Source organism: Ensifer sp. ENS02 (assembly GCF_014851885.1).
Classification (GTDB): Bacteria; Pseudomonadota; Alphaproteobacteria; order Rhizobiales; family Rhizobiaceae; genus Ensifer; species Ensifer adhaerens.
This window is the reverse complement of the sequence record NZ_JACVAO010000016.1, coordinates 1-115,343: the sequence shown is the minus strand read 5'-3', so window position 1 is coordinate 115,343 and position 115,343 is coordinate 1. Positions and strand designations below refer to the sequence as shown.

General features: G+C 64.4%; 98 protein-coding genes (1 of these 98 running past the window's edge). 44 read left to right on the top strand and 54 right to left on the bottom strand.

The window, feature by feature from the left end:
• From IB262_RS28390 to IB262_RS28370, 5 genes are all read right to left on the bottom strand, one after another.
• Window positions 1–234, bottom strand: partial view of a hypothetical protein gene (locus IB262_RS28390; protein ID WP_051659187.1) — the 5' end (the start) only. Its footprint begins 744 nt before the window's first position; only the first 234 of its 978 coding nucleotides appear in the window; its start codon is at window positions 232–234; the stop codon falls past the left edge of the window.
• On the bottom strand, window positions 231–842 hold the full coding sequence (locus IB262_RS28385) for a PAS domain-containing protein (RefSeq protein ID WP_034790231.1): 612 nt from the start codon (window positions 840–842) through the stop codon (window positions 231–233). Before IB262_RS28385 ends, IB262_RS28390 begins: the two co-directional genes overlap by 4 nt.
• 154 nt (window positions 843–996) lie before the next feature.
• The gene (locus IB262_RS28380; protein WP_034790228.1) at window positions 997–2,502 is read right to left on the bottom strand and encodes a tripartite tricarboxylate transporter permease; all 1,506 of its coding nucleotides are present in this window, start codon (window positions 2,500–2,502) and stop codon (window positions 997–999) included.
• A 24-nt stretch (window positions 2,503–2,526) separates the two neighbouring features.
• Window positions 2,527–2,985: a tripartite tricarboxylate transporter TctB family protein gene (locus IB262_RS28375; protein WP_034790226.1), complete on the bottom strand. Its 459-nt coding sequence runs from the start codon at window positions 2,983–2,985 to the stop codon at window positions 2,527–2,529.
• A 127-nt stretch (window positions 2,986–3,112) separates the two neighbouring features.
• On the bottom strand, window positions 3,113–4,084 hold the full coding sequence (locus IB262_RS28370) for a tripartite tricarboxylate transporter substrate-binding protein (RefSeq protein ID WP_034790224.1): 972 nt from the start codon (window positions 4,082–4,084) through the stop codon (window positions 3,113–3,115).
• A gap of 279 nt (window positions 4,085–4,363) precedes the next feature.
• Between IB262_RS28370 and IB262_RS28365 the strand changes: the two genes are divergently transcribed.
• Genes IB262_RS28365 through IB262_RS28355 form a run of 3 tightly spaced genes read left to right on the top strand, consistent with a single transcriptional unit; the run spans window position 4,364 to window position 7,513 of the window.
• Entirely contained in the window at window positions 4,364–5,038 is a 675-nt protein-coding gene (locus tag IB262_RS28365) for a response regulator transcription factor (protein WP_034790222.1), read from the top strand.
• Window positions 5,025–6,410, top strand: a complete 1,386-nt coding sequence (locus tag IB262_RS28360) for a sensor histidine kinase (protein ID WP_034790220.1) — start codon at window positions 5,025–5,027, stop codon at window positions 6,408–6,410. The genes IB262_RS28365 and IB262_RS28360 overlap by 14 nt, the downstream gene beginning before the upstream one ends.
• A 2-nt stretch (window positions 6,411–6,412) precedes the next feature.
• Entirely contained in the window at window positions 6,413–7,513 is a 1,101-nt protein-coding gene (locus IB262_RS28355) for an ABC transporter substrate-binding protein (RefSeq protein ID WP_089043657.1), read from the top strand.
• A 45-nt stretch (window positions 7,514–7,558) separates the two neighbouring features.
• Here IB262_RS28355 and IB262_RS28350 read toward each other — a convergent pair whose 3' ends face one another.
• The 4 genes from IB262_RS28350 to IB262_RS28335 all read right to left on the bottom strand — a co-directional run bounded on the left by IB262_RS28350 (window position 7,559) and on the right by IB262_RS28335 (window position 10,239).
• Window positions 7,559–8,065: a DoxX family protein gene (locus IB262_RS28350; protein WP_156553044.1), complete on the bottom strand. Its 507-nt coding sequence runs from the start codon at window positions 8,063–8,065 to the stop codon at window positions 7,559–7,561.
• A 7-nt stretch (window positions 8,066–8,072) separates the two neighbouring features.
• Entirely contained in the window at window positions 8,073–8,858 is a 786-nt protein-coding gene (locus tag IB262_RS28345) for a DNA-binding domain-containing protein (RefSeq protein ID WP_089043813.1), read from the bottom strand.
• Between the two features lie 4 nt (window positions 8,859–8,862).
• The gene (locus IB262_RS28340; protein ID WP_082936537.1) at window positions 8,863–9,789 is read right to left on the bottom strand and encodes a DUF692 domain-containing protein; all 927 of its coding nucleotides are present in this window, start codon (window positions 9,787–9,789) and stop codon (window positions 8,863–8,865) included.
• A 126-nt stretch (window positions 9,790–9,915) separates the two neighbouring features.
• Window positions 9,916–10,239 carry a DUF2282 domain-containing protein gene (locus IB262_RS28335; RefSeq protein WP_034790329.1) on the bottom strand — a complete coding sequence of 108 codons (324 nt, stop codon included), beginning with the start codon at window positions 10,237–10,239 and terminating at the stop codon, window positions 9,916–9,918.
• Window positions 10,240–10,447: 208 nt separating this feature from the next.
• Between IB262_RS28335 and IB262_RS28330 the strand changes: the two genes are divergently transcribed.
• Together IB262_RS28330 and IB262_RS28325 are read left to right on the top strand one after the other, a co-directional pair.
• Window positions 10,448–10,984, top strand: coding sequence for a sigma-70 family RNA polymerase sigma factor (locus IB262_RS28330; protein WP_034790212.1), 537 nt, complete (start codon window positions 10,448–10,450; stop codon window positions 10,982–10,984).
• 2 nt (window positions 10,985–10,986) lie between these two features.
• The gene (locus IB262_RS28325; RefSeq protein ID WP_034790211.1) at window positions 10,987–11,625 is read left to right on the top strand and encodes an NrsF family protein; all 639 of its coding nucleotides are present in this window, start codon (window positions 10,987–10,989) and stop codon (window positions 11,623–11,625) included.
• Window positions 11,626–11,879: 254 nt separating this feature from the next.
• Here IB262_RS28325 and IB262_RS28320 read toward each other — a convergent pair whose 3' ends face one another.
• Window positions 11,880–12,671 (bottom strand): DeoR/GlpR family DNA-binding transcription regulator, encoded by a 792-nt coding sequence (locus IB262_RS28320; RefSeq protein WP_034790210.1) that lies wholly within the window; start codon window positions 12,669–12,671, stop codon window positions 11,880–11,882.
• A 239-nt stretch (window positions 12,672–12,910) separates the two neighbouring features.
• On the opposite strand from IB262_RS28320, the gene IB262_RS28315 reads away from it, so the two are divergent.
• On the top strand, window positions 12,911–16,210 hold the full coding sequence (locus IB262_RS28315) for an autotransporter domain-containing protein (protein ID WP_082936538.1): 3,300 nt from the start codon (window positions 12,911–12,913) through the stop codon (window positions 16,208–16,210).
• Between the two features lie 88 nt (window positions 16,211–16,298).
• Here IB262_RS28315 and IB262_RS28310 read toward each other — a convergent pair whose 3' ends face one another.
• The 7 genes from IB262_RS28310 to IB262_RS28280 form a co-directional block, all read right to left on the bottom strand.
• Window positions 16,299–16,961, bottom strand: a complete 663-nt coding sequence (locus IB262_RS28310) for a histidine phosphatase family protein (RefSeq protein ID WP_034790208.1) — start codon at window positions 16,959–16,961, stop codon at window positions 16,299–16,301.
• 88 nt (window positions 16,962–17,049) lie between these two features.
• Complete coding sequence (locus IB262_RS28305) at window positions 17,050–18,150, bottom strand: ABC transporter ATP-binding protein (RefSeq protein ID WP_034790206.1); 1,101 nt, start codon at window positions 18,148–18,150, stop codon at window positions 17,050–17,052.
• Between the two features lie 14 nt (window positions 18,151–18,164).
• Window positions 18,165–19,874: an iron ABC transporter permease gene (locus IB262_RS28300; protein ID WP_034790204.1), complete on the bottom strand. Its 1,710-nt coding sequence runs from the start codon at window positions 19,872–19,874 to the stop codon at window positions 18,165–18,167.
• A 122-nt stretch (window positions 19,875–19,996) separates the two neighbouring features.
• Entirely contained in the window at window positions 19,997–21,316 is a 1,320-nt protein-coding gene (locus tag IB262_RS28295; RefSeq protein WP_034790202.1) for an extracellular solute-binding protein, read from the bottom strand.
• Between the two features lie 159 nt (window positions 21,317–21,475).
• A complete protein-coding gene (locus tag IB262_RS28290) occupies window positions 21,476–22,816 on the bottom strand; it encodes a sigma-54 dependent transcriptional regulator (protein WP_034790200.1) in 1,341 nt (446 codons plus the stop codon).
• Window positions 22,813–24,714, bottom strand: coding sequence for an ATP-binding protein (locus tag IB262_RS28285; RefSeq protein ID WP_090427672.1), 1,902 nt, complete (start codon window positions 24,712–24,714; stop codon window positions 22,813–22,815). Before IB262_RS28285 ends, IB262_RS28290 begins: the two co-directional genes overlap by 4 nt.
• 2 nt (window positions 24,715–24,716) lie before the next feature.
• Complete coding sequence (locus IB262_RS28280; protein WP_051659186.1) at window positions 24,717–26,072, bottom strand: extracellular solute-binding protein; 1,356 nt, start codon at window positions 26,070–26,072, stop codon at window positions 24,717–24,719.
• A gap of 512 nt (window positions 26,073–26,584) precedes the next feature.
• On the opposite strand from IB262_RS28280, the gene IB262_RS28275 reads away from it, so the two are divergent.
• A complete protein-coding gene (locus IB262_RS28275) occupies window positions 26,585–28,399 on the top strand; it encodes an ABC transporter ATP-binding protein (protein ID WP_034790171.1) in 1,815 nt (604 codons plus the stop codon).
• 54 nt (window positions 28,400–28,453) lie between these two features.
• On the opposite strand, the gene IB262_RS28270 is transcribed toward IB262_RS28275, so the two are convergent.
• The 4 genes from IB262_RS28270 to IB262_RS28255 all read right to left on the bottom strand — a co-directional run bounded on the left by IB262_RS28270 (window position 28,454) and on the right by IB262_RS28255 (window position 33,073).
• Complete coding sequence (locus IB262_RS28270; protein WP_034790169.1) at window positions 28,454–29,668, bottom strand: TIGR03862 family flavoprotein; 1,215 nt, start codon at window positions 29,666–29,668, stop codon at window positions 28,454–28,456.
• 80 nt (window positions 29,669–29,748) lie between these two features.
• On the bottom strand, window positions 29,749–30,822 hold the full coding sequence (locus IB262_RS28265; protein WP_034790167.1) for an amino acid ABC transporter permease: 1,074 nt from the start codon (window positions 30,820–30,822) through the stop codon (window positions 29,749–29,751).
• Window positions 30,819–32,009 carry an ABC transporter permease subunit gene (locus IB262_RS28260; RefSeq protein WP_034790323.1) on the bottom strand — a complete coding sequence of 397 codons (1,191 nt, stop codon included), beginning with the start codon at window positions 32,007–32,009 and terminating at the stop codon, window positions 30,819–30,821. The genes IB262_RS28265 and IB262_RS28260 overlap by 4 nt, the downstream gene beginning before the upstream one ends.
• A 20-nt stretch (window positions 32,010–32,029) precedes the next feature.
• On the bottom strand, window positions 32,030–33,073 hold the full coding sequence (locus tag IB262_RS28255) for an amino acid ABC transporter substrate-binding protein (protein WP_034790164.1): 1,044 nt from the start codon (window positions 33,071–33,073) through the stop codon (window positions 32,030–32,032).
• Window positions 33,074–33,447: 374 nt separating this feature from the next.
• Here IB262_RS28255 and IB262_RS28250 point away from each other — a divergent pair, with 374 nt between their 5' ends.
• Window positions 33,448–34,530, top strand: a complete 1,083-nt coding sequence (locus IB262_RS28250; RefSeq protein ID WP_051659185.1) for a DUF930 domain-containing protein — start codon at window positions 33,448–33,450, stop codon at window positions 34,528–34,530.
• 200 nt (window positions 34,531–34,730) lie between these two features.
• Here IB262_RS28250 and IB262_RS28245 read toward each other — a convergent pair whose 3' ends face one another.
• On the bottom strand, window positions 34,731–35,933 hold the full coding sequence (locus IB262_RS28245) for an MFS transporter (RefSeq protein WP_051659184.1): 1,203 nt from the start codon (window positions 35,931–35,933) through the stop codon (window positions 34,731–34,733).
• A 108-nt stretch (window positions 35,934–36,041) separates the two neighbouring features.
• On the opposite strand from IB262_RS28245, the gene IB262_RS28240 reads away from it, so the two are divergent.
• A complete protein-coding gene (locus IB262_RS28240) occupies window positions 36,042–36,980 on the top strand; it encodes an AraC family transcriptional regulator (RefSeq protein ID WP_060585756.1) in 939 nt (312 codons plus the stop codon).
• Window positions 36,981–37,001: 21 nt separating this feature from the next.
• Here IB262_RS28240 and IB262_RS28235 read toward each other — a convergent pair whose 3' ends face one another.
• From IB262_RS28235 to IB262_RS28220, 4 genes are all read right to left on the bottom strand, one after another.
• Window positions 37,002–39,800: an autotransporter serine protease gene (locus IB262_RS28235; RefSeq protein ID WP_159415660.1), complete on the bottom strand. Its 2,799-nt coding sequence runs from the start codon at window positions 39,798–39,800 to the stop codon at window positions 37,002–37,004.
• Between the two features lie 335 nt (window positions 39,801–40,135).
• Window positions 40,136–41,701 carry an arginine/agmatine antiporter gene (adiC, locus tag IB262_RS28230; protein WP_051659183.1) on the bottom strand — a complete coding sequence of 522 codons (1,566 nt, stop codon included), beginning with the start codon at window positions 41,699–41,701 and terminating at the stop codon, window positions 40,136–40,138.
• 22 nt (window positions 41,702–41,723) lie between these two features.
• Entirely contained in the window at window positions 41,724–44,018 is a 2,295-nt protein-coding gene (locus IB262_RS28225) for an Orn/Lys/Arg decarboxylase N-terminal domain-containing protein (RefSeq protein WP_210337704.1), read from the bottom strand.
• Window positions 44,019–44,080: 62 nt separating this feature from the next.
• Complete coding sequence (locus tag IB262_RS28220; RefSeq protein ID WP_082936542.1) at window positions 44,081–45,463, bottom strand: amino acid permease; 1,383 nt, start codon at window positions 45,461–45,463, stop codon at window positions 44,081–44,083.
• Window positions 45,464–45,751: 288 nt separating this feature from the next.
• On the opposite strand from IB262_RS28220, the gene IB262_RS28215 reads away from it, so the two are divergent.
• Complete coding sequence (locus tag IB262_RS28215) at window positions 45,752–46,810, top strand: P1 family peptidase (protein ID WP_034790156.1); 1,059 nt, start codon at window positions 45,752–45,754, stop codon at window positions 46,808–46,810.
• A 71-nt stretch (window positions 46,811–46,881) separates the two neighbouring features.
• On the top strand, window positions 46,882–47,742 hold the full coding sequence (locus tag IB262_RS28210) for a D-amino-acid transaminase (protein WP_034790154.1): 861 nt from the start codon (window positions 46,882–46,884) through the stop codon (window positions 47,740–47,742).
• Between the two features lie 27 nt (window positions 47,743–47,769).
• Here the strand turns inward: IB262_RS28210 and IB262_RS28205 are convergent, their stop codons facing one another.
• A complete protein-coding gene (locus IB262_RS28205) occupies window positions 47,770–48,669 on the bottom strand; it encodes a LysR substrate-binding domain-containing protein (RefSeq protein WP_034790308.1) in 900 nt (299 codons plus the stop codon).
• Window positions 48,670–48,753: 84 nt separating this feature from the next.
• Entirely contained in the window at window positions 48,754–50,274 is a 1,521-nt protein-coding gene (locus IB262_RS28200) for a serine hydrolase domain-containing protein (RefSeq protein WP_034790145.1), read from the bottom strand.
• A 245-nt stretch (window positions 50,275–50,519) separates the two neighbouring features.
• Here IB262_RS28200 and IB262_RS28195 point away from each other — a divergent pair, with 245 nt between their 5' ends.
• Complete coding sequence (locus IB262_RS28195; protein WP_034790143.1) at window positions 50,520–51,560, top strand: dipeptidase; 1,041 nt, start codon at window positions 50,520–50,522, stop codon at window positions 51,558–51,560.
• 25 nt (window positions 51,561–51,585) lie between these two features.
• On the opposite strand, the gene IB262_RS28190 is transcribed toward IB262_RS28195, so the two are convergent.
• Window positions 51,586–52,455: a LysR substrate-binding domain-containing protein gene (locus tag IB262_RS28190; RefSeq protein WP_034790128.1), complete on the bottom strand. Its 870-nt coding sequence runs from the start codon at window positions 52,453–52,455 to the stop codon at window positions 51,586–51,588.
• 166 nt (window positions 52,456–52,621) lie between these two features.
• Here IB262_RS28190 and IB262_RS28185 point away from each other — a divergent pair, with 166 nt between their 5' ends.
• Window positions 52,622–53,593 (top strand): quinone oxidoreductase, encoded by a 972-nt coding sequence (locus IB262_RS28185; RefSeq protein ID WP_034790126.1) that lies wholly within the window; start codon window positions 52,622–52,624, stop codon window positions 53,591–53,593.
• A 58-nt stretch (window positions 53,594–53,651) separates the two neighbouring features.
• Here IB262_RS28185 and IB262_RS28180 read toward each other — a convergent pair whose 3' ends face one another.
• From IB262_RS28180 to IB262_RS28170, 3 genes are all read right to left on the bottom strand, one after another.
• Window positions 53,652–54,332, bottom strand: a complete 681-nt coding sequence (locus IB262_RS28180) for an XRE family transcriptional regulator (protein WP_063891316.1) — start codon at window positions 54,330–54,332, stop codon at window positions 53,652–53,654.
• A gap of 127 nt (window positions 54,333–54,459) precedes the next feature.
• A complete protein-coding gene (locus IB262_RS28175) occupies window positions 54,460–54,705 on the bottom strand; it encodes a DUF2798 domain-containing protein (RefSeq protein ID WP_034790124.1) in 246 nt (81 codons plus the stop codon).
• A 44-nt stretch (window positions 54,706–54,749) separates the two neighbouring features.
• Window positions 54,750–55,619 carry an NmrA family NAD(P)-binding protein gene (locus tag IB262_RS28170; RefSeq protein WP_034790122.1) on the bottom strand — a complete coding sequence of 290 codons (870 nt, stop codon included), beginning with the start codon at window positions 55,617–55,619 and terminating at the stop codon, window positions 54,750–54,752.
• A 112-nt stretch (window positions 55,620–55,731) separates the two neighbouring features.
• On the opposite strand from IB262_RS28170, the gene IB262_RS28165 reads away from it, so the two are divergent.
• Window positions 55,732–56,625, top strand: coding sequence for a LysR family transcriptional regulator (locus IB262_RS28165; RefSeq protein WP_034790120.1), 894 nt, complete (start codon window positions 55,732–55,734; stop codon window positions 56,623–56,625).
• A 34-nt stretch (window positions 56,626–56,659) separates the two neighbouring features.
• Here IB262_RS28165 and IB262_RS28160 read toward each other — a convergent pair whose 3' ends face one another.
• The gene (locus tag IB262_RS28160) at window positions 56,660–57,523 is read right to left on the bottom strand and encodes a DMT family transporter (RefSeq protein WP_060606261.1); all 864 of its coding nucleotides are present in this window, start codon (window positions 57,521–57,523) and stop codon (window positions 56,660–56,662) included.
• Between the two features lie 101 nt (window positions 57,524–57,624).
• Between IB262_RS28160 and IB262_RS28155 the strand changes: the two genes are divergently transcribed.
• Both IB262_RS28155 and IB262_RS28150 read left to right on the top strand, forming a co-directional pair.
• Window positions 57,625–59,040: a PLP-dependent aminotransferase family protein gene (locus IB262_RS28155; RefSeq protein WP_089043672.1), complete on the top strand. Its 1,416-nt coding sequence runs from the start codon at window positions 57,625–57,627 to the stop codon at window positions 59,038–59,040.
• 338 nt (window positions 59,041–59,378) lie between these two features.
• Entirely contained in the window at window positions 59,379–60,419 is a 1,041-nt protein-coding gene (locus IB262_RS28150) for a glutamine synthetase beta-grasp domain-containing protein (protein ID WP_034790086.1), read from the top strand.
• A gap of 121 nt (window positions 60,420–60,540) precedes the next feature.
• Here IB262_RS28150 and IB262_RS28145 read toward each other — a convergent pair whose 3' ends face one another.
• From IB262_RS28145 to IB262_RS28105, 9 genes are all read right to left on the bottom strand, one after another.
• Window positions 60,541–61,440 (bottom strand): ATP-binding cassette domain-containing protein, encoded by a 900-nt coding sequence (locus IB262_RS28145; protein ID WP_034790305.1) that lies wholly within the window; start codon window positions 61,438–61,440, stop codon window positions 60,541–60,543.
• Window positions 61,441–61,445: 5 nt separating this feature from the next.
• On the bottom strand, window positions 61,446–62,249 hold the full coding sequence (locus IB262_RS28140) for an ABC transporter ATP-binding protein (protein WP_034790084.1): 804 nt from the start codon (window positions 62,247–62,249) through the stop codon (window positions 61,446–61,448).
• A complete protein-coding gene (locus tag IB262_RS28135; protein WP_034790082.1) occupies window positions 62,246–63,136 on the bottom strand; it encodes an ABC transporter permease in 891 nt (296 codons plus the stop codon). The genes IB262_RS28140 and IB262_RS28135 overlap by 4 nt, the downstream gene beginning before the upstream one ends.
• A gap of 1 nt (window position 63,137) precedes the next feature.
• Window positions 63,138–64,115 carry an ABC transporter permease gene (locus IB262_RS28130; RefSeq protein ID WP_060529168.1) on the bottom strand — a complete coding sequence of 326 codons (978 nt, stop codon included), beginning with the start codon at window positions 64,113–64,115 and terminating at the stop codon, window positions 63,138–63,140.
• A gap of 193 nt (window positions 64,116–64,308) precedes the next feature.
• Complete coding sequence (locus tag IB262_RS28125) at window positions 64,309–65,958, bottom strand: ABC transporter substrate-binding protein (protein ID WP_060606271.1); 1,650 nt, start codon at window positions 65,956–65,958, stop codon at window positions 64,309–64,311.
• Window positions 65,959–65,998: 40 nt separating this feature from the next.
• Complete coding sequence (locus IB262_RS28120; RefSeq protein WP_060643958.1) at window positions 65,999–67,021, bottom strand: glycoside hydrolase family 3 N-terminal domain-containing protein; 1,023 nt, start codon at window positions 67,019–67,021, stop codon at window positions 65,999–66,001.
• Window positions 67,022–67,042: 21 nt separating this feature from the next.
• Window positions 67,043–67,522: a GNAT family N-acetyltransferase gene (locus IB262_RS28115; protein ID WP_034790046.1), complete on the bottom strand. Its 480-nt coding sequence runs from the start codon at window positions 67,520–67,522 to the stop codon at window positions 67,043–67,045.
• Window positions 67,523–67,968: 446 nt separating this feature from the next.
• On the bottom strand, window positions 67,969–68,337 hold the full coding sequence (locus IB262_RS28110; RefSeq protein ID WP_082566561.1) for a YbaN family protein: 369 nt from the start codon (window positions 68,335–68,337) through the stop codon (window positions 67,969–67,971).
• A 19-nt stretch (window positions 68,338–68,356) separates the two neighbouring features.
• Entirely contained in the window at window positions 68,357–69,043 is a 687-nt protein-coding gene (locus tag IB262_RS28105; RefSeq protein ID WP_034790044.1) for a DUF2161 family putative PD-(D/E)XK-type phosphodiesterase, read from the bottom strand.
• Between the two features lie 275 nt (window positions 69,044–69,318).
• Between IB262_RS28105 and IB262_RS28100 the strand changes: the two genes are divergently transcribed.
• Entirely contained in the window at window positions 69,319–70,653 is a 1,335-nt protein-coding gene (locus IB262_RS28100; RefSeq protein WP_034790042.1) for a nodulation protein NfeD, read from the top strand.
• 54 nt (window positions 70,654–70,707) lie between these two features.
• The gene (locus tag IB262_RS28095) at window positions 70,708–71,493 is read left to right on the top strand and encodes a slipin family protein (protein ID WP_034790039.1); all 786 of its coding nucleotides are present in this window, start codon (window positions 70,708–70,710) and stop codon (window positions 71,491–71,493) included.
• Here IB262_RS28095 and IB262_RS28090 read toward each other — a convergent pair whose 3' ends face one another.
• The 5 genes from IB262_RS28090 to IB262_RS28070 form a co-directional block, all read right to left on the bottom strand.
• Entirely contained in the window at window positions 71,494–72,306 is an 813-nt protein-coding gene (locus IB262_RS28090) for an inositol monophosphatase family protein (protein ID WP_034790037.1), read from the bottom strand.
• Window positions 72,307–72,339: 33 nt separating this feature from the next.
• Window positions 72,340–73,401 (bottom strand): ABC transporter ATP-binding protein, encoded by a 1,062-nt coding sequence (locus IB262_RS28085; RefSeq protein WP_034790301.1) that lies wholly within the window; start codon window positions 73,399–73,401, stop codon window positions 72,340–72,342.
• A gap of 8 nt (window positions 73,402–73,409) precedes the next feature.
• On the bottom strand, window positions 73,410–75,644 hold the full coding sequence (locus IB262_RS28080; RefSeq protein ID WP_034790035.1) for an iron ABC transporter permease: 2,235 nt from the start codon (window positions 75,642–75,644) through the stop codon (window positions 73,410–73,412).
• A 140-nt stretch (window positions 75,645–75,784) separates the two neighbouring features.
• Complete coding sequence (locus IB262_RS28075; protein ID WP_034790034.1) at window positions 75,785–76,810, bottom strand: ABC transporter substrate-binding protein; 1,026 nt, start codon at window positions 76,808–76,810, stop codon at window positions 75,785–75,787.
• 128 nt (window positions 76,811–76,938) lie between these two features.
• Window positions 76,939–77,961 (bottom strand): ABC transporter substrate-binding protein, encoded by a 1,023-nt coding sequence (locus IB262_RS28070; protein WP_226020740.1) that lies wholly within the window; start codon window positions 77,959–77,961, stop codon window positions 76,939–76,941.
• Between the two features lie 218 nt (window positions 77,962–78,179).
• Here IB262_RS28070 and IB262_RS28065 point away from each other — a divergent pair, with 218 nt between their 5' ends.
• Together IB262_RS28065 and IB262_RS28060 are read left to right on the top strand one after the other, a co-directional pair.
• Complete coding sequence (locus tag IB262_RS28065) at window positions 78,180–78,923, top strand: response regulator transcription factor (protein ID WP_060643955.1); 744 nt, start codon at window positions 78,180–78,182, stop codon at window positions 78,921–78,923.
• Window positions 78,920–81,013: an ATP-binding protein gene (locus tag IB262_RS28060; RefSeq protein ID WP_060643954.1), complete on the top strand. Its 2,094-nt coding sequence runs from the start codon at window positions 78,920–78,922 to the stop codon at window positions 81,011–81,013. Before IB262_RS28065 ends, IB262_RS28060 begins: the two co-directional genes overlap by 4 nt.
• Window positions 81,014–81,037: 24 nt before the next feature.
• On the opposite strand, the gene IB262_RS28055 is transcribed toward IB262_RS28060, so the two are convergent.
• Entirely contained in the window at window positions 81,038–81,823 is a 786-nt protein-coding gene (locus IB262_RS28055) for a phosphatase PAP2 family protein (RefSeq protein WP_060643953.1), read from the bottom strand.
• A 372-nt stretch (window positions 81,824–82,195) separates the two neighbouring features.
• On the opposite strand from IB262_RS28055, the gene IB262_RS28050 reads away from it, so the two are divergent.
• The 3 genes from IB262_RS28050 (at window position 82,196) to IB262_RS28040 (ending at window position 85,253) form a co-directional block, all read left to right on the top strand.
• Complete coding sequence (locus IB262_RS28050) at window positions 82,196–82,891, top strand: response regulator (protein ID WP_060643952.1); 696 nt, start codon at window positions 82,196–82,198, stop codon at window positions 82,889–82,891.
• The gene (locus IB262_RS28045; protein ID WP_034790027.1) at window positions 82,888–84,060 is read left to right on the top strand and encodes an ATP-binding protein; all 1,173 of its coding nucleotides are present in this window, start codon (window positions 82,888–82,890) and stop codon (window positions 84,058–84,060) included. The genes IB262_RS28050 and IB262_RS28045 overlap by 4 nt, the downstream gene beginning before the upstream one ends.
• Window positions 84,061–84,260: 200 nt before the next feature.
• Window positions 84,261–85,253, top strand: a complete 993-nt coding sequence (locus IB262_RS28040) for a DUF535 family protein (RefSeq protein ID WP_051659181.1) — start codon at window positions 84,261–84,263, stop codon at window positions 85,251–85,253.
• Between the two features lie 28 nt (window positions 85,254–85,281).
• Here the strand turns inward: IB262_RS28040 and IB262_RS28035 are convergent, their stop codons facing one another.
• Window positions 85,282–85,440 (bottom strand): hypothetical protein, encoded by a 159-nt coding sequence (locus IB262_RS28035; RefSeq protein WP_156400770.1) that lies wholly within the window; start codon window positions 85,438–85,440, stop codon window positions 85,282–85,284.
• A gap of 67 nt (window positions 85,441–85,507) precedes the next feature.
• Between IB262_RS28035 and IB262_RS28030 the strand changes: the two genes are divergently transcribed.
• The gene (locus IB262_RS28030; RefSeq protein WP_034790293.1) at window positions 85,508–85,921 is read left to right on the top strand and encodes a GFA family protein; all 414 of its coding nucleotides are present in this window, start codon (window positions 85,508–85,510) and stop codon (window positions 85,919–85,921) included.
• A gap of 54 nt (window positions 85,922–85,975) precedes the next feature.
• Here the strand turns inward: IB262_RS28030 and IB262_RS28025 are convergent, their stop codons facing one another.
• From IB262_RS28025 to IB262_RS28015, 3 genes are all read right to left on the bottom strand, one after another.
• Window positions 85,976–86,599 carry a LysE family transporter gene (locus IB262_RS28025; protein WP_034790024.1) on the bottom strand — a complete coding sequence of 208 codons (624 nt, stop codon included), beginning with the start codon at window positions 86,597–86,599 and terminating at the stop codon, window positions 85,976–85,978.
• Between the two features lie 96 nt (window positions 86,600–86,695).
• A complete protein-coding gene (locus tag IB262_RS28020; protein WP_034790005.1) occupies window positions 86,696–87,148 on the bottom strand; it encodes an Lrp/AsnC family transcriptional regulator in 453 nt (150 codons plus the stop codon).
• 88 nt (window positions 87,149–87,236) lie between these two features.
• Complete coding sequence (locus tag IB262_RS28015; RefSeq protein ID WP_034789995.1) at window positions 87,237–88,295, bottom strand: LacI family DNA-binding transcriptional regulator; 1,059 nt, start codon at window positions 88,293–88,295, stop codon at window positions 87,237–87,239.
• 245 nt (window positions 88,296–88,540) lie between these two features.
• Here IB262_RS28015 and IB262_RS28010 point away from each other — a divergent pair, with 245 nt between their 5' ends.
• The 20 genes from IB262_RS28010 to IB262_RS27915 all read left to right on the top strand — a co-directional run bounded on the left by IB262_RS28010 (window position 88,541) and on the right by IB262_RS27915 (window position 113,359).
• Window positions 88,541–89,533, top strand: a complete 993-nt coding sequence (locus tag IB262_RS28010) for an autoinducer 2 ABC transporter substrate-binding protein (protein ID WP_089043683.1) — start codon at window positions 88,541–88,543, stop codon at window positions 89,531–89,533.
• Window positions 89,534–89,673: 140 nt separating this feature from the next.
• Window positions 89,674–91,188: a sugar ABC transporter ATP-binding protein gene (locus IB262_RS28005; RefSeq protein ID WP_034789992.1), complete on the top strand. Its 1,515-nt coding sequence runs from the start codon at window positions 89,674–89,676 to the stop codon at window positions 91,186–91,188.
• Window positions 91,181–92,182 carry an ABC transporter permease gene (locus tag IB262_RS28000; protein WP_034789989.1) on the top strand — a complete coding sequence of 334 codons (1,002 nt, stop codon included), beginning with the start codon at window positions 91,181–91,183 and terminating at the stop codon, window positions 92,180–92,182. The genes IB262_RS28005 and IB262_RS28000 overlap by 8 nt, the downstream gene beginning before the upstream one ends.
• On the top strand, window positions 92,179–93,177 hold the full coding sequence (locus tag IB262_RS27995; protein WP_112975369.1) for an ABC transporter permease: 999 nt from the start codon (window positions 92,179–92,181) through the stop codon (window positions 93,175–93,177). Before IB262_RS28000 ends, IB262_RS27995 begins: the two co-directional genes overlap by 4 nt.
• A gap of 2 nt (window positions 93,178–93,179) precedes the next feature.
• Complete coding sequence (locus IB262_RS27990) at window positions 93,180–94,028, top strand: sugar phosphate isomerase/epimerase (RefSeq protein WP_060644000.1); 849 nt, start codon at window positions 93,180–93,182, stop codon at window positions 94,026–94,028.
• Window positions 94,029–94,075: 47 nt separating this feature from the next.
• Window positions 94,076–95,545, top strand: coding sequence for an FGGY family carbohydrate kinase (locus IB262_RS27985; RefSeq protein ID WP_192494011.1), 1,470 nt, complete (start codon window positions 94,076–94,078; stop codon window positions 95,543–95,545).
• The gene (locus tag IB262_RS27980; RefSeq protein WP_113294616.1) at window positions 95,542–96,237 is read left to right on the top strand and encodes a class II aldolase/adducin family protein; all 696 of its coding nucleotides are present in this window, start codon (window positions 95,542–95,544) and stop codon (window positions 96,235–96,237) included. Before IB262_RS27985 ends, IB262_RS27980 begins: the two co-directional genes overlap by 4 nt.
• A 222-nt stretch (window positions 96,238–96,459) precedes the next feature.
• Window positions 96,460–97,398, top strand: coding sequence for a cellulose biosynthesis protein BcsN (bcsN, locus tag IB262_RS27975; protein WP_348646938.1), 939 nt, complete (start codon window positions 96,460–96,462; stop codon window positions 97,396–97,398).
• Between the two features lie 109 nt (window positions 97,399–97,507).
• Window positions 97,508–99,685 (top strand): UDP-forming cellulose synthase catalytic subunit, encoded by a 2,178-nt coding sequence (gene bcsA, locus IB262_RS27970; protein ID WP_034789955.1) that lies wholly within the window; start codon window positions 97,508–97,510, stop codon window positions 99,683–99,685.
• Window positions 99,685–102,012 carry a cellulose biosynthesis cyclic di-GMP-binding regulatory protein BcsB gene (locus IB262_RS27965; protein ID WP_192494009.1) on the top strand — a complete coding sequence of 776 codons (2,328 nt, stop codon included), beginning with the start codon at window positions 99,685–99,687 and terminating at the stop codon, window positions 102,010–102,012. The genes bcsA and IB262_RS27965 overlap by 1 nt, the downstream gene beginning before the upstream one ends.
• A gap of 47 nt (window positions 102,013–102,059) precedes the next feature.
• Window positions 102,060–103,058: a glycosyl hydrolase family 8 gene (locus tag IB262_RS27960; protein WP_234798815.1), complete on the top strand. Its 999-nt coding sequence runs from the start codon at window positions 102,060–102,062 to the stop codon at window positions 103,056–103,058.
• Window positions 103,055–105,235, top strand: a complete 2,181-nt coding sequence (locus IB262_RS27955) for a cellulose synthase (RefSeq protein ID WP_192494008.1) — start codon at window positions 103,055–103,057, stop codon at window positions 105,233–105,235. The genes IB262_RS27960 and IB262_RS27955 overlap by 4 nt, the downstream gene beginning before the upstream one ends.
• Window positions 105,236–105,545: 310 nt before the next feature.
• Window positions 105,546–106,709, top strand: coding sequence for an isovaleryl-CoA dehydrogenase (locus tag IB262_RS27950; RefSeq protein ID WP_034789942.1), 1,164 nt, complete (start codon window positions 105,546–105,548; stop codon window positions 106,707–106,709).
• A gap of 44 nt (window positions 106,710–106,753) precedes the next feature.
• Window positions 106,754–108,361 (top strand): carboxyl transferase domain-containing protein, encoded by a 1,608-nt coding sequence (locus IB262_RS27945; protein ID WP_034789940.1) that lies wholly within the window; start codon window positions 106,754–106,756, stop codon window positions 108,359–108,361.
• 10 nt (window positions 108,362–108,371) lie between these two features.
• Window positions 108,372–108,755 carry a RidA family protein gene (locus IB262_RS27940; RefSeq protein WP_060529107.1) on the top strand — a complete coding sequence of 128 codons (384 nt, stop codon included), beginning with the start codon at window positions 108,372–108,374 and terminating at the stop codon, window positions 108,753–108,755.
• 15 nt (window positions 108,756–108,770) lie between these two features.
• Window positions 108,771–110,759 (top strand): acetyl/propionyl/methylcrotonyl-CoA carboxylase subunit alpha, encoded by a 1,989-nt coding sequence (locus tag IB262_RS27935; RefSeq protein ID WP_192494007.1) that lies wholly within the window; start codon window positions 108,771–108,773, stop codon window positions 110,757–110,759.
• Complete coding sequence (locus tag IB262_RS27930; protein WP_090299231.1) at window positions 110,756–111,625, top strand: hydroxymethylglutaryl-CoA lyase; 870 nt, start codon at window positions 110,756–110,758, stop codon at window positions 111,623–111,625. The genes IB262_RS27935 and IB262_RS27930 overlap by 4 nt, the downstream gene beginning before the upstream one ends.
• On the top strand, window positions 111,622–112,407 hold the full coding sequence (locus tag IB262_RS27925) for a crotonase/enoyl-CoA hydratase family protein (protein WP_113189554.1): 786 nt from the start codon (window positions 111,622–111,624) through the stop codon (window positions 112,405–112,407). The genes IB262_RS27930 and IB262_RS27925 overlap by 4 nt, the downstream gene beginning before the upstream one ends.
• Before the next feature lie 71 nt (window positions 112,408–112,478).
• Window positions 112,479–112,850, top strand: coding sequence for an antitoxin Xre/MbcA/ParS toxin-binding domain-containing protein (locus tag IB262_RS27920; protein WP_060529162.1), 372 nt, complete (start codon window positions 112,479–112,481; stop codon window positions 112,848–112,850).
• Window positions 112,850–113,359 carry an RES domain-containing protein gene (locus IB262_RS27915; RefSeq protein WP_192494006.1) on the top strand — a complete coding sequence of 170 codons (510 nt, stop codon included), beginning with the start codon at window positions 112,850–112,852 and terminating at the stop codon, window positions 113,357–113,359. The genes IB262_RS27920 and IB262_RS27915 overlap by 1 nt, the downstream gene beginning before the upstream one ends.
• Before the next feature lie 32 nt (window positions 113,360–113,391).
• Here IB262_RS27915 and IB262_RS27910 read toward each other — a convergent pair whose 3' ends face one another.
• Complete coding sequence (locus tag IB262_RS27910) at window positions 113,392–114,756, bottom strand: FAD-binding oxidoreductase (RefSeq protein WP_060529102.1); 1,365 nt, start codon at window positions 114,754–114,756, stop codon at window positions 113,392–113,394.
• Between the two features lie 162 nt (window positions 114,757–114,918).
• The coding region (locus IB262_RS27905) for a TOBE-like domain-containing protein (protein WP_192494005.1) at window positions 114,919–115,343 on the bottom strand (425 nt) is incomplete at its 5' end.

The following is a 115,343-nucleotide window of genomic DNA, read 5'->3' as shown; positions in this document are numbered from 1 at the left end:
CTTGGCCGGATTGTCGTAGAAGCCGGAGGCGATCTTCACGACGAAGATCGGATCGCCTTCGATGTAGCCGTATTTGATGTGGCAATCCGCATTCCGACCGGGAAGCGGCAGATAGCCGACCGGCGGCAGATTGGCGCGACCGTCGGTGACGGCGATATAGGCGTCGCGGATGGCCGGTGCCGCGAGCGTCAGCAACCGCAGCTCGGCCAGTCTTTCTCGATCGATGACGATCATGGCGCGCTCCCCTGGCTCAGATATTTGTAGACGGTCGCCCGGCCCATGCCGAGGATGCGCGAGATGTAGGAGGCGGCATTCTTGCCGCCGAAGGCGCCATCAGCGGAAAGGGCGATCACCAGCGCCTGCTTGTCGTTGCGGCTCAGGCTCGAGACTGTCAGCCCGCGCGCCACGGTCCATTGCTGGACATATTCGTTGACGCGCTCGTGCCAGTCTTCCTTGAACAGGCTCTCGGGCTTGTCTGCGTCGATGGGAACGCGGACGAGCGCGTTGAGCGTCCTGAGTGCCGCATGAAAGTCGGAGACATCGGCATTGATGCAGAGCACGCCGATCGCCTTGCCGTCCGCGTTTCGCAGCACGGCGCTGATCGCCTTGATCGAGCGTCCGTCCCAATTGACCTTCTCGTAGGGGCCGATGATCGCTTCGCCTTGGCTGAACCCGATTTCGCTCAGCAGCGAAGCTTCGCCGATCTCGCGCTTGGAGAAGTTGCCAGCGATCTGGACGACGGTTTCAGTCGCCAGATCGTGCAGCACGACCTCGGCATAGGGCTGGAACAGCAAGGCGATCGCGTCGCAGACCAGGCAATAGGGGCGGAGTTCTGGGGTCACGGCGTTCCTCTTCCTCGATAGCAATCCATAAATCACGCGTAGACGAAAAAGTCTATATTGGATTTATAGTCTGCACACCGCTCAAAACGACAACAGCGGCGCGCGATGGGCTCGCGCGCCGCTGTCCAAGCAGCCGACCGGGGAGGGGGATCAGCTAGCTCGTGGCGGTCTTGACGACCTTCGTCCGCCTCCAGCCGGCGACGAGTGGCATCACGGCCATGGCGCCCGCCAGGATCCAGAGAATGATCGAGATCTTGCTCTGGAACAGGATCGAGATATCGCCGCCGCTGATCGCCAGCGCATTGCGCAGGTTCACCTCCATCACATGGCCGAGCACGAAGCCGAGGATGATCGGCGCCATGTCGAAGCCGGCCTTTCGAAGCAGCCAGCCGATGATGCCGATGCCGAGCATCAGGAGGATCGAGAAAACCGAGGCGTGGGTGGAATAGACGCCGACAACCGACAGCACGAGGATGCCCGGAACCAGCAGCCAGTTCGGTACCGTCAAGACGCGGGCGAAGATGTTGACGAGCGGCAGGTTGAGGAGAAGCAAGAGCACGTTGCCGATGAAGAGCGATGCGACGAGACCGCCGACCACTTCCGGCCGCTCGGTGATCAGCATCGGGCCCGGCTGGATGTTGTAGAGCATCAATGCGCCGAGCATGACGGCGGTCGTGCCGGAGCCGGGCACGCCGAGCGTCAGCATCGGTACGAAGGCGCCGCAGGCGGTGGCGTTGTTGGCAGCCTCAGGGGCCGTGAGACCTCGTACGTCGCCCTTGCCGAAGGTGCCTTCGGTGTCGGAGATGCGCTTCTCCGTGGTGTAGGAAACGGCGCTCGAAACCGATGCGCCGGTGCCCGGCAACACGCCAACGATGAAGCCGATGACCGAACCACGCAGCGTCGCACCGATCGATTTGCGGATATCGTCGAGGCGGGCGGTCATGCGGCCGAGTTCGCGGATGACCGTGACGCCGCTTGCCTGGTGTTCGAGGATCAGCAGCGCCTCGGACACCGAGAAGAGACCGATGACCAGCACGACGAATTCGATGCCGTCGCCGAGTTCCGGCTCGTTGAAGGTGAAGCGATAGGCGCCGGAGGTGGCGTCGAGGCCGACGGTCGCAAGCATCAGGCCGAGCGTGCAGCCGATCAGCGTCTTTACCGGCTGGCTACCGACCATGGAACCGAGGGTCGCGAAGGCGAACACCATCAGCACGAAGTATTCGGCCGGGCCGAAGCCGATGGCGAGGCCCGCAAGCAGCGGCGCGAACAGCGCCAGCCCGACGGCGCCGAAGACCCCGCCGACGAAGGAGGAGAGGCCGGAGAGCATCAACGCTTCGCCGGCGCGGCCCTGGCGGGCCATCGGGTTGCCGTCGAGCGCCGTCATGACCGCGCCGGCATCGCCCGGCACGTTCAGAAGGATCGAGGAAATGCGGCCGCCATATTCGGCCCCGCAATAGACGGCGGCGAGCAGGATCATCGTGCTTTCGGCCGGCAGGCCCATCGTATAGGCGATCGGGATCAGCAGCGCGATGCCGTTGATCGGCCCGATCGCCGGCAGGGCGCCGACCAGGGTGCCGATGAAGCAGCCTGCAAGACCGATGAGCAGGTTCTGCAGGGTGAGGGCGACGGTAAAACCGTTCCAGAGATAATCGAGATTCATTGAGATCACTCCATAGCCGGCGGATCAGCCAAACAGCCGGCCGGCGGGCAGATAGACGTCGAGCAGGTAGGAAAAGACGAACCACCAGAGGGCGGCTTGCCCGACGCCGCCAATCAGCGCGAGACGCAGCGGCGCGCCGAAGATCCAGCCGACGCCGAAGGTCAGCAGGAAGATCGAGGCGGCGAAGCCGGCGGGCTCCAGAAGCAGTGCCGATGCAAGAAGCAGGAGCGGTACTGCAATGATCTTCACGAGAAGCCGCCCCTGCGGAAAGGCTTCGGTCGTTCCGGGGCTTTTCAGGTAGAAGAGGCAAAGCACCGCGAGGGTGATGGCGAGCAGCACCGGCACGACGCGTGGACCGAGCGGGTCCGAGGCGAAGGCATATTCGATCTGGCTGCCGCCGATGCCATAGGCAATCGCCAGCGCGAGCATCAAGAGCCCGCCGACCCTGCCGATGCGGGAGGATGAGGAAGTGGTGTCTGACATGGTTCTGTTCCAGATGTTTACGCCAGGGAACGGGTCTTCAATCCGGCCGGATGAGACGATCGGCAGGGAGCCCGTAAAGTGGTGGCAAACAAGCGGAGCGGGAGACTGTCCCGCTCCACCGTCCGGCTTACATGCCGGCTTCCTTGGCGATGATCTTGAAGCGTGCCACGTCCGCCTTGACCTGCTGGTCGAAGGCGTCGCCCACCTGAGTGTATTCGTAGAGGCCGCGCGCCTCCCGCTCCTTCACGAATTCCGGCGTTGCGGCGAGCTTGGTGAAAGCATCGGCCCACCATTTGTAGTCGGCGTCGGAGACGTCCTTGCCGACGTAGTAGCCGCGCCAGACCGGCCATTCGATGTCGACGCCCTGTTCCCTGGCGGTCGGCACTTCGGCGAGTTCGCCCGGCAGGCGATCGGGCGCCATGACCGCGAGCACGCGGACCTTGCCGGCCGCATGGTGTTTGGACATCTCCGCCGCATCGCCGGCACCGACCTTGACGTGGCCGCCTTCGAGCGCCGTCAGTACCGCGCCGCCGCCTTCAAGCGCGACGTAGCGCATCTGCTTCGGCTCCTGTCCCGCAGCCTTTGCCAAGAGCGAGCCCTTCATCCAGTCCTGCGAGCCGACAGCGCCGCCGCCGGCGACCGAGAAGTCGGTCGGGCTTGCCTTGTAGGCGGCGATCAGCTCGCCGAGGCTCTTGTAGGGGGAATCCGCGGCGACCACGAGCACGCCGTAGTCGGCGCCGAGCGCGCCGAGCCAGCGCACGGCGGTTTCGTCATATTGCCCGAACTTGCCCTGGGCGATCAGGAGCGCCGAGCCGGAGGAAGCAGCGGTGATCAGGTTGCTGTCGGCGCCGCGCTTGCCGATGACGTGGTTATAGGCAACCGCACCGACGCCGCCTTCCATGTAGGTAACGGCCATCGGCTTGCCGATGATCTTGGCTTCGAGCAGCGCATTGGCGGCAAGCCGGCAGGTCAGGTCGAAGCCGCCGCCGGGCTTGGCGCCGGCCAGGCACTCGGGCTTCGACGGCTCCGCACCGGCGGGCGATGCCACGGCGGCGAAAAAGCCGGCCGCCAGAAGGGTCTTCACAAAGGTTCGGGTCATGGTCTCTCTCCCATCCATGAGGTCTTCTTTCAAAGGCGCTATCGCGCGCCTGCCTCCACCGTGACATCCAGGATCCGGACGGCATCGACCCGCATCGACGGACCGCGTGGCGGCCGCCTGAAAATGCCTCGGCGATGATTGTCCTCCAGACCCTGGCCGCATCTCCCGTTGTGGCGATCAGGCAGTCCTCTTTCCTCCGCGAACCTGTCACCACGCTGTCACGAAAGCGGTCAAATCCGCCGGGTTGATCGGTGAAATCTTCCGTGTCACTGCTTGCCCATGCGCATCTTTCTGGTGGAGGACACGAGGGATGTCGGGGAGGCAATCAGCCGGCGACTGGAAAAGGTCGGGCACACCGTCGATTGGCAGACGGACGGTCAAGCCGCCGCCGACATACTCGAATTTACCGACTATGATCTCGTGATCCTCGACGTCATGTTGCCGGGGCTCGACGGGTTTGAGATCCTGCGCCATCTGCGCGCCCGGAAAAAGACGACGCCGGTGCTGGTGCTGACGGCGCGTTCTGAAATCGAGGACCGGGTCGGCGCGCTGGACCTTGGCGCCGACGACTATCTCGTCAAGCCGTTCGATTTCCGCGAGCTCGAAGCGCGCACGCGCGTGCTCCTGCGCCGCCGCCAGGGCGACCCGACCAACCTCATCGAGTGCGGCGATCTGGTGCTCGACCGCAACAGCCGCTCCGTGCGGGTCGGCAACCGCGAGGTCCAGCTCAAGCGGCGCGAGATCACGCTTCTCGAAGTGCTGGCCGCCCGGCCGGGCCGGGTTTTCAGCAAGGACGAACTGCTCGATCGGCTCTTCGGTTTCGACGAAAACGTCAACCCCAACGCCGTCGAACTCTATGTCGGAAGGCTGCGCAAGAAGATCGAGGGCTCGTCGGTACGCATCGTCACCATCCGCGGACTCGGCTATCAACTGGTGGCCGATGAAGCGGCGTGAAACCTCGCTCTTCTGGCGGCTCGTGCTGCGCGTGGCGCTGGTGCTTTGTGGTGGTGCGACGCTGCTTTCCGCCGCCGCCTGGTACTATGCCCGCGCGGCCGCCGACGATGCCTATGACCGGCTGCTCCTCGGGGCGGCGATCCAGATCACTGCGAACATGACTGTGGATGCGGGCAATCTGGGTGTAACGCTTCCGTCGTCGGCCTTCGAGTTGCTCGGCCTTGCCGAGCGCGACCGCATTTTCTATCGCGTGGTTGGCCCCGACGGCCGAACCTTGACCGGCTACGACGATCTCGAAATCGGCATAAACGTCACCGCGGCGCGGGCCGGCCCGGTGTTCCTGACGACGGAATATCGCAACGTGCCGGTCCGCGTGGCCGTGGTCTCGCGGGCGCTTTCGGATCCGTCCTTCTCCGGCTGGGCCTATGTGGTCATGGCGCAGACGACCGAAGCGCGGCGCGGGCTTGCCGGGGAATTGACGACCCGCGCCATGATCCTCGTCGGCATCATGAGCCTGCTTGCGCTTGCCGGCACCGTGCTTGCCATCCGCTATTCACTGCTGCCCGTCGATGCCCTTGCCGCGACGCTGCGTGCCCGCGATCCGCAGGATCTGACCCCCGTCGAGGCCGACATGCCCAGGGAGCTCAAGCCTTTCGTCGGGTCGATCAATCACTTCATGGGCCGCCTCGACGAGCGCGTCACCTTGCTTCAGCGCTTCATCGCCGATGCGGCGCATCAGATACGCACGCCGCTGACAGCCCTTTCGGCACAGGTCGACATGCTCGAAGACGACGACCTCGACGTCAACCGCAAGCGGCATCTCGGGCGCGTGCGGGACCGCGTCAGCCAGCTGGCGCGCCTCACCAACCAGTTGCTCAGCCATGCCATGGTCATCCACCGGTCCGATTCCGTGCGCTTCAAGCCCGTCGACCTTGGCGATATCGCCCGGAAGGCTTTCCGCTCGACGGTGCCGATTACAGTCGACCCGGACGTCGTCGTTTCCTTCGAGGACAGTGCCGAGCCGGTCTTCGTGCGCGGCGATGCGGTGAGCCTGCGTGAGGCGATAGCCAATATCATCGACAACGCGCTGCAGCATGGTGTCGAGCAACGGCTGGCCGTGCGCGTGAGGCGCGAGGATGACCGGGCCCTGGTGGAGGTCGCCGACGACGGTCCCGGCATTCCGCCAGCAGAATGGGCGGCGGTCACGACGCGGTTCGTCAGTTCCAAGACGGGAGAGGGAAGCATGGGGCTCGGCTTTGCAATCGCGGCGGAGGTGGCGCTGGCGCATCGCGGCACAGTTCGGTTTCTGGAGAAAGGCGGGCGCGACTTCACGGTCATTCTCGATGTTCCCCTTTATCGGGAGGGAACATGAGGATGTGGCGGCAACTTCGACCGATCGCACTTGTTGCGGTCCTTGGCTTTGCCAGCCCGGCCGGCGCGGTCGAGGGCACGCGGGCGTTCTTTCCGGCGCTCGAAGCCGAGCGCGGCCGGCTTGTCATCAACGGCGCGACCGACATCGAGGCGATGGAGCCGCTGATCCGCGATTTTCAGGAGACGGCGCGCGATGTCGCCATCGATTATACGGACTACGTGACCAACGATCTCTATCGGGACGCCGACATCGCCTGCCGATTGAAGCAGCCTTTCGGTGATCTCCTGCTGTCTTCGTCCGTCGATCAGTTGGTGAAGCTTGCAAACGACGGCTGTGCGCTCGCGCATGTCTCGCCGGAAACCCGCGACGTGCCGGCCTGGGCGAACTGGCGTGACGAGGTCTTCGGCTTTACCTTCGAGCCCTCCGTCATGGTCTACCACAAGGATTTCGTGCCGCCGGAGGATGTGCCGCACACCCATGGAGAGCTCACCGACCTGCTGCGCTTCAAGCCGGACTATTATCGCGGCCGCATTGGCACCTACGACCTGCGCCAGTCCGGTATCGGCTATCTGCTCGCCTTCCTCGATGCCCAGCAGGCCTCGACGACCTACGGCCGCCTGCTTGAGAGCCTCAGCCGCGCCGAAGCCGTGCTGCGCTGCTGCAACAATGCGGTGTTGTCTGAACTCGACAGCGGCAACGTCTATATCGGCTACAACATCCTCGGCTCCTACGCCTATGCCGCGGCGCGACGTAATGGCAAGCTCAGGATTGTGCTGCCGCGCGACTACACGCTGATCCTCAGCCGCGGCGCCCTGGTTCCGACGGGCGCCAAGCGCCCCGAGCTTGCCGGTCGCTTCCTCGATTATCTGCTGTCCGAACGAGGACAGGACGTGGCACGGGAGAAAGCGTTTTTCTTCTCGCGGAGCGGCGCACTGCCGGCCGAGGTCGACGGACCCGAAAAACTGGTGGAGTCCGGGATCGGCCGGCCGATCCGGATCGGCCCGGCCTTGCTTGCCGCGCAGGACCGGCTGCAGCGCTCCCGGTTCATTGACGACTGGACCAAGTTGATCGTCGATACCCCGGTTCGGCTGCGCCCGAATTGAAGGGCGCTGCCTGCGGTCAAAGCAGGCGCCGGGATCGCGCGCGGCCTATCGCTCGCCCTTGCGCCAGGCGCACAGTGCGTGGTCCAGTGACAGACTGCCGGGACCGGAGGTCATCAGCGCGAGCGCCATGGCAGCCCAGGTGATGTGGATGGGCCAGCCGTCCGGTACGGTCAGCTGCACAACAATCGTCAGGACCAGCAGCCCGAGGGCGGCAAAACGCGTTCCCAGGCCGAAGACAAGCAAGATGGGAAGAATGATTTCCGCCGAACCGGCGGCAAAGGCCGTCACGGCGGGAGCCGGATAGGGATAGGGGCCGCCGGGTAGATGCAGCCGGAATTCCGAGCTGAACAGCAGGACCGCCACGTCGTTCAATTGCAGGAACCCGTCCCACTTGCTCATGCCTGACCGAAAGAAGGGAACGGCAAGGCCGAAACGCAGGACAAGCTGGGAGAGCCAGAGCGGCGCGAGCGCGCCGACGGCTCGGTTCGCCCGACGGGTCCATTGCGACAGATCGGCTGTGTGGCCGTTTTGCGAAAATCTGGATGCGGACATCATGGTTTCATCCTCCGTGATGAGTTGCCGTAAAGGCACCGGCTTCGAGCGCGGTGGCGATTGCGGCTGCGAGATCAAGCGTGGGGCATTGCGTGGCAGCATCCGCAGCAGCCGCGGCGAGGGGGATGCCTGCCAGCAGCCGCGAAAGCAGAAGATCGGCGCCGGGCGCGAGACGGCGAACGATGACCTCCAGGTCGGGGCGGGTGATCAGCGCGCTCTCCGCATCAGCCGTTTCGATTCGTCCGACCGGCCCGCTCTCGCGGTTGACGGCAAAGATCGTGACGGCCGGATAATCGGAACGGACAAGCCTGGTCGCCGGATGCGGATCGAAGACGACGCCGCCGAGCTGCTCGGGCGCAATCAGGGAAAGTGCAGAAGGCGGAAGCGCCGGGGCGTCGGCGGCGTGATAGGCGTCGAGCCAGGCCCGTTCGATCCTTGCTACATCGGCAAGCCATGGCATGGATTGGGCATACTCGTAGCGGGCAATGGAACCCGGAAAGTCGCGGCCATATTCGAAGAGCAGCGGCGAGACTGGCGGTGTTTCGCGCACGTGAAAGCGGGCCATGGCGCGAAAGAAAGCTTCGCCGGTAATGCGTTCGGTCGCCGGGAAGGTCGCCGCCAGCGCTTCGATCAGGCTGACGGTGACGTTGTTGCGGTAGACATTGAAGCGCTTCACCGCCGCCTTGCCGTTCGGGCCGGCGACCAGAGCCGGCGTCGGCCGGTCAGGTGCGAGCAGCGGCGGCACGAAACCGGCGGCATAATTGCCGATGCGGTCAAGAGGCATGGGGAGCATGCCTTCAGGCGCGGACACGGATATTCTCCCGCGGCATCCGCTGCCCGTAGGCATCGAGGATCGTCTGCGCCGCAGTGGCCTCGCGTTTCAAGACCGGCCAGTCCGGAATGGCACTGTCCCACTCGATCAGCGTCGGGATGGCGCCGACGCGGGCGATGACGATGTCGTAGAGTTTCCAGACGGCGTCGGCAACCGGCCCGTCATGGCTGTCGATCAGGAGCAGGTCGCCTTCGTCGTCTTGCTGCTCCGCATGCCCGGCAAGGTGGATTTCTCCGACATGTTCAAGTGGGAAGTCATCGAGATAGGCAAGCGCCGAATAGCCCTGGTTGGTGGCGGAAACGAAGACATTGTTGATGTCGAGCAGCAGCCCGCAGCCGGTGCGCTTCACCAGTTCTCGGATGAATACCGTTTCGCTCATCGTCGAATCCTGGAAGGTGACGTAGGTCGACGGGTTTTCGAGCAGCAGCCGGCGGCCGATCGCGTCCTGGACCTCGTCGATATGATCGGATACGCGGGCAACGGTGGCCTCGGTGTAGGGCAGCGGCAAGAGATCGTTGTAGAAGGTGGTCTCGTGGGTCGACCAGGCGAGATGCTCGGAGACGAGGGCCGGTTCATAGCGGTCGACCAGTGCCTTGAACCGCCCCAGGTGCGCCTTGTCGAGTGGCTGTGGGCCGCCGATCGACATGGAGACACCATGCAGAGACACCGGAAAATCCTGGCGAATGCGGGCGAGCGCCGCATGCGGCGGTCCGCCGGCACCCATGTAGTTCTCCGCATGAATTTCGAAGAAGCCGCCGCAGGCATCATCGGCAAGGATCGCCTGGAGGTGCTGATGCTTGAAGCTCGTTCCGGCGAGCCCGGCGATTTCGTGTTTCGGCAGGTGAGGACCTACCGGGGCAAGTCTGCTGCCGTCGTCCGTTGATGTGCGCATTGCCAATCCCGTCATAATCCTGAGACCCTGGATGGCGGGTGGGAACGTCCCTGGACCGCTACCCCTTGAAAACCGAGGCGGAACGGGACGCGATCGCCCCGCGTCCCGTTCCTGAATTGCGATCGATCAGGACGGCATGTCGCGCGAAAGCGCCTCGGGCGAACCCATGCGGCCGTCGGGCAGCTTCATCGTCGTGCAGGTGCCGCCGTCGACGAATTTCCAGGCATTGCCCTGATAGTCGACGGTGGATGTTGCCTGGCACGTCGTGCCCGGGCCGGCGGCGCAATCGTTCTGGCCCTTGAGCGCGACGCCGAAGCATTTCTCCTTGCCGGCATCCATGGCGGACTTGACCTGCGCTTCAGTCAGTGGGCTCGCAACCGCGAGCGACGACAGGGCGGCGGCGACCGCGCTTGCCAGCATTGCGCTGCTGATCGTGGACTTCATGGACATCATATTATCTCCGTGTTGAACTGTTCCCGTGCGTCCTGTCTGAGGCGCACATCGGGTCTTTCGCCGCGGCGACACCGGGCGTTACATAACGTTGGCAACACGCTTTCGTGATGGGCTCGCGAGGTCGGTCTGAGCAGACAGCGGCCGCGAATTTGAGATAGCCGTGTAACAAACGCCGGGAATCGGCGAATGGGAAGGAAAGGCGCGGGTGAGCGGCGCGGACGACGAACATCTCGCAAGACTTCTCCGCGCGGCCGTGGCCGGCGACGAAAAAGCCTATGCCGACTTCCTGCGGGACGCAGCGCAGGCGATCCGTGGTTGGGCCCGACGTTGGACCATCGGCGGAGGCGTCGATGCTGAGGACGTCGTGCAGGAGGCGCTGCTGGCAGTGCACGTCAAGCGCCACACCTGGCGGGAGGATGCGCCGGTCATACCGTGGCTGCATGCCATTGCCAGGCACAAATACGTCGATGCCGTGCGTCGTCAGGCTCGCCGCCCGACGGTCGGCATTGAGGGGCTTGAAGACACGCTGGCAAGCGTCGAGACGGAAAAGGCCAGGGATTGGGAAATCGGCCGGGCGCTGGAAGGGCTGGCACCTGGGCAGCGCTCAGTGGTCAACGCGATTTCGATCGAGGGTTTCACGGTGGCTGAGACGGCGCAGAAACTGGACATGAATGAAACGGCGGTTCGGGTGGCGCTTCACCGAGGCCTTGCTGCAATCGCCCGCCGATTTGGACGAAACTGACCATGGACACGAACGACCTCATCAAGGCTCTCGCAGCGGACAATCGGCGACCCGGCCTGCCGATGAACACCGTATGGTCCGGCGTCGCCATCGGCGCACTCGTCCTTGCCGGTGTCGTGTTCTCGATCCTGCTCGGGCCGCGGCCGGATATCGCCGCTGCCGCCGAGACGGTGCGGTTCCTGTTCAAATTCGTGGTGACTATCGCGCTCGCCACGGCCGCTTTTGCGGCCATGCGCGTTGCCGCATGGCCCGACGCGGATCCGCGCAAGCTGGTGCCCTACCTTGCCGTCGCGCCGGCGCTCGTTGTCGGCGGTGTGTTGCTCGAGCTTCTTGCAGTGCCATCCGGTAGCTGGGTGACGAAACTCGTTGGAACCAACTATTTGGTCTGCATGACCTTCATTCCGCTGATCGGCCTTGCGCCCTTGGCGCTGTTCCTTCTCGCACTGCGCCATGGCGCCCCGTCGCGTCCCGGGCTTGCAGGCGCCCTGGCAGGGCTCGCGGCCGGCGGCATCGCCGCGACCTTCTACGCGGCCCACTGCCCGGACGATTCACCGCTTTTCGTCGCGACCTGGTACACGATCGCGGTCCTCATGCTGACGGTGCTTGGGGCGTTGGGCGGCCGTTGGGCGCTTCGCTGGTAGGGCCGGCCATATGAGCCTTCGCCGGCGTTCAAAACAAAAAAGGCCGGCAATGCCGACCTTTTCCCGCTCGCTGCGTCACACTGCCAGTACATCCGTGGTCAGCGTTTGCGCGCGAACTACGCCCGGAGCCTTCGGTTGATCATGTCCGTCAGGCTCCACGGGCAATTTCTTGATGCCTATGTGTGGTGCCGCACCAAAGGTTTCAAGCCCCTGGCAAGAGATCGCCGCGGGCTTCCATCGCTTCGGCCCTTACACTAGCAATGAATGCTGACGCCGTGTTCGCGCAGTAGCGAGACGAGACGCTCCTCCGGCAATTCATTGGTTACCAGCGCATCGATATCGGCAAGCGAAGCCAGGCGCACCAGCGCACGCCGGCCAAACTTGCTGCTGTCGACGGCGAGGATCACCCGCTCGGCCTGGCGCATTGCGGCCGAGACGGCGGCGACTTCGGCATGGTCGTCGTCGCCGATATCGCCGTCCTGATCGATGCCGCTGACCGAGATGATGGCGACGTCGAATTTGAACTTGCGGATATAGTCGGCGGTCTCCTCGCGAAACACGCCGGCATCCACTTGCCGCACGAAGCCGCCGGGCACCGCGACGGCAAAGCTGCTGCTTTCGCTGAGCGTGGTTGCGACGCGCAGACTGTAGGTGACGACACGAAGATCGCGGCGCTTGAGCAGGCCGCGCGCCACCGCTTCGCAGGTCGTGCCGGTGTCGAGGAAGACGGCAGCGCCGTCGGCAACAAGCTCGGCGGTCAGTTGCCCGATGCGTTCCTTCACCTCCGCGTTGTCGATGCGCCGTTGGCGGTAGATGTTGGGATCAACCGGGGTCGCAATGGTCGCGCCGCCGTGCAGGCGCCGCACCTTGCCCTCCTGTTCGAGCGCCATGATATCGCGCCGTGCCGTCTGGGTGGTGACGCCGAACAGGCCGGTGATCTCCTCGATCGAGATATAGTGGTTCTTCTCGAGGTGGCTGAGAAGCTGCGCCTGCCGGCGCGTCTTCTTGTCCCCATCCGCAATATCCCGATCGTCCATCACCCTCATCCTGATTGCCCCTCAGCACGCTTTGCTACCATAGGGCCGACGCCGATCTCCAAGGAAATCAGCGCAGCACCTATGGGCCGCGCGAAATTTTATGGCGCCCCATGAAATGTTGTAAAACTGACATTTGACTCGCTTAATGTCCGCAATCGTACATTTCAGTGAACTCTTCCGCTCATCAACATCATCGCCATGAAGGTATTGTGACGGAGCGTGTTCGCATCGCGACATTGGAGCAAGATATGAGACAACGTGGACACCACCTCCGCGGGGTGCGGGCTTTTGCGCGCCTCACGCAACCGTTGCGCCTGGCGACGGCGATCCTTCTGTGCGGAACGAGCCTGACGCTCTCGGCGGCGGAGGCGCGCGCCGCCGACGACAGCATGAAGATCCTGACGCTCAACACCTGGCTGGACCGCTTCAAGGCCAACCCGAGCGTGATGTCGGACTTCTTCATAAAGGGAAACTACGACGTCCTGACCTTCCAGGAGTTTCGCGCCAACAGCACCTACGCCCGTGACATCCCGGGCATCCTGAAGAATGCGGGCCTTGGCACCTACGCGACGCGTCAGGACAGCGATACCGGCGTGTTCTCGCGTCTCCCCGGCACCTTCGGCGCCAGCACGCTCGGCGACATCGTGACCTACACGGTGGTCGACCCTACCGTCAGCAAGCCGCAGGTGGTCGTCGGCACCACGCACCTCAACTATTACGACCCGCCGACGACCCGCATCAACGAAGCCAAGGGCATCAATCAATGGGCCAAGTCCGAGACGCGGCCCATCATCCTCACCGGCGACTTCAACGCCGGCGACGTCTCCGAGCGCGGCCTGCATTCTGTCAGCCAGCAGGAATTGCTGCTGAAAACCTACGTCAAGAACCCGACCAACAGCTTCTACATGAGCCTGCTGCGCGACTATGCAAAAGACCAGCAGAAGCTGGACGCCTATATCGCCGAGTGGAAGGGCAAGGGTGCTTCGGCGATCAACGCCTCGACGGTTCCCTCTGGCCTCTTTGCCGACGAGATGTATCCGGTTGCCGGCAACCTGCCGCAGACGATGAACATCCTGAAGAAGCAGTTCCAGATCTTGCAGCTTCCAAACGAGCGCGAGCAGTTCTCGCCGCATGGCTTGAACGACGGCAGTGTCACCTGGCCGTCGCACGGCGAAGACGCCACCAACACCTGGGCAAGCTGGCACCGGGTCAAGATCGATCACTTCCTGGCGTCGCGTCCCTTCGGCAAGTGGTGGACGCTCGCCGACGATCCGAAGGATCCCTATTCGGGCGTCATCACCGACGTCAGCTACGTGACCAATCCGAATGGATCGAAGACGCCGCTTTCGGACCACGAGCCGGTTGCGCACACAGTGCGCTGGGTCGGTCCGGTGCTGCAGAACTACACGGATCCGGCGACAGCGACGCCCAGGACCCGGATCGTCTGGGGCGATGAAGCATCGACCTTCGCCGAGAAGGGCAAGGTCTTCAACCTTAGCCGCAACAACATGCGCAACGACGTCTATCTCGGCCAGATCGCCGACGAGAACGGCCTGCCAATTCTGGCCGGTCTGACCGACCAGGAGAAGAAGACGCTGCTTGATTGCAAGAGCAGCGATCCGCGCTTCCAGCAGGCGATCCGCGACTATTGCATCGACGATCATTCGTTCATCGGCGAAACGCTGGTGACCGACGGAGGTACCGTTGTGGTCGAAGAGGACGCTGCGCTTGGCAGCGCTGCGGCCAAGCTGAGGCTCGATGGCGGGGCCCTCAGGATCGCCGGTCGCGACATGCATCAGATCAACCGCGATATCGTTCTCGAAGGCGTCGGTGGCGCGCTCGATGTGGCGGACGCCGCCAACGTGGTTGCCGTCAACAAGTCGATCAGCGGCAGCGGCGGTCTCACCAAGCTCGGCGCCGGCGCGCTCGTGCTTAACGGCCAGAACACCTATACCGGCGCGACCGTGGTCAAGTCCGGCTTGCTTTCGGTGCAAGGGTCGATCGCCTCGTCATCGGGCCTGACCATCGAAAAGGACGGCACCATCGGCGGCATCGGGACGTTCGGCAGCATCATGATTGCCGACGGCGGCGTGATTGCCCCCGGTAATTCGATCGGCACGCTCAACGTTGCCGGCGATATCAATTTTGCAGCGGGCTCGACCTATGAGGTCGAGGCCAACGACAAGGGCGAGAGCGACAAGATCGTCGCGTCAGGCAAGGCGACGCTCAACGGCGGCTCTGTCCTGGCGCTCGCAGCCAATGGCAGCTATGCGCCGCAGACCAACTACACGATCCTGACGGCGGCCGGCGGCGTGACCGGTACCTTTGCCGACGTCGCATCGAGCCTCGTCTTCCTCGATCCGACGCTCGGCTACGACGCCAACAACGTGACGCTGACACTCAGCCGCAACGACATCCGCTTCGCGGATGTCACGGAAACCGCCAACCAGCGGGCAACGGCGATCGCCGCAGAAAGCCTCGGCTTCTCCAATGCAGCCTATTCGGCGCTCACCAACCTCGACCGCGCGCAGGCGCGTTTTGCCTTCGACCAGCTCTCGGGTGAAATCCATGCCTCGACCAAGGGTATGCTGCTGCAGGACGGCCTGCTCCTGAACGCTGCAGCCACCAACCGCATCCGCGCGGCTTTCGGCGATGACAGCACCAAGGCGACGCCAGTGCTTGCCTATGGCGAAGGCGGCATCGAAAGCGTTGCTGCCGATACGGACCGCTTCGCCTTCTGGAGCCAGGCCTTCGGCACCTGGGGCGATACGGATGGCAACGGCAATGCGGCGGGCTTCCAGCGTAACGTCGGCGGCTTTCTCATGGGCGCCGATGGCCTCGTCGGCGACAACTGGCGCGCCGGTCTCTTCGGCGGCTACAGCCGCTCGTCCTTCGATGTGGTCGACCGTCGTTCCTCCGGGGACAGCGACAACTACCACATCGGTGCCTATGCCGGGACCGGGCTTGGCGCGCTGTCGCTGACAGCGGGTGCGACCTATAGCTGGCATCGCATCGAAACGACGCGCAGCGTGTCCTTCGGCGGTTTCGACGACAGCCTGTCGGCGGCCTATGACGCCCGCACCGCCCAGATCTTCGGCGAGGCGAGCTATGCCGCGAGTGCCGGTCGCTTCGATTTCGAAGGCTTCGCCAATCTCGCCTATCTCAACGTCGACACGGACGGTTTCCGTGAAAAGGGCGGGGCAGCGGCGCTCTCCGGTCGCTCGAACAACAACGACACGACCTTCACGACGATTGGCGTGCGCACCTCGACCGACGTTTCTTTCGGCGAAACGGCGGCGGTTCTGAGCGGCACCGTCGGCTGGCGCCATGCCTTCGGCGATGTCGTGCCGACCTCCACGCTTGCCTTTGCCGGCGGCCAGGGCTTTACCGTCGGCGGTGCGCCGATTGCCCGGGATGCGGCACTCGTCGAAGCGGGCATCGACTTCAAGATCGCTCCGGCCGCGACCTTCGGCGTCAACTACACCGGCCAGATCGCCTCAGGCGTTTCCGACCACGGCGTCAACGCCAAGCTGAAGGTGAGTTTCTGAGGCGGCAACACATCGCTCTGAACATCGAACGCCGCGCATGGTTTCCATGCGCGGCGTTTCTTTGGGTTGGTTGCGGCGGCCTTGTCGATCAGATCCAGACGGTCCTCCCTGCGCCATCGCAGCCAAGGGCGCGCAGGATGTTGAGGGGCACGTCGAGCATGGTCTCGCGACCCGCGGTCAGAAGGAACGAGGCGGTCTGCGGCTCGCGATAGGCAAGAATCTCGTCGCGCGAGGCGGCGGTGTAGATGCCGCGCAGGGCCCTGAGGCAACCGCTATGGGTGACGACGACATGGCGGCGGCCGCGGTCGAGCGTGTCGAGCCAGGCCTGAAGGCGCGCTGAAAGCGCCGTCCGGCTTTCGCCGCCCGGCATCGAATAGTCGAACGGGTCGGCGCTGTGCGCATCGTACTGATCGGCAAGATCGCGCTCGATCTCGTCATGGGCCAGCCCTTCCCAGGCGCCATAGGAGCGTTCGGCAAGGGCAGCCGCCTCGGCAAAACGATCGAAGGGGATCGACCAGGTGTCGGCGAGGATCGATGCGGTCTGGCGGGCGCGGCCGAGCGGGCTCACCCAGAAGGTCAGGTTCTTTTCTTCCTCGGCGATCCGTTCGGCAAGGCGCAGGCCGACGGCGAGTGCCTGGCGCACGCCATTGGCGGTCAGCGGCGTGTCCTTGCGGCCCTGCAGGCGGCCGGCGACGTTCCATTGGGTTTCGCCGTGGCGGATGAGGATGAGGCTTGGAAGATCTCTTTTCATGCGGAACTCGGGTGTCAGCGATCTGGCGCTGCTTGAAATGGGGAAGCTGGCGCCCGCCGGCGAGACCGGCGGACGCGCGTCGTATGCTCTAGTGGGCGAGCCATTGCGCCGACGACGGCTTGAGGCCGAGCGTCGTCGTCGCGCCGGGTTCGAGAAGCGCGTCGCCGGAATGGAACGGCGCGTCGATCAGCACCGTCGCCGCCCCAATCCTGACACCATAGCGCACGGTCGCGCCCAGGAATTCGCGATGCGCGATGATGCCCTCGAGCGCGACGGCGCCGGGCTCGAGGCTGCCGATCGTCGCATATTGCGGCCGGAAGACGAGCTTGGCGCCTTCGGGGACCTCGGTCCCCGAAGGGATCGGGATGGAGCCGCCGCCCACGACCTCGAAGCTTCTGGCAGCGCCGCTGCCGGCCACCTTGCCGTCGAGGATGTTGGCCGTGCCGAGGAAGTTGGCGACGAAGAGGTTGGCCGGCTTCTCATAGAGCCCCATCGGCGTTCCCACCTGCTGGATGCTGCCCTCGTTGAAGACGGCGATCCGGTCGCAGACGGTGTTGGCCTCTTCCTGGTCGTGGGTGACGAAGATCGTCGTCAGCTGCAGCCGCTGCTGCAACTCGCGCAGTTCGCGCCTGACTTCGACACGCATCTTGGCGTCGAGGTTGGACAGCGGCTCGTCGAGCAACAGCACCTTCGGTTCGATCGCGATGGTGCGGGCGAGCGCCACGCGCTGCTGCTGGCCGCCGGAAAGTTGCGACGGGCGGCGATCAGCGAGGTGCTTGAGGCCGACGAGGTCCAGCGCCGCCTTGACCCGACGGTCGACCTCGGCGCGTGGCAGGCGCCGTTCTTCAAGGCCGAAGGCGACATTGGCGGCGACCGTCATGTGCGGCCAGAGCGCGTAGGACTGGAAGACCATGCCGATGTCGCGCTTCCATGCGGGCATGTCGAGCACGTCCTGTCCGCCGATCACGACCTTGCCCTGACGGGCGTTGTTGAAGCCGGCGATCAACCGCAAAAGCGTGGTCTTGCCGCAGCCGGACGGGCCGAGAAAGGCGAAGAATTCCCCCGGCTGTATTTCGAGATTGATGTTCTTCAGGACGTGCAGCGCGCCGTAGTAGAGATTGACGTCGCTGATGCTGATCGCCTTGGCGGGGCCGGCGGCGAGTGCGGCGCTGTTGATATTCGCTGTCATTGTTTCCTCCCGAATTATTTTGCCGTCCCGAGCGCCTTCTGGCGGCGCTCGATGACGTAGTGGGACAGGAGCGTGCAGAGCGCGACCATGATCACGGCGATGACGCCGAGGGCCGCACCCGGACCGCGACCGGCCGGCGATTGCATGAAGACGTAGAGCCCGTAGGCGATCGGCGCGTCCGAGTTGCTCTGGATCAGCATCAGCGTTGCCGAGAGCTCGACGGCGGCCGTCGAGAAGCTGGTGACGAAGCCGGCAAGCAGGCCGCCGGTCATCAGCGGCAAGACGATGCGGCGGATGGTCCGCTGCTTGGTGGCGCCGAGGTTTTCAGCCGCTTCTTCGAGCGATTCCGACACCTGTTGCAGGGCGGCGTAGCAGGCCCTCAGCGCATAAGGCAGGCGGCGGATGGCAAGCGCCAAAACCACCATGACCCAGAGCGTTGCAAGCGGTGTACCGTCGGGCAGCGTGATGCCGTAGAAGGTCCGGAGATAGCCGATGCCGAGCACGACGCCGGGGATGGCGAGCGCTGCGGTGGCCGCCCAATCGAGCCAGCGGCGGCCGACGACCTTGGTGCGCAGCACCAGATATGCGATGGCGCCGCCGATGACGACGTCGATCAGGCCCGCAAGGCTGGCGTAGATCAGCGTGTTCTTGATGTAGAGCGAACTCTCGCCGAAAACCCGGCCGTAGTGCGCGACGGTATAGGCGTCCGGCAGCGGGCTGAACGACCAGACGGTTGCGAAAGACAGCAGCAGCAGGCCGATGTGTGGCGAGAGCACCAGGAGAAGGATCAGAGCGACGACGCCATAGGCGATGACGCTTTCGCCGCGGCTGAGCTTGCGCCTGGAAAGGCCGCCGCCGCCTCGCTGCACGGTCGAATAGTCCTTGCCGCGCATGGCGACCGCCGAAAGCCACATGGCGAAGATCGAGACCGCGATGAGGATGACCGAGATGACGTAGCCCATCGGGTCGGTGAGGCCGACGGAGGTGACGCGGAGATAGGCCTGCGGCGCCAGCATGTCCTTGACGTTGAGGAGCAGCGGTGTCGCCAGATCGTCGAAGACCTTGACGAAGACGAGCGACGCGCCGGCGAGATAGCCGGGCATGGCAAGCGGAAAGACGATGCGGCGGAAGAGGCGAAAGCCGGAGGAGCCGAGGTTCTGGGCAGCTTCCTCCATCGACCGGTCGATATTGCGCAGGCTGGTCGACAGGTTGATCAGGATGAAGGGGAAATAGTGCAGCGACTGCACGAAGATAACGCCGTTCAGCCCCTCCATGAAGGGGATGCGGATGCCGAACCAGTCGTTCAAGAGCAGGTTCACCGTGCCGTTGCGGCCGAAGAGAAGCTGCATCGCCACCGCGCCGACGAAGGGCGGCATGATCAGGGGCACGAAGCCGAGCGTCTGGATGATGAGCGAGCCGCGGAAGTCGAAGCGGGTCGTGAGCACCGCGAGCGGCAGCGCAATGGCGCTCGCCCAGACGACCGACATGCCGGACACATAGACCGAATTGAAGAAGGACCGGCGGAAGAGGTCGGTGTTGAAGAAGTCGATGAAGTTGACGATGGTCAGCGCACCGGTGCCCTTCTCGGTGAAGGCGGTGTAGATGACCGTGCCGGCGGGGATGACCAGGAAAATCGCCAGGAACAGGGCGATCACCGAGACCGCCAGGATCTGGCCTGGTTTGGCCACGGCGGGCCTGATGGGAACGGAAGCGACGAGCGCCATGGGGCAGACTCCGGAATGAGTTCGGCCAACCTGGCGCGCGCAAGGCGCGCCAGGGTCGGCGAAGCTATGATGTTTTGGGAGCATGACCGCCCGCCAGTTGGGCAGGCGGTCGCTGTCGCGCGTTAGTCGACGAGGTTCAGTGCTTCTTCAGCCTTGGCCTTGGCGGCGGCATATTTCTCCGTCGCGAACGCGGCCCACTTCTGCTCCAGTTCCGCCTGGCGTGCGGTCTTCTCTTCGCCGCCGGTAAAGGCGTCGCGCGTTTCTTTGCTGGCTGCCTCCTCCGCCGTGATCGGCATGGCGGCAGCCAGGGCCTTGGCTTCGTCAAGAAGCGCGCGGGCCGCCGGCTGTTCGTTGGCAGCGAGCGCCTTTTCGGCCGCATGGATCGCCTGGGTGGCGCCCTTCAGGTTTTCGAGCTGGAAGGAGATGAGCTGGTCGAACAGCGTGTCGACGACATCCGTGCGCTTCTTCGAGACGTCGCTGTCAAAGGTGATCATCGACTGGAAGCGCGGATCCTTGAAGGGGTTCGGGAAGCCTTCGGGCGCCTTGGCGTAGAGCGCCGGGTTGATCGGCAGGCGACGGATCGCCGGCTCGAGCAGAACTTCCTGGCCCTTCTCCGACAGGATGTAGTTGACGAAGGCTTCAGCGCCCGCTTGGTTCGGCGCATTGGCGACGATGCCGATATTGGCCGGCACGACCGTCGTGACCGACGGATAGGCGAAGCTCACCGGGAAGCCGCTCGCCTGGGCCGAGAAGGCGAAGAAGTCGATGACGATGCCGATGCCGGTCTGGCCGGAGTTGACGGCGTCCGGAACGCCGAAGGAGCGCTCGGTTACCTGCTGCAGGTTGCCGCCGATGCCCTTGAGCGTGCCCCAGCCCTTGTCCCAGCCTTCGCCCTGCAGGATCGTCTCGATCGTCAGGTGCGTGGTGCCGGAGCGCGACGGGGCGGCGATGGCGACGTGGTCAAAGTATTCCGGCTTGGCGAGGTCGCCCCATTCGGCGGGCTTCGGCAGGTTGTTGGCTTCCAGGTAGCGGTCGTTCGACATGATGCCGTAGCCCGACGCGGCAAAGCCGAAATAGAAGCCGTCCGGATCGTTGACCGGATAGGAGCCGACCTTTTCGGGCAGGCCCGTCACCGACGGGGTGAACTTGGCCAGCAGCTCCTTGCTCTTCAGGCTGTCAAAGGCGTCAGGCGCCGACGCCCAGAACAGGTCGACCTGGTTGTTGACCTTGGTCTCGTCGATGTATTTCACGCCCGAGCTGGTGCTCTTGTTCTGGACGTCAAGGGTAAAGCCGGGATTGGCGGCTTCGAAGCCCGCCTTGAACGGATCGGTCACGTCCTTGGAGAACGAAGTGACGATCGTCACCTTGCCGCCGTCCTGGGCGTGGGCCGTCACGGTAAAGGCAGCCGACATCAGCATCGCTGCTGCGATGGTTTTCAACATAGGTATCTCCTCCCAATAGACCGCCAGTGCTTGGCGGCTGTCCTATTGAGAGCAAGGCCCGTGCCAGATCGAAAAACCCGGCAAAACCAGCCAGTTTCACGTCGGGATGGGTAAGAAAGGTAACATCGGGGCGGGCGAGGCGGGGTCAAAAGGGTAACATTACCCCTCGTCGCCATCGGCCCGGGCGTCGATGTCGAACTTGCGCATCTTCAGATAGAGCGTCTTGCGGGAAATGCCGAGCGCATCGGCGGTCGCACCCACGCGGCCCTCATGTCTGGCGAGACTGTTGATGATGATGGTCCGCTCCAGCCGGTCCATCTGCGCTTCCAGCGTCTCGCCGCCTGCGGTCGTGGCTTCGCTGTCCGGGCGCTCTTCGAGCCCGAGCACGAAGCGTTCCGCGACATTGCGCAGTTCACGCACGTTGCCGGGCCAGGGCCGGGCGTTGAGATCGGCCAGCAGATCGACGCCGACCGGCGGCGCAGTGCGCCCCTGGCGCTTTGCGGCAAGGCTGAGGAAGTGCTGGAACAGGAGGCCGACATCGCCCTTGCGGCGCGCGAGCGGCGGCAGTTCGACCCGGGCGATGTCGAGGCGGTAGGCGAGGTCTTCGCGGAATTCTCCCCGCCGCGCGGCATCGTGCAGGTCGGCTTTCGTTGCCGCCACCACACAGATGTTAACTGGCAGTTCGACGTTCGATCCGAGCCGTTCGATGACGCGCTCCTGCAGGACGCGTAGCAGCCGCACCTGGGCTGCGATCGGCATGGACTCGATCTCGTCGAGAAACAGCGTGCCGCCATCGGCATATTCGATCTTGCCGATGCGCTTTTCGCGCGCGCCGGTAAAGGCGCCGGCCTCATGGCCGAAAAGCTCGGATTCGAGCATGGTCTCGGGGATGGCGCCGCAGTTGACGGCGACGAAACGGCCCTTGCGGCCGCTGAAATCGTGCAGCGCCCTTGCCGTCACTTCCTTGCCGGTGCCGGTATCGCCGATGATCAGCACGTCGGCGGAGGCGGCAGCAATGCGCTGCAGCTTTTCGCGCAGCGCCACCATCGGTGCCGAATGGCCGATCAGCCGCGTCTCCCAGCCGTCCTTGTCGACGGAGAGGCGCAGCCGCCGATTTTCCAGCAGCAGGCGACGGTGATCGCGGGCCCGGCGCACGGTTTCGATCAGGTGCACCGGATCGGCTGGCTTCTCCAGGAAATCCCAGGCGCCTTCGCGCATCGCACGCAGCGCCATCGGGATATCGCCATGTCCGGACATCAGCACGATCGGGATATCGGGATCGACCTTGCGCACGGCGGCGACCAGGTCGAAGCCGTCATGATCGGGCATGCGCACATCCGAGACGATGACGGTGTCGCTGTCGGCGCGAAGGCCGGCGAGCGCCGCGACGACGGAACCGTGCGGGGAGACTGTGAAGTCCTCCAGTTCCAACACCTGGCAGCAGGCCTCAAGCACGCTGGCGTCGTCGTCTATCAGGATGATGTCCGCTTCCGGTCTCATTCCGGGCCTTTCAGGGATACGAGGAATCGTGTGCCGGCCGGGCCGGTGTCGAGGATCGTGATGTCGCCGCCAAAATCCTTGACGATGTTGTAGGATATCGACAGGCCGAGACCGAGCCCCGAGCCTACCGGCTTGGTGGTGAAGAAGGGATCGAACACGGCTGGCAGGTTTTCCGCGGCGATGCCGTGCCCGGTATCGCCGACGATCAGCCGGGCGACGCCGCCGGTGACTTCAACGCTGACGCTCACGCGCCGAAGTGGCTGGCCAGCGACGGCGTCGAGCGCGTTGCCGACGAGATTGACGGCGACTTGCTCGAGCCGGACCGGTTCGGCCATGACCATTGCCGAACTGTCCTGCGGCAACGAAAGATCGAGGGCGACGTTCTCCTCCTCGAAACGGTGTTCGAGCAGGCTGAGGGCGTCCCGCACCGCCGCGGTGAGATCGACCGGCCGCAGCTGCGCGTCCGGCCGCCGGGCAAAGCGGCGGATATGGCTGATCTGGTCTGCCATGCGTCCCGTCAGCCCTTTCATCTTGTCGAGGTTGTTGACGGCCTGCTCGCCCTTGCCGCGGCCGATTAGAGTGGCGGCGCTGTGAATATGGGCGCGAAGGGCGGCTAGAGGCTGATTGAGTTCGTGGCCGATGCCGGCCGCCATCTGGCCGAGGGCCGCAAGCTTTGCCGACTGGATCAGCTCGTCGCGGGTCTGGCGAAAGAGGGTGAGCGCACGCGAGAGGTCGCCGAGTTCGTCGGCCTCGGGCGGCGGGATCGCCGTGGAGTGCCGGCCCCCGCTGATCGCGCCGGCGGCCGTCGCCAGCAGGCGGATACGGGCAATGAGGTTGCGGTGGACGTAGAAATAGCCGATCGCGCTTGCGACGAGCACCGAGAGAATGGCGATCGCGACCAGCAGGCTTCGCCCGGTCTCGATTGCCGCAGCCGCGCGCCGGGCGGCGTCCCCGGCGCTTGCCTCGATCGCGATCACTTCCGTTTCGATCTTGCGGCCAAGCTCCTCGACGAGCCGGCCGTTTTCGCCGGCAAGTTCGGCAAGTGTCCTGGCCTGCAGCATTTCCGAGCGCTTGCGATTGGGTATGCCCGTCGAGGCGTTGGACTGGTCGAGAATGCGCCCGGCAAGCTGCCGAACGGTGATGCTGTCGGGCCAGCTGTCGAGCGAGCGGATGCGGCTTGCCAGTTCGTCGGCGCTGTCGCCGAGAAAGGCGTTGGTCTCCTGCATTTCCTCTTCGGTCGTGGCGTTGACCAGCCGACCGATCAGGCCTGTCGCAAGGTTCGCCTGGGAGACGACGGTCAGCAGCGCTTCGCTCTTGTGCTGTTCGGCGAGTGCGGCCGCACCCTGACCCTTGCGGGTCTCCGCTTCGATGTTGAAGCGGATGTCGTCGACCAACGGATCGGCTTCTTCCAGAAGATCGGCCTGGACCCAGCGCAACTCGTCGATGTCCGACCGCATCGCCTCGCGCAGCGTGAAGCGCTTGCCCGCGGCAAGGTCGATCTTTTTCAGATTGGTGCCGATGGCCTCGGCGAGCGGCAGCAGCGCCGCCGTGCTCGACTGCGCCGTGTTTTCTTCGAGCAGGGCGCGAAGGGTCTGGAGGCGCGTCGCGTAGACGGCGCGGATCTCGTTGTACTCGGCGCGGCTTTCGGCGCCGGCAAGTACCGACGTCACGGAGCCGATGTCGGCCCCGGCCTTGGAGAGTCGCGACGCGAAGGCGAGCTGCGGCATCTGCTCATCCGCCATGCGCGACAGTTCGCCCGACAGCCGCTCGTAGGAAAGCCAACCGACCAGGCAGGCGCCGACAGCGAGCCCGACGATCGCGACAAAGGCCAGCACGAGGCGGGCGCCGATGCCGAAGCGCCAGCGCGGCTGCTGTGCGGTCGTTTCGAGAACCGCCATCGTCACTGCCGCCACGGATGGAGATTGACGGGACCGCCAGATCGCGCCGCCGAGGAGAGCAGCTGCTCCGCCTCGTTGAGGTTCTGTTCGATCAGTGCGCGCAGGCGGCTCGCGAGTTCTGCGTGGGCAGGGGAGCGGGCGACGCCGCGGGGCCATTCGCCTTGCAGGGCCTCAGCAACATTGGCGACTTCGCTTGCCGAAAGCGGAGGCTGACCCAACAGCCGCCGCGCCCGAGCCAGCATGCTCAGCCGTTGCGCGTCTTCGATGTTCATCGCCTCCAGATCCGCAGCCCTCTTCCACAGGCGGGCAAGGGTTGCCCGGCGGCGCACGATATAGTCGTCGAAAATCAGATTGACGAGGCCATATCTGCGCGCCGACAGGGCGGCGTCGAAGCCGCCGGATTTCAGCAGGCGCTCGCCGTCTTCCTGCGGCAGCAGGCCGCTGTTGAGCGCTGGATTGACGGGAATACGGGCGATTGCCGGCGACAGCAGGAGTTTCTGGCCAGCCTCCGAAAGCACGAAATCGACGAAGCGTTCGGCTCCCGGCACGTTGCGCGCCCGGGACAGAATGCCGATGCTTGCCGGCACGAACACGGTGTCGGGGGGCAGGACGAAGACATTGCCGGCGCCGGCGAAATCCGGCGAGGTGGCGAGGAAATCGATGGTGATGCCGATGCTGAAGCGCCGCTGCGCCACGCCCGAAGCAACCCCGAAGCTGCGGGCGGTAACCGTTGAGAGATTGCCGCCGAGCTGCGACAGCATCGCCCAGCCTTTCTCCCAGCCGTAGGTTTGCAGCAAGGCTTCGACGATCAGGTGCGTCGTGCCCGAGCGGGAAGGCGTGGTGATGCCGATCTGGCCGGAATAGACGGGGTTCAGCAGATCCTGCCAGTCCTCCGGCACGGGCAGTTTGCTCCGGGCGAGATGGGCGGGATTGTAGACGAAGCCGTAGCCCGACAGCGCGAAGCCCAGATAGTAGCCCCGTGGGTCGTTTACGGGATAACCGAAGACATGATCCGGTGCGCCGGTGTTGCGTGGCGCGATCGGGCGCAGGCTTCCGTTGCGTTTCAAGAGCTCGAAGGCATCGGCCGCCGAGGCCCAGAAGATGTCGGCCGGCACGTCCGCCTTCTCAATGACGAAGCGGCTGGCGCTCGCCGTGTTGCGCTGCACGATCGTCACCCGCATGTCGGCATTGGCGCGTTCGAAAGCGGCGCGAAAGGGCTCGAAGAAGGAGGGCGGGTAGGAGGTGACCACCACGAGTTCCTGCTTCTCGACAGCACGCGCGGGCCCTGCAAACGCCATGAAGCCAAGTGTGATCAGCGGCAGCAGTGCCGCGACGATATCGAACCGGAACCTTGTCAATTCACTCCCACCGCGCATCGCCGTCCGGTCATTGCCGGTGCCGGTTGTCGCGGACCCTCCCCAAGATGCCGCCGTTTCGTGCATGCACGGTCGGCGATCGCGGCGTACTCTGCTACGAAGAGCCCACCGCCGTAAACCCCGGGAGGCATGTCGGAGACTGTTGCAAACAGGTCGCAGCCGCGACGATTGGCGCCATGGCAAGATTTCTGCACTTGGCGGTTGCGCGCGATTCGCCTATAGGTCGTCTTCCGGCAACCAATCAGGGAGGTTTCAAAAGATGCCAGCTTTTTCTTTCTCCCTACGGGGCGGCGTGCAGTCTTGAACTGGGCCGGGAAGGGCATTTTCGCCTTTTCGTCTTTTCCAGGTCGGATTTCGTTTCGCTGACCTTGGCCCTTCCTCTCCGGAGGATTTGGTCACTCCAATGATGCCGCATCGGAAGCTGGGTTCCTTTTAACGGCATATTCCATTCTGATCTTGTTTGAGGCCGATGCGTCGCGCATCGGGCGATTGTTATGGCTTTTACTCGTATTGACCTGCGCGGCGGTGCGTTCCGCAGCGTTCTTGGATTCACCTGGTCTCACTGGAAAGCGCAGCCGCTGCGCATCAGCGTCATTCTCGGCATGGTTCTCTTGTCGACCCTCGCTGACGTCCTGACGCCGCTCTATTCGGGCCGGCTCGTCGATGCCGTCGTTTCCGGTGTGGCGACCGATCAGCTTGCCTGGGATGCGGCGCTTGCCGCCTTCTGGATGCTGATGGCGCTGTCGCTCGGCGCGATCATTCTCAGGCACCTCACCTTCCTGGGGGTCACCGATCTGACCCTCAAGATGATGACCGACATCGCGTCGGCTGCCTTCTACCGCATCCAGCGCTTCTCGACCGACTGGCATGCCAACAGCTTTGCCGGATCGACGGTTCGCAAGGTGACGCGCGGCATGTGGGCGCTCGATCTCTTGAACGACACCTTGCTCGTCGCCCTGTTTCCGTCCGTCGTGATGCTGGTCGGATCGACAATCCTGATGTCGTTCTACTGGCCGATGATGGGCGTCATCATCGGTATCGGGTCGATCGTCTTCATTCTGATGACGATCGTGCTGTCGCTCGGTTACGTCGCGCCGATGGCAAGCCTTGCCAACCGGTGGGACACCAAGCTCGGCGGGGCGCTCGCCGACGCCGTGAGCTGCAACATCGTCGTCAAGGGTTTTGGCGGCGAAAGCCGCGAGGACGCACGCCTTGCCAAGGTGCTCGCCAAATGGCGTGACCGCACGCGCCGCACCTGGATCCGCGGCACGACCAACGGCACGTCGCAGGGCGCCATGCTGCTCATCCTGCGCGCGGCGGTGATCGGCTTTGCGCTGTTCCTCTGGTCGAATGGCCAGGCGACGGCCGGCGACATCACCTTCGTGCTTACCTCGTTCTTCATCCTGCAGGGTTACCTGCGTGAAGTCGGGCAGCACATCCGCAACCTGCAGCGCTCGATCAACGACATGGAAGAGCTTGTCGACATCCATGGCCAGTCGCTCGGCATCGACGACAAGGCGGATGCCAAGCCGATCCGCATCACCGACGGCCGCATCGAGTTCAAGGATGTGACATTCCACTACGGTGCGCACCGCAAGCCGCTCTACGACCGCTTCTCGGTGACGATCCGGGAGGGCGAACGCGTCGGTCTTGTCGGGCACTCAGGTTCGGGCAAGACGACCTTCGTCAAGCTGATCCAGCGTCTGCATGACCTGAAGGCCGGCGAGATCCGGATCGATGGTCAGGACATCGCATCGGTGACGCAGACGTCGCTGCGCCAGCAGATCGCGATCGTCCAGCAGGAGCCGATCCTGTTCCATCGCTCTCTGTCGGAGAACATCGCCTATGCGCGGCCGGACGCCACGCAGAGCGAGATCGAGAAGGCGGCAAGGCTTGCGAGCGCCCACGACTTCATCACGGCTCTGCCGAAAGGTTACGGCACGCTGGTGGGCGAACGCGGGGTCAAGCTCTCGGGCGGCGAGCGCCAGCGCATCGCAATTGCCCGCGCGTTCCTCGCGGACGCACCGATCCTGATCCTCGACGAGGCGACATCGAGCCTCGATTCGGAATCGGAAGTGCTGATCCAGCAGGCGATGGAGCGGCTGATGCTGGGGCGCACGACGCTCGTCATCGCGCACCGGCTCTCGACGGTGCGGGCGCTCGACCGGCTGCTGGTCTTCGACCACGGCCGGATTGCCGAGGAGGGCACGCACGACGCGCTGATCCGCCTCGACGGTGGCATCTACCGCGGTCTCTTCGAGCGCCAGGCGCTGGAGCTGACCAAGGGGTTGGTGCTGAACGACCAGTAAGGCTTTGACGCCACCTGAAACCATCGCCGCGCCTGCCAAAGGCGCGGCGATCTTTTATGCTGGCCGGTTAAGCCAACGATCGAGGCCGCGAGCCGCCGCACGCCCTGTGGCAAAGCAGGCGGTCAGCAGATAGCCCCCGGTCGGCGCTTCCCAATCGATCATTTCGCCGGCGACGAAGGTGCCGGGCAGCGCTCTTAACATGTATTCGTCATCGATCGCGGACCAGGCGATGCCGCCGGCGGAGGAGATGGCCTCGGCGATCGGGCGTGGGCGGATGAGCGGGATTGGCAACGCCTTGATCAAGGCCGCAAGTTCTGGAGGCGGCAAGCGCGCGGCATCAGGCGAAACCTCACGCAGCAGCGCCGCTTTCACTCCTTCGAGCCCGGCCCCCTTGCGCAGGCGGTTGGAAAAGCTGGTCTTGGTGTCGAGGCGGCCAAGGTCTTTTGCCAATTTCCCGACGGCACGTCCCGGGGTGAGGTCGACCACCAGGTCGGCCAGTTCGCCGCGCGACAGCCGGTCCCTGAGCGCGCTCGTGTGCGCATAGACGAGACTGCCTTCGATGCCGGTCCTGCTGATGACGAATTCGCCCGGGACGGTGCCGGCTTCCGACGTTGCGGTGACGCCCTTCAGCGCGGCGCCAGCAAAGCGATCGCGGAAGGTCTCGCTCCAGTCGACGTCGAAGCCGCAATTGGCGGGCTGGAATTTGGCGACAGACACGTCCCTCTGTTCCAGCCAGGAAACCCAGGCGGCATCCGACCCGAGACGCGGATAGCTGGCGCCGCCGAGGGCGAGCAGAGTCGCATCTGCGCTGACAAGCGTCTTGCCGTCCGGGGTATCGAACGCGGGTGCTTTGCCTTCAAAGCCAGTCCAGTGGTGCCGCGTCAGGATACGAACGCCTCGGCTTTCCAGCGACTTGAGCCAGGCGCGCAGGAGCGGCGACGCCTTCATCACCTCCGGGAAGACACGGCCCGAGGAGCCGACGAAGGTCCTGGTTCCGAGGTCTGCCGCCCATTGCCTGATGTCATCGGGCGTGAAGGCGTCCAGCGCCGCACGCAATCGCGGCGAGGCATTGCCGAAGCGCTCCGCAAAGGCCGTATAGGGCTCCGAATGGGTGATGTTCAGGCCCGACTTGCCGGCCAGCAGAAATTTGCGCGCGACCGTCGGCATGCTGTCATAGACGGTGACCGCGTGGCCGCGCTCGGACAGCACCTCGGCGGCCATCAAGCCGCTCGGTCCGCCGCCAATGACGGCGATGTTCTTTTGTCCCATGCGCTTTGCCCGGTCACAGATTTCGCTTCGGCGCACTCTTGGCCCGGCGGCGCGTGGCACGCAACCCCCGTCAGATGCCGCTATCGGCGATGGGCGCCGTTGAGCTTCTTCTCCAGCCACAGGCTGTAACGCGAACCGGAAAAGCAGATGGCGAAATAGACCAATGCCGCGAAGATATAGGCCTCGCTGTAAAAGCCGAGCCAGGCGGGATCGGTGGCCGAGGTCTTGGCGGCATTGAGCAGATCGTAGATGCCGATGACCGCAAGCAGCGAGGTGTTGAGCACGATGCCGATCGACAGGTTGACGATGGCCGGGATGACAGCTCGCAGCGCCTGCGGCAGCACCACCAGCCGGAGCATCTGGATCCGGCTGAGGCCAAGCGACAGCGCCGCCTCCTTCTGACCCGCCGGGATCACCTGCAATCCGGCGCGGATGATCTCGGCGAGGTAGGCCGAGAAGAACAGGGTGACGCCGATCTGCGCCCGAAGCAGCTTGTCGATGGCCGCGCCGCTCGGTAGCGCCATCGGCACGATCAGCATGGCGACATAGAGCACGGCGATCATCGGCACACCGCGCAGCACTTCGATGAAGGCAATGGCCAGGGAGCGCACGAGCCCCATGTCCGACTGGCGGGCAAGCGCCAGCAGCAGCGCGATCGGAAAGGCGAAGGCAAGGCCAGCGATCGAGACTGTGAGCGTGATCGGCAGCCCGCCCCAATGATTGGTCGAGACCGGTTCCAAGCCCGACGTCCCCGCCATCAGCAGCCAGATGCCGACGAGCGCCAGCAACCAGACCGGCACCAGGCGGAAGCTCCAGAAACGGGGAATGGCGGAGACGGTCAGGAGCGCAGCAATGAGGGCGATCACCAGCGCCGGGCGCCATTGCAGCGGCGGCGGGAAAAAGGCGAAGAGCATGAAACGAAACTTGGCGCCGACAAACGCCCAGCAGGCGCCCGCCGTTTCCGTGGCGCAATCGGCCGCGGTGCCGGTCCAGACGGCATCGATGACGGCCCAGCGGACAAAGGGAAGTGCAATCCAGAGGATTGCGGCGAGCGTCGCCAGCGTGACGAGGCCATTGGCCCAACCGTTGAAGAGGCCTTCACGCCAGCGGTGCCAGTCGGGCGCGACCGGCGGCGCAAGTTCGATCTGGCTCATCGTTTTCCTTCTCCGCGCAGAACGACGCGCCGGTTGTAGAGGTTCATGAGGGCCGAAACCGCAAGACTGATCGTCAGGTAGACGACGCCGATGATGATGATCGCTTCTAGAGCCTGACCGGTGGTGTTGGCCGTCGTGTTGGCGACGCTGACGAGATCGGGGTAACCAATTGCGACCGCGAGGCTCGAATTCTTGGTCAGATCGAGAAAGCTCGAAATCATCAGCGGCGTGATCACCCGAAGCGCCTGCGGCAGTACGACGAGGCGCATGATCTGCGCGGGCTTCAGCCCGAGTGCGCGAGCGGCTTCCCATTGACCCGATGCCACCGACTGGATGCCGCTGCGCACGATCTCGGAAATCGAAGCGGAGGCATTGACGACGAGGCCGATCAGCAGCGCGGCGAATTCCGGGGTCAGCGATAGGCCGCCGCGAATGTTGAAGCCGCCCTTGGCAGGCACTTCGACCGATGCGCTGAAGCCGAGGGATACGAGAGCGAAATAGAAGATTGCCAACGCGCCGAGTACGGTGCCGGCGGTTTTCGGCAGATAGAACGTCGCGCCCGCCAGCAGGCGCCTGGAAATGACGAGTGCCGCGAAGACGGTCAGGAGCACCGCGGGCAGCCATACGGAGGCCGGCAGACCGTCGACCGAAAGCGAGGGCAGAAAGACGCCGCGATTGCTGAGGTAGACGCTGCCCAGAAACGTATAGGCGCCGCGCGGCGGCGGAAGCGCGCGGATGATCGCACTCCACAGGAACAGTTGCAGCAACAAAGGCGTGTTGCGCAGAAGCTCGACATAGCCATGGGCGAAGGTCGCTAGCAGCAGATTGCCGGACAGCCTGAAGATGCCGAGTGCGACACCGAGCACGGTTGCAAGCAGACATCCGACGAGCGCGACCTTGACGGTATTGGCGATGCCGGCGGCAAGCGCCCGGGCGTAGCTGTCGCCGGCCGCGTAAGGAAGAACGCTTTCGCCGATCTCGAAATTGGCCTGATGGGAGAGGAAGGCAAAGCCCGGCGTCAGTCCCATGCGGTGCATGCTCTCGGCGGTGTTCTGGCCGAGAAAGGCAAAGAGCAGCAGCACGCCGACAAAGAGCAGGCCTTGCTGCAAAGACAGCGGTCCGATCCAGGACAGGAGGCGCGAGACGGGTCCGGGCCCCGAAGGGCCCGGTTGGAGTTGGCGTGTCATGGGAAGGACCATGAAACGGCTCAACGGAACGGCGGCGAATAGAGCAGGCCGCCGGCCGTCCAGGGCTGGTTGTAGCCGCGCTCGAAGTTGAGCGGCGTGCCCTTGCCGACGTTGCGCTCGAAGATCTCGCCGTAGTTGCCGACGGTCTTGACGATGTTGTAGGCGAATTTCGGATCAAGGCCGATCGCTTCGCCGAGCGAAGGATCGACGCCGAGGAAGCGCTTGATCGCCGGATCCTCGCTCGCAAGGAACGTGTCGACGTTCTCCTTGGTGATGCCGAACTCTTCGGCCTGGATCGTCGCGTAGACCGTCCAGTTGACGATTTCGAGCCACTGGTCGTCACCGGCGCGGATCGCCGGCGCCAAGGGCTCCTTCGACAGGCGCTCGGGCAGAAGCACGTAATCGTCGGGCTTGGAAAGCTGGGTGCGCTTGGCCGCAAGGTCGGTCGCGTCCTGGGTCAGGGCGTCGACGCGGCCCGAGTCGAGCGCCTTCAGGAACTCGCCGGTTTCCTCGATCGTGACCGGCGTGAAGGCCTTGCCGGTCTTGCGGAAGAAGTCGGCGATGTTGAGTTCGCCGGTCGTGCCGCTCTGGACACCGATCGTCGCGCCGTCGAGTTCCTCGCCCTTGGCTACGCCAAGGTCCTTGCGCACCAGCAGTCCCTGGCCGTCGTAGAAGACGACGGGGCCGAAGTGGAAGCCAAGCTTGAAGGCGCGGCTCACCGTCTGGGTCACGCCGGACAGCAGGATGTCGAACTCGCCGGACTGCAGCGCCGGCAAGCGCTGCTGCGGCGACGAGTTGGTGAACTCGACCTTTTCGGCATCGTTGAAGACGGTGATGGCGATGGCGCGGCCGAAATCGACGAAGAAGCCCTGCCAGCGGCCGTTGCTGTCGGGTGAGAAGAAGCCCGGCGTGGTGCCGACGCCGACCTTGATGACGCCGCGCGCCTTGATCTTGTCAAGCGTTTCGCCGGCAAGCGCCGAGGTGGCGATGAGGCCCGCCGCCAGCGCTGCCGTCGCGGCAAAGGCTTTTGTGAAAAGTTTTCGGTGAGTGGAAGTTCGCTGCATGAGGGTCCCCAAAGCCAAAAGAATGTCATTGCGCCACCGGGCGAAGCCGTTCGCGCGTGAGTAAAAATTAAATCTATAGAAATTATATAATAGGTATTTTTGTGCGAAATTGGCGCGTGGCCCGAAACAGATTTCGCCGCCTCGTTTTTGCCGGGAACGTTTTTGACAAGAAGCCAGCGATTGATGGCGGCGACCCCCGAAGGCGTCAATTTCATTCGCCCACGATCGATGGCCCGCAAGCTGCAGCGCGAACCTCCGGCTGCATATGCAGGCCTATGCCTCTTGTTGAGATCGGCGGAAGCTCCTAGGTTCCGCCCGTCGATTGGTTTATCTCCTTGGCGATGCAGCTTTTTGCGGGAAATTGGCGGGAACGGATGGGATGGGGCGCGCCGGTGTCGGTCGCCCTGCACCTCGTCGTAGCCCTTTTTCTTTTGTACGATCTGCCCTTCGAGCTGCCGACGCCGCCGAAGGAGCAGACCGTCAACGTCGAGCTCGTTCCGCCGCCAGCAGAGGCGAAGGAGCCGAAGAAGGCCGAGCAGAAACAGGCAGAGCAGAAGAAGGCGGGGCCGAAAAAGGGCGAAGAGAAGAAGGCTGAACAGCCAAAGCCGCAGCCCAAACCCAAGCCCCAGCCGAAGGCAGACCCGAAGCCGCAACCCAAGCCGGCGCAGCAACTGCCGCAATCCTTCGCCTCGGCCATGGCCAAGACCAAGCAGGACAACAAGGAGGCAGAGCTTCCGCCGGCTGCGCGCGAGACGGAGAAAAAGACGGAGGCGTCCGAGCCGGCAAAGGCGGTGGATGACAAGGCAAAGCCGGCGGATAAGCCGGCAACCGTGTCCTCGACCGAGAAAAAAGAACCGGTCAAGGAACCGAAACCCCCGTCAACGCTTGCCGTGCCTGCGAGATCCACTGACAGCGCCACACAGAAGGCGGATGAAAAGGCAGCGGCGACGGTAGCCGAAGCCAAGCCTGAAGCAAAAGAAACGCCTGACGCCAAGCCGCAGACGGTCAAATCGGAAGACGGGACGGCAAAGGCAAAGCCGGCCGATGCTGCGGCAAAGGTCGAACTCAAGCCCGTTCCAAGCAAATTGACGAAAGCAAAAGAACTTTATTCTGCAAAATCGATTGCCGATCCGCGGGTGAAACAGGCCCTGATCAACCTGCCGGTCAAGAGGCGGATCCTGCAACTGTGCAATCTCGAGGCGCTGGAACAGATCCGCAGCCAGCGGCCGGATACCCCGCCCGAAGGACTGGTGCCCTTCGGGCCGAGGGGTGGCTTCATCGCCAAAAACCGTATGGACGCCAGCGGTGGGGCCTACCAGAACAAATCGAACTGGTACGACGTCGACTTCAATTGCGTCGTCAATGAAGATGCGACCGAAGTGACCTCCTTCAGCATTGCCATCGGTGGCGAAGTGCCGAAAGCTGCCTGGAAGGAGCGGCGGCTTCCGGGGAATTGATCCTTCCGACACGGATGGGGGCATGTCGTTGTCCTGACCAAACCCCCTTCCGCAACAGCGCCCCACTGCGTGCAGCGCCTGTTGCCAGACGTCACGGATCGCCGCGCTGCACCTAGAACATTCTTGCCTGCCGGACTCTTCCGAGCCCGGCAGGCGCGAGTGCGAGTTGCCACTCTCGCACCAAGCTGGCGCGGATGTTGTTACTCCGCCGGTTGAAGAGCCCGCTCGCGATAGACCGAAACCAGTGAGGTGCCGAGCATCGCGGCAACCGCCGCAAAGAGGAAGACGCCGGCCGGGCCCTGCAGTTCGACAAGGAGGCCGCCGAGGATCGCCCCGGTGGAAATGGCGATCTGGAAGGTGGTGAGCGTCGCCGCTCCAGCACCTTCGGCCTCATCACCGGCCGCACGGCTCAGGAACGACTGGACGCTGACCGGCAGGGCGCCGAAGGCGAAGCCCCAGGCCGCCGTGGCGACGATGGCGACGGCCGGCAGCGCGCCCGCCAGGGCCAGGACCAGCGTGGTGGCAGCGACGCCGGCGGCCGCCGACATCATCGAGAGCCGCGTGCTGCGCTCGGCGAGGAAGCCGCCGGCAATGTTGCCGAAGAAGCCGCCGATGCCGAAGGCGAGCAGGATCGCGGTTATCGCCTCGACGCCGAACTGCGGCACCTGTTCAAGGAACGGGCGGACATAGGTGAAGCCGGCAAAGTGGCCGGTGACGACCAAGAGGATGGTCGCAAGGCCGAGCCGGATCGCCGGGCGCTTCAGGACGTTGAGGATCGTGTCGAGGCCGGTTGTGCCGATGGGAGGCAGGCGCGGAACCGTTAGCGCCTGGACGATGAAGGTGACGATCCCGACGGCGGCGGCAAGCAGGAAGGCGTAGCGCCAGCCGAGCGTCGCGCCGATCCAGGCGCCGACCGGGGCCGCGCAGACGGTTGCGATTGAAACGCCGGACATCACGATCGCCATCGCCCGCGGCATCAGCCGGCCGGGAACGAGCCGCATGGCGAGCGCCAAAGACAGCGCCCAGAAACCGCCAAGGCCGATGCCGAGGAGGAAACGGGCGACGAGCAGCATCGAAAGGCTGGACGCGAAACCGGCGATCAGGCTGGAAACGATGAGCAGCGCGGTTAGGGACAAGAGCACGTTGCGGCGGTCGAAACGTCCGGTATAGACGACGATCGCTGGGCCGGCGATGGCCGCGACCACGGCCGTCGTGGTGACCGACTGGCCGGCGGCGCCGACGGTGACGCCGAGATCGGCGGACATCGGCGTCAGCAGGCTTGCCGGCAGAAACTCTGCCGTGACCAGGCCGAAGACCCCGAGCGACAGGGAAACGACCGCCGCCCAAAGCGGCTTGTCCCGTTCATCCGCCTGTCCCGTGGGCTTGGCGACAATACCATCCATAATTTTCATCTCCATTGCATGTGGTGATGAAAATATGCATGGCCAATTGGAGTTTCTATGCTAGAAAATCCAAAACACTGTGCCGTTTGTCCAAAGGTGAGATGTAAGATGAGCGATGCGCTGACCGAGATCCTGCGCGGCCTCAGGCTCGACGGTGTCGAATATGGGCGCTGCCAGCCCTGTGCGCCATGGGCGACCGCCTATCCCGAGCAGGAACCGGCACGATTTCATTTTCTCGCCTCCGGTTCCGCCCATCTGCAATCGCCTGACGGGTCGTGGATGGAGTTGACGCCTGGAGATGCCGTGCTGTTGCCGCGGGGCGACGCACATGTGCTTGCGAGCAAGCCCGGCCTGCCGACGATCTCGATCCGCGACCTGCCGAAACGGCAGCTTTGCGACGGGATCGTCGACGTGCAATGCCCAAACTCGGACAGCCAGAACCTTCTGTTTTTCGCGGTGATGCAATTCAACGTCGACCGCCTGCATCCGCTCTTGCAGCTGATGCCGTCGGTCATGCGTACCAGCGACCTTGCCAAGAGCGAGCCGTCGATCCCGTCGCTTCTCGATACCATGACGCGGGAGGCTGCGATGCAGCGCGTCGGTGCGGGTGGCATCCTGGCACGGCTTGCCGACGTGTTGACGGCCACGATCATCCGCGCCTGGGTGGAGCATGGCTGCGGCACGTCGACCGGCTGGCTGGCGGCCGTACGTCACCCGGAGGTCGGCCGCGTGCTTGCCGCCATTCACCTCGATCCGACCAAGGACTGGACCGTACCGGAACTGGCCAAGCTCATGGGTGCGTCGCGCTCCGGTTTCGCCCAGCGGTTCGCCGATACGGTCGGCGAGACGCCGGCCCGTTACGTGGCGCGCATGCGTATGCACCAGGCGCATCAGTGGCTGCGCGAGGGCAAACGCGTCGCCCATGTCGCAAACCGCCTCGGCTACGATTCGGAAGCGTCGTTCAGCCGCGCCTTCCGCAAGATCATGGGCGCGCCGCCAAGCCATTCGCGCAGCCTGACGATGTCAGCGGATCAGCTGGCATCGTGATCCGCTTTCGGTCGCGAACCCTCAGAACTTGACGTTGAGATCGGCCCGGACCCCGTGTTCCCGCGCCGTCGAGGCGATCTGCCCCTGGTAGGAAACGCCGAGCGTCGATGCCGGTGTCAGCGCGAAATCGATACCGGCCTCGAGAATGACGCTATCCCGCGCGATCGGTGCGCCGGCGACGGAAAAGGCGTCGCTGCCGGAAAACGCCTGAACGACGGCTGGTGTAACGTCGCCATAGGCGTGTCGCCAACCAATGAGGCCGCGGGCCGTCGCTTTTGCTGTTCCAAGTTCGAAATCGGTGGCGAGCCGCAGGCCGAGCGTGGTGAAGGTCATGTCGTCGGAGCCGCCGCGCACAGACAGGGCCGCTGCGCCCCCCTTCTCCGTGAAGCCGTCCGTATGCACGCTGACATAGGCGAGATTGGCAAAGGGCTCGAAGGAAAGACTGCCCGCCTGCAGGCCATAGCCGACTTCGCCGAACACTTGGGTGGTGCCAGCGCGGTAATCGGCGGTCAGGCTGTCGACGAGCGCCGGCGACAACACATTGCGGCTACTGTCGATTTCGCTCCACGTATAGGCAAGGCCGGAGCGGAACGACAGGGCGCCCCACTGCGTGCCGCCATAGACGCCGAGGTGATAGTTGTCGCTTGAGGCCGACGAACGGCGGTCGTCGACCTTGAAGCTCGACGAACTGTAGCCGGCGAGGAAACCGAGCCTCCAGTCATCGTAAACGAGGCCGTCCAGACCGGCGACGAGGCCGCCGGTGGAACGCGATAACTCGGCGGCGTTGCCGTCGCTATCCGTATGGCCCCAGGCGCCGAAGGCCGAGCCCCAGGCCCCCGACTGCCCCGTGGCCGCGATCGACCCGGTCGTGAGGTCATCGGTGGCCACGATCGGCCGCGCCTTCGCGCCGACCGTTTCGAAGGTTGAGCGTAGCCGGTCGTTCATCTGGTTGCCGATCACCTGGCTGTTCTCGATCAGGCCGGTCACGGTCGAGCCGGAGACTTCGCCGGGCAGCTGACCAAAAAGATCGGCGGCGGTGCCGGCATCAAGGGTCACCGCGAGATCATGCAGCGATCGGCCAAGGCCGAGGCGCTCGATCGCTCGAGCAGCGGCTGCCCCGTTGGGGGTTGCCGTAATATCCGCGAAGGCGACGCCGTTGCGGGCGACATCGAGATAGACGGTGGTCGGGTCGTAGGCGAGCGCGAGATCGAGGAACGCGTAACAGCCGCAATCGTCCTCGAAGCGGCCCGTCACGCCACCGGCTGCGGAGAGGATGGTGTGGCGGCCATCACCCTTGTAGTTTTCCGGGGGCACCTTGACGTCGACCACCCCGGCGACTGCCGCGGTACCGGTGACGTCCAGTCGGCTTGTGCCGTCAGGCGCATCGAGATGGACGAGCAAGCCCGCTCCCGCTCTCTGGCGATAGTCACCTTCGACGGTGAGAGTCCCACCGTCCCGACCCCAGCCTGCTATCACGGCACCCGCATTGTCTAAGTTGCCGTGGATCACGCCATTGCCGGAGAGGGTGCCTTTTTCGCCGACGAAGCTGTCTGAGGCGACGCTACCGCTGATCGCCAGCACACCACCGTCTACGCGCGTGTCGCCTTGATATGTATTGTACCCGTGCAGCATTAGCACGCCATCGCCTGATTTGATCAGGCCACCTTGGCCCGTGATGTCGTTCGACCAGCTGCTCTGGCCGTCAGGGACGCCCGCGTGAAAATCGCCCCAGTCGAACTTGCCCGGGCCACGCACCGCCCTGCCGGCGCTGACGAGGCCATAGCCGAAGATTGCGTCAACGCCCGGATCACCGGAATCGGTCGCCGTCCCCAGCAAGACCTGCCGCACCTGGTGCATCGTCATGTAAGGAAAAGCCTGTGCAACCAAGGCTGCCGTGCCCGCAACGAAAGGGGCCGCAAGCGACGTGCCGGTTTTCCTGGAGTAGCCGCCGCCGGGCGTTGCGACCATGATGTTGCCCTCCGGGTTGGCCCATACCCATTCGCCTTTCTCTTCGTCCCATCGCTCGACATCGTCGCCCCCAGGTGCTGCGAGGCACCAATTCATGCTGAGACCGCATCGGTTTGACCAATTGGCTATGCGCGAGGGGCCGGTCGCAACGACGGCCAGAAAGCCTGGCTCCAGTTCCGGAAACAGGTATGGCGCGCCTGCCAACAACGAGGACTCTGTTCCGCCCGCATTACCGCTTGCGAAGATCAGGAGCGCCCCCTGGGATGCCGCATAGCGATAGGCGGAGAGATTGCCCGGCATTTCTGCTTCAAACTGTTCGGCAGACAATTCGCCTGCGAACCCACCGCCGTAGCTGTTGTTGATGATCCGCACGCCCTGATCTACCAGCGCCCGAATGCCATAATTGGTCGCATCGAAATCGACATAGCCCGGCTTGTCCGACGCCCCCACGGCGACGATCGTTGCGCCGGGGGCGATACCATGCATGCCGACCCCGTCGCGATTGGCGGCAATGACAGAGGAAACCATGGTGCCGTGGCCCTCGGCGACCGAATTCCACGGCTTGTCCGGGTTGAAGGTAATGCCTTCCGCATAGCGCCCGGCAAATTCCGGATGCGTGATGTCGAGGCCGCTGTCGACCACGCCGACCTTGATGCCGCTGCCGTCGTAACCCAGCATGTAGGCATACTCTGCATGGATCGCCGCCAGTCCCCATTGTGTATTGAATTCCGGCGTGCGCCAGGTCACCGGATCGCCGGGGTCGCCACCTTCTGCGGCAGGTGCGGCAGATGACAAGGCGGTCGATAGCATCAGCGTGGTAAGGTGGATGGCGGTGCGGAAATTCTTGTTCAAGGCAGTCCCCAATGGCCGGCGACGTGGCGCGGGGCGCGCAAGACGTTGAAAGGACATGGAGTTCACGACGCGGGCCGCGCGAAACTATCCTTGGCAACCGTCCGACGAAATACGGCAGTTGCCGTATTTCGTCGGACTGCTGGTCGCATGGCGGGAGGTGTGGTTCGTCGCACTTGCTGATCGTGACTGCATGCCGTGTCTGCGATCGAACGGCGTTCTGACGCGCGGCCCGTTGGCACATAAAGGCTATTTGCGTCACCGCGCTCAGTGATCCCACGAGATTGGTGGATAGTCAGAAAGGGCGGTGAATCCATCCACCGCCCCTCCTCATTGTTTCACTGTGCCGGCTGGCTCTCAGCCGGCAGCACGGCCGCAGGCGAACCGGGCGCGGGCTGCACGGTGCTTTCCACCGGTGGCACCGGTGAGCGCGTGCGCAGCGTCTCGGCGCGATGGCGGCCGACCGAAACCCAGAACAGCGCGACGAGGGCGACAATCGTCACGGTCACGGTGACATAGCGGATCCAGGTCGGGGCGTGGCCGCCGGGGTCGATGTGCTTCTCGTCGATCTCGCGCTTGCGGGTGATCGCAGCCGAATAGAAGACGATCGTCGAGATCACGAAGATCAGCGACCAGCGCGTCTGCTCGCCATCGGAACCGATCAGCGCAACGAGGCTATAGATCGCGGCCGCGAGGCCGATGATGACGTACCAGTTGTAGGTGCTTGCCGGCATCTTCTTATAGCCGAGCACCTTGATGGAGATCGCCGAGTAGATATAGGGCAGCAGCGTCATGATCACTGCGATCGAGGCGATCTTGCCGAACTGCTCGCTGGCGGTCGGCGACATCGTGGCGAAGACCTGCACAGTCATGATCACGGCAACGATCGCAAGGCCGGCCGAAGGCACGCCCTTGGAATTGACCTTGGCGAAGATCGAGCCGAAGAGGCCGTCATCGGCGGCGGCCTTTGCCGTCTGACCGACGAGCAGCGTCCAGCCTGCAAGCGAGCCCAGGCAGCCGAGTGCGGCGCAGATCGCAACGACGGCACCTGCTGTATCGCCGAGCGCCAACCGCGCGGCGTCTGCGAAAGGTGCCGAAGACGCGATCAGCTCCTTGTTCGGGATCATGCCCATGATCACCGTCGACGACAGGATATAGGCAACGGCCGCGAGAATGACGCCGCCGACGGTTGCGATCGGCACGTTGCGCTGCGGGTCGCGCACGACGCCCGCCGAGACCGACGCGCTTTCGACACCGATGAAGGCCCAGAGCGTGAAGTTGAGCGTCGCCATGATCGCCGCCCAGCTGTCCTTGCCCGATACGTTCCAGCCCTCGGAGAAGGTCGCCGGCGAGAACCAGAACCAGCCGAAGATCGCCATGCCGAGGATCGGCACCAGCGCGAAGGAGGTGGTGAAGGATTGCAGCCGTCCGACAACGTTCGGGCCGAGGATGTTGGCGTAGGTGAAGAACCAGATCAGCGCCACCTGCGCCAGCGCCGAGACCAGCGGGTCGCGCAACATCGGGAAGAAGGCCGTGAGGTAGCCGAGACCGGCGACCGCAAGGCCGACGTTACCAACCACATTGGCGAGCCAGTAGATCAGGTTGGTCTGGTAACCCATGTAGTCGCCGAAGGCCTTGCGCGTGTAGGCGTAAGGCCCGCCGGCGGCGGGATCGATCGCCGCGAGCTTGGCGAAGGTCAAAGCCAGCGCGATCGCGCCGGCGATCGTGATCAGCCATCCGAAGACGGCGATGGAGCCGACTGCGGCAAGGTTTGCCGGCAGCATGAAGACGCCGGAGCCCATCATGTTGCCCGCGACCATCAGGGTCGCGGGCACGAGGCCGATCTTGGCGGATTCCGCGACGCCCGCGGATGTGGTTTTGGAAGCCGTATCGACAGCAGCCATTGTTCTCGCTCCTGAAGCCGGGTCAGCGGGTCAACACATAGACGCGGTAGAGGCCGTCCTCGACCTCCACCCCGTGCGTGTCATGGGTGAAGCCCGGGAACCGGAGATCATAGGCCTCGAGCGCCTTGAGGTAGCCGAGGACCGGACCATCGGCAGGCCCGGCGTTTTCGCCCGGCATGAGAAGCGGGATGCCGGGCGGATAGGGCACGACGCCCGTTGCGACCGTGCGGCCGGCCAGATGGTCGAGCGTCACCTGTTCCACCTCGCCGCGCACCAGCCGCTCATAGGCGCGCACCGGGCTCAGGTCCGGATGTGGCAGGACAGAGAAGCCGGCGGCCATGGAGGCGGTGGTCTTCAGTTGGTCCATCGCCTGGAACATTGTGTCGGCGAGATCCTTGAGACCCATGCCGGCGTAACGTTCCGGGTGGTCCTCGATCAGCGACGGGATGGCCACTTCGAGCGTGAGGTTGGCGTCGTAGTCGCGCTTGAAGTCGCAAAGCGCGCTGACAAGCGAGCCCCATTTGCCCTTGGTGATGCCGAGCGAGAAGAGGAAGAGGATGGTGAAGTCGGTCGTCTTCTCGACAACGATGCCGCGGGCATCGAGATAGGCGGTGACGAGGCTTGCGGGGATGCCCACCGGCATCAGCCCGCCGCCGGGCGCAACACCCGGTGTGACGATCGAGACCTTGATCGGATCGAGCATGCAATAGCCGTCCTCGATCTCGCCGAAGCCGTGCCACGCTGCCCCGGGCTTCAGCACCCAGCAGGACGGATCGGTCGCGAGGGATTCCGGCGAGGCTTCATGGAAGGGGCTTGTGCGGCCGGTTTTCGGGTCGCGCACCGTATCCGGCTGCCAGCAATCGAAGAACCAGTCGCCGCGCTCTGCCGCGTCGTTGGCCAGCCGCGACATCATCAGGCGGAACGCCACGGCTTCCTCGATCGACTCGTTGGTGAGCGCCGCGCCGCCGGGCCCGTCCATCATCGCCGCCGAGACGTCGTTCGAGGCAATGATCGCGTAGTTCGGCGAGGTCGAGGCGTGCATCATGAACGTCTCGTTGAAAATGCCATGCGGGATCGGCTTGCGGCCGTCGCGTACGTGAATGAAGGACGCCTGAGAAAGGGCCGCCAGCAGCTTGTGCGTCGACTGGGTGGCAAAGACCGTCGGCTTGTCGGCCGTATGCGCCTTCGGATCACCGTGCATTGCGTGGCGGTCGCGATAGATCGGGTTGAAGCGGGCGTAGCCGTACCAGGCCTCGTCGAAATGCAGGCGGTCGACGCTGGCGCCGAGCAGTTCCTCGACGCGGGTTACGTTGTAGCAAAGACCGTCATAGGTCGAGTTGGTGATGATGGCGTGCTTTGGCTCCTTGTCCGAAAGGTCCGCGGCAAGCGGGTTCTGGTCGATCGCCTTGCGGATCGCGACCGCGGTCAGCCGTTCCGGCGGGATCGGCCCGATGATGCCGTAGTGGTTCCGGGTCGGCACCAGATAGGTCGGCACGGCGCCCGACATGGTCATCGCGTGTTCGGCCGACTTGTGGCAATTGCGGTCGCACAGCGCGATCTGGTCGCGGCTGACGCTCGCCATCAGGATGACGCGGTTGGAGGTCGAGGAGCCGTTGGTGACGTGATAGCTGCGGTGCGAGCCGAAGACGCGGGCAGCGTATTTTTCACTGGCGCCGATCGGGCCGGAATGGTCGAGCAGAGATCCGAGTTCACCGACCGAGATCGAGAGATCCGAGCGCAGCAGCGGTTCGCCGAAGAACTCGAAGAAGGCGCGGCCGGGCGGCGACTTCATGAAACCCGTGCCGCCGGTGTGTCCGGGCGTGTGCCAGGAATATTCGTGCACTTGGGAGAACTGGGCGAGCGCCTTGAACATCGGCGGCAGCACGGTCGAACGATAGCGCTCGATTGCCGCCTGGATACGGCCGCCGACGAAGTCCATCGTGTCTTCGAGCATCCAGACGAAATCGTCGACCTTCGCCATGATATCGGCCGGAACCGACGAGGCGACGCTGCGGTCGGCGAGCAGCAGCAGCGGAACGGTGCCGTTGCGCTTGCGCAGCGCCTCGACGACGCCGATCGATTGTTCGTGGCCGTCCGACCCGAGATCCCAGTCGACCAATACGCATTGGAGAGCGGGGTCCGACCGGATCACCGCGATGCCGTCATCGGCGCTTTCTGCGGTCACCACCTCGATCTGGCGGCGCTCCAGTTCCGCGATCAGCGACCGGACGGCGCGGCCGGCCGCACTTTCCTCGCTGATTTCGTCATCCAGGACGAGTGCTTTCATGCCGAGACGGCGGTGACCCCTGTTTAACATGCTCATATCCAATCCTCTCTCTAGTTCGGTGCTAGGTGCAGGTGGGGGTATTCTTTTTGACGTCAGCCAGTGGACGGCTCCTTCCTTTCGACTGACAGGTAGACGGGCAGTGCCACGAGCAGCAGCAGGAGGCACCAGAGGCCCGCCTGAGGTCCGCTGCCGTAGACCGTCCAAAGCGAAAAGATGAAGGCGACCAGGGCATAAGGCTTGTAGGGGCCAAGGCGGAAGCCGCCCCATTCCCCGTCGCGCGGACGTGTGAGTGCCAGGAACAGCGCGCCCTCGACGAGGCTGCAGAAGACGTAAGGCACCATGGCTGCGGTGGTCGAAAGGTCGACGGCGAACCTATAGACGACCATCAGTCCCGACACGCCCGAGGTCTGCAGAACGAGAAGGGCCGAAGCAAGTAGCATCGACAGGACGATATCCCACTGCGGCACGCCACGGCTGGAAAGGCGCCCGAAAACTGGAGGGAACAGCCCATCGCGGGCCGCTGCCATCGGCACCTGAGCCATCAGCAGCGTCCAGCCGTTGAGCGCGCCGATCGACGAAAGAACGACGGCGGCCGCAACCAGCGTGCTCCCCCACCAGCCCCACATCATGAAGGCCGCATCGGAGAAGGGAGCGGCGGAACGCGCAAGCGTTTCGCGCGGGACCGTGCCCATGACCACGAGCGTGCCTAGGATGAAGATGAGGCCGCAGCAGAGCGTGCCGAGCACGGTCGCCCGCGGGATCGTGCGTTTCGGATCGTCGACATCGCCGGCCGGAACGGTGGCAGACTCGATGCCGAGAAAGGCGAACATCGTCAACGGTGCGGTCGCGGAGATCAGACCGAGCATGGACAGCCCGCTCGGGTTGATGGGTGTCAGGTTCTGCGGCTCGATCCAGAAGAGGCCGAGAAGCGCAATCGCGATGAAGGGAAGGAGTTTCAATCCGACGGTCACGATCTGGAAACGCCCGGCGCTCCTGACGCCGAACATGTTGATGGCGGCAACCAGCCACATGGCGGCGAGCGAAACCGCCGTGAAGCCGCCCGGCATATGCTGAAGGTTCGGGAAGAACACGCCGAGATAACCGGTGAAGGCCATGGCGATCGCCGGCAGCGACGCCCAGATCGAGATCCAGTAGGCCCAGGCGACCAGAAAGCCGGCAAACGGACCGAAAGCCATGCGACTGTAGGCGTAGGGGCCGCCGGTCGCGGGCCTGACGCCTGCGAGCCGCGCAAACACAAGGCCGAGGCACATGGCGGCAACCGCCATGCAGACCCAGCCGACGAGGGCTGCGGCGCCGTAGGGCGCGAGTGCGGCGGGAGAGAGATAGAAGCCGGAGCCGATGATGTTGCCGACGACGAGCGCGGAGCAAGCCCAGATGCCGAGGCTCGGCCGTGTCGCCATTTCGGGCGTCGTCTGCTGAGACCTGCCTGAGGTTGCATCAAGCGGCTTCGTCATGGATGGGAGGCTCCCTTGCCAAAGACGAGGCGAACTTATGAACTGTTTCTTATGGTTGCAACTGCTTTATTTTACTCGACTATCAGTCGCCGCGCTGACCCATGGGTCCATGCGGAAAAGTCTCATTCGGCTCATAGCTCCACGACCGACCGCGAAGGGCGGCGTTGCAGGCTTCTCATGAAACTATTCCATTTTTGCGATGCCGTTTTGCCGCCGATACAGGTAGGGTCGCCTGCGACGAAATGACTGCTTCGCGACCGCGGTGATGGGTGAGGAAAACGGCGAAAAATGACAAATATCAAGCGTTTACGGCTTCGCGACATCGGTTTCCACCCGGGTGCTTACGAACCCGGACCGCTCAATGCGATCACTGATGTGATGGGTGTCGCGGTCGGCCATGCCACCGTTGTCGAGGCCGACTGCATCCGCACCGGCGCCACCGCCATCCTGCCTCATGACGGCAACCTGTTTCAGGACAAGGTGCCGGCCGGCTTCGCCGTGCTCAACGGCTTCGGCAAGTTTGCGGGCTCCACCCAGGTAGAGGAGCTCGGCGAGCTGGAAACGCCCGTCGTTCTCACCAACACGCTGGCGACGGGACGCGCCATCGAGGCCGTCAATCGCTGGACGCTGGCGCAGCCGGGCAACGAGAAGGTCGTGTCGCTGAACGCGGTCGTCGGCGAGACCAACGACTCCCGCCTCAACGACATCCGCGCCGGTCGCCCGACGATCGACGAGATCGGCGCTGCCCTTGCCGCCGCGAAGACCGGTGCCGTCGAGGAGGGGGCTGTCGGTGCCGGAACCGGCACGGTGGCCTTCGGGCTGAAGGGCGGCATCGGTACGAGCTCGCGACTTGTGAAGGCGGCAGGCGAGGTCTTTACGCTCGGCGTGCTCGTCCAATCCAATTATGGCGGCCGGCTCACCGTCTGCGGTCGTGCCTACGAGGCGCCGGCGGCACACGACCGCGACGGTTCGATCGTCATCGTGATCGCGACCGATGCGCCGCTCTCTTCCCGCAACCTCAAGCGTCTGGCCGAACGCGCCTTCGGCGGCCTGGCCCGCACCGGCGCCGCGCTCAGCAATGGTTCCGGCGATTATGCGCTCGCCTTCTCGACGGCTGCCGCCGTTCGTCGCACCAAGGCGCGCCGGGCCGCGATTGCCGACTATCCCGATCTTCCAAACGACCTAATATCGCCGCTCTTCGAAGCGGCCATCGAGGCGACGGAGGAGGCCATCCTCAATTCGCTGACCATGGCCCGCACGACGCATGGTTTCAATGCCGCGAACGGCAAGCCGAGCACGGTCGAGGCGATCTCGCTCGAACGGCTTCGCGCGCTCAGCGAACACTGATTTGTGCCCCTGGATCGCGTTCGGTGTTGCGGTCCATGCGCTTCTGCCAAACCAATTTTTACGGAGCCTACATGTCCCAGCCGTCCATCCGCACCGTCTATCTCAACGGCGAGTTTTTGCCCGAGAACGAGGCGCGCCTCTCGATCTTCGATCGCGGCTTCCTCTTCGGTGATGGCATCTACGAGGTCACCGCCGTGCTTGAGGGCAGGCTGATCGACAGCGCATCGCATATGGCGCGCCTGGAGCGCTGCGCGCGTGAAATCGATGTGCCTCTGCCGGTATCGACCGACGAGATCGTCGCGATCGAAAAGCGGCTGATCGAAGAGAACGGCCTTGTCGAAGGCATGGTCTATCTGCAGCTCACCCGAGGCGCCGAGGACCGGAACTTTCTGTTCTCCGAGGATATCAAGCCGACGCTGGTGCTCTTCACCCAGGCAAAGACGCTGGTGACTGCCCCCATCAAGGGGCTGTCGGTCAAGACCGTGCCCGACCAGCGCTGGGCGCGCCGCGACATCAAGAGTGTGTGCCTGCTGCCGCAGGTGATCGCCAAGCGCATCGCCAAGGCTGAAGGCTGCGATGAGGCGTGGATGATCGAGGACGGGTTCGTGACGGAAGGTGCTTCCTCCACCGCCTACATCGTCACCGCGGACAACCGCATCGTCACGCGCGGCAACAGCCACAAGACGCTGCCCGGCTGCACCCGGCTCGCCGCTCTCGCGCTCGCCGCCGAACAGGGAATGACGCTGGAAGAACGCCCCTTCACGCTCGAAGAGGCGCTCAACGCCCGCGAAGCGTGCCTCACCAGCGCTTCGAACTTCGTTGCGCCGATCACCCGCATCGACGGCAATGCCGTCGGTAGCGGTGAGCCTGGCCCGGTGGTCAAGCGCCTGCGCGAGCTCTATCTGGAGCGCGCACGACAGACGGCGATCTAGCTCGCCCGTGTGGGTCAGGGCTGTCGCTTAGGCGACAGCTTCCAGGCTCTGCCAGACGCGGCCGACGATCGGGCGGCGGTTTTCCTTGGCGCGATAGAGCCGGATCTCGACACTGACGTCCCAGCGCGGGTCGGCGGCCCTGACCAGCGAGCCGTTCGCCAGCTCATCCGTCATCAGGCTTTCGGGCACCCAGGCGATGCCCCATCCGGATTCGGCCATGGCTTTCAGCCCCACCGACATGCTGCCTTCGTGCACCCTTTGCGCCGGCGGTAGCTCGCGCCCGATCAGATCATCCAGAAGCTGGCCGAAGAACGACGATTTTTCGTAGCTCAGATGCGGGAACGGTTTCGTGCCGCCTTCCAGCCGGTGCAGGGGCTCCCCCGCTTCATTCGCCGCCGAAACGGGGATGATGCGTTCGTGGCCGAGCACGCGATGTTCGAAGGCCTGCGGGTCGAGCAGGTGCGGGACCTGGGTATGGGCGTAGGTCAGCAGGAAGTCGCATTCGCCGTCGACAAGCGAATTGAGGTTTTCCTCCATGCTGCCGGAATCGGGGCGAAGTCGGGAGAAGAGCGGCCCGCTCCGGGCGTTGACCCGTGTCATCCATGCGGGAAAGAAGGTGAAGGAGAGCGTGTGCAGCGCTGTCAGCTTGATGGTGCGGGCGTCGGAGCCTTCCTCCTGCTGCAGATTGCGCCTTGCCTGGTAGAGCTGTTTCAGAGTCTCCTGCGCCACCGGCACGAATTTCGACCCCGCCTCCGTCAGGCGCGAAGGATAGGTCGCGCGGTCGACGAGCGTGGCGCCGAGCCAGGCCTCCAACTGCCGGATGCGGCGGCTGAACGCGGACTGGGTGACATGGCGCTCGTCCGCCGCCTTTGAGAAGTTCAGCGTGCTGGCGAGCGCCAGAAAGTCCTCAAGCCATTTGATTTCCACGGGCATGCACTCCTGAAGTCCGGTCCGTCATTCGCCGGCGACCGGACTTCTTTTGTGGCAGCGCCCGCGCGTCATCAAGAAAAATCAGGCGCGGCGGCGATATTCGATCATCCGGGCTCGGCTTGTCACCAGTTCGAGGTGATCTGGCCCGAGGAGATGCAGGCAGATGCGCTTGACCCAGGGCCCATCGCTCAGCGTGAACAGGAAGCGACCATTGCCAAGGGGAGTGAGCTTCATGGTCTGACGCACGGGGCCGACGCCCATCAGGACCGCGCCGTTCTCGACCGTGAATTCCGCCCCTTCGTCGGAGCGCCAGACCCCGGAGAGCGACGCCGGCAGCGGCTCATGCGTCGCCGCTGGAAGGAAGCGTCGCGCGGCATGGCCGACCTCGCCGACAAGGGCGGAGCCGTCGCGGCGCAGCCGGAGAGGGGATGAGGCCGAGCGCGACGAGGCCCAGCCGTCGCCGTCCTCATAGAGCGTCTCATCCGCATCGAGATAGGTGCAGGTGCTGCCCTTGACCTCGACCCACCACGGACCGGCCTCCGTCACGTAGAGACCGTCGCCGAGATCGGCTGCCGGGGTCGGCAGAGGAATGCCGGTGAGCGCTGCCATGCTTTCGAGCGCGATCTTGTAACCGTTGGTGTCCTCGCGGTTGGAGACCACGACGAAGCCGGCGCGCGTTTCGGGATCGAGGAGGAAATAGGTCTTGTAGCCGGGATGTGAACCGCCATGGCCAACGAATTCGCGGCCGCCGAGCGACGAGTTGCGCAGGCCGAGCCCGTATCCTGTTGGTCGCCCGTCGGCGAGATATCGGGGCGCCTGCAACTTCTGCAGAAGACCGGCGAAGCGGCCTTCGCCACCGAGCAGCGCCTGCAGCCAGGTGGCAAGCGCCCCGGCGCTGCCGGTGAGGCTGCCCGATGCGGAAATGTGCAGGCCAGCGGCAGAAAGCTGCCAGGTTTCGCCCGAGTGCCAGTAGCCGGGAACGAGGTCGCTCACCGGATCGTTCCAGACATCCGGCGCCTTCAGCGCGATGCCAAGCGGGGCCGCGATTTCCCGTTGGACGAAATCGTCGAAGCGGAAGCCCTTGCGCTCCAAAGCCGCTTCGATGAGGCGATAGCCGGTGTTGGAGTATGAGACCTCGGTGCCGGCGTCAAAGTTCAGCCGCTCCAGGCGCGAGAGGTACTCCAGCAGCGGTCCGGCCGTGGTCTCCGTGTAGACGGAAAGGCCGAGCAACGACAGGCATTCGCGGGTATCCGGCAGGCCGCCACTCATGTCGAGCGCCTGCCCGACCGTCACGTCCGCAAGTGGCGACCGCAGTTCCGGAAGATGCTGGCCGAGCGGATCGTCGAGACCGATAAGGTCGGCATGGGCGAGCACCATCGCTGAGAAGACGTGCTTGGTGAGGGACGCATAGCGCACGACGCTGTCGAGCGTGAACGGCGCGGATGTCGCGAGGCTCTCGACGCCGGCCGCATGCGAGAAGCGCGGTCCGGATGCATCGAAGCCGATGACCGCGCCGCCCGGTTCGTCTGCCACCCATTGTGCGGTCAGGCGTCTCGCAGCCGCTTCGGCGGCTTGCCAATCCAGCGATGTCGGCTTCGTCATGTCCATTCTCCAATTCTGGTCGCAGTGGTTTCCCACGCGTATCTCCGACTAAGCACGACAGAACCTCGTGCCGCCAATTCCGATTCCGGCAGGGCCTATGCACGGTTTGCATTTGCCCGGCCCGCCTGCATTGCGTTAGGCCGGCGGGGAAAAAGGGTGCGGTTCCCGCACCCAATGTCTATGGTCCGTCGGCGACTATCCATGAGTCGCACTTGAGGACAACAGGTTGAGAAGGCGATCCAGAATTGGCGACGCAAGCGAAAATCCCGGTCTTTGACGGACATAACGACGTGCTGTCGCGGCTCTGGCGTTCGCCGGGCGGCGCTGCCGAGCGCCGCTTCCTCGATGGCGTCGATACCGGGCATATCGATCTCGACAAGGCCGCGGCGGGTGGCCTTGCCGGCGGCCTCTGCGCCGTCTACGTCGCCTCGCCGGGCCTTGCCAAGGATGGCAGCGGCGAGTTTGCAACGCCCGATCAACAAAGCGCACTCGAAGCCACGCTCGGCATGACGAGCCTGCTGATGCGGATCGAACGCCAGTCGGAGGGCCGGCTGAAGATTTGCCGCAGTGCTGCCGATATCCGCGCCGCCATGGACAAGGGTGCCTTTGCCTCGGTGCTGCACATCGAGGGTATCGAGGCGGTCGGCGCCGATCTCGACGTGCTCTATGTGCTTCACGCCGCGGGTCTGCGCACGCTCGGCCCCGTCTGGAGCCGGCCGAACCTCTTTGCCTATGGCGTTCCCTTCCGCTTTCCCTCTTCACCCGATATCGGTCCAGGCCTCAGCGAGGCCGGCAAGGATCTCGTGCGCGCCTGCAACGAGCTGAAGATCATGCTTGATCTCTCGCACATGAACGAGCAGGGCTTCTGGGACATCGCCGCGCTGTCGCAGGCGCCGCTCGTCGCCTCCCATTCCAACGTGCACGCGCTCTGCCCGCATAGCCGCAACCTGACGGACCGTCAGCTCGACGCGATCAGGGACACCGGCGGTTTGGCCGGCATCAACTTCGGCGTCCTTTTCCTGCGCGCGGACGGGACCAGGAACACGGATACGCCGCTCTCGCTCCTTGTCGACCACATCGACTATATCGTCGAGCGTATCGGTATCGATCATGTGGCGCTCGGCTCTGACTTCGACGGTACGGCCATCCCTGCTGCGATGCGCAGCGCGGCCGATCTGCCGCTGCTCGTCGACCTGCTGCGCACCCGCGGCTATGACGATGCGGCCCTCGCAAAGATCTGCCACGGCAACTGGATCCGCGTGCTGGAGACAACCTGGGGCGGGTGAGCGCCGCGCTCAGCCGCGAAGGACGTTAGGTCCTTGAAGCGATCGGCAAGCCTTCGAGCAGCACGCTGATCGCGCAATCGACGACGGCCGATCGCCGATCCCGGGCAAAAAGCCCATACTGGACGGCAAACGGCTTCGGTACGGCTGGCGAGGCGGGCAGTGCCCGCATCGTGCCCGCGCGTATCGCTTCCGGCGGAAGCAAACCAATGCCGAGCCCGTTCTCGATCGCGGCCTGCAGCGCCGTGATGCTCTGGCTGGTAAAAGTGATCCGGTGTTCCCGGCCCTGGTCGGCCAAGGTCTCGATCATGCGGCGGCGCCAGAGGCAGGGTGCGGCGAAGGCAACAAGGTCGATCGGTCGGGTCTCGTCGAAGGCGTAGTCCGTCGCGCAGACCCATTGCAGCTCCACATTCCAGGTGGTGAGGGCGTCGGCGGCGACCACGGAGGTCGGCACGACCATGATATCGAGGTCGCCTTCGGGCCAGGTCTTTCCAAGCGCCACGCATTGCTCGACCACCACGTCGAGCCGGATCTCCTGGTAGCCGCGCCGCAGTCGACCGAGCGCTTCGGGCAGCGCCGTCGTTGCCACTTCCTCGGCCAGGCCGACCCGCACGCCACCGCTCAGGTCGGCCTGCCGCAGCCGCGCCGCCGCTTCGTCGCCGAGCGCCAGCATGCGCGTGGCGTATCCGAGGAACAATTCGCCTTCGGGTGTCGGCACGACGCCGCGACCGGTGCGGGTGAAGAGCTGTCGGCCGAGCAGATCTTCGAGCCGGCGCATCTGCATGCTCAGCGCCGATTGCGTGCGGCCGGTCTGGGTGGCGACGCGGTTCAGGCTACCCTGTCGGCAGACCGCGACGAAGCTGCGAAGGAGGTCGATGCCAATCTGGTCAGATATCATGAAGTTTGAACTCTGTTGTCATTGATATCAGTCTACACGGGTAACTCACGCATGGCTATCTGTCAGATGTGATCAGCGACGAAGGCGAGGCAGCATCAGGCAGATCGGCATCGGCCGCCGCCTGGAGGCTGCCAGGACCAGCCAACTCAACCAGAGGACCAGATCCATGAAAGCTATCCGCGTGCATCAGCACGGCGGGCCCGATGTGCTCGCCTACGAAAATTTCGAACTCGGCGAACCCGGCCCGGGGGAAGTGCGCGTGCGCAACCGGGCGATCGGCGTCAACTTCGTCGACATCTATTTGCGCAGCGGCGCCTACCCGCCGCCGCAGCTTCCATTCATCCCAGGTAAGGAGGGAGCCGGAGAGGTGGTCTCTGTCGGGCCCGATGTCGAGGGCTTCAAGCCGGGTGACCGCGTTGCCTATGCCGAGGCGCTCGGAGCCTATGCCGAGGAACACAATGTGCCGGCCCGTGTCCTCGTGCATCTGCCTGAGGATATCGACTTCGAGACGGGTGCGGCGATGATGCTGAAAGGGCTGACGGCGCAATATCTGTTGCGTCGCACCTTCCGGGTCGAGGCCGGCCACACCCTCCTCGTTCATGCGGCCGCGGGCGGTGTCGGCCTGATCCTGACGCAATGGGCGAAACATCTTGGGGCAAAGGTCATTGGCACCGTCGGTTCGCCGGAGAAGGCCGAACTGGCGCGGGCCAATGGTGCGGACTACGTGATCGACTACGGCAAGGAGAACTTTGCAACGCGCGTGCTCGAAATCACCGAAGGCGAGGGGGTCGACGTCGTCTACGACAGCATCGGCAAGGCGACGTTCGAAGGTTCGCTCGACAGCCTGCGCCCCTTCGGTCATTTCGTCAGTTTCGGCGCCGCTTCCGGCTCGATCCCTCCCTTCGACATCACGACGCTGGCGCAGAAGGGATCGCTTTATGCCACCTGGCCGCTGTTACCTGCGCATCTATCGCGACGCGAGGACGTGCTGGCGATGAGCAAGGATCTCTTCGACGTTGTCGCGCGCGGCGCGGTCAATATCCGCGTGCACGCGCGTCTGCCATTGGCCGAGGCAGCCGAGGCGCATCGCCGGCTCGAAGGACGCCAGACGACAGGCGCCTTGGTGCTCCTGCCGTAAGGCCAGCGATGGGGCGATATGTTCTAAGAACTCGTGACGGCGCTGGCTGTGGCGCCCGTCACTTGCCTTCGGCGATCCCCTCGAGCCGGTTCTCGGCCCGGGTCACGGCGAGGCTGTCGGTGGGGCTTCCTGAGGGCGCTCCGTCGCCGAAGACGTCCATGGTGCAGGTGTGCAGGATCGTGGTCGGCTCACTGGTGTGGTTCCACATCGTATGGGTGCGCAGCGACGGGAAATGAGCGGAATCGCCCGCTTCGAGAACCATCGCTTCGCCGTCCACCTCCAGCGTCAACGCTCCCTTCAGGATGAAGAAGATTTCCTCTCCCTCATGCGACATTGGCTCGCTGCGATGGCCGGGCGGCTCGTGGATAATAGTGCTTCTGAGCACGTTGCCGGGAAAGGAGGCGGAGAGCCGCTCATAGGAGACGGCCTTGCCGCTTTCTCCGCCGAGCCCATAGACCGGACGGTGTTCGCGCCGGGTAAATGGCGTCGCCACCTTCGGCGGATTGAGGAAGCTGCCGGCCTCGACTTTCAAGGTCCGGCAGACGGCGATCAGCGAGGTCAGCGACGGGACGGTGATGCCGCGCTCGATCTGCGAGATGAAGCCGACGGAAAAACCGGCCTCGTCGGCGACCTCTTGAAGCGTCATCTTCAGGGCCTTTCGCCGTTGGCGCAGGCGATCGCCGAGCGGCGGCGTTTCTGCCTCGCCGGTCGAAGCGCCGCTGGCATGGTCCGTCGTCACTGTCTGTCCCCTTCTCGTCTCTCCTCAAGCTAGGGCGCGGCCCGATTTCCTGTCAATCGTTTTTAGATATCCTAAAAATATCGGTTGCGACCGAAAGGTCGGCTCGGGGTGAATAGCGCGAGATCGGTCAGTTGCTGCGCGGCTGTTCGACGGTCGCCGCCACGATGCGGCGCACGAGCGGAAGAACCACGAGCAGGCTCGGAAAGGCGACCAGCCAGGAGAAAGCCCAGGCCTTGATCCATAGTGCGAGAATATCGGGATGGATGCCGTTGCCGATGGCCGTCGAGACGAAGGAGACGATGCCCGACATCAGGACGGAAAGAACAAGCGGCATGACGATGGCCTGGTATCGATGCGGAAGCTTTTTTGACATGAGGTGAACTCCGGGGGTAAGGGAATAGGTGTGGCCGCCGACCGTTAGGCCTGCGCCAGCTCGCGAATGAAACTCTCGAGATTGCGCGGTTCGCGCTGAAGAGCGGCGCGCAGCGTCAGGCTGTTTCCGCCAAGTCCGACTTCGGCATAGTGGGCGTGAACCTTGGACAGCAGCTCCAGCTGGTGGTCGGTGTATTTCGCGGCGATCGGTTTTGCCCATTCGTGAAAGCCGATGGTTGCCGCAACGATCGGCCGACCGAGCGCGGCGCTCATCATTCGGGCGATTTCCTCGCGGTTGTGCCGGCCCTCGGCGCTAAGTTCCAGCGTCGCATAGGCGAGCCGGTCCTCCGTGAGGGCAATGGCCGCGACTTCAGCGACATCACGGTAGTCGACACGGGCGATGCGCGTTGCTGTCGGAAACGGCTCGGCGAAGCTGCCGGTGGCAAGCACGCTCGCCCAGGCCGACCGCAGGTTCTGCATGAAGTTTGCCGGATGCAAAATGGTGTATTCGAGCGGCGAGGAATAGAGCGCGTCCTCCACCGGGATCTTGGCTGCATGGTTCTTCAGCCGCACATGGGTTGGCTGGATGACCGAGGAGAAAACGAACTTCCGGACGCTGGCGCGAACGGCGGCTTCGACCATCGATACGCCCATCGCCGCCTCGTCCGGCGCAAAGGCCGGGCCGATGTGGAAGACGCCGTCAGCGCCCTCAAGTGCCCGGTCAAGGCTGGTGCGCTCGCGCAGATCGCCGATCGCGATCTCCGATGCACCGAGCGATTTCGCAATCGTGCCCTGCGCTTCGTCGCGGATGAGGGCACGGACCCTGGCGCCGCGCCGCGCCAGTTCGGGAAGGACAAGGCCGGCGAAGCGGCCGGTGGCACCGACGACAAGGATCGTGTTGGAGCGCTGGTTCATGGGGTCTGCCTTTCGAGCCGTCGTGATGTGACGATCTCAAGCTAGTGCTGCACAACAATGCGGACAATCGACGCAAAATGTGATTTATTCTCCAGCAAAACGGGATTATCGAATGAGCCGCATCGAAGATCTGGAGGCCTTTCTGGCCATCGTCGAGCAGGGGAGCCTGACGGCCGCGGCGAAACGCCTGGGCAGACCGCTCCAGACCATCAGCCGGTCGCTCGCCATGCTCGAAGCCGATGTCGGTGTCGAGCTGGTGCATCGCACGACCCGCCGCTCAATGCCGAGCGAGGCGGGCGAGAGCTTTTATCTGCGCATCAAGCCTGCGGTGGAGGAGATACACGACGCGCGCGAGGAGGCCGCACAGCGGCGCTCCGAGCCGTCAGGCGTGCTGCGCCTTGGGGCGCCCAATCTGTTTGCGCCGCGGTTCCTGATACCTGTGATCGCCGAGTACATGGCGAAATATCCGGAAGTCGAGGTCGATCTCGACCTCTCCGATGCCTTCGTCGATCTGGCAGCGAGCGGACTCGATCTGGTCTTGCGGATCGGCGATCTGCAGGATTCTGGCCTGACCGGCAAGCGCCTGGGCGCGCTTCGCCGCGTCGTCTTCGGCTCGCCCGCCTATTTTGCGAGCTTCGGCCGGCCGTCTCATCCGCAGGAACTCGCTGCGCATCGTTGCGTCACGCGCACGGGCGACGAGCGACCCGGCGTCTGGATGTTCAGCATCGACGGGCGGGCTCGCGCCGTCAAGGTGAGCGGCGGGTTTCGCACCAACTCGATGAATGCGATCTATGCGGCGGTGGAGCAGGGCCTCGGCCTTGGCTTTTCGCCGCTCTGGCAGATCAAACATCTGATCGATGCCGACAAGGTCGAAACCGTGCTTGAAGACTTCGAGCCGGCCCCGGTGCCGATCCATGCGCTGTGGTTGGAAGGGCGGACCCCATCTGCAAAGATCCGCCGCTTTCTCGATCTGCTCGGCGCGCGGTTGAAGCTCGACCGCCTCTGAAGGGCTTGGGCTGCGCCGCCCCGTGAAAAGCCGCCTATTTCGCGAATTTCTTGGCGCCGGCAACGCAGAGCACGATCGCGCCGGTCGCGGCCAGCATGCTCCAGCTGACCGGCTCGCCGAGAAGTGTTGCAGCGAGTGCCAGGCCGAAGAAGGGCTGCAGCAACTGCAACTGTCCGACGCCGGCGACGCCGCCGAGCGCAAGGCCGCGATACCAGAAGACAAAGCCGACGAGCATGCTGAAAAGCGAGACATAGGCAAGGCCCGCCCAGGCGCCGTTGGTGACGGCTGCGAAGGAGGCCGGCAACGTGAAGAGCGTCAGCGCCAGCATGATCGGCAAGGACAGGACCAGCGCCCAGCAGATCACCTGCCAGCCGCCAAGCTTGCGCGAAAGGCTGGCGCCTTCGGCATAGCCGAGGCCGCAGACAATGATGGCGCCGAGCATCAGGAGGTCGCCGACGGGCGATGCGGCAAAGCCCTGCACCAGCGCGAAACCGACGACCGCGGCGCTGCCGAGCGAGGAAAAGAGCCAAAAGGCTGGGCGCGGCCGCTCGCCGGCACGAAGCACGCCGAAGATCGCGGTTGCCAATGGCAGAAGTCCGACGAAAACGATCAGATGCGCCGAGGTGACGTGCTGCAAGGCCAGCGCGGTTAGCAGCGGAAAGCCAAGCACGACGCCGAAGGCGACGATTGCCAGCGAAACGAGATCGGCCTTCGCCGGTCGCGGCTGGCGGAAGATGAGAAGCAGCAAGAGGCCGAGCAGGCCGGCGATCGCCGCGCGCGCGACCGTCAGAAACACCGGATCAAAGTCCATCACTGCGACGCGGGTCGCTGGCAATGATCCGCTGAAGATCAGCACCCCGAGAAAACCGCTCATCCAACCGTCTGCCGTCTTGTCCATAGCATTCTCCTTTTTCGTCTGTATCCGTCGAACGGACTGGCTCTGCCAGAGACAATGCGGTACAATTTTGCAAAACTGTATTGGATGTATGAGCAGTACGGATGACGGTTCAGGAGTTGGAGCTCGGCAGCGAAACGCTGCTCGAAGGCGTGATGGCGACGATCCGGCAGCGGATCGCCGGGCGTGTCCTAACGCCGGGGGCGAAGCTTCCGTCGATCCGCGCCTTCGCCAACACCATGCGCGTTTCGAAATCCACCGTCGTCGAAGCCTATGAACGGCTGGTGGCCGAAGGTGTCATTCGCTCGAAGCCCGGCGCCGGCTTCTTCGTGGCGGCGCCGCTGGCGCCTCTGTCTTTGGCCGAGATCGGTCCGCGGCTCGACCGGGCCGTCGATCCGCTGTGGGTGTCGCGCCAGGCGCTGGAAACGGGCGATAGCGTGCTGAAGCCCGGCTGCGGCTGGCTGCCGCCGAGCTGGATGCCGGAAACTGCAATCCGCCGTGCTCTTAAATCGGCATCCAAGCTGGAGGCGAGCGGGCTGACGGACTACGGAACGCCGCTTGGCCATCGGCCCTTACGCCAGCTTCTGGCGCGGCGTCTCGGCGAGCACGGCGTCGAGGCATCGCCCGACCAGATCATCCTGACGGAATCCGGGACGCAGGCGATCGATCTGCTCTGCCGCTTCCTGATTGAGCCAGGCGATACGGTCGTGGTCGACGACCCCTGCTATTTCAATTTCCATGCTCTGCTGCGCGCCCATCGGGCAGAGGTCGTAAGCGTGCCCTATACGCCTTCGGGGCCCGATCTCGAGAAATTCGCTGAGGTTCTCGCAACCCACCGGCCGCGGCTCTACATCACGAATTCCGGGCTTCACAATCCGACAAGCGCCACGCTCTCGCCGGTCGTCGCCCATCGTCTGCTGAAGCTTGCCGAACAGGCCGGGCTGACGATCGTCGAGGACGATATCTTCGCCGATTTCGAGCATACGCCGGCGCCGCGGCCTGCCGCCTTCGACGGGCTCGAGCGTGTCGTGCAGATCGGCAGCTTCTCCAAGACTCTCTCGGCCTCCATCCGCTGCGGCTTCATCGCCGCGCCGCGGGGGTGGATCGAGGGGCTGGTCGACCTGAAGATCGCCACCACGTTCGGTGGGCCGAGCCTTGCGGCGGAGCTGGTTTTTGCGATGCTCAAGGACGGCAGCTACCGCAAGCACATGGAGGCACTGCGCGAGCGCCTGGCACGGTCGATGAACGAGACGGCGGCGCGGCTCGGCGAGATCGGTATCACGCCATGGATCGAGCCGCAGGCCGGCATGTTTCTCTGGTGCCGTTTGCCCGATGGCATCGACGCGGCCGAGGTGGCGCAGAAATCACTGCAGCAGGAAATCGTGCTGGCGCCCGGCAACGTCTTTTCTCACGCCGGAACCGCCAACGGCTTCATGCGCTTCAATGTTTCCCAGTGCGAGGACGCGCGGCTGTTCAAGGTCCTGCCCGCGATCATGCGCCAATGCGTCGTCGGGCGCTGAAGTTGACCTGTCCGGTTCATTGCGCCACTGCACGTTTTGCAGGCAATCGCCGGCATCTACTGACGCTGGATCTTTGATCGCAGACTTGCCGCCCTGCTTTGCCGCGGAGACGGGCAGGTTTTGCCTATTTTTTGTGCGAATCGCTGCTTCCTTGCGCTGTGCCATCAATTCGGCAGCGCTCGCACCTGCCTCTAGTGACCTTTTTTCTGGATTCTCGACGCTCAATCCGAGTTGGCACGATTAATGCTTCTTAACGCTCATCGGTCGTCGGGCAGCCAGTCTGGATTGCCCAACCGCTTCGGAACCAAGCCATTCCTGGCGTCATGTGAGAGAACGAAATGACAAAGTTTAAGCTCGAATACATCTGGCTCGACGGTTACAAGCCCACCCCGAACCTGCGCGGCAAGACCCTGATCAAGGAATTCGATGCTTTCCCGACGCTGGAACAGCTGCCCTTCTGGGGCTTCGACGGTTCGTCGACGATGCAGGCCGAAGGCAGCAGCTCGGACTGCGTGCTGAAGCCGGTCGCCGTCTATCCGGATCCGGAGCGCAAGAACGGCGTTCTCGTCCTTTGCGAAGTCATGATGCCGGATGCCAAGACGCCGCATCCGTCCAACACCCGCGCTACGGTTCTGGATGACGACGGCGCCTGGTTCGGTTTCGAGCAGGAATACTTCTTCTATCAGAACGGCCGCCCGCTCGGCTTCCCGGATGCCGGTTACCCCGCGCCGCAAGGCCCCTACTACTGCGGCGTCGGCTTCAGCAACGTTGGCGACGTGGCCCGCAAGATCGTCGAAGAGCATCTCGACATCTGCCTGGCTGCCGGTATCAACCATGAAGGCATCAATGCGGAAGTCGCCAAGGGCCAGTGGGAATTCCAGGTGTTCGGCAAGGGCTCGCGCAAGGCTGCCGACGAAATCTGGCTTGCCCGCTACCTGCTGCAGCGCCTGACCGAAAAGTACGGCATCGACGTCGAATACCACTGCAAGCCGCTCGGCGACACCGACTGGAACGGCTCGGGCATGCATGCCAACTTCTCGACCGCCTACATGCGCGAAGTCGGTGGCAAGGAATACTTCGAAGAGCTGATGGCTGCTTTCGCCGAAGCTCGTGCCGATCACATCGCCGTCTACGGCCCAGACAATCACATGCGCCTGACCGGCAAGCACGAAACCGCTTCGATCCACCAGTTCAGCTACGGTGTTGCTGACCGTGGTGCGTCGATCCGCGTTCCGCACAGCTTCGTCAACAACGACTACAAGGGCTATCTCGAAGATCGCCGCCCGAACTCCAAGGGCGACCCCTACCAGATCGCTTCGCAGATCCTGAAGACGATCTCCACCGTTCCGACCGACGTCGAAAAGCGCGAAGCCGCCTGATTTTATGGCCCGGCGCACGAGGGCGCCGGGCCAAAAATCGACGGGGTTGCGCTTTTCGCGACCAAACAAAAACGCCCCGCGGTAAGCGGGGCGTTTTTGCTTTAGCCAGTCGGTGGGCGGCTCAGGCCGCGCGCACGAAATGATCGGGCTCGACTTCGCGGATTGTCTCTTGGGTCGCCGCCGAACGCCGGCGCGTTTCATCGGCTTCAGCGGAACTGACCTGCGCGTTCGGATCGTCGAAGCGGATGTCCGGATCCGGCACCGCCGAGAGCAGCAGCTTGGTATAGGGATGGGCCGGGTTGTCGATGACCTTGCCGGTGTTGCCCCATTCGACGATCTGGCCTGCATACATCACCGCGATATCCTCGGCGACGTAGCGGGCCGTCGCGATGTCGTGGGTGATGTAGAGCAGGCCGAGATTCATCTCGCGCTTCATTTCGCTCAAGAGATTGAGCACGCCGAGCCGCACGGAAACGTCGAGCATCGAGGTCGGCTCATCGGCGACGATGACTTCGGGCTTGGCCGCGAGCGCCCGCGCGATGTTGACGCGCTGGCGCTGGCCACCGGAAAGTTCGTGAGGGTATTTCGGCGCGACGATCTCAGGATCGAGCTTCACCTGCCGAAGCAGGGCCTTGATCTCTTCGTCGACCGCCGCACCCCTGATGTCAGCACGGTGCAGCATCAGCGGCCGCTTCAGGTGGTAGGCGATGGTGTGGGCCGGATTGAGCGAAGCGAAGGGATCCTGGAAGATCATCTGCACCGAGCGGCGATAGTCGGCGATTTCCTTGGATCCGGCCGCGTCGACGGGCTTGCCCTTATAGAGCAGCCGTCCTTCGCTCGGCTCGTATTCGCGCATGGCGATGCGGGCGCAGGTGGTCTTGCCGCTGCCGGATTCGCCAACGACGGCAAGCGCCCGGCCCGCATGCAATGAGAACGAGATAGCCCTCGCCGCGCGCACGGCGGCGGGGCCATTGCCGAAGGTCTTGCTGACCTTGTCCAGGGTAAGAATGGGTGCGGACATGCCGGTCATCGAAGAACGCCTCCGTGCAGCGAGGGGAAGGAGGCCCAGAGCTTCTTGGTATAGTCGTGCTCCGGTGTCCGGTAGATGGCGTCGGCGGTGCCCTGTTCGACCAGCTTGCCGCCGAGCATGATGCCGATGCGGTCGCAGAACTGCACCATCAGCCCGAGGTCGTGGGTAATGAAGAGCACGGCAAAACCGAGCTTGCGCCGGAGTTCGTTGATCCGCTGCAGGATTTCGCGCTGCACCACCACGTCGAGCGCCGTCGTCGGCTCGTCCATGACGATCAGCCGCGGATCGAGCGCAAGGCAGATGGCGATGACGATGCGCTGGCGCATGCCGCCGGAAAACTGGTGCGGATAATCGCGCATCCGGTCCGGCGAGATATCGACGAGCTTGAGCATCTCGGCGGTGCGATCACGCGCCTGTGCGCGGGTGATGCGCTTGTGCGTCTTCAAGACGTCGTAGAACTGCTGTTCGATGCGCAACACCGGGTTCAGTGAGTTCATTGCGCTCTGGAACACCATCGCCACTTCGCGCCAGCGGAAGTCGGCGAGATCCTTCTGGTCGAGGTCGAGCACGTCGCGGCCGTCGAGCAGGATGGCGCTTTCCTTGCGGATCAGCGCCGGCGGCTTGTGCAGCCGGCTGATGGCAAAGGCGATCGTGCTCTTGCCGCAGCCGGATTCGCCGGCAAGGCCGAAGACCTCACCGGGGGCAACGTCGAAGCTGACATTGTCGACGGCGCGGAAATCGTTGGTCTCGCCAATGTAATCGATGGTCAGGTTCTTGACCGAAAGCAAAGGTGCGGTCACAGGCGGCCCTCCCCGGAGCGGATGAGCGCGGACCAGCGGCCGAGCCGGTTGCCGGTGCGAAGCCGCGGATTGGCGATTTCGTCGACGGCGAAGTTGAGCAGCGACAGGCCGATGCCGAGGAAGGCGAGCGCGAAGCAGGGCGTCAGGATGTCCCACCAGGCGCCGACCGAAAGGGCGGAGGCCTTCTGCGCCGCATAGAGCATCGTGCCCCAGGAAACGACTTTGGGATCGCCGAGGCCCAGGAACTCGAGCGTCGCCTGGGTGATGATCGCGAAGATCACACTGCCGATGAAGTTGATGCCGACGATCGAGATGAGGTTGGGGAAGATTTCGAAGGTCATGATGCGCCAGCGTGGCTCGCCCATCATCTCGGCGGACTTCACATAGTCCTTCTGTTTGACCGACAGCGTCTCTGCGCGGGTGACGCGGGCACCCCAGGCCCAGGACGTGCAGCCGAGAATGAGCGCGATGACCCACGGGCTTGCCTGGCCGATGAAGGCGGCAAGCACGAGCAGCAGCGGCAGGTTCGGCACGACCAGCACCATGTTGGTGAAGAAGCTGATGACCTCGTCGATCTTGCCGCCGCGATAGCCGGCGATGATGCCGAGTGCTGTGCCAACAATGGTGATCAGAAGCCCGGCGCCGAAGCCGACGGCGAGCGACGTGCGTGCGCCGTAGATGAGGCGGGCGAAGACGTCCTGGCCGATACGGGTGGTACCGAGCCAGTGCTCGAGCGACGGTGACTGATGCGGCCGTCCGACGCGCGCGCCCGGGTCATAGGAGGTCAGCAAGGGGGCTGCGATCGCGACAGCCAGGATGAAGGCGACGATCAGCGCGCCGACCATGGCCTTGCGGTTGTGGATGAGCGGAAAGGAGGAGGTTTTCATCTCACGCCCTCTTCAGTCGCGGGTCGAGCAGCACGTAGCTGACGTCGACGATGAAATTGGCAATGAGCATGGTGGCGGTCATGATCAAGAGCTGTCCCTGGATGACGGGGTAATCGCGGGCGAGGATCGCTTGGTAGAGAATGTTGCCGAGGCCCGGATAGTTGAACACCACCTCGGTCACCAGCGAGCCGCCGAGCACAGTGCCGATGGCGATGGCAAGGCTCGAGACGGTCGGCAGCAGGGCGTTGCGCGCCGCATACCAGATCATCACGCGGGTGTCGGAAAGCCCCTTGGCGCGGGCCATGACGATGTAGTCTTCGCCGAGCAGGTTGATCATGTTGTTGCGCATGGTCACGGCGAAGCCGCCGGTCAGAACGGCGCAGAGCGTCAGCATCGGCAGGATGCCGTGGTAGAGGATGCTGCCGATATATTCGAACGTGAAGGCGGGATCGAGCGCCGGATCGGCAGCATAGCCGGTCGGGAACCAGCCAAGCGTGAAGCCGAAGGTGAAGACGACGATCAGCGAGGTGACGACGGCGGGAACCGAGGTCGCGAAGATCGCGCCGACGGAAACGATGACGTCAAACAGGCTGCCACGGCGCCAAGCCGCGAGAATGCCGAGGAAGGTGCCGAGCGCGAAACTGACGATGGTGGCGGTTCCCATCAGACCGACGGTCCAGACGAGTGCGTTGCCGAGCACGGTGGTCACCGGCAGCGGGAAATACTTGATGGAACGGCCGAGGTCGCCGCTGAAGATGCTGCCGAGATAGGTGAGGTACTGCTGCCAAAGCGGGCCATCGACGAAGCCGAAGGTGAGTTTCAGGGCCTGCAGGCTTTCGGGCGGCAGTTCAGCGCCGGCGCTCGAAAACATGATCTGCACCGGATCACCGGGCATCAGCCGCGGCAGGAAAAAGTTGATCGTCGCCGCTGCGACGAAGGCCGCCAGATAGAAGCAGAGGCGGCGAAGCAAAAAGGCCATCGGGAACTCCATCGACTGCGGCTGCCGCAAGAGCGCGTCAGGCGGCAGGGCTGTCTTCTTGTCGAACCGCCCGTGGAGACTGACCCCAAGGACGATTGCGTGGCGGACGAAAAGCGCCCGCCACCGTTGCCGATCGAGATGCGGCGCCCTCCCGGATCGTCGTCCGAAAGGGCGCCGCGCCTTCGATCAGGGATCACTTCACCGGTTCAAGCGCCAGCAGGTGCAGAAGACGCGCCGGGTTGTTGCGGGTGATCGACGGGTTGACGAAGGGGTTTTCCGCCGTCGCCCAGCCCTTGAAGCGCTTGGTGTTGTACTGGTACCAGTTCGGGTTGTTGAACACCGGGATCATCGGCATGTTTTCGGCGACGATGCGCTGTGCCTTGTTCATCGCTTCCTTCTGCTTGGCCGGGTCGGCGGTCTGGGTGAACTCGGTCAGAAGCGCTTCGACATCCGGATTGAACCAGCGTTGCGAGGTAAAGCGGGTCTTGCCCTTGTCCGACGCGCTGAAGGCGCGCTTGTAGGGGTAGTAGGGCGAGGCCGATGCCGGCAGGCTGTTGATCGCCGCATCGAAGGTGCCGTTGATGAGGTTGCCGGTCCAGACCGCTTCCTCGGGCGTCTCGATCTTGGCGTCGAGGCCGACGGCCTGCAGGCCCTCGACGGCGATCGTCACCGTGTCGATCCAGTCGGTCCAGGAGCTCGGAACGATGATCGAGAACGAGATCTTGCTGCCATCCGGGTTGTCGCGGAAGCCGTCGCCGTCCTTGTCGGCGTAGCCGGCCTCGTCGAGCAGCGCCTTGGCGGCATCCGCATCGTACTTGCCGTACTTGCCGAAATCGGCCGCGACCGACGGATCGGCCCAGCTCTTGTAGAGCTCGCCCATTCCTGCCGGGTCTTCGTTGAGCGTCGGGTAGCCGTAGCCGGCGACGTCGACCATGGTGCCGCGGTCGAGCGCCATCGAGGCGGCACGGCGGAACTTCACGTCGTTGAAGGCCTTGCGGTTGTTCTCGTTCGCCGTTTCCTGGTTGAACAGGAAGGCGACCATGCTGCTTGGCGAATACCAGAAGTGGAAGTGTTCCGGATCCTTGGCGACATAGACGTTCTCGATATCCGGGATGAAGGAGACGCCCCAGTCGAGCGTGCCCGACGCGGTCGCCGTCAGGATCTGGTTATTGTCGGCAAGCTGCGGGAAGCGCACGCAGTCGACCTTGAGCGTTGCTGCGTCCCAGTAGTGCGGGTTGCGGCACTGGTCGTAGGTCTGGCCGGTGAAGCGCGGGATTTCGGTCAGCGGACCGCTGCCGACGGGCGCCTCGTTGGCGAAGGTGACCGGCTCGGCAATGTCCTTCCAGACGTGCTCGGGCACGATCGGCAGCTGCGCCAGCTGTTCGGCTGCAAGCGAGCTCGGATTGGCGAGCGTGAAGCGCACGGTCTCAGCGTCCACGGCCTCGACACCGGTGATGAAGGTCCAGATGCTGACGAAGTCGAGCGCCGGGAACTTCTTCAGGTAGTCGTAGGTGAACTTGACGTCGGTCGCCGTCAGCGGCTTGCCGTCGGACCACTTGAGGTTCGGACGAAGCTTGAACTCGATCGACTTCAGGTCGTCCGAGAGCTTGAAGCTTTCGGCCAGCCGGAAGACCGGCTTGTTGCCGTCGAAGCGGTTGAAGACGACCAGCGGCTCGTAGATGAAGTCGAGCGTGCTCTGGCGCGCCGAGGTCTGGTTGAACGGGTTGAAGTTGCGAACCCAGGTGGTCGCCGGCTCGATATTGGCCGTCAGCACGGTCTGTGCCGCCGCCGGGCCGGCGATGAGGGCGAGCGCGGTGGCTGCGCCGAGAAGCGATTTTTTCACGGTAGTTCCCCTTTTAGATCGCTAGGATTTCTTGTTTCGGTCAGGCAACGAGGGCGCTGTTGAACATGTCCTCGACTTCCGCATGCACGGCGCGCACGTCGACCTTGAGCGTGCCGAGCCGGGCGTTGGCGGCGTCGATGCGTTTCTGCGCGGCGGCGGTCAGCGGGCTTGCAGCCTTGGCTGCCGCTTCGCTTTCGGCGAGATCACCATGGCTGTGGAGCGCGATGTCGAAGCCGGCATCGAGCACCTGGCGAACACGCTCCGGCAGGGTGCCGCGCAGCGATTCCATGAAGATGCAGTCGGAGATGAGGACGCCGTCATAGCCCATGTTGTTGCGGATGACGTCGTGCATGATCGGCGAGATGGACGCCGGCAGTTCCTTGTCGAAGGCCGAGTAAACGACGTGGGCGACCATGGCCCAGGGCGTGTCACGCAGGGCGACGAAGGGCTTGAAATCGGTGGACGTCAGCAATTCACGCGAGGCGTCGACGACCGGGCGCTCCTTGTGCGAATCGAGCGTCGCGCGGCCATGGCCGGGAATGTGCTTCATGATCGGCATGTTGCCGGTCTCGAGCAGGCCGTCGACCACGTCGCGGCCGAGTGCGGCGATGAAGTCCGGGTCGGCGCCGAAGGCGCGGGCGCCAATGACGGAGCTCGTCGTCGAGAAGACGAGGTCGAGCACCGGCGAGCAGCCGCTCGTCAGGCCAAGATCGGTCATCATCGTGCCCATGGCCTGGCTTGACAGGCGCAGGGCCTTCTTGCCGAGGGCAAAGTCACGGCGGGCGAGTTCGGCGAATTCGCCGAAGGAGCGGAACAGCGGCCAGGGGCCGGCGTCGAGATGCTGAACGCGTCCGCCTTCCTGGTCGGTGAAGACGGGAGCGTCTTCGCGGCCGACGGCTTCGCGGAAGCGTTCGATCAGAGCCTTTGCCTGCTGCGGATCACGCAGGTTACGGCGGCCAACGAAGAGACCGAGCGGGTTGGTTTCGCGAAACAGGGCGAACTCGTCGTCCGAAAGCGTAGGGTTCGGAAGACCGACAAAAAGGGCGAGGGGTGTCGAGGACATTCAGAGGCTCCGAGATTGGAATTATTTGGAGGGGCGGCGCAGCATGCCCTGGTAGATCCCCTTGTCGGGGGCGGGGATCGGCACGGCGCCCACGGTCTTTGCGTAGAAATCGACCGGGCCGGCGTCGCCGATGAAGGCATAGGCGTGGCCAAGCGTCTTCATGGTGTCGAGGCAGTCGGAAAGCAGGGCGACGCCGATGCCCTTGCCGCGGGCGACGGGATCGACGCCAGTCGGGCCGAAGAAGCCGGGAGCGGTCGTGTCGTAGCAGGCGAAGCCGACGAGCTTGCCGTCGTCAACCGCGATAAGACAGGCGACGGGCCTGCGCGTGAAGGCGACAGTCACCTCGCTCGCCCAGTTCTCGCTGAAATTCTCCCGAACCCAGCCGACGACCAGGCCCATTTCCGGCGGCAATGCGGGACGGATCGTCACCTTGTCAGTTTTTGTTCTGCGCTTGAGTTCACCGAGGATCGGCGAATACAAGCTCACCAGCATGTCAGGCATATGCTCCTCCACATATTCCTTTATTAAGGAATTGCTGCCTTTGTAATGCAATAGATGGAGCCAACCGGACCGGCTTGTCAATCGCCAATCGTCAGTTTTGGGGGTCTATCTGCGTTCAGCAGGTGCCTATGTGAGCCGATGAAACGTTTCCACGGCCGTTCGCGATGCATAAATTCACGCGATCGTGCATTGCCTGGATGCGGAACAACGGTCGAGCAAGAGAGCGAGCCGCTGCGCGGCCGCGGAAATTGCACATTTGTACAACTTTGTTCTTGAGTTGTTCGAAGTATATTTTGATTTACAAAAACACTAAGTATGGATGTATACGCTTATAGCGTGTGCCCCCGGAGAATATTTCGACCTTTCGCGCGCAATCAAGTATTTCTTGAGAGGAAAAGTATCGTTTCCCGTTTGCACCGGCCTGGTTCGTTGGCCGTGCCGACCGGCTACTCCGCTGGACGCGTCAGGATGAAAAGCGCGGGAAGCGCCATTGCGGCTGCGACGATAGCGGCGAGCGAGAGGCTCGGATTGCCGAAGAAAAGGAAGAGGCCGAAGCTGGCGGCCATCAGGCTGACCGCACCGGTCTTGGCCCGCCGGGATATCGCCCCCTTTTCGCGCCACAGCCGAAGCGAGGTCCCGAAGACCCGGTGGTTGAGCAGCCATTGCTCCAGCCGGGGCGAGGCCCGGGCAAAGAGCCCGGCTGCCAGCAACAGGAACGGCGTCGTCGGCAGGATCGGAAGAAAGGCGCCGATGACGCCGAGACCGACCATCAGCCATGCGAGGCAAAGATAGAGAAGGCGAAGCGCGGGGTTCACCGGCGGGCTCCAGGCTGTGTCATGCTTCGGATGCCTCGATCACGACCGTTGCGGTCTCGAGCGGAGGCCAGCGGCGAAGTGCTTCGGCGCCCTGTTCCGACAGCGCGTAGATGCCGCGGTCGACCCGCTCGAACCAGCCATAGACGTTGCTGAGCAGGATTTTGGCGGCATCGGGTGCTACCGGGCGCAGATCGCGCGGGCGCTGCTGGCCGACTTGCAGGGCGGCAGCGCAGGCGAGCGCCTGCTGCCGATACGCGGTCATGATCGGTGTGCGCGTGGCGCCACCCGCGGTCGGATCGCCCTTGCGGCGGCGATGCTCGCTGATCAGGCGCGCTCTTTTCCTGCTGTTCTTGCGCGGCATCACCGCGGAAGCCGCGAGAATAACATCGACCATGCCATTGTCGGCGACCGCCAGCATCCCGAAGCCGAGCCGGCGGCAGAGATCGCGGAAACGCCGGTCACTCTCCCGCCCCTTGCCCTTGGCCGAAACACGGGCGGCGACCCACACCTCGTCGCCGGCGGTGGCGCGATCGACCGCCTGCAGGATCAGTTCGAGGTTGAAGCTCAGCTTCAGTTCGCACACGACCACCAGCGGCGGTTCGTCGTCGCTGAGCGCGACGATATCGCAGCCGCCGATCTCGCCCTTGACGCTGTAGCCGCGGGTTTCGAGGAAGCTCTTGATCGGTTGGTAGAGGGTCGTCTCCAAACCCAAAAATCCTGTTCTGCTGAAACCGGAAGGCGCCACGAAGGCAGCCTCGAATTGGCGGCGAAGCGTTGCCGCTCAAATGAACATCTAGCAGATACCGCCGATCGCCGCCGTTGTCATCCCGTCGCAGCCGAGAGGCCGCCGGCGTCCCGTGCTCTGACGTGCGGACCCGCGGGCGCAGTAGAGGCCTTCGCTTCGTGCTAACCTTGTGTTGTGCTATCATGCGGCGAGTGGCCCTCTTCGCAGGTGTCGAGCATGCGAGGTTCTGACGACGGATGTTGCGAACCCTCACGCTGTTGTTTTTGTTGATCTTGTCCTTCGCGTTTCCAGCTTCGTCGCGGGCCGAAAACGATCGGGTCGCCTTGGTGCTGCATGTCAACGGCGCCATCGGTCCGGCGACCGCCGAATATGTCAGGCGTGGCCTGACGAAGGCGGAAGAGCGCCGCCTGCCGCTGGTGGTCCTGCAGGTGGATACGCCCGGCGGCCTCGACACCTCGATGCGCGAGATTATCCGCGCGATCCTTGGCTCGCCCATACCCGTCGCAACCTACGTTGCGCCGAGCGGCGCGCGGGCGGCGAGCGCCGGCACTTACATCCTTTATGCCAGCCACATTGCGGCGATGGCGCCGGGAACGAACCTCGGCGCCGCGACGCCGATTGCGATCGGTGGCGACATGTTCGGTGAGGGTAAGGACGGCGACAAACAGCCGGCGGCGCAGAGCCCGGGCGAGGCAAAAATGGTCAACGATGCCGTGGCCTATATCCGCGGGCTGGCGGAGTTGCGCGGGCGCAATGCCGACTGGGGCGAAAAGGCGGTGCGCGAGGCTGCAAGCCTCTCGGCCGAGGCCGCCGTCCGGGAAAAGGCCGTCGATTTCACCGCGACCGACGTTACCGATCTCCTGAAGCAGGCGAACGGGCGGACGGTGCGCGTGGGGCAGCGAGAGATCGTGCTCGATACCGCAGGTCTTACGACCGAGGACTTCGTGCCCGACTGGCGCACCCGGCTGCTTTCAGTGGTCACTGATCCCAATATCGCGGTCATCCTGATGATGATCGGCATCTACGGCTTGATCTTCGAGTTCCTGTCGCCGGGGTCGGTGGCGCCGGGAACGATCGGCGGCATCTGCCTGTTGCTCGGGCTCTATGCGCTTTCGGTGCTGCCCGTCAGTTATGCCGGCATAGGGCTGATCATGCTCGGGATCGGATTGATGGTCGCCGAGGCGCATTCGCCATCCTTCGGCGTGCTCGGCGCCGGCGGCAGTTTTGCACTGGTTCTGGGCGCGGCCATTCTCTTCGATACGGATACGCCGGGTTTTGGGGTTTCCTGGTCCGTGCTGGCGGCGCTTGCGGTTGCAAGCCTCGGTTTTAGCCTTCTGGTCGCTCGGCTCGCCTTCAGTTCGAGCCGCCACGCGGTGGTGACCGGCAGCGAACAGATGATCGGCCTTGCCGGCACGGTCGAAAATTGGACCGGCGCGGCCGGTTACGTCATCGCCCATGGCGAGCGCTGGCAGGCCGTCAGCACGGAGACGCTGTCGAGGGGCGAGAACGTGAAGGTCATCGGGCGGAACGGACTGACGCTCGAAGTGATCCGCGACGGACCAAAGACATAGCGCCCGCGGATCTGGTGAGGGCGCGGTGAAGGCGCCCGGAATGGAGGAATGGTCATGGACATGTTCGGGAGCCTTGCTCCTTTTGCTGCGTTGCTGGTGCTCGTCATTCTCGTCATCGCCTATTCGATCCGGATCCTGCGTGAATATGAACGGGGCGTGATCTTCACCCTCGGCCGGTTCACCGGCGTCAAGGGGCCGGGGCTGATCCTGCTTGTGCCCTATGTGCAGCAGATGGTGCGGGTCGATCTCAGAACCCGGGTGCTGGACGTGCCGAGCCAGGACGTCATCTCTCATGACAACGTTTCCGTTCGGGTCAGCGCCGTGATCTATTTCCGGGTGATCGACGCCGAGAAATCGACGATCCAGGTCGAGGACTTCATGATGGCGACGAGCCAGCTGGCGCAGACGACCCTGCGGTCCGTGCTTGGCAAACATGATCTCGACGAGATGCTGGCCGAGCGTGATCGGCTGAACGACGATATCCAGAAGATCCTCGACAGCCAGACGGATGCCTGGGGCATCAAGGTGGCGACCGTCGAGATCAAGCATGTCGACATCAACGAGAGCATGGTTCGGGCGATTGCCCGTCAGGCGGAGGCCGAACGCGAGCGGCGCGCCAAGGTGATCAATGCCGAGGGTGAGCAGCAGGCCGCGGCCAAGCTGCTCGAGGCCGCCGAGATCCTCGCCCGGCAGCCTCAGGCCATGCAGTTGCGCTATCTGAGCACCTTGAACGTCATTGCCGGCGAGAAGAACTCGACCGTGATCTTCCCATTCCCGATGGAACTCGGTGGTCTGCTGGGGTTCAAGCCCGACAAACCCACCGGCTCGACGCAAGAGTGATCAAGCTGCTGCCCGGTCAAGCTGGGCGACCTTCAGCAGGTCATCGACGGCGCTCGGGGCTGCGGCCAACACCGGCGCCCAATGCGTCAGCGCCTCGCCCCGCGCGGGGAAAGGCAGCGTCCAGCCGCCGGCTTCGGTCACCAGGCAATAGCCGCCAAGGCAGTCCCAGGCATGCATGTAGGGTTCGTAATAACCGACGAGGCGACCTGCCGCCACATAGGCGATCATCAGTGCGCCGGAACCGTTGCGCATGAAGTTGCCGCCATTCGAGAGCAGGCGCTCGACGATGGCACCCATCTCGCCAGGTTTCACCTGATCGTTGGCGCCAAGCCCGGTGACGGCGTTGCGGATTGTGCGCGTGCCGTCGAGACGAAGCGGCTTGCCGTTCAGCGTCGCGCCCCGGCCGGTTGCAGCGGCATAGATTTCCTGGTGGCAGGGCGAGTGGATCACGCCGATAACGGGTTTCTCCGCATAGACCACCGCAATCGAGACGCACCAGTTTGGCATGCCGTTGACGAAGGGCGTGGTGCCGTCGATCGGATCGAGCACCCAGGTGAAGCCGGATGTGCCGTCGAGAAGTCCATGCTCCTCTCCGAGCACGCCATCGTCCGGAAACGCGGCGGCGATCTTGTCGCGGATCAACGTCTCGACGTTGCGGTCGGCGATCGACACGACGTCGTGGGCGTCACGCTTGGTTTCGATGACGAGTGTTTCCCGCTTCAGGAAGTAATCGTAGGCGAGCTGGCCGGCCTCCTCGGCCATGGATTTGGCAAGCGCGAACCGGGCATCGAGGCCGGCAATTTCAGCAGTCATGCAAGTGTCCTTCTCGTATCCAGTTGTGAAAAGTCATGCGTCAATCAAAGCGAGGCCGCGGCTGCGGAAACCGATCGCGACCTCCGTTGCCGGAGATAGCATTTCCTCCACCGCCTGATCGACAACAAAGAGGAGACCCGCCGGCGTTTCGACCTCGTATTCGACGTGGCCGCCGAGATAGGCGGCGCTGCTGATCGTGCCTGAAAGGGCCGCACCCTTGGCTGGCGTCAGCGTTACCGCGTTGGGCCGTACGGCGAGTTTCGACGGACCCGTCCGGGTGCCCTTGGAGGGCAGGCGGTGCTCAAATCCGCCGATGCGGATCGTCGCCAGGCCGGCGTCGGTCGCGGTCACCTCGCAGGGCAGCACATTGGCCTCGCCCATGAAGTCGGCGATGAAGGTGGAGGCCGGCGCTTCATAGAGGTCGCGCGGCGCACCTTGCTGCGCGATCGCGCCATCTTTCATGACGATGATGCGGTCGGAAACGGCAAGCGCCTCGTCCTGGTCGTGGGTGACGTAGACGGCGGTGAACCCGAGGCGCTGCTGCAACTCGCGGATTTCTGTGCGCACCTTGCGGCGCAGTCGCGCGTCGAGGTTGGACAGCGGTTCGTCGAGCAGCAACACCTGCGGTTCGAGCACGAGCGCGCGGGCAACGGCGACGCGTTGCTGCTGGCCGCCCGAAAGTTCGGCCGGAAGCCGCTGGCCGAGGCCGCCGAGGCCGACGAGCTGCAGGCCTTCTTCGGCGCGCTCACGCGCTTCCTTCTTCTTGATTCCCGAGGATTCGAGGCCGTAGGCGACATTGTCGAGCGCCGACATGTGCGGGAAGAGCGCATAGGACTGGAAGACCATCGACACGTCGCGCTCGTTGGCCGGCAGCATGGTCACGTCCTTGCCGCCGATCAGGATCCGGCCGGCGGAAGGGTGTTCGAGGCCGGCCAGCATACGCAGCGTCGTCGTCTTGCCGCAGCCGGAGGGGCCAAGCAGGGTCACCAGCGTGCCCGGCTCGATGGTGAGCGACAGGTCGTGGATGGCGGTGAAGCTGCCGAACTGCTTGCGCACGTTCTGGAAGACGACCGAGCCGGTGCGCGGGGTGCTCATGGAGGTGCTCATGCGGTTTTCTCCTGGGAGATGGTGTTGGACGAACGGACCGGAGCGGCGCCGAGGACGCGGTTCTCGCGCCTCAGCTTGCGTTCGCCGACGAGGAGTTGCAGGCCGGTGATGACGGTGATCATCACCAGGATGAGGGCCGAGGAGTAGGCGATCGCCACGCCGAACTCGCCGTTTTCGACAAGGCCGACGATGTAGGCGGTGGCCATGTTGTACTCGGCGCTGACGAGGAAGACGACGGCGCTGATCGAGGTGATCGCCCGGACGAAGGAATAGACGAGTGCCGCGACGATCGCCGGACGCAGCAAGGGCAGGATGACCTTGCGCAACGTGCGGAAGCTCGTTGCCCGAAGCGTCAGCGACGCCTCGTCGAGGCTCTTGTCGAGCTGGCTCATCGCCGCAATGCCGCCGCGCACGCCGACCGGCATGTTGCGGAAGACGAAGCAGGCGACGAGGATCAGCGCCGTGCCGGTCATTTCGAGCGGCGGCAGGTTGAAGGCGATGATGTAGCTGATGCCGATGACGGTGCCGGGGATAGCAAAGCTCAGCATCAGCGCGAACTCGAAGACATCACGGCCGGCGAAACGCTGGCGCACGATCAGATAGGCCGTCAGCAACCCGACCATAGCCGTCAGTGGTGCTGCGATCAGCGAGATCTCCATGGTCGTCCAGAAGGAGTTCCAGGCAACACCCGTCCAGGCGATTGCGCCGTCGGCAAACGAGATCGAGAAGGCCTTGGCGTAGTGGTCGAGCGTCAGCGAGTTGTCGAGACCCCAGGTCTTCACGAAGCCGCCGAAGAGGATCATGCTGTAAACGACGACGGTGAAGATCATCCAGGGAATGACGATGGCGTGAACGCCGATCGAGATCGAGCGTGGCAATGCACTGTGGGCACCGGAATCGCCCTTGCCGGTCACGGTCGAATAGTTCTTGCCGGCGAGCCAGTAGCGTTGCGCCACGAAGGCCGTGAGCGTGAAGCAGAGAAGGATGATGGCGAGTACGGCCGCACGGGACGGATCGTTCTGCGCGCCGACGACGGCGAAGAAGATTTCGGTCGAGAGCACGCCATGGCTGCCGCCGAGCACCAGCGGATTGCCGAAGTCGGCCATGCTTTCGATGAAGCCGATGAGGAAGGCGTTCGCCAGGCCCGGCTTCATCAGCGGCAGAGAGACGGTCCAGAAGGTGCGCCAGCGATCGGCGCGCAACGTCTGCGACGCCTCTTCCATCGAAGGGCTGACCCCTTCGACGACGCCGATCAGCACGAGGAACGAAATCGGGGTGAAGGAGAGGACCTGCGCGATCCAGATGCCGGTAAGGCCATAGAGCCAGCGCCCCGGTTCGACGCCGAAGGCATCCGAGAGAAATTCGGTAACGACCCCGGCGCGGCCGAAGAGCAGCGTCAACGCCAGGCCGATGACGAAGGGCGGCGTGATGATCGGCAACACCGTCAAGAGCCGCATGCCCTTCTTGAAGGGGAAGCGGGTGCGGGTGGCGACAAGCGCGAAGGCAAGGCCAAGCAGCGTCGAGCCGGACGCCGTCATCAGCGCCAGCCATAGGGTGCGCCAGGCGACGCCGCAGCGGCCTTCGCCGACGACACAGCTCAGGCTCCAGATCGAGGCGTCCTGGATATTGCGGATGAAACCATCCGGTTTGAACGAGCCGTCGAAATCCTGAACCGACGCCGCGAACATGCTGCCGACCGGATAGAAGACGAAGACGATGACGAGGGTCACGAGCAGGGAAATCGCCGCGACGATGAAGGCGTCGCCCTTGAGCACGCCGCGCTCGGCCAGCCCGAAGGCGAACAGAAGAACGAAGGTGAGTGCCATAAGCACGGCGCCGGCGCCCATTGACGGCTGACCGTCGGAAAGCGTGCCGAACAGGGTCTCGCTGATCGTCCAGGTCCAGCCGGAAAAGCCGATCGCCAGCCCCTGGAGAGCGAGATACAGAACCCCCGCTGCGCCGGCGACGGCAAGCAGAAGCCCTCGACGCGCGGGATCGCGGACGAAACGCGCTGCGACGCAGATGCCGAGCAGCGCCAGCGCCACGATCAGCCACGGCTTATCATGGGCGAAAATCTGCATCAGGCCGGGGGCAACGGCTAAATCCCCGGGGAAATCGGCAAGCCAGCCGAGCCCGAAGAAGCCGCCTTCGATGCGATACCAGGGGACAGCCAAGAAGGCGGCCAGTCCGAGCCCGAGCGTGAGGTCGAGCCTGCGGTTGCGATGTTCCATGACGGTCCTTGCGCAATTTGGAATGAAAGATGATGTGACATTGCATCGCCGCGGCGCCTGCCGGAAGCGATGAACGACGGTTGGGACCGTTGGGCGGTGCCGGCCGGATCAATCACCCGGCCGAACCGTTCAGGCCGCGATCAGTTGGCGCTCGCGCCGACCTCGCGGTCCCAGCGCTCGAGCAGGGCTTTGCGTTTCTCGGCATCGCCGAAGGTGGCGAAATCGTAGTCGATCAGCTTGATGTCCTCGAACTTCGGTGCTTCCTTCGGCACTTCGGCCGATTTGTTGGACGGCAGCTGGAAGGACTTGGCGTCTTTCATGCGCGACTGGACCTCGGGCTTCAACGCCCAGTCGTACCAGGCCTTGGCATTGTCCAGGTTCTTGGCGCCGCGGATGATCGACATCGAGCCGATCTCGTAGCCGGTGCCCTCGCAAGGCGCGATCGACTTGATCGGGAAGCCTTCGGCAGTCTGTGCCACCGCATCGTGCATGAAAACGATGCCGAGGCCGGCTTCGCCCCGTGCGGCTGCCTTCACCGGTGCCGAGCCGGACTTGGTGTACTGCGCGATGTTGCCGTTGAGCTTCTTCAAATAGTCGAATGCCTGGTCCTCGCCCATGATCTGCACCAGTGAGGCAAGCGCGGTATAGGCCGTACCGGAAGAGTTCGGGTTGGCCATCTGGATCTCGCCCTTCAGCGAGGCGTCGAGCAGGTCGGCCCAGCACTTCGGCTCCTTCAGGCCCTTCTTCTGGAAGATCTCGGTGTTGTAGCCCCAGCCGAGCGCGCCGGCATAAACGCCGACGGTGCGATAGCCGGAGCCTTCAGCCTGCTTCTTCGCCCAGTCCTGGAGCTGGTCCAGCATCGGTGACTTGTATTCAAGTGTCAGGCCGTCCGATGCCGCCTGCAGGTGCGGGTCGCCGGTGCCTGCCCACCAGATGTCGGTCTTCGGGTTGCGCGCCTCGGCGCGGATCTTGGCGTAGGTTTCGCCCGAAGACAGGCGAACCATGTTGACCTTGATGCCGGTTTCCTTCTGGAAATCGCCGGTCATCTGTTCGCAGATGACCACGTCTGCGGAGCAGATGAGGTTGAGGCTGCCGGCAGCCTGGGCGGGCAGGGCGGCAAGCGCCGTGCCTGCAAAGAGCATGAGGGAAAGCGTCGTTGTTTTCATTGGGGCATCCTCCTGTTGCCTGTTTGAAACTTGGGCGCGAACGGGCATGGCGCGGCCATCGGCCTGCCCGCCGGGCGGCACGTTCACGATTTCGGTGCTGTGGATTTTGCTACGCTTCTGCGAAGCGCTCAGTTCGTCGCGGCGATCTCCGCGTCGAACCGTTTGAGCAATCGACTTCGTTCCTCCGGCGAGCCGAAGGTGGCGAAGTCGAAATCGACCATCTTGATCAGCGATATGTCCGGTGCGCCAGGCGGCAACTCCGCGCGGGCGTTGGATGGGACCTGGTTCTGGCCGGCAGCTGCACCGGTACCCTGGCCTTCCGGGGTGAGCGCGAAATCGACGAAGCTTTTCGCGTTTTCGAGATGGCGCGCGCCCTTGACGATGCTGACGGCGCCGATTTCGTAGCCGGTCCCTTCGCACGGCGCGACGATGACGAGTGGGAAGCCCGCCTGCTTCTGCGTGACCGCGTCATGCATGAAGGAGATGCCGATCAGGGTCTCCCCGCGTGCTGCCGCCTTGACCGGTGCCGAGCCGGCCGTGGTGTACTGGTCTATGTTGCGGTTGAGTGCGCCCATGAACCGGAAGGCCTCATCCTCGCCGAAGAGCTGCACCAGCGTTGCAAGCGTGGTGAAGGCGGTGCCCGACGAGTTCGGATTGCCGCTGCGGATACGGCCGCGATAGGCGTTGTCGGCGAGATCCTTCCAGCAGGTCGGGGCCGGCAATTTCAGCGTATGCAGCAGGTCGGCATTGTAGGCAAAGCCAAGCGCTCCGGCATAAATGCCCGCCGAACGTCCGCCGGAGATGGCGAAGAAATTCTGCGCCCAGGGCAGCATGTCGCGCTCATGCGCCGGCCGATAGGGTTCGAGCAAGTTCTCCGATCCCGCCTGCAGATGGGTGTCGCCTGTCCCGCCCCACCACACATCGACGGTAGGGGTGTCCTTTTCGGCCCGGATCTGGGTGAGGATGTCGCCGTTGCTCTTTCGGGTCATAGCGACCTCGATGCCCGACTTCGCCTCGAAAGAGGCCTTCATCGTCGCGCACCACGCTTCGTCGACACCGCAAAGCACGGTGAGCGCCGGTGCCGTCATGCCTGACGTGGCGGCGCACAGCCATAGAGCCACGCCCGCGCCGATAGCGGTAATGCCTTTCACGATGTCCTCCCATTTGGAGCGTTGCCGCCCCAATCTCCGCAATCAGGATGTCGGTATTCCCTGCGGGTCGCAACCCGCAGAATGGTTACCGTTCTTACAACACGGATGCGGCTTTGCCGTTTCAAGATTACAAAGATTACAAATGTGACAATGCGGATAACGCGAGCCGCTTTGATCATTGGGGCAGCCCCGCCTATGATGGCGGCGGGAGGACGTGCATGCTGAGTGAGAGAATACGGATTCTGATCGTCGAAGACGATCCGGACATGGCGGAGCTTGTTTCCGATCTGGTGGAGGCCGAAGGCTGGATGCCGCTGACGGCGCCATCGGCGGAGGCCGCCGCTGTCGTCCTCGAGCGGGAAACGGTGCACCTGGTGCTCGTCGACCACAACCTGCCTGGAGCCTCGGGCCGGACCTTTGCCCAGCGGCTGCGGGCGCGCACCAATATCGGCATCGTCATGGTAACGGCGGCAGGCAGCGCCGCGGATCGGGTGCTGGGACTGGAGACGGCCGCCGACGATTATGTCGTCAAGCCGTTCGAGCCGATCGAACTGACGGCCCGGATCAAGGCCGTGCTTCGACGGACTTACCCTTCGCTGAAGCCGGAGCGGGAGACCGAGCGCGAGCACGAGCCCGCGGCGCTGAAACTCGGCGATTGGTCGATCGACCTCAAGAGCCGGCGCGCGGTCTGCCTTTCCGATGCGACCCGCTCGCTCACCAGCGCCGAGTTCGCTCTGCTGGAAATTCTCGCGGAAACGCCGAACACGCCAGTCACCCGCGCCCATATCCTCGATCGGCTGGGCGCCGAAAGCGATCGCTACATCGACCGCAACGTCGATGTGCTCGTGCTTCGGCTCCGGCGCAAGATCGAGCGCAATCCGGACCTTCCGCGCCACATCAAGACGCGGCGCGGCAAGGGTTATGTGCTGGATACCGACGACGACGACGAGGCCCGGCCGTGATCAGCCGCCCGTTCCTTTCGTCGATCGCCTTCCGCCTGCCGTTTGCGATCGTCTTCATCTGCGTGCTCGTTTTCAGCCTGGCAACGGTCGCCGTGTTCGGCCTGCAACGGGCGCGTGACGAGATGGCGGCCTACGGGCTGCAGGCCTTTTCGAGCCTTGCCAAGGCCTCGCTGGTTTCGCGCCAGGTTTCCGATCTCGTGTCCAGCGCGCCGTTCCTGATGAACGCAACCTCGCCCTATCGGGTGTCGAGCGAAAGCCGCTCGGTCGTCGCGCAGGTCGACGTCCTGCTTCAGACCATGGCGCCGGAGACCGGCAAGACAGCGGTCGAAGGCTTTGCCAGCGCCCACATCGTCGAGTTGCTGGATGCGATCCGCACACAAACGGTGACACTCGCCGCCGACGCGGATTCGGCCCAGCAGTACAAGGCCGATGCGGCAGCAGCGCTCGGAGAGATCGCCACCGGCAACGGCATAGCCGACGCAGAGGTTCGCCAGAGCCTCAACGCGATCGTGCAATCGGCATCCAATTCCGACAGCCTGTTCCAGCTTGGCGAACTGCGCCGCCGCTACGTTGCCGTAACGACGCCCCGGCTGGCGCCCGCTGGGCCGGATAGCCGGATTTCGGCAGCCGAGCTGACGCCCTATGAACGGGTGTTCGAGGCGCAGACCCACTATCTTCTGGAAATGTTCGCCATCCGCGCCGCGGTGGCGCGGCTGCACACGGTCTCGCGCGATCTTTCGCACGCCACGGAAACACAAAGCGAGGCCGTTGCCCGGGGGCTCAACGAGGATCTCGCCTCGACCTCTGATGCGCTGAGCCGACTGCTCGTCATCGTCGCGGTCTCCGCCCTGCTGGTGCTCGTCATGGCGATCTTCTCGATCCGCTCCGTCATGCGGGTGTCGCGCGGGATCGTGTCGCTCTCCAAGGGCATGAACGCGCTTGCCCAGGGGCGCCGTGACGTCGACACGCCGAGCTACAAGGGGACTGAGACCGAGTTCCTGCGGCTGCTTGAAGCCTTCAGCGCCTTCCGCGAAAGCGTCGAGCGCGTGTCGCGGCTTCGTCGGACGGCCGAGGCGGCGGCGCGCACCATTCGCTCGACCTTCCGCAACATGAACGAAGGGATCGCGCTTTTCGATCCCAGCGGCAAACCGATCACGATGAATCGTCGCGTCATGGAGCTCGTCGGCTGGCCGGGCTCGGCGCGGAAGCTGCCGCTGCGCCGGTTCGTGAGCCCAATGCCGGAGATCGATCCAACCCTCTTGCCCGCCGATCGCGACGCGGGATCGCTCGACGACCGGTTGGTGCTGCGCCATCGCTCCGACATGGGCCGGGTGACCGAAGTCTCCCTGTCGCGGCAGCCGGACCGGGGCATCGTGCTGCTGGCGCGGGACGTGACGGAGATCGACCGGCAGGAGGCCGAGGCGGCGAAGGCGCAGCGGCTGGACGGGATCATGAGGATGACCCACCAGGTGAGCCATGAGGTCGGCAACATGATCGGTATCATCACCGGCAGCCTGGGGCTGCTGGAGCGCGAGACAGGCTTCAGCGATCGGCAGAAACGCCATATCGCCCGCATTCGCAAGGCGGCCGACCGGGGGCGTTCGCTGGCCTCGAGCATGCTGTCTGTCGGCAGCCAGCATCCGCTCCAGCCGGGGGCGCTCGAAATCGGCGCGGTGCTGCGCGGCATGGCCGACGTGCTGGAGATCGCCGTCGGCGAAAAATGCCAGTTGGCCTTCGAGATCGCCGACGACCTGCCCAACGTGAACCTCGATGCAGCGCTCTTCGAGCAGGCGATCCTCAACCTTTGCCTCAATGCTGCCGCGGCGATGCCGCTCGGCGGCACGATCCTCGTCCGCGCGGGCGGCGTCGAGAGCGATGTCGTCGTCTCGGTGACCGATGCGGGGATCGGCATGTCGCCGGAGGCGGTGGACAAGGCGTTCGAGCCCTACTTCACCACCCGTGACCAGGAGGGCGGTGCCGGCCTTGGCCTCGCCGTTGTCTACGGCTTCGTTCGGCAAAGCGGCGGCGATGCCCGCATTCTCTCGCAGCCTGGGCGCGGGACGACGGTGGAACTCGTCTTTCCGCGCTGAAGCGATACCGGTTTCTCGGGCGCTCTATGGCGCGCTTCGGCGCGAAAGGCGCATCACGGCGGCATCGATCCGTTCGCCGTTGTCGGCAAATACGGCCCACAGCCACGCCATCAGCCACAGCATCAGGCACCACGCCAGAACGACATCGGACAGATAATGCGCGCCGAACACGATCCGGTTCAGCGAGAAGGCGAGGACAAGGGGGACGAGGGCGATGATTGTCGCCCGTCGCCATTGAACCGGTAACAGCAGTGCGAGCGCCACGAGCGCGATCGCGGTGGCGGATTCGCCCGACGCAAAGGAGCAACTGCGGGTGCAGGCGCCGGACACTTGCCAGGCCGGCGTAAACGGCAGGCTGCCGCCGAAATCGGTGATCTCATGGGGGCGCGCCCGTCCGATCAGCCGCTTCAGCGCCTGAATAAGGAGCCCCGGCCCGAGCGCAAAGAAGGTCAGGAAGAACAGTGCCTTGTGCGGGCGGGGCAGCCATGGGCGGGGTGCGATGGCCTGCGCAACCAGAAGCGCCAGAACGCAAGGCAGAATGAAAACCGGCAAGATACGGTTGAAGTCGCGAAGGGCCCGCAGCTCCGGCTCCCGCGAGAGCGGAAAGTCGCCGGTGGCGAAGGCGGCCCAGCGCGAGACGGCAAGATCGATGCCGGGAAAGGCCATGAAGACGAAGGCCGCGCAAATGGTCAGTGCGCCGGCGGCCGCGATTGGGCGCGCGCGCGCCTGCCCCGGCCAGAGACGAGGATTGGCGCGCGGCCATCGGCCGCTGTCTGAAGAGGTCGCCGTGGATGAATAAAGGCTGGGCATGCGGTCGCTCGCAAGTTGTCTGTGTGTGGGGGCCGGACACTTGCGCCGCTCTGTCAAGGCTGCGTCGAGGAACTGGGAGCGCTTGATGCGCTAGACCGAACGGTTGGCCGATACAGCTTCTGGTCGAGCGCGACCGACATGCGGGAAGGAGGTCTCCGGCACTCCGACCCCGCATTTCGGCCGCGGGGAGAGGCCCGGTTTGTCGGTTGTGCGGCGCGTCCGTCGCCAATTGTCAAGAAACGGCGAAGATTTGTACGGAGCTCTATCCGGAGGGCCGATCAAGCGACCATTGGGCCGCGCGGACGAATTGCAACGCGGGCTTATTCGTCACATAAGCTGCTGATCACAACATCAGACCCAGGGAGTTAGTTCATGGTCGATAAGGGTCTCATCCTTCTGGCGGAGGACGAGCCGGAGATTGCGCAGATCCTAGATGCCTATCTCGTGCGCGACGGTTTCCGGACGGTGCGTGCCGCCGACGGCGAGACGGCGCTGACCCACCATGCGGTGCTGTCGCCGGACCTGGTGCTGCTGGACGTTCGCATGCCGAAGCTCGATGGGTTCGAGGTTCTCGCCCGCCTTCGCCGCGAGGGGAATACGCCGGTTATCATGGTCACGGCACTGGCAGAAGATCTCGACCGGCTGACCGGGCTGAGGCTCGGCGCCGATGACTACGTGATCAAGCCGTTCAACCCGCAGGAGGTGGTGGCGCGCGTCAACGCGGTGCTGCGCCGTACCCGCAACGGCGCCGGCGCCACAGTGCTTCGCTTCGAGAGTGTCGAGGTCGATCTCGATGCCCATGTCGCCTTCGTCGAAAGGGCCGGCAATCGCCAGTCGGTGCCGCTGACGCTCAGCGAATTCCGCATCCTTGCCCACATGATCCGCCGACCGACGCATGCCTTCGATCGCGCCGATATCCTCGACGCCTGCCTGCCGGACAGCGATGCGCTCGCCCGCACGGTCGATACCCATATCGCCAATCTCAGGCGCAAGCTGGAAGATCTCGGTGCCTGCGGCTTCTTCAGTGCCGTGCGCGGCGTCGGCTACCGTTTCGTGGAGCCCAGATGAAGATCGGTCTCTCGCGCCTGCCGCTCGGCATTCTCACCGCGCTCGTGACGATCGCGCTGCTCATCATCAGCGTGTTCATCATCTATGCCGGCGTCGAATTTATGGAGCCGCGGCTGGAGGCGAGACTGCTGGAGCGGATGCCTGCGGAGGCGGCCCAGGCTTACAAGGACATCAATGCCGGCAAGTTGCCGCGCCAGGAGTCGCTGCAAAAGCTACTTTCGACGATGCCGGAACTCGAAGACTGGGCGAACTGGGAGGTGGACAAGATCATCCTCGGTTTCGGAGCGACGGCAGTCACTTTCTGCGGGCTCGTGGGCTACTGGCTGGCGCGCAAGATCAGCCGGCCACTGGAAGTGCTGGCGCAGGCGACGCAGGACCTCAGGACGGGTGACTTCGCGGTGCGCGTCGGATCGTTTCGCAAGGGTGCCAAGGAGGTGGCGACGCTCGTGAAGACCTTCGATGAGTTGGCAGCCGAACTGGAAAACATGGAGAACCGGCTGCGCTTCAATACGATGGCGGTGGCGCACGAACTGCGTACGCCGCTGACGATCCTGCAGGGCAACCTTCAGGGAATGGCCGACGGTGTTTTTCCTCTCGAGCCGGAAAGGGTGCGGCAGTTGCTGCTGCAGGTGGAGGGGCTTTCCGCCCTGGTTGAAGATCTGCGTACGCTTTCGCTCGCCGCCGGCCAGAAGCTGGTCACCCAGCGTCAGACGGTGGACCTCGCCGTGGAGGCGACCCAGGTGCTTGGTGCGTCAAACACCCTGCTTGGCTCTGTTGGCATGTCGGTGGAGGTCGCGCTTGAGCCGGTGCGGGTCTCCGGCGATTCGCAGCGTCTGCGCCAGGCGCTGCTGGCGCTGATCGAAAACGCTACACGCTACGCCGCAGACGGCCGTGTCCTGCGCTGCGAGACCGGGCGGCGGGGTGCCGACGAGGCTTTTATCCGGATGCTGGACCGTGGTCCCGGTCTTCCGGACGACGTTTCGATCCATTCGATCGACCTGTTCTGGCGCGGCGACGCCTCGCGGTCGCGCGCGACGGGCGGCACGGGCCTTGGGCTTTCCGTCGTCCAGGCGATCGCCAAGGCGCATGGCGGACGGCTGGAATTTTCCGCGCGTGCCGGCGGCGGCGCCGTGATCACGCTCGTCCTGCCGCGGGAAATCGCCCTGTGAGCGATTGGCGCAACAGCCGTTGCGCCAAGCAATTTTCCGCTTTTCCCGATCGGAACATCGGCGGCTTCGCCGCCCTCGCGCCCGCTTAGAATCGGCGTGCAATTGCCCACCGGTTCTCCGCAAATCCTTGACAGTGCCCGGGCAAACCTGAGCTCGGCCGAGTCCTTCGGCCAACAGCGTTTGCTCTCAAGGATAGCACCATGTCCCTGGAATTCAGTCAGGAATACAGCGCGGATCTGCGGTTGCCGGTCGATGGCAAGGCATTCGTCGGCGAACAGCTGACGCCTTCGGGCCGGCCGGTTTCTGCGCCCGTCGTCGGTGAAGGCTCGGGAGAGACGTCGATCACCAGCCATGTGCTCAAACTCGGCCTGAGGGTGAGCTTGAAGCGCGCCGTCGTATTTTCCATGCGGTTTGCGCGCCATCCGTTCCTGACATCGCGCTGGATCGGCTTTCTAGGCGAATTCGCCGAACGCTACCGGCTGGGTCTGCCGCACGATGATCTCGTGCGCAAGTCGATCCCGACATTCTTCCTGCACGGCGCGTCGTCGACAGCAAGGCTCGACCTGCTGCTCAATCACTTCGATGTCGCAAGCGAGGTCCTGTCGCGCCGTTCACTGATGGCCCTTTGGCGCGGCAGCACGCTGGAAATGGGCACGGTTTCCGGCCGCAGCGAGAACTATCGCATCCAGCTGCAACTGGCCGACCATGGCGGGGCCCGCCATGAGGGGGCATTCGCGATCCGGCTGCGCCGGCAGAGCGATGGCTATGCGCTCTGCACTGTCGGCTTCATCTTCGTGCGTTGCGCAGGCGACACCTATAGTCTCGCCATCGGCGGGATGCAGGGGCCGAAGGGCGAAGAGGCCAAGCGATCCCTGATCACGGCAACTCGCGATCTCGGCGGGCTCCGGCCGAAGGATGCGGCGCTGCTCGTCCTCAATGGCCTGGTGACGGAAGGCCACGCGGGCCACGTCTTTGCGGTCTCGAACGACAAGCACGTCATCAACCGCCGCCGCTTGAAGCGGCGCCGCATGATGAGGGCCGACCTCGATGCCTATTGGTGCGATCGCGGCGGCGTGCCGGCCGAGCCTTTCGGCTTCAGTCTGCCGATCGGCGACGACCCGGCGGCGCGGGACGGCAACAGGCGCGATCAGAGCAAACGCGCGTTTCGCGACATCGGCGCGTGGTTCTACTGAGCCGGTACCGGCATGTAAGCTGCCGCGATTACGGGATCTTCGTGAAGTCCATCTCGAAGGCGCCGGAGACGATCCGGCCCTTCGGCGTTGGCCCGGCTGCAGACGGGCGCACACCATCCTCAGCCATCGCCTCGCCTGCGATGCCGTCGACAACCACAAGGGCAGATATCACCCGAATTGCACGCATGGATGCCTCCAATTTTGTCGCGGTTCTTTATACTGGCGCCGATTCGAAACCACAACTGGAGGCAAGTATGACGCGGGCCGTTGCCAAGAGGCTTAAGCCGCACACGGGCGGATGCCTCTGCGGAGCAATCCGGTTTGAGGCGCAGGGGACGGCCGGAAAGCCGCATACGTGTTCGTGCAAGATGTGCCAGCGCCATTCGGGCGCCTTGACCCTGGCGTGGGTCGAATTCCCGAGCGAAGCCGTAACCTGGACCGGACCGGGCGGCGCGCCATCGGTCTATCGCTCCTCGGACTATTCCAGCCGCGCCTTCTGCCCGGCCTGCGGCAGCAGTCTCGGTGCGATCGACGATGCGCCGGTGGTTGCCCTTCTGCTCGGCGTCTTCGACAAGACGAGTGCCATCGATCTGATCCCGAAGAGCCACAGCTATCGCACTGCCCGACCCAAGTGGTGGCACGTGGAGGCGGTGAAGCCCACGACCTGACGAGCAGGGGTCGAAAGTGATTGACGCAGCCGGTAGAGGCTGCGTCGACAGGGGCTAGAGCAGCCCCTTCACGGCGGCTCCGATGGCAATGATGCCGAAAGCGATCAGAACCAGCCCCGAAATGCGCGATACCCAGACGACGAAGCTGTCGGGCAGTCGCGTCCGGGCGATCGCAACACCGCCGCTTAGGAAAAACCACCAGCCGAGCGATCCCAGGAAGACGCCCATGACCACGACGGCAGCGCTGAGCGCGTCGCCCGCTTCGGCAAGGCCGAGGCCGGCGAAGATCGCGGCAAAGGAGAGGATCGTCGCCGGGCTCGTCATCGTCAGGAAAAAGGTGGCGATGGTTGTGCGAATGAGATCGCGTCCGCCGACATCGGCGGCTGCCGTCACCGCCCTTGGCCGTAATCCGCTCCAGCCGAGCCAGATCATGAACAGTCCGCCGGCCAAGCTAAGCGGCGTGGCGATGATGGCAAGGACTGCTGCGAAGGCCGCGAAGCCGATCGCAGCCAGTGCCGCATAGGTGGCATCGGCGGCGGCTGTTCCGAGGCCGCCGGCCACGCCCGCCCAGAAGCCGCGCTCCAGCGTGCGGTTGATGCAGAGCGCCCCGATCGGGCCTAGAGGGGCTGCGACCGCGAGGCCGACGAGGAGGCTTTTTCCAAACAACAATGTGGACATGGCATAGGGCTCCGGCCGGGGCATGGTTGCGCCGTTCGCTTCGAGGACGGTGCATGCCCGGCAAACAAAAAATGTTGCAGCAGTTTGCGCGTCCGGTCAGGCGCGCAGCACGGTCGTTACCAGGCTTTCCCGCACGGTCGACAGCGCGATCACCGTTTCGCTTCGCGCCAGGAACCGCCGTTGCTTCATTTCGGCAAGGAACGGCTCGAGGTCGCCGAGCGATGGCATCCGGACCTTGACGCAATAGGACCAGGCGCCGGTGACATGGTGGCATTCCGCTACGGCAGGGTGACCGGCCATGAAGCTGCGGAACGCTTCCTCGTCCGCGTCCGGCGCAAGGCCGACCCAGACGAAGGCGAGTACGTCGAGGCCGAGCGCGCGATGATCGACCTCGACGGTGAAATTTCGGATCACGCCATTGGCGACGAGCCGGCGAATGCGTTCGTTGACGGCCGACGGCGACAACTCCACCGCAGCACCGATATCGGTCAGCGATCGCCTCGCATCGTCAGCGAGAATTTCGACGATTTTTCTGTCAACGTCATCCATTTCCAATGAATACGCTGCTTCTAATAGAATGTACAGATGATTTTTCTGTATGAAGCTGCAGTTTCCGCGGAAACGTTGGTCGCCGGGGCTATTCGATGTCTTTCAAGGCGTCGAGCGGGCCGGTCAGTGCCGTGCGCGGCTGCACCAGTTCGGGCTGGATCAGGTGAATGCGCGGCTGCGGCCGGGCTTCCTCGATGACGTCGAAGGCCTTGGTGATCATGCCCTCGACGTCCTGGCGGATCATGATGACGGGGAAGGGCAGGAAGGACGCGAAGGGATCGTAATCGTAGCAGCCGACCACGAGGTCGGCGAAGTTTTCGTGCGGATGCCCTGCCATGAAACGCAGCAGCCCCTCGAAGTTGATCGACGAGTTGACGAAGAGACCGCGCGGCAGCTTGCCGTGCTTTTCGTAGAAGGCCTCGAAGGCGAGGCGGGCATTGTTCGGCGCATAGCCCGTCGGCTGGATGCATTCGTCCGGATCGGCGCCGAGCAGTTCGCTTTTGACGGCACGGAAGCCGCGGATGCGCTCGCGGCTGGCATGGTCGTTGCGGCCGCCGAAAAGGTAGAGATCGTGCGGCGCAAGCGGACCTGATGCCTGGAAGTGGCGGATGATCGCCTCGGTCAGCATTCGCCCGCCCTCGTAATTGTCGCTGATGACGGAGGGCACCTTGGTGCCGGGCAGGTCGATGTTGATGTGTTTGAGGCCGGCCGCCTCGCAGACCTCGTGCACGCCGTCGGGGTCGGTCGCGCCGCAGATGAACAGCTCGTCGATCGAATAGGAGATCAGCGTTTCGGCGGTCTTGCGCTCTTCCTCCGGATCGCGGCTGGCACTGACGACGATCGGGCATTGCCCCTTGCTTCGGACATGCGCCTCGAAGGTCTGCGCCATCGACGAGAAGTAGCGGTTGTCATGGATCGGCAGGAGCAGCCCGATCAGGCCGGAGCGCGAACTGCGCAGTCCGCGCGCCTGGCGGTTGGCCGTGTATTGGTGCGTCTCGGCGAGGTTGCGGATCAGTTCCGCCGTGCTCTCCTTGATCCGGCGCTTCTGCCAGGTGCCGTTCAGGACCGCACTTACGGTTGAAGGCGAGCTTCCTGACAACACCGACAGGTCGTAGATCGTCGCTTTCTTCTTGCTGCTGCTGGCCATCGGTTTCTCCCCCTGGTGGTTTTAGTGCCGATTTCCCCTTGACGAAAGATTAAGTCTGCACAATAGTTCTTGCACCATCGATTGTGCAAACAAGAAATATCGATTGTGCACATTTGATGGTGTCGTCTGAGGAGGCGGCGTTTCAGGGAGGCGAGGAACACTTCGCCAGTGATGATTTGAAACTGGAGGCCGGCGCTGAGGCGACCGGGCGCGTTCCCCCTATGGGAACGAGTGGAGGAGAGAACATGATCAGGAAAATTCTCGTCGCCGCCCTGGCGACATCGCTGGCGCTTGCGAGTTCGGCGGCCGCCTTTGCGCAGGATGCCGGTAAGGTCGGCGTCGTCGTCAAGATCGGCGGCATTCCGTGGTTCAACGCCATGGAAGCCGGCATCAAGGAACGCGGCCAGAAGCTCGGTATCGACGCCTTCATGGTCGGCCCGACCAGCGCCGACCCGGCGCTGCAGGTGCGCGCCATCGAGGATCTCATCGCCCAAGGCGTGAAGGTCATCGGCGTGGTGCCGAACGACGCCAAGGTGCTTGAGCCGGTGCTGACCAAGGCCAAGGAAAAGGGCATCATCGTCATCACCCACGAATCCCCGGGCCAGAAGGGTGCCGACTGGGACTTCGAGCTCGCATCCTCGACCGGTTTCGGTGAGGCGCATGGCAAGCTGCTGGCCGAGAAGATGGGCGGCAAGGGCGAATATGCCGTCTTCGTCGGCTCGCTGACCGTGCCGCTGCACAATGCCTGGGCCGATGCGGCAATCGCCTACATCAAGAAGAACCATCCGGACATGACGCTGGTCGGCGATCGCTACGGTGTTGCCGAAGACGTCGACAAGAGCCGGTCGACTGCACTCGACCTGATCTCTGCCCATCCGAACCTGAAAGGCTTCCTTGCCTTCGGCAGCCAGGGCCCGATCGGCGCCGGCCGCGCCGTCGAAGAGCGCCGCAAGGTCGGCGAGATCTTCGTGCTCGGTCCCTTCTCTCCCGGCCAAGGCCAGAAGCTGGTGAAGTCCGACGCGATCTCCGGCGGCTTCATGTGGAATCCGAAGCAGGCCGGCGAAGTCTTCGTCACACTCGCCGACAAGCTGATGAAGGGCGAGGAGGTCAAGGACGGTGACGAGATCGAAGGTCTCGGCAAGGTCAAGCCGGACTTCGAAAACCGCAACATCATCGTCGATCAGCTCGTGCCGATCAACAAGGACACGGTCGCGGATCTCGCGGCCATGGGTCTCTGATCCTCAAGGGTTCTCCCGGCTGCTGGGCCGGCTTCGGCCGGCCTGGCAAGTCCCTCAACCGTACCGGAGCCGGATGAGGAAAGGTGTTTGCGGTTTCTGCCCGCATCTTGCTCGGACCTAACGTGATTTAGGGGCAGTCCATGCACCAGCTTGCGACCGCGGGAGGAGGCGAGAAGCCGCTTCTGGCCCTGCGCGATATCAACATGACGTTTGGTGGGGTTCGTGCGCTCAAGAATGTGAGCTTCGACGTCCGACCGGGCGAGGTTCATTGCCTTGCCGGCGAAAACGGTTGCGGCAAGAGCACGCTGATCAAGATCATCACCGGCGTTTACCGCCCCGCCGATGGCGCCTCGATCGAGTTCGATGGCGAAACCTATTCCCACATGTCACCGGTGACCGCGCAGGATCGCGGCATCCAGGTGATCTGGCAGGACCTGGCGCTGTTTCCCGAAATGAGCGTCGCCGAAAACATCGCCTTCCAGACGGTGCTCGGCCGCTGGCCGAAACTGGTCGATTATGGCCGAATGCGCCAGATCGCGACCGATGCGCTCGCCCGTCTTGGCGTGACGCTCGACGTCGACCTGCCGCTCAAGGAATATGCGATTGCCCAGCGCCAGATCGTGGCGATCGCCCGGGCGCTTGTGGGTGAAGCGAGGCTCGTCTTCATGGACGAGCCGACCGCGTCGCTGACGCAATCGGAAACCGACCATCTGCTCGATATCGTTCGCGGGCTCTCCGCCTCCGGCGTCGCCGTCGTTTTCGTCAGCCATCGGCTTGCCGAGGTGTTGGAGATTTCGAGCCGCATCACGGTCTTGCGCGATGGTGCGCTGGTGGGCGTCTACCCCGCCGCCGGCATGACCCAGTCGCGCATCACCGAACTGATGACCGGCAAGACCTTCGACCAGCAGGTGCGCGCGAAATTCCGCGACGGTCAGCCCGTCGTGCTCGATGTGAAGGGCCTGTCCCGCCCCGGGCAATTCGAGGATATCTCGCTCTCGGTCAGGCGCGGCGAAACACTTGGGATTACCGGCCTGCTCGGCGCCGGGCGCACCGAACTGGCGCTGACGCTTTTCGGCATGCTGAAGCCGGCATCCGGTACCATTGCGCTTGAAGGCAAGCCGGTCCGCTTTTCGTCCAACCGCGATGCGATTGCGGCGGGCGTCGCCTATCTCTCCGAGGACCGGCTGTCGCTTGGCCTCATCCAACCGCAGTCGATCGCCGACAATCTCGTGATTAGTTCGCTCGACAAGATCCTTTCAGGCGGACTGCTCTCCGAGGATCGCAAGCGCAGTCTTGTCGCGCGCTGGATCGCCGATCTCGGCGTCAAGATCGGGCTGCAGCAGGATGCGATCTCGACGCTTTCCGGCGGCAACCAGCAGCGTGTGGCGATCGCCAAGTGGCTGGCGACCGATCCGAAGCTCCTGATCCTCGACGCCCCGACTGTCGGCGTCGACGTTGGTGCGCGTGCTGGCATCTTCGACATCGTCGCGCGGCTTGCCGAGACCGGCCTTGCGATCATTCTGATCTCCGATGAGGTGCCGGAGGTCTATTTCAACGCCGACCGTGTGCTGCACATGGCACAAGGCCGCATCGTCGGCAGCTATGATCCGCGCAGCGCTTCGCTCGCCGAGATCGAAGGAGCGGTCTATGCGTAGCTTCGTCCGCACCCACGCGACGGAAGTGTCGCTGCTTGCCGTCATCATCGCGATCAGCGCCGTGCTGTCGGTCTCGACCGCCAACTTCTTCTCGCTCGGCAACGCCTTTGACCTGCTGAACATCAGCTCGGTCAACATCATCTTCGCCGTCGGGCTGCTCGTCGTGCTGATCGCCGGTGGCATCGATATCTCCTTCGCTGTTGCCGCCTCTGTCGTGCAATACGGTACGGCCATTGCTCTTGGTTGGATTGGCGGGGGAGGTTGGATCTCAGGCCTTTTGATTGCCGGCTCGCTCGGCATCCTGCTCGGCGCCATCAACGCCTTCCTGATCCACCGTTTCCGCGTCATCTCGATCGTCGCGACGATCTCGACCTTCAACATCTACTTCGGCCTCCTGATGTTTTTCACCAAGGGCGTGTCGATCTACGACCTGCCGGATTGGCTGACGGACCGCCTCATCCTGTTCGAACACGAGATGCCGGACGGAACCTGGATCGAGATCACGCTTCCCGTGCTGGTGATGGTGCTCTGCGTCATCGCCACCTGGGTGCTGATCACCCGCACCACGACCGGCCGCCAGCTCTATGCGTTCGGCGACAATCCGGAAGGCGCGCGCCGCTTCGGCATCAACATCGGCGCCATGCAGTTCATCGCCTTCGGCTGGCTCGGTCTGATGGCCGGCATCGGTGGGCTCATCCAGGCGCACTATGCGCAGGAGGTGGTGCCGAACGCGCTCTATGGTCGCGAACTCGACGTGCTTGCGGCGGTCGTCCTTGGCGGCGCGCGGCTTGGCGGCGGCAAGGGCTCGGTGCTCGGCTGCGTGCTCGGCGTGCTCCTGATCTCGATCACCCAGAACGGCCTCAACCTGATGGGCGTCTCGCCCTTCGCTTTCAAGATGATCATCGGCGCCATCATCCTCGGGGCGATCACGCTCTCCAACACCCGCATCGAAAGACTTCTGCCCTTCGTCAGCCAGAAAGGAGCCGGACGATGAGTGCGATCGTCGAACGCGTGAAGACCCTCATCGGTCCGGAAATGGCCGGGCCGGGGCTGGCGTTTCTCGCCGTGGTGTTGGTGTTCGGCATCGCCTCGCCGCAGTTCCTCAGCGCGGCCACCTTCGGTTCGGTCGCCTTCCAGCTGCCGGAGCTCGGCCTTCTGACGCTCGCGATGTTGCTGCCGATCCTGACGGGCGGGCTCAATCTCGCGATCACCTTCACGGCCAACATCGCCGGGCTGACGCTCGCCTGGGTGTTGCAGGCCAATGGCGGGGTGGAGGCCGGCCCCGGCGCTTTCCTGCTCGGTTCGGTGCTCGCCATTCTCGTTGGGGCGGCGAGCGGCGTGATCATGGGACTGGTGATTGCCTTTACCCGCGCGCATCCGATCCTCGTGTCGTTGTCGATGATGATCTTCCTGCGCGGCCTCGGCGAGTTCCTGACGCGCGGCGGCGACGTATCCGGCTTTCCGGCCTTCCTCGGTCCGCTCGGTCACGGCTCGTTTCTCGGCGTGCCGATCCCGCTGATCGTCTTCATCGTCTGCGTGCTCGCCTGGAACGTGCTGCTGACCCGCACGAAGCTCGGCTTCAACACGTACATGATCGGCTCCAACCTCGAGGCGACCCGCTATTCCGGCATCAACACCCGCAAGGTGATCGTGCTCGTCTATGCGCTCTCCGGCGCCATGTGCGCGATTGCCGGCATCATCATGCTGGCGCGCTTCAATTCCGTGCGCATCGGCCACGGTGAAAGCTACCTGCTGATCACGGTGCTCGCCTGCTTCTTGGGTGGCGTCAATCCGTTCGGCGGCTTCGGTCGGGTCATCCCTGTCTTTGTCGCGCTGGTGGTGCTGCAGCTTCTCTCTTCGGGTCTCAACCTCGTCGGCGCCAACCAGCATCTGGCGACCGCCGTCTGGGGTTTGCTGCTCGCCGGCGTCATGGTGCTGCGCTTCGTCGCGACGAAATTCAAGATTTCATTTGTCAGAAAGGAAACATGACCATGCAGGGTTTTGGCGTCCATACAAGCATGTGGACCATGAATTGGGATCGCCCCGGTGCGGAGCGCGCCGTTGCGGCGGCGGTGAAATACGCCGTCGACTTCATCGAGATCCCGATGCTCAATCCGCCGGCGGTTGATACTGCCCATACCAAGGCGCTGCTGGAGAAAAACAAGCTGCGCGCGGTCTGCTCGCTCGGCCTGCCGGAGCGCGCCTGGGCATCCGTCCGACCCGATGCCGCGATCGAGCATCTGAAGGTGGCGATCGACAAGACGGCCGATCTCGGCGGCGAGGCGCTCTCCGGCGTCATCTACGGCGGCATCGGCGAGCGCACCGGCGTGCCGCCGACTGAAGCCGAGTACGACAACATCGCCCGTGTGCTGCAGGCCGCCGCCAAGCACGCCAAAACCCGCGGCATCGAACTGGGTGTCGAGGCGGTCAACCGCTACGAGAACCACCTGATCAACACCGGTTGGCAAGCGGTCGACATGATCAAGCGGGTGGGCGCCGACAATGTCTTCGTGCATCTCGATACCTACCACATGAACATCGAGGAAAAGGGCATCGGCACCGGCATCCTCGATGCACGCGACTTCATCAAATACATCCACCTGTCCGAAAGCGACCGCGGCACGCCCGGCTATGGCAACTGCGCCTGGGACGAGATCTTCGCGACGCTGGCCGCGATCGGTTTCAAGGGTGGACTGGCGATGGAAAGCTTCATCAACATGCCGCCGGAAGTGGCCTATGGCCTTGCGGTCTGGCGGCCGGTCGCCAGGGACGAAGAGGAAGTGATGGGCAACGGCCTGCCGTTCCTTAGGAACAAGGCCCTGCAATACGGATTGATCTAGGTGCGCGCGCTTTAAGCGCCGCCTCTATCAGGACGGAGGGTCTCGGGATGGCAGTTTCAGCGGATGCGGACACGGGGACGGTCGCCGTCCTTGACGTCGGCAAGACCAATGTGAAGCTGAACGCGGTCACATCAGACGGTTTCGTCCTGGAAACGCTGAGCGTTGCCAACCCAGTGCTGCCGGGCCCGCCCTGGCGGCATCACGACCTCGAAAGCCTTGGCGAATGGATCTTCGCCAGTCTCGCAGATCTTGGTCGCCGCCATCCGCTGCAAACCTTCGTCGCCGCCGGTCACGGGTCCGGCGGCGTACTCGTCGGCGATGACCCGGATATGGCCGCTGGCGCGGCTCTACCGATGATCGATTACGAGCAGCCGGTGCCGGAGAAAATCCAGTTCGGCTACGCGCCGCTCTCCGGTTCGTTTTTCGACCGCGGCAGCGCGACGATGCACAGCGCCACCCATCAGGCGCGCCAGCTCTACTGGATGCAGGAGCATGCGCCCGATGCCGTCGCCGCCGCGTGCTGGTATCTCGGTCTGCCGCAATATTGGGCGTGGCGGCTGTCGGGCGTTGCTGCATCCGAGGCGAGCCTGCTCGGCGCGCAATCGCATCTCTGGAATGTCGCCGAACGCCGCTTCGCGCCCATTGTCGGGACACGCGGCTGGCGGAGCCTGATGCCGGATTTTGCCGATGCCTGGCAGGTCCTCGGCTCCGCTCGTCCCGAGCTTGTCCGGCGCCACGGGTTGCCGGAAGGCTTGCGCGTGCTTACGGGCGGCCACGACAGCAGCCTCAACCACTATCGTTATCACGCCGGCGGGCTCAACGATTTCATCGTCGTTTCGACCGGAACGTGGATCGTCGGCTTTTCCGGCCGCACGGCGCTCGACCGGCTCGACGAACGCCGCGGCATGACGCTGAACAGCGACGTCTTCGGGCGCCCGCTCGGCGGCGTGCTCACGATGGGTGGCCGCGAGTTCTCCCATGTGGCGGGTCGCGAACCGCCGAACGCCGCGGTGCCTGACGACGTCGTTCTCGGCTTGATCGCCAGACGCAGCATGGCGCTGCCGTCGTTCGGCGACGATGACGGCCTCTTTCCGGGAAGTGCCGGTCGCGGTCGCATCAGCGGGCCACCGCCGGAAACGCCGATCGAACGCAAGGCGCTGGCGTTGCTCTATTGCGCGCTTCTAACGGCGGAGTGCGTGGAGGCGCTGGGGCCGGGGCCGCTGGTCGTACTCGACGGAAGCTTCCTGCGCGACCCGCTCTATGCCCGCCTCGTCGCCGCACTGATGCCGAACCGGCGTGTGCGCTTCAATCTCGATGCCTATGGCGTGGCCTCCGGCGCCGCACTGCTTGCAAGCGAGGGCCGGCGCCGGCGCCCGGCGCCGCTTTCGCTCGCCGATCCCGGCGACGTGTCTTACCTCTCGCCTGCTGTCGCCGTCTATGCGTCGCAATGGCGAGCCCGCGCCCGGGCTGGGCACAACAATGGTTTCAGTCGCGACTTCGAAAGGACATATCGATGACCAAGGCCGACATTCTGTCGCTCCGCCGCGAGATGGTGGACATCTGCCGCCGCATGAATTCGAACGGTATCAACCAGGGGACTGCGGGCAACATTTCTGTTCGTACCGAGACCGGTTTCCTGATCACGCCGTCGTCGCTGCCCTATGAGACGATGCAGCCTGAGGATCTGGTCGAGATGGATTTCGACGGTACCTATGTCGGTCTTCGTCCGTCGTCGGAATGGCGTTTCCACCGCGATATCCTGAGGGAACGCACGGATATCAACGTCGTACTGCACTGCCATTCGGTCTATGCGACCACGCTTGCCTGCCACCACAAGACCATCCCGAGTTTTCACTACATGACCGGCATTGCCGGCGGCACGACGATCCGCTGTGCAGAATATGCGACCTTCGGCACGCAGGCATTGTCCGACAATGCGCTTGTGGCGCTCAAGGACCGCACGGCCTGCCTGCTTGGCCAGCACGGCCAGATCTCGCTCGGCAAGACGCTCGAGGCCGCCCTGTGGCTGGCGATCGAGATCGAGACCCTGTCGCGCATGTATGTCCAGGCGCTGACGCTTGGCGAGCCGCCGGTTCTGCCCGACGACGAGATGGAGCGCGTCATCGCGCAGATGCGCCGCATGAGCTACGGGCAGGCCCCGGATGACGAGGGTGTCAACGATCTTGCCCGTCCCAGAGAAGCGGTTTGAGGCGACTGGTCGCAGCGCCGCGGAAGCGCGCCGGCCCGCCCTGAAACAATCGATTTTGAGGGGACAAAGCCGTGCGTCGTCGCCCGGTCGCATCTCTGCCCCCATTCTTCGCGGGTTTGCGAAATGGGGTGAATCAACTAATGCTCAGCCATGATGCAACGATATCTGAGTCGGAGATTCGGCACGTCGGAGAGACGGCTGCGCCCTGCGGACGGCTGGCGCGTGGCTGCGGTGTCGCTGGTGGCCGCGACCGTGCTGTCGGGCTGCAACACGCGCCAGGACGTCGGCACGCCGACCGGCAGCATCATGGTTCCCTCGGAAAACGCGTTGATCCTGCCGCCGCCCGGCGGGCCTGCGGTTCTGAACGTCGTCGAACGGCGCAGCACCAACGCGATCGAGCAGGATATCTATCTTTACACCTCGGCGGCGACCCCAGGTCAGAACCTGCTGCGGGCCAAGTTCTTCGGCCCGATGAACGCCAAGTTCGACCAACAGTCCCGCTCGAACTATGCCGCTGTGCGCGACAACAAGATGATGGCTGAGGCGCGCCGGGCGCTGCCCGGCGTTTCGCTGTCGCTCAACCCTTACTTCCTGCAGAACAATTACGGCCCGTTCGGCTATGCCTTCGGTCAGGGCCGGGCGAACGACGCCTGCATCTTTGCCTGGCAGCAGATCCGCCAGACGGAGAACCATCGCTCGCCGCTCAAGGGCTACGGCACGATCCAGGTGCGGCTGCGCTATTGCGCGGCAGGCGCCAGCGAGACCGAGCTTTTGGCCCCGGTCTACGGCTACACGATCACCGGCACCTTCGGCGATCCCGCCTGGAACCCCTATGGCGCGCCGCCGCCGCTGGAGGCGGGTCTCGGCCGAACCGGCAGCCCGATCTACCGCAAGGAAGAGGCGGTGACCACGAGCGCTCCGGTGGTGGTTCCGCGGCGCCAGGTGCAGCCCGTGGCACGGCGTGAAGTCAGCAGCGTTCCGGCACGCGTCGAACAGCAGGTCGTTGCGCCCACCGCGGTGACGTCGATCCCGGTTCCGCAGCCGGACGGAACCGTCTCAATGCCGCAGGCGCAGGCGGAAACCACGGCGAAAACCTTGCCGAACGTGATCGTGCCGGCTCCTGCGTGCGCAGGGCAGCAGACCGGAGGAGCCTGCCCTTAATCGACCGCTAACCATCCTTTGTTATGGGCTGGTGTCGGTAGGGGAGACTCGGTCGAATATGGGTCGGGCAATACCAGTGGCATGATGCCGAACGCTGGAAGGCAAATGTATGAGCAGGATCGGATCGGTTGCCGCTTGGGCGTTTTTCTCGCTTTGTGTGATGGCGGTCATCACGCTGCCGGTGAACCTCCAGACGCAGCTCATCGTCAGCGTTCTCATCGTAACCTTCATGGCCGTGCTCAAGCTTGCCAATGCCGGCGGCCGCTGGCGGCTGATCGCGCTCGCCTTCGGTACGGCGATCGTGCTGCGTTATGTCTATTGGCGCACTACAAGCACGCTGCCGCCGCTCAACCAGCTTGAAAACTTCATCCCGGGCTTCCTGCTCTACCTCGCTGAAATGTATAGCGTGATGATGTTGTCGCTCAGCCTGTTCGTAGTGGCGATGCCGTTGCCGCCGCGAAAGGCGAGTTCGATCTCTCCCGGCAAGTTTCCGAAGGTCGATGTCTTCGTGCCGTCCTACAACGAGGACGCAGGCCTGCTCGCCAATACGCTTGCCGCCGCCAAGGCGATGGATTATCCGGCCGACAAGCTGACGGTGTGGCTGCTCGACGACGGCGGCACCCTGCAGAAGCGCAACTCGGCAAACCTTGTCGAAGCGCAGCGCGCATCCGCCCGCAATGCCGAACTGCAGGCGCTTTGCGACGATCTCGGCGTGCGCTACCTCACGCGCGAGCGCAACGAGCACGCCAAAGCCGGCAACCTCAACAACGGCATGCTGCACTCCGACGGCGAATTGATTGCGGTCTTCGATGCCGACCACGCGCCGGCGCGCGACTTCCTTTTGGAGACCGTCGGCTATTTCGAGCAGGACCCGAAGCTGTTCCTGGTGCAGACGCCGCACTTCTTCCTCAACCCGGATCCGCTTGAGCGCAACCTGCGCACTTTCGAGAAAATGCCGAGCGAGAACGAGATGTTCTACGGCATCATCCAGCGCGGTCTCGACAAGTGGAATGCCGCCTTCTTCTGCGGCTCGGCCGCCGTTCTTCGCCGCAAGGCGCTGGAGGATACCGAGGGCTTCAGCGGCATGAGCATCACCGAGGATTGCGAAACGGCATTGGCGCTGCACGGACGCGGCTGGAACAGCATCTATGTCGACCGCCCGCTGATCGCCGGCCTGCAACCGGCGACCTTCGCCAGCTTCATCGGCCAGCGCAGCCGCTGGGCGCAAGGGATGATGCAGATCCTCATATTCCGCTTTCCGCTGTTCAAGGGCGGACTGTCGATCCCGCAACGGCTTTGCTACATGTCGTCGACGCTGTTCTGGCTGTTTCCGATCCCGCGGACGATTTTCCTTTTTGCGCCGCTCTTCTATCTGTTCTTCGACCTTGAGATCTTCACGGCGTCTGGCGGCGAGTTCCTCGCCTATACGCTGGCCTACATGGTCGTGAACCTGATGATGCAGAACTATCTCTACGGCTCGTTCCGCTGGCCCTGGATCTCTGAACTCTACGAGTTCGCCCAGACGGTGCATCTGCTGCCGGCGGTCATCTCTGTGCTGCTGCGGCCGAGCCGGCCGACCTTCAAGGTGACGGCAAAGGATGAATCGATCCTGGAAAGCCGGCTCTCCGAGATCGCCCGGCCGTTCTTCGTCATCTTCGCGGTGCTTTTCGTCGCCCTGCTCATGACGGTCTACCGGGTCTACACCGAGCCGTACAAGGCAGACGTGACGCTCGTCGTCGGCGGCTGGAACCTCTTGAACCTGATCATGGCCGGCTGCGTGCTCGGCGTCGTGTCGGAGCGCGGCGAGCGGGCAGCCTCCCGGCGCGTCAAGGTCAGCCGCCGCTGCGAGTTCGGGGTCGCCGACAAATGGTATCCGGCAACGATCGAGGATGTCTCGGCGCACGGCGCGCGCGTCCAGGTCTACGGCATCGACGCATCGACGCTGCCGACCGACACCGAGGGCGGGATCCGCTTCGAGCCCTATAGCGGCAGCGGCGTGGCCGAGACGCTGCCTGTCGCGATCCGCAACAAGGAGGTTGCCGGCGATATCACCATCATGGGCTGCCGCTACCTGCCGCAGGTCGCCCGCCATCACAGCCTGGTCGCCGACCTGATCTTTGCCAATTCGCGGCAATGGAGCGAGTTTCAAAGCGCCCGGCGCGGTAATCCGGGACTGGTGCGCGGAACGTTCTGGTTCCTCTGGCTGGCGCTCTATCAGACGAGCCGCGGCATGATCTACTTCCTTCGCAGCCTGCGTGGCTCCGAGGCGCAGAAGGAGGGCGCTTGATGCTCAGGCGCCTCGTTCTCCCAGCCCTCTTGCTTGCGAGCCTTGCAACCGGCGTGTCGGCGCAGCCGTCGCCTTTCGACATGTCCGGCGAGCGCCCGGCGGATGCTCCGATCCTGCAGCCGCCGGCAGACACCGGAAGCAACGCCGGGCCGGCAGAGCCCATCGTCACGCTCAAGCCGCCGGACGACTTCAAGCGCTTCATCATCCCGTTCAGCGCACTGTCGCTGACCGGAGAGGTCGATGAACGCACCTGGTCCGTCTATCTGACGCCGGCGCAGGCGCAATCTGCCGCCTCGCTTAATTTCGCCTATCAGAACGCGATCGTCGTTGCGCCGGAAGCGTCGACGCTTTCGATCTTCGTCAATGGCGAACTGGCCGGCGAGAAGCCGATCGGCTCGGCGGAGGCCGCCACGCCGCTGAGCTACGACCTGAAGCCCGGGTTGCTGCGCGCCGGATCCAACGATATTCGCGTCAAGGTTCGCCAACGCCACCGCACGGACTGCACGGTCGAATCGACCTATGAACTGTGGACTGAGATCGCACCGGAATCGGCCTTCATCCGGTTTTCCTCCGGCGACAGCGCGACGCTTTCCAGTCTCGACGACGTACGCGCAGTCGGGCTCGATGCGCGCGGCCGGACGCAGTTCAACCTGGTCGTACCCGGCCTCCAGCAGCCGAGCCGAACGGCAGCTCTGATGCGGCTTGCGCAAGGCATGGCGTTGCGCGGCCAGATGCCCGCCCAGGAATTCGCCCTCAGCGAGACCATGCCTGAACTCGCGAAACCCGGGCAGATGACTGCGCTCGTCGGCACCGCGGAGGAAGTGGCGCCGTTCCTCGAGCGACTGCCGGAAGGTGCGTCGAGCGGCCCTGTCGCCATGTTCGTGCGCGACGGCAAGACGAAGTCGTCGGTGCTGGTGATCAGCGGTCCAGACTGGTCCGCCGTTCAGGAGGCGATCGAGGGGATCACGCAGCCGATGGACCGCCCGAGCAACGTGCCGCGCGACGTCATCGCCACCGGGCGTTGGCAGTTGCCGGAGACGCCGCTGGTCGTGACGAATGCGCGCCTGCGCTTCTCCGAACTCGGGGTGGAGACCAGCGAATTTACCGGCCGGCGCTTTCGCACGCGTTTCTCCGTAGCCGTGCCGTCGGATTTCTATGCCGACGCCTATGGCGACGCGACGCTTCTGCTCGACGCTGCCTATACGGATGCCGTGCTTCCAGGCAGCCACATCGACATCTATATCAACGGCAACATCGCATCGACGATCCCTTTGAACTCGGCCACAGGCGACATCCTGCGCCACCTGCCGATCAAAGTAACGATGCGCCATTTCAAGCCCGGTCCGAACCTGATCGAGATCGAGGCGGTGCTCTCCGCCGAGCCGGACAAGGCCTGCGCGCCGGGAACGCCGGCCTCCAACGATCCGCGCTTCGCGCTCTTCGATACGTCCGAACTGCGAATGCCGGACTTCGCGCGCATCGGTCGCCGGCCGAATATCGCTGCGATTTCCGGTGCTGCCGCCCCCTATCGCAGTGATAGCGCCGCCGTTCCCCTTTTCCTCGACCGTGCCGACGAGGACACGCTGTCGGCGGCCGCGACCTTCCTTGCCCGCCTGGCTGTTGCCGGCGGCAGGCCGATGCTGGTGGAGGTGATCACATCGCCGCTTGCAGCCGGCAGCCGCAACGCGATCTTCATCGGCGCCATGCCGCAGTTGCCGAAGACGGTGCTGACACAGGTCGGTATCGACCCCGCCAGGCAGATGTCCTGGGGCAATGCGGAGGACACCGGCCGTCCTGACGACACCCAGAAAGCCATCGACGAATGGCGCACGCGCCTGAGCGGCGGCGCCTGGCGCAACCAGGTCACGGGGTTTCAGACCTGGGTGAAGCAGGAGTTCGACATTTCGCTGAGCTCGCTGCGTATCCTGCCCGAAGCGCAAGCCGCCTATATTCCGCCGGAAAGTGCCGGGCTTGTGATTGCGCAAGGCGCCAATCCGAGCGACGACGCGACCTGGACGCTGCTGACGGCGCCAACCGGAAAGCGTCTGCGTGAGGGCACGGCGGCGATCGCCGACGTCACGCGCTGGCAACAGCTTGCCGGGCGGGTCTCGGCCTATGAGCCGGCGACGGACAAGATCGAGGTGACGCCGGTCGCCGGATTCGATTTCGTCCAGACGCAGCCGCCGTCGCTCACCAACTATCGCCTGATCTTTGCCAACTGGCTGTCCAGCAACATCATGGTCTATGCCCTGCTGCTGATCGTGCTGTCGGTGCTTCTGGGGCTGGCAACATCCTCGATGCTGACCCGCCTGGGGCGGCGCCAATGAAGTGGCGGACCGCGCTTCTCGCCGGATTGCTTGCGCTCCTTTTGCCGATGGCGGCCGGAGCCGACGAACAGGCGGGCTCGGTGAAGGCTGGGGAATGGGACCAGTACAAGGCGCGGTTCCTCGATTCCGGTGGCCGGATCATCGACGACGCCAATGGCAATGTCAGCCATAGCGAGGGACAGGGTTATGGCCTGCTTCTCGCCGTGCTGGCCGACAACCCGGCCGACTTCGCGCTGATCTGGTCGTTCACGCGCCGTGAGCTGCTGCTGCGCGACGATGGGCTGGCGGCGTGGAAGTGGAGTGCCACCGAAACGCCGCACATTATCGACATCAACAATGCCACCGACGGCGACATCCTGATCGCCTATGCGCTGGTGCTCGCCGGTGAACGCTGGAAGCGGCAGGATTACCTGCAGGCCGCATCGAGGATCGCCAAGGCCATCCTCGACAACACCCTGCTCGATCATGGCGGGCGAACGCTGCTGTTGCCCGGCGTTACGGGCTTCGGCACGACCGATCGCCCGGATGGCCCGGTGGTCAATCCGTCCTACTGGATCTTCGAGGCTTTTCCCGCACTTGATCGGGTAGCGCCGTCGCCGCGCTGGAAGGCGCTCTCGGATGACGGCCTGGCCTTTATCAATGCCCTGCAATCAGGCCCGAGAAAACTGCCGGCCGACTGGGTCAGCCTGCGTGCGATGCCGAAGCCAGCCCAGGGCTTTCCCGCCGAGTTCGGCTATAACGCTTTGCGGATCCCGCTCTACCTCGCCCGGGCGGACATGGGTGGCCGCGATCTGATGGCGCGGCTGCGGGCGGGAATGGCCGGCGACAACGACGCATTGGTCCTCAGCGACGCCTCTACGGGGGCCGTTCAAACCAGCCTCACGGACCCCGGTTATCGATTTGTTAACCATATTCTGGCCTGTGTCTTGGACAGGGTTCCGATACCCGACAGCGTCAAGGTGTTCAGCCCGACGCAATATTACCCTTCCACGCTGCACCTGTTAGGGCTGTCTTACGTGAGGGAGAAGCGTCCGGAGTGTCTATGAAGTCCTCAATCGTTGCCATTGCCGCTGTGATGACTACGGCGATCGGGGTTGCCGGACTGACCGATGGCGGCTTCTTGCGCCAGGACAACAAGAAACTCGGCAGCTTGACTGGTGAGAGCCAGGAGGCGCCCGCCGTCGGCGGCAGCGCCGGCCAGGGCGCGCGCGGCGCGCCGCCGCAATTCACCGAGGTGGCCCAGGCCGACAGGCCGTCGGAGGAAGCACAAAGCACAAGCAAGCCGCAGTCGGTCGTCGACGAATCGGCGCTTCGCTACTTTGCCGCCAAGGGCGATACCGCACGGCTGCAGGCGGAAATCTCGCGCCTGCGCTCGCTTTATCCCGACTGGGTCCCGCCCGCCGATCCGCTGGCTGTGCCGCGCAACAACGACGTCGCGCTCGAAACCATGTGGCGGCTCTACTCTGAAGGCCGCTACGCCGAAGTGCGCAAGGCGATCGCCGAGCGTCAGGCGAAGGAAGCCGCCTGGCAGCCGCCATCGGACCTGCTCGAGCGCCTCAACGTCGCCGAGGCTCGCGCCCGGCTGGTGAACGCCTCCGAGCTCAAGCAGTATGAAACCGTGATTTCGATTGCTGCGAGCACGCCGAGCCTTCTGACCTGCTCGGAAGTGGATGTGCTCTGGCATGTGGCGCAGGCCTTTGCCGAGACCAAGCGGCCGGACCGGGCCCGCGATGCCTATCTCTATGTGCTGAAGAGCTGCGACAATGCGCCGGAACGGCTCGCCACCGTGCAGAAGGCTGCCGCTGTGCTGTCCTACGCGACCCTGCAGGATCTGCTCGCGCTCGAGCGCACCACGCCGGAGGGCGTGCCGGAGTTCGAAAGCATCCGTGACGATCTCGCCCGGCGCTTCGTTGCCGAAGGTGACGGAGACAAAGCGCTTGCGGTTGATCCCAAGTACGTCCAGCGCGTCGAAAAACTGGCCGAGACCGGTGGCACGGCAAGCGACGCTCTGCTGCTGGGCTGGTATCAGCTGCGCCGCGACAACATGAGCGCCGCCGAGCAATGGTTCCGCCGTGCCCATGACAAGGAAGACAGCGCCTCCGCCGCGCAGGGGCTGGCGCTGACGCTGATCGCGCGCAAGGCACCGCTCGAGGCCGAGGCCGTACTCTACCCGTGGCGCGATAGCTCGCCCGATGCCCTTGCGACCTATTTCGCGGCGACTGCCAATCTGCTGGCAATCGATCCGCCGGTCGCCCTCGATGCCGCCGTGCTGGCGCGGATCGCTCAGGAAACGACCAAGGCCCGCGAACCGGCCACGGCCCAGCAGTTCGGCTGGTATGCGCGCGCCCTCAACCAGCCGGCAACCGCCGCACAATGGTTTGCAACGGCGCTGCGCTGGAAGCCGGACGACGAGCCGTCGGCCTATGGCCTTGCGCTCAGCCGTGACCAGCTGAACGACAAGGATGGCGTCGTCGAAGTCCAGCGTTTGTGGTCGGGCCGTTCCGAACGCATCGCCCGGCTTGGCGAAGTCAAGGAGAAGCTCGACGAAGTCAGCCGCGCGCCGCTTCCGACGGCCGAGGTGCAACGGACGCAACCGCAGCCGACGGCCCGTACCACCGTCGTCACAGAGGTGGTCGCGCAACCTGCCGCTCAGAGGCCGCGCACGGGCGGCGTCGTGCAGAAATCGGTGCGCAGCGGGGCCGGCTGCCGAACCACCATCAATCCCGCCGGCATGGCGCCGCAGGCGGCGCTCGCGCGCGGCTGGTGCCTGATGGACCTCAACCGGCCGCTGGAGGCCGCCGAAGCATTCGAGGTGGCCTTGCAGGCGCCTGCGTCGCAGATGCGCGAAGACGCTGCCTATGGCCAGAGCCTGGCCTACCTGCGCGCTGGTCTCACCAACAAGGCCGCGGTGTCGGCGACCAAGTCGACGCAGAGCCGGGGGCGGGTCGACGAGCTGCAGACGGCGATCCTCGCCGACCGTGCCATTGCCGCCTTCAATGCCAATCGCTACCGCGAGGCCATCCTTTTTCTCGATCAGCTCGGGCAGATCTCGACCCGCCGCCAGGACCTGATGGTGCTGCGCGGCTACGCCTACATGAACCTCAAGTACCACGCGGAAGCGCGACGCATCTTCGAGGCGCTTGCCGCCACCGGCAATAGAGACGCGATGCAGGGCCTTGCGGCCGTCGAGGCCAGCCAGGAAATCTGGCCGAACAAGAACTGATCGTCGATCCCGCGATGTCACGGCGACACCTGCTGCCGTACCAGGAGTGGAACGCCTGCCGCCGGACTCGGCGCGAGGGCCCGCCAACTCGTTCGCGCACAGGATGCAATCGGCAGGCGGTTGCGGATTTGCATATCGTGCTTGGCTTTGCCCCTCTTTGGAAGGAAATTAGCGAAACGCGGTGCTATCGTCCGGCCATGTCGCGGCGTTGATCTCATTGCATTCGCTGCGATCCGCGTAGAGGATGGAGCGTTATCGTCCGGCCGCTGTGGGAGGAGACCGCACTGGCCGGCACGATGGGAGGATAGACATGTTTCAGGGCGGATTGAGCTTCGCGCTTGGCGAGGACATCGACGCGTTGCGCGAGAGTGTGCGGCGCTTCGCAACGGACCGTATCGCGCCTTTGGCAGACGAGACCGATCGCAGCAACGCATTTCCGATGCCGCTCTGGCGCGAGATGGGCGAGCTTGGTTTGCTCGGGATTACCGCCGGCGAGGAGCATGGCGGGGCCGCTATGGGCTATCTCGCCCATTGCGTGGCGATGGAGGAGATCAGCCGCGCATCGGCCTCGATCGGCCTTAGCTACGGCGCCCATTCCAATCTCTGCGTCAACCAGATCAACCGCAACGGCAACCACCACCAGAAGGCGCGTTACCTGCCGAAGCTGATTTCCGGCGAGAATGTCGGTGCGCTGGCGATGTCGGAGCCCGGCGCCGGTTCCGACGTCGTTTCGATGACGCTCAGAGCCGACAAGCGCGGCGACCGTTATGTGCTCAACGGTAACAAGATGTGGATCACCAACGGTCCGGACGCCGACGTGCTCGTCGTCTATGCCAAGACCGATCCGACCGCCGGCCCGCGCGGCATCACCGCCTTCCTCGTCGAGAAGGGCTATGCCGGCTTTTCGACCGGCCAGAAGCTCGACAAGCTCGGCATGCGCGGCTCCAATACCTGCGAGCTGATTTTCAAGGACTGCGAAGTGCCGGAAGAAAACGTGCTCGGCACCATCGGCGGTGGCGTGCGCGTGCTGATGTCGGGGCTCGACTATGAGCGTGTCGTGCTTTCGGCCGGGCCGCTCGGCATCATGGCCGCCTGCCTCGATGTGGTCGTCCCCTATCTGCATGAGCGCAAGCAGTTCGGCCAGGCGATCGGCGAGTTCCAGCTGATGCAGGGCAAGCTCGCCGACATGTATGTAACGGCGAATGCGGCGCGCGCCTATGTCTATGCCGTGGCGGCGGCCTGCGATCGCGGCGAGACCACGCGCAAGGATGCGGCCGGTTGCATCCTCTATGCGGCGGAGAAGGCGACGGCGCTGGCGCTCGAAGCGATCCAGGCGCTCGGAGGTAACGGCTACACCAACGACTACCCGGCGGGTCGCCTGCTGCGCGACGCCAAGCTCTACGAGATCGGCGCCGGCACCAGCGAGATCCGCCGCATGCTGATCGGGCGGGAGCTGTTCACCGAGACGCGGTAGCCGCCGCCAACTGAAACGGCCGAACTCGATCGAAAGAGGACTTGATGACCCTTCTGAAATCTCACATTTCTCCGTCCTCCGATACGTTCAAGGCAAACCAGGCGGCCATGGCGGAGGCGATCGCGACTGTCGAAGACGCGGTGAAGGTGGCGGCCGCCGGCGGCGGTGATACCGCGCGCGAACGCCATGTCAGCCGCGGCAAACTCTTGCCGCGCGACCGGGTGGCCAGCCTCATCGATCCGGCAACACCCTTCCTCGAAGTCGGCATGACGGCGGCGCACGGCATGTACAACGGCGATGCGCCGGCGGCCGGGCTGATCACCGGCATCGGCCGGGTGTCTGGCCGTGAGTGCATGATCGTTTGCAACGACCCGACGGTCAAAGGCGGCACCTACTATCCGCTGACGGTCAAGAAGCACCTGCGCGCGCAGGAGATCGCCGCGGAAAACAATCTGCCCTGCATCTATCTGGTCGATTCCGGCGGCGCCAACCTGCCGAACCAGGACGAGGTTTTTCCGGACCGCGATCACTTCGGTCGGATCTTCTATAACCAGGCCAATATGTCGGCCGCCGGCATCCCGCAGATCGCCGTGGTGATGGGTTCCTGCACCGCGGGTGGCGCCTATGTGCCGGCCATGTCCGACGAGACGATCATCGTCGAAGGCCAGGGCACGATCTTTCTCGCCGGCCCCCCGCTCGTGCGCGCCGCGACCGGCGAGGTCGTCTCGGCGGAGGATCTCGGCGGCGCCGATGTGCACACGCGGCTCTCCGGCGTGGCCGACCATCTGGCGCGCGATGACGCTCATGCACTGGCGCTCGCCCGCCGGGCCGTTTCGGCACTCAATCGGCTGAAGCCGTTGACGGTCGAGCTGGTGACGCCTGAGCCGCCGCTCTACGACCCGCACGAGATCGCCGGCATCGTGCCCTCGGATCTGCGCACGCCCTACGACATCCGCGAGGTCATCGCCCGCACCGTGGACGGTTCCCGTTTCGACGAATTCAAGGCGCGCTACGGCACCACGCTCGTCTGCGGCTTTGCCCATGTGCACGGCATCCCGGTCGGCATCATCGCCAACAACGGCGTGCTGTTTTCGGAATCCGCCCTGAAGGGCGCGCATTTCGTCGAGCTCTGCGCCCAGCGCAAGATCCCGCTCGTCTTCCTGCAGAACATCACCGGCTTCATGGTCGGGCGGAAATATGAGACGGAAGGCATCGCCAAGCACGGCGCCAAACTGGTGACGGCGGTGGCGACGGCACGTGTGCCGAAGGTGACGATGCTGGTCGGCGGTTCCTTCGGCGCTGGCAACTACGGCATGTGCGGTCGGGCGTTTTCGCCGCGGTTCCTGTGGACCTGGCCGAACAGCCGCATCTCCGTCATGGGTGGTGAGCAGGCGGCCGGCGTCCTGACGACCGTGCGCAGCGAGGCCCTGAAGCGGGCGGGAACGCCCTGGAGCGAGGAGGAGGAGGCGCGTTTCCGCCAGCCCATCCTTGATCTCTTCGAACGCCAGAGCCATCCGCTCTATGCCTCGGCCAGACTTTGGGACGACGGCGTCGTCGATCCGCGCAAGACGCGCGACGTGCTCGGCCTGTCGCTGTCGGCGGCGCTCAATGCGCCGATCGAAGACACGCGCTTCGGCCTCTTCAGGATGTAGGGACACCGCCATGAAACGCGAAAACATCAATGCCCCGAACGCACCGCAGCCGCGTGGAGGCTACTCGCAGGCCGTTCGCCTGGAGAACTTCGAGCGTCTGCTCTTCGTCAGCGGGCAGGTGCCGCTGACGCCTGAAGACGCGCTGCCGGAGGGTTTCGAGGCGCAGGCGCGCCAGGTCTGGGCCAACATCGACGCGCAATTGACCGCGGCGGGCATGACCAAGGCCGATATCGTCAAGGTGACGGTGCTGCTTGCCGATCGGCAACACGCCATGGCCAACCGCGCGGCCCGCGCCGAATATCTCGGTGCGCTAGCACCCGCCATGACGGTCGCGATCGCCGGCATCTTCGATGCCGGATGGTTGCTCGAAATCGATGTGATCGCAGCGCAATAGGGCCAGGAGATGCCGATGTTTTCCAAACTCCTGATTGCCAATCGCGGTGAGATCGCCTGCCGGGTGATCCGCACAGCCAAGCGCCTCGGCATCCGCACGGTCGCCGTCTATTCCGATGCCGATGTCGGCGCGCTGCATGTGGCGCTGGCCGACGAGGCGATCCGCATCGGCCCGGCGCCGGCGCTCGACAGCTACCTTGTGGCCGAACGCATCATCGCGGCGGCGCACTCCGTCGGCGCAGACGCCATTCATCCCGGCTACGGCTTCCTGTCGGAGAATGCCGACTTTGCCGAAGCCGTCGAGGCGGCCGGCATCACCTTCGTCGGACCGTCGGCGTCGGCCATTCGCGCCATGGGGCTGAAGGATGCCGCCAAGGCGCTGATGGAGCAATCCGGCGTGCCGGTGGTTCCGGGCTATCACGGCGAGACACAGGAGCCGGACTTCCTTGCCGGGGAAGCGGTGAACATCGGCTATCCCGTGCTGATCAAGGCGCGCGCCGGCGGCGGCGGCAAGGGCATGCGGCGGGTCGACAGCGCCGCCGACTTTCCGGCTGCGCTGGAGGCGGCGCGCCGCGAGGCGGAAGCGGCCTTCGGCGACGGCGCGGTCCTGATCGAGAAATATCTGACGAAGCCGCGGCATATCGAGGTGCAGGTCTTCGGTGACCGGCACGGCAACATCCTGCATCTTTACGAGCGCGACTGCTCGCTGCAACGACGCCACCAGAAGGTGATCGAGGAAGCGCCGGCGCCGGGCATGACCGCGGAAGTGCGGCGCGCCATGGGCGAAGCCGCCGTTCGCGCGGCGCAGGCGATCGGCTATGTCGGCGCGGGCACTGTCGAGTTCATCGCCGACGTGACCGACGGGCTCTGGCCGGATCAGTTCTATTTCATGGAAATGAACACCCGGCTGCAGGTCGAGCATCCGGTCACCGAGGCGATCACCGGCATCGATCTCGTCGAGTGGCAGCTGCGGGCTGCAGCCGGTGAAGCGCTGCCGAAACGCCAGAGCGAGATCGCCATCGACGGCTGGGCCTTCGAGGCCCGCATCTACGCGGAAGACCCGTCGCGCGGCTTCCTGCCGGCGACCGGGCAACTCACGACCTTGAGCTTTCCGGAGGAGGGCGTCCGTGTCGATGCCGGTGTCCGGCAGGGAGACAGGATCACGCCGTTCTATGACCCGCTGATTGCAAAGCTGATCGTGCACGGGTCCAACCGGTCGACGGCGCTGGCCAGGCTTGAGATTGCGCTCAGGGCCTGCCGCATCGGCGGCACGGTTACCAATCTCGATTTTCTGGCCCGCCTTGCGGCCGAACCGGATTTTCGCGCCGGGCACCCCGATACCGGCCTGATCGATCGTTCGATCGATCGGCTATCGGCGTCGCCGGTGCCGAACGATGCGGCCCTCGCGCTTGCGGCCATCATTTCGACCGGAGCCTTGCAGCCGGACGGATCGGCCGATCCCTGGTCTTCGCTCGGCCATTGGCAGATTTGGGGTGACGCAAACCGCAACATCGCGATCGAACACCTGGGCGGACGGACGACCGTGGCGCTGGCGGCTCGTGGCCGGGATCAGTTTGCGGTCCACACCGGGACGGCGGCGCTGCCGGTCGTTATCCTCAATCGCTCTGCCGATGGCGCCCGGGCGGAAATCGCCGGCGCGCAGCAGGAGTTCCGTTTCCTGCGCGAAGGCGAGCAGATCACGCTGTTCCTGAATGGTGAGACCTACGGACTTCGCTTGCCGGACGCGCTTGGTGCCGGTCACTCAAGCGAGGTCGCCGACGACGCGGTCTCGGCGCCGATGCCCGGCATCGTCAAGCTCATCCGGGTCCGCCCCGGTGATGCCGTCGAGAAGGGCCAGGCGCTTGCCGTCATGGAAGCGATGAAGATGGAACTCACCTTGTCGGCCTCGCGCGCCGGCGTGGTCGAGAGCGTGCAGGTCAGCGAAGGCGAGCAGGTGACAGCCGGCGCCGTGCTGGTGATGCTCCAGCCGGAGAGCGCGGAATGAGCGGAGCGGCGCCTGGGCATGTGACGATCGTCGAGATGGCGCCGCGCGACGGGCTGCAGAATGAAAGCGCGCTCGTCCCAACGACTGAGAAGATACGTCTCGTCGATATGCTCTCGGATTGCGGCTACGAGCGGATCGAGGTGACGAGCTTCGTCAGCCCGAAATGGGTGCCGCAGATGGCCGACGCCGCCGAAGTGATGGCCGGCATCCGGAGGCGGCCCGGGACGCGCTACGCGGTGCTGACGCCCAACATGCGCGGTCTTGAAGCCGCGCTCGAAGCCGGCGCCGACGAGGTGGCGATCTTCGCCTCGGCTTCCGAAACCTTCTCGCAAAAGAACATCAATTGTTCGATCGCCGAAAGCATCGAGCGGTTCCTACCGGTTGCCGAACTGTGCCGGGAAAAAGGAATTCTGCTGCGCGGCTATGTGAGTTGCGTTGTCGAATGCCCTTATGAGGGTGCGATCGCCGCAGCGAGCCCTGCCCGCGTCGCCGGCCTGCTCGATGATCTCGGCTGCTACGAGATCAGTCTCGGCGACACGATCGGCCGCGGCACGCCAGAGGCGGTGGACGCGATGCTGGCCGCGGTGCTGGAGCGCATTCCGGCCAACAGGCTCGCCGGGCATTTCCACGACACCTCCGGCCGCGCGCTCGACAACATTGCCGCTTCGCTCGACCGCGGCATCAGGGTCTTCGACGCTTCGGCCGGCGGTCTCGGTGGCTGCCCCTATGCGCCGGGTGCTGCCGGCAATGTCGACACGCTCGCCGTCAACGCCTTCGTAATGGCCAAGGGTTTTTCGACGGGGCTCGACCTAGCGAAGCTCGAACAGGCCGCCGCTTTCGCGCGGACCTTAAGGACGGGATCATGACCTTCGAAACGATCCGGATCGAAACCGATGCACGCGGTGTCGCGCGGCTGACCTTGGCACTGCCGCAGAAGCACAACGCGCTTTCGGCGCGGATGATCGGCGAACTGACCGAGGCGGCAGAGCAGCTTTCGGCCGACCGTTCTGTCCGCGTCGTTATCCTTGAGGGCGAGGGCCGCAGCTTCTGCGCCGGCGGCGACCTCGGCTGGATGCGCGAGCAGTTCGATGCAGACAGGGCGACTCGCATTGCTGAGGCGACGCGATTGGCGATGATGTTCAAGGGGCTGAACGAGATCTCGAAGCCCATGATCGGCCGCCTGCATGGCAATGCCTTTGGCGGCGGCGTTGGCCTCATGAGCATCTGTGACGCGGCGGTTGCCTCGACCGACGCCAAGTTCGGCCTGACCGAAACACGTCTCGGCCTGATCCCGGCGACCATCAGCCCCTATGTCGTCGCCCGCATCGGCGAGGGTAAGGCGCGGCCGCTGTTCATGTCCGCCCGTCTGTTTGGTGCGGAGGAGGCGCGCGCCTTGGGGCTCGCCACCACCGTTGTCGCCGCCGACGCGCTGGATGCGGCGATCGAAACGGAGATCGAGCCCTATCTGGCGGTCGCGCCGGAGGCCACCGGCCGGGCCAAGCGACTGGCTCGCTCGCTTGGGGCTCCAATCACCGAAGAGACCATTGCCGCGACCATCGAACAGCTTGCCGATTGCTGGGAATCCGATGAGGCGCGTGAGGGTGTCGGCGCGTTCTTCGACAAGCGCGAGCCCGCCTGGCGGCGATAGGCGTCCTTGATTTGGGCATGTTTTGATCTTACTTTGATAACACGATGATCAAAACAAGTGCGGATCCTGTCATGGCTGCTGTCGGTCTCAACATCTCCACCGCCCACTACGGCGAGAGCCATTCGTCTTTCCTGTCCGCTCGGCTGGTTGCCGATCGCCTTGGCGTGACGCTTGCCGAACTCGCGAAGCTGATCGGTGTCGCGCGCAACACGCTGACGGCGAAGTCCAGTGCCCGAAAGGTCGATGCGGCGTTGAGCAGCGTCGTCCGTATCCTTGCCATGGCCGGCGAAATGGCGGGCGACGACAGCCGCGCCGTCATCTGGTTCAAGCACCAGCCGATCCCCGGCTGGGCCGGCAAGACCGCCTATGATCTCGTCGGCGAGGGCAAGGCCGACAAGGTGCTCGCCTATCTCGAAGCCGTGCGTTCCGGTGTCTACGCCTGATGGCGGTTGGTGCGCCGGTGCGCCTCTGGCGCGCCTATGTGCCGCGCTGGGCGCATGCGCCGCTCTCGGGCGAAGGGGCAGGGCGGTACGGTGGGAGGTGGAATCCCGTGGGAACGCCGACGATCTATGCCGCCCGCGAGCTCTCGACCGCCTGGGCCGAATACAATCAGGGTTTCGTCCAACACCCGGCGCTGATCGCCCAGCTTGAACTCCGCTTTGCCCGTCTTGCCGATCTGACGGCGCCGGAGATCCTTTCCGACCTTGGTCTCACCGAAGAAATCCACCGATGCGAATGGCGCGATGCGCTCGATCGTGGTCTGGTGCCGGAGACGCACCGCCTGCAACTGGCGTTGAGCGACCGAGGCTTCGATGGCCTGATCTATCCGTCCTTCATGTCGCCCGGCGGCACCTGCGTCGCGCTGTGGCACTGGAACGCGGGCGAGGGTTGCGAACTGAAGGTTATCGATCCCGAAGGGCGCCTGCCGAAAACGCCGGCGTCCTGGCTCTGAATTTGAGCCGTTTGCGTGGCGATGAGGCTGCCTCAGATCACCTTGCCCGGATTGAGGATGCCGTTCGGGTCGAGCGCCCGTTTGATCCGGTGCATGAGTTCGAGTTCGGCCGGGCTGCGCGAATGGTCGAGGAAATCCCGCTTCAGCGTGCCGATGCCATGTTCGGCCGAGATCGAGCCTTTGTAGCGCCGCACGATTTCGTAGACGATGCCGTCGACGATATGCGGCGTGTCCGCGTCGCTGTCAGGCTCCGAAAAGGCGATATGCAGGTTGCTGTCGGCGACGTGGCCGAAGAAGGAGACATGGGCGGCCGGGAACCGTTGAAATAGAGCCGCTCCACATTCCGTGGCGAAGCGGCCGATATCGCCGATCGGCAGGCTGACGTCGAGGTTGACGAGCGCCGGCAGCTGGCTGTCCATCGCGTGGCCTTCGCGCACGCTCCAGAACGAACGGCTTTCTTTCTCCGACTGGGCGATCAGCGCATCGGCAATGATCCCATCTTCAAGCGCCTCACCGAGAAAGGCCTCGAAGCCGTCACGCTCGCTGGCATCACCGAGCAGATCCTGCTCGACGATCACCGCGAAGGGCGGGATTTCATCAAAGAACTTCAGCTTCTCCGCCTCGGCGTTGAAGCGGAAGTAGTTTTCCCACATCGCCTCGAAGGCCGAGAGGCCGGGCAGGCGGCGTTGGCAGCGCGTGAGGAAGGCGACCACATCGTCGTAGCTTTCGAGAGCGCAGAGCGCCGTCAGCCGGCCGGCGGGCAAGGGCCGCAGGCGCAGGACCGCGCGGGTGATCACGCCGAGCGTTCCTTCGGAGCCGATGAAGAATTGCCGGAGGTCGTAGCCGGTGTTGTTCTTGATCATCTTGTTGAGCGACGAGATGATCGTGCCGTCGGCGAGCACCGCTTCGAGACCGAGCACGTTGTCGCGCGTCACGCCGTAGCGAAGCACCCGGATGCCGCCGGCATTGGTGGCGAGGTTGCCGCCGATCTGGCAGGAACCGCGGGCGCCGAGATCGATTGGCAGCAGGAAACCGGCGTCTTCGGCGGCGCGTTGCGCCACTTCGAGCGGCGTTCCGGCCCGCACGGTCATGGTGCCTGCCTGTGGGTCGATTTCTTCGATGCCGGTGTAACGCTCGAGCGAGATCACCACCGCGTCGTTGCCGGCATTGGCGCCGCCGGCAAGTCCGGTGAGGCCGCCCTGGACGACGACCGTTTGGCCGTTCTCGTTGCAGAGCCGGAGGGCCGTGGCGATCTCGCCACTGCTTGTCGGGCGGATCACGGCTCTGGGCAGCTCCCGGCCGGTCAGGCTGGCGTCGCTCCGGTGGCGTTCGCCGATTTGCGTGCCGGTGAGCACGATGTCGCCGAGGGCTTGTTTCAGGTCGTCGACGATCGTCATGCGCTTCTCCCGGTTCCGCAGCCATTGTCGGCAGCGGGCGTCCCTGCTTAGCGCATCGCGAAGCAAACGGATATCCGCACGGCGACTCTCAGCCCGTCGTTGCCGGCACGATTGCACACGGCACGACGAGACAGGTGAAACTGCGCTACCGAGCGCGCCCGATCAACTGCCGGTGCGCGCCAGCTCGAAGGGCTCGGCCGTTTCCACTTCGGCCGGCGGCTCCAGCGTTGCGGCCGCATTCGTCTGCTCCTCCCTGAAGATCTTCCACTTTGTCGGTCGGAAGGCGATGCGGCTGTGGTCGCCGGCAGCGGCGCGTTCGGGCGAGAGTTCGATCTCGACATGCGGATGGTTGCGGCCAAGGTCAAGTTCGAGATGGCGGGTGCCGGCGACGCGGCGGCTGGCGGCAACGAGGCCGGCAAGGCAACCGCCGCAGCCGTCGATCAGCTCGATGTCATGCGGACGGAAGTGCAGTTTCGCCGGGCCGTCGGGCTCGGACGGGGCGCGCAGCCCGATCGGCCGATCCTCGAACCAGATCTCGCCGTTCTGCAGCGTAACATTGAGGCAGTTCGACTGGCCGATGAAGCCGT

Coding starts and splice junctions, on each gene's coding strand:
- IB262_RS27985 (WP_192494011.1), top strand. CDS start 94,076: ATGGCAGTTTCAGCGGATGCGGACACGGGGACGGTCGCCGTCCTTGAC.
- IB262_RS27920 (WP_060529162.1), top strand. CDS start 112,479: ATGGCTGCTGTCGGTCTCAACATCTCCACCGCCCACTACGGCGAGAGC.
- IB262_RS28325 (WP_034790211.1), top strand. CDS start 10,987: ATGGACACGAACGACCTCATCAAGGCTCTCGCAGCGGACAATCGGCGA.
- IB262_RS28210 (WP_034790154.1), top strand. CDS start 46,882: ATGTCCCAGCCGTCCATCCGCACCGTCTATCTCAACGGCGAGTTTTTG.
- IB262_RS28370 (WP_034790224.1), bottom strand. CDS start 4,084: ATGACCCGAACCTTTGTGAAGACCCTTCTGGCGGCCGGCTTTTTCGCC.
- IB262_RS28225 (WP_210337704.1), bottom strand. CDS start 44,018: ATGTTAAACAGGGGTCACCGCCGTCTCGGCATGAAAGCACTCGTCCTG.
- adiC (WP_051659183.1), bottom strand. CDS start 41,701: ATGGCTGCTGTCGATACGGCTTCCAAAACCACATCCGCGGGCGTCGCG.
- IB262_RS27930 (WP_090299231.1), top strand. CDS start 110,756: ATGAGCGGAGCGGCGCCTGGGCATGTGACGATCGTCGAGATGGCGCCG.
- IB262_RS27965 (WP_192494009.1), top strand. CDS start 99,685: ATGCTCAGGCGCCTCGTTCTCCCAGCCCTCTTGCTTGCGAGCCTTGCA.
- IB262_RS28335 (WP_034790329.1), bottom strand. CDS start 10,239: ATGTCCATGAAGTCCACGATCAGCAGCGCAATGCTGGCAAGCGCGGTC.
- IB262_RS28045 (WP_034790027.1), top strand. CDS start 82,888: ATGAAGATCGGTCTCTCGCGCCTGCCGCTCGGCATTCTCACCGCGCTC.
- IB262_RS28030 (WP_034790293.1), top strand. CDS start 85,508: ATGACGCGGGCCGTTGCCAAGAGGCTTAAGCCGCACACGGGCGGATGC.
- IB262_RS28245 (WP_051659184.1), bottom strand. CDS start 35,933: ATGGATGGTATTGTCGCCAAGCCCACGGGACAGGCGGATGAACGGGAC.
- IB262_RS28155 (WP_089043672.1), top strand. CDS start 57,625: ATGACGGTTCAGGAGTTGGAGCTCGGCAGCGAAACGCTGCTCGAAGGC.
- IB262_RS28260 (WP_034790323.1), bottom strand. CDS start 32,009: ATGACACGCCAACTCCAACCGGGCCCTTCGGGGCCCGGACCCGTCTCG.
- IB262_RS28240 (WP_060585756.1), top strand. CDS start 36,042: ATGAGCGATGCGCTGACCGAGATCCTGCGCGGCCTCAGGCTCGACGGT.
- IB262_RS28040 (WP_051659181.1), top strand. CDS start 84,261: ATGTCCCTGGAATTCAGTCAGGAATACAGCGCGGATCTGCGGTTGCCG.
- IB262_RS27980 (WP_113294616.1), top strand. CDS start 95,542: ATGACCAAGGCCGACATTCTGTCGCTCCGCCGCGAGATGGTGGACATC.
- IB262_RS27955 (WP_192494008.1), top strand. CDS start 103,055: ATGAAGTCCTCAATCGTTGCCATTGCCGCTGTGATGACTACGGCGATC.
- IB262_RS28175 (WP_034790124.1), bottom strand. CDS start 54,705: ATGTCAAAAAAGCTTCCGCATCGATACCAGGCCATCGTCATGCCGCTT.
- IB262_RS28005 (WP_034789992.1), top strand. CDS start 89,674: ATGCACCAGCTTGCGACCGCGGGAGGAGGCGAGAAGCCGCTTCTGGCC.
- IB262_RS28080 (WP_034790035.1), bottom strand. CDS start 75,644: ATGGAACATCGCAACCGCAGGCTCGACCTCACGCTCGGGCTCGGACTG.
- IB262_RS28305 (WP_034790206.1), bottom strand. CDS start 18,150: ATGACAGCGAATATCAACAGCGCCGCACTCGCCGCCGGCCCCGCCAAG.
- IB262_RS28275 (WP_034790171.1), top strand. CDS start 26,585: ATGGCTTTTACTCGTATTGACCTGCGCGGCGGTGCGTTCCGCAGCGTT.
- IB262_RS28010 (WP_089043683.1), top strand. CDS start 88,541: ATGATCAGGAAAATTCTCGTCGCCGCCCTGGCGACATCGCTGGCGCTT.
- IB262_RS28255 (WP_034790164.1), bottom strand. CDS start 33,073: ATGCAGCGAACTTCCACTCACCGAAAACTTTTCACAAAAGCCTTTGCC.
- IB262_RS28270 (WP_034790169.1), bottom strand. CDS start 29,668: ATGGGACAAAAGAACATCGCCGTCATTGGCGGCGGACCGAGCGGCTTG.
- IB262_RS28345 (WP_089043813.1), bottom strand. CDS start 8,858: ATGCTCCCCATGCCTCTTGACCGCATCGGCAATTATGCCGCCGGTTTC.
- IB262_RS28025 (WP_034790024.1), bottom strand. CDS start 86,599: ATGTCCACATTGTTGTTTGGAAAAAGCCTCCTCGTCGGCCTCGCGGTC.
- IB262_RS28365 (WP_034790222.1), top strand. CDS start 4,364: ATGCGCATCTTTCTGGTGGAGGACACGAGGGATGTCGGGGAGGCAATC.
- IB262_RS28020 (WP_034790005.1), bottom strand. CDS start 87,148: ATGGATGACGTTGACAGAAAAATCGTCGAAATTCTCGCTGACGATGCG.
- IB262_RS27910 (WP_060529102.1), bottom strand. CDS start 114,756: ATGACGATCGTCGACGACCTGAAACAAGCCCTCGGCGACATCGTGCTC.
- IB262_RS28250 (WP_051659185.1), top strand. CDS start 33,448: ATGGGATGGGGCGCGCCGGTGTCGGTCGCCCTGCACCTCGTCGTAGCC.
- IB262_RS28355 (WP_089043657.1), top strand. CDS start 6,413: ATGTGGCGGCAACTTCGACCGATCGCACTTGTTGCGGTCCTTGGCTTT.
- IB262_RS28350 (WP_156553044.1), bottom strand. CDS start 8,065: ATGTCCGCATCCAGATTTTCGCAAAACGGCCACACAGCCGATCTGTCG.
- IB262_RS28200 (WP_034790145.1), bottom strand. CDS start 50,274: ATGACGAAGCCGACATCGCTGGATTGGCAAGCCGCCGAAGCGGCTGCG.
- IB262_RS27950 (WP_034789942.1), top strand. CDS start 105,546: ATGTTTCAGGGCGGATTGAGCTTCGCGCTTGGCGAGGACATCGACGCG.
- IB262_RS28050 (WP_060643952.1), top strand. CDS start 82,196: ATGGTCGATAAGGGTCTCATCCTTCTGGCGGAGGACGAGCCGGAGATT.
- IB262_RS28000 (WP_034789989.1), top strand. CDS start 91,181: ATGCGTAGCTTCGTCCGCACCCACGCGACGGAAGTGTCGCTGCTTGCC.
- IB262_RS28290 (WP_034790200.1), bottom strand. CDS start 22,816: ATGAGACCGGAAGCGGACATCATCCTGATAGACGACGACGCCAGCGTG.
- IB262_RS27940 (WP_060529107.1), top strand. CDS start 108,372: ATGAAACGCGAAAACATCAATGCCCCGAACGCACCGCAGCCGCGTGGA.
- IB262_RS28300 (WP_034790204.1), bottom strand. CDS start 19,874: ATGGCGCTCGTCGCTTCCGTTCCCATCAGGCCCGCCGTGGCCAAACCA.
- IB262_RS28065 (WP_060643955.1), top strand. CDS start 78,180: ATGCTGAGTGAGAGAATACGGATTCTGATCGTCGAAGACGATCCGGAC.
- IB262_RS28085 (WP_034790301.1), bottom strand. CDS start 73,401: ATGAGCACCCCGCGCACCGGCTCGGTCGTCTTCCAGAACGTGCGCAAG.
- IB262_RS28340 (WP_082936537.1), bottom strand. CDS start 9,789: ATGCGCACATCAACGGACGACGGCAGCAGACTTGCCCCGGTAGGTCCT.
- IB262_RS27995 (WP_112975369.1), top strand. CDS start 92,179: ATGAGTGCGATCGTCGAACGCGTGAAGACCCTCATCGGTCCGGAAATG.
- IB262_RS28115 (WP_034790046.1), bottom strand. CDS start 67,522: ATGCCTGACATGCTGGTGAGCTTGTATTCGCCGATCCTCGGTGAACTC.
- IB262_RS28375 (WP_034790226.1), bottom strand. CDS start 2,985: ATGTCAGACACCACTTCCTCATCCTCCCGCATCGGCAGGGTCGGCGGG.
- IB262_RS28295 (WP_034790202.1), bottom strand. CDS start 21,316: ATGTTGAAAACCATCGCAGCAGCGATGCTGATGTCGGCTGCCTTTACC.
- IB262_RS27935 (WP_192494007.1), top strand. CDS start 108,771: ATGTTTTCCAAACTCCTGATTGCCAATCGCGGTGAGATCGCCTGCCGG.
- IB262_RS28380 (WP_034790228.1), bottom strand. CDS start 2,502: ATGAATCTCGATTATCTCTGGAACGGTTTTACCGTCGCCCTCACCCTG.
- IB262_RS28090 (WP_034790037.1), bottom strand. CDS start 72,306: ATGACTGCTGAAATTGCCGGCCTCGATGCCCGGTTCGCGCTTGCCAAA.
- IB262_RS28190 (WP_034790128.1), bottom strand. CDS start 52,455: ATGATATCTGACCAGATTGGCATCGACCTCCTTCGCAGCTTCGTCGCG.
- IB262_RS28145 (WP_034790305.1), bottom strand. CDS start 61,440: ATGTCCGCACCCATTCTTACCCTGGACAAGGTCAGCAAGACCTTCGGC.
- IB262_RS28100 (WP_034790042.1), top strand. CDS start 69,319: ATGTTGCGAACCCTCACGCTGTTGTTTTTGTTGATCTTGTCCTTCGCG.
- IB262_RS28170 (WP_034790122.1), bottom strand. CDS start 55,619: ATGAACCAGCGCTCCAACACGATCCTTGTCGTCGGTGCCACCGGCCGC.
- IB262_RS28015 (WP_034789995.1), bottom strand. CDS start 88,295: ATGGCCAGCAGCAGCAAGAAGAAAGCGACGATCTACGACCTGTCGGTG.
- IB262_RS28075 (WP_034790034.1), bottom strand. CDS start 76,810: ATGAAAACAACGACGCTTTCCCTCATGCTCTTTGCAGGCACGGCGCTT.
- IB262_RS27945 (WP_034789940.1), top strand. CDS start 106,754: ATGACCCTTCTGAAATCTCACATTTCTCCGTCCTCCGATACGTTCAAG.
- IB262_RS28285 (WP_090427672.1), bottom strand. CDS start 24,714: ATGGCGGTTCTCGAAACGACCGCACAGCAGCCGCGCTGGCGCTTCGGC.
- IB262_RS28315 (WP_082936538.1), top strand. CDS start 12,911: ATGAGACAACGTGGACACCACCTCCGCGGGGTGCGGGCTTTTGCGCGC.
- IB262_RS27925 (WP_113189554.1), top strand. CDS start 111,622: ATGACCTTCGAAACGATCCGGATCGAAACCGATGCACGCGGTGTCGCG.
- IB262_RS28360 (WP_034790220.1), top strand. CDS start 5,025: ATGAAGCGGCGTGAAACCTCGCTCTTCTGGCGGCTCGTGCTGCGCGTG.
- IB262_RS28185 (WP_034790126.1), top strand. CDS start 52,622: ATGAAAGCTATCCGCGTGCATCAGCACGGCGGGCCCGATGTGCTCGCC.
- IB262_RS28055 (WP_060643953.1), bottom strand. CDS start 81,823: ATGCCCAGCCTTTATTCATCCACGGCGACCTCTTCAGACAGCGGCCGA.
- IB262_RS28310 (WP_034790208.1), bottom strand. CDS start 16,961: ATGAAAAGAGATCTTCCAAGCCTCATCCTCATCCGCCACGGCGAAACC.
- IB262_RS28165 (WP_034790120.1), top strand. CDS start 55,732: ATGAGCCGCATCGAAGATCTGGAGGCCTTTCTGGCCATCGTCGAGCAG.
- IB262_RS28265 (WP_034790167.1), bottom strand. CDS start 30,822: ATGAGCCAGATCGAACTTGCGCCGCCGGTCGCGCCCGACTGGCACCGC.
- IB262_RS28135 (WP_034790082.1), bottom strand. CDS start 63,136: ATGAAAACCTCCTCCTTTCCGCTCATCCACAACCGCAAGGCCATGGTC.
- IB262_RS27915 (WP_192494006.1), top strand. CDS start 112,850: ATGGCGGTTGGTGCGCCGGTGCGCCTCTGGCGCGCCTATGTGCCGCGC.
- IB262_RS28220 (WP_082936542.1), bottom strand. CDS start 45,463: ATGACGAAGCCGCTTGATGCAACCTCAGGCAGGTCTCAGCAGACGACG.
- IB262_RS28120 (WP_060643958.1), bottom strand. CDS start 67,021: ATGTCCTCGACACCCCTCGCCCTTTTTGTCGGTCTTCCGAACCCTACG.
- IB262_RS28035 (WP_156400770.1), bottom strand. CDS start 85,440: ATGCGTGCAATTCGGGTGATATCTGCCCTTGTGGTTGTCGACGGCATC.
- IB262_RS27960 (WP_234798815.1), top strand. CDS start 102,060: ATGGCGGCCGGAGCCGACGAACAGGCGGGCTCGGTGAAGGCTGGGGAA.
- IB262_RS27990 (WP_060644000.1), top strand. CDS start 93,180: ATGCAGGGTTTTGGCGTCCATACAAGCATGTGGACCATGAATTGGGAT.
- IB262_RS28150 (WP_034790086.1), top strand. CDS start 59,379: ATGACAAAGTTTAAGCTCGAATACATCTGGCTCGACGGTTACAAGCCC.
- IB262_RS28095 (WP_034790039.1), top strand. CDS start 70,708: ATGGACATGTTCGGGAGCCTTGCTCCTTTTGCTGCGTTGCTGGTGCTC.
- IB262_RS28160 (WP_060606261.1), bottom strand. CDS start 57,523: ATGGACAAGACGGCAGACGGTTGGATGAGCGGTTTTCTCGGGGTGCTG.
- IB262_RS28320 (WP_034790210.1), bottom strand. CDS start 12,671: ATGAGGGTGATGGACGATCGGGATATTGCGGATGGGGACAAGAAGACG.
- IB262_RS28215 (WP_034790156.1), top strand. CDS start 45,752: ATGACAAATATCAAGCGTTTACGGCTTCGCGACATCGGTTTCCACCCG.
- IB262_RS28130 (WP_060529168.1), bottom strand. CDS start 64,115: ATGGCCTTTTTGCTTCGCCGCCTCTGCTTCTATCTGGCGGCCTTCGTC.
- bcsA (WP_034789955.1), top strand. CDS start 97,508: ATGAGCAGGATCGGATCGGTTGCCGCTTGGGCGTTTTTCTCGCTTTGT.